Source organism: Cupriavidus sp. FW305-F7 (assembly GCF_058782875.1).
The window spans coordinates 1-115343 of the sequence record NZ_JBYSYC010000005.1 but is presented as its reverse complement, the minus strand read 5'-3'; the positions used below and the strand labels follow the sequence as shown (position 1 = coordinate 115343).

At 67.7% G+C, this 115343-nt stretch carries 92 protein-coding genes, 2 tRNA genes and 1 pseudogene (1 of these 95 running past the window's edge); 44 read left to right on the top strand and 51 right to left on the bottom strand.

From position 1 onward, the window contains the following. Both AC3WL8_RS06635 and AC3WL8_RS06630 read right to left on the bottom strand, forming a co-directional pair. Nucleotides 1-94, bottom strand: partial view of a hypothetical protein gene (locus AC3WL8_RS06635; protein ID WP_492378029.1) — the 5' portion only. Its footprint begins 569 nt before the window's first position; 94 of the gene's 663 nt are visible here — the first part of the coding sequence; the start codon lies at nt 92-94; the stop codon falls past the left edge of the window. A 111-nt stretch (nt 95-205) separates the two neighbouring features. Then, nucleotides 206-358, bottom strand: a complete 153-nt coding sequence (locus tag AC3WL8_RS06630) for a flagellar transcriptional regulator FlhD (protein WP_249221295.1) — start codon at nt 356-358, stop codon at nt 206-208. Between the two features lie 378 nt (nt 359-736). Here AC3WL8_RS06630 and AC3WL8_RS06625 point away from each other — a divergent pair, with 378 nt between their 5' ends. Together AC3WL8_RS06625 and AC3WL8_RS06620 are read left to right on the top strand one after the other, a co-directional pair. After that, a complete protein-coding gene (locus AC3WL8_RS06625; RefSeq protein WP_153953485.1) occupies nt 737-2734 on the top strand; it encodes a PAS domain-containing hybrid sensor histidine kinase/response regulator in 1998 nt (665 codons plus the stop codon). A gap of 109 nt (nt 2735-2843) precedes the next feature. Next, on the top strand, nt 2844-3824 hold the full coding sequence (locus AC3WL8_RS06620; RefSeq protein ID WP_013953193.1) for a Bug family tripartite tricarboxylate transporter substrate binding protein: 981 nt from the start codon (nt 2844-2846) through the stop codon (nt 3822-3824). Nucleotides 3825-3834: 10 nt separating this feature from the next. On the opposite strand, the gene AC3WL8_RS06615 is transcribed toward AC3WL8_RS06620, so the two are convergent. Further along, entirely contained in the window at nt 3835-4665 is an 831-nt protein-coding gene (locus AC3WL8_RS06615) for an IclR family transcriptional regulator (protein ID WP_013953194.1), read from the bottom strand. Further along, nucleotides 4662-5489, bottom strand: coding sequence for an IclR family transcriptional regulator (locus AC3WL8_RS06610; RefSeq protein WP_013953195.1), 828 nt, complete (start codon nt 5487-5489; stop codon nt 4662-4664). The genes AC3WL8_RS06615 and AC3WL8_RS06610 overlap by 4 nt, the downstream gene beginning before the upstream one ends. Nucleotides 5490-5807: 318 nt before the next feature. Between AC3WL8_RS06610 and AC3WL8_RS06605 the strand changes: the two genes are divergently transcribed. The 4 genes from AC3WL8_RS06605 (at nt 5808) to AC3WL8_RS06590 (ending at nt 10297) form a co-directional block, all read left to right on the top strand. Beyond that, nucleotides 5808-6767: an MBL fold metallo-hydrolase gene (locus AC3WL8_RS06605; protein ID WP_013953196.1), complete on the top strand. Its 960-nt coding sequence runs from the start codon at nt 5808-5810 to the stop codon at nt 6765-6767. A 49-nt stretch (nt 6768-6816) separates the two neighbouring features. Further along, nucleotides 6817-8541 (top strand): FAD-dependent oxidoreductase, encoded by a 1725-nt coding sequence (locus AC3WL8_RS06600; RefSeq protein ID WP_211981618.1) that lies wholly within the window; start codon nt 6817-6819, stop codon nt 8539-8541. A 31-nt stretch (nt 8542-8572) separates the two neighbouring features. After that, complete coding sequence (locus AC3WL8_RS06595) at nt 8573-8797, top strand: DUF2783 domain-containing protein (protein ID WP_013953198.1); 225 nt, start codon at nt 8573-8575, stop codon at nt 8795-8797. Between the two features lie 141 nt (nt 8798-8938). Further along, nucleotides 8939-10297, top strand: coding sequence for an MFS transporter (locus AC3WL8_RS06590; RefSeq protein ID WP_492378028.1), 1359 nt, complete (start codon nt 8939-8941; stop codon nt 10295-10297). 55 nt (nt 10298-10352) lie between these two features. Here the strand turns inward: AC3WL8_RS06590 and AC3WL8_RS06585 are convergent, their stop codons facing one another. Then, nucleotides 10353-10661: a hypothetical protein gene (locus tag AC3WL8_RS06585; RefSeq protein WP_010814535.1), complete on the bottom strand. Its 309-nt coding sequence runs from the start codon at nt 10659-10661 to the stop codon at nt 10353-10355. A gap of 173 nt (nt 10662-10834) precedes the next feature. On the opposite strand from AC3WL8_RS06585, the gene AC3WL8_RS06580 reads away from it, so the two are divergent. Both AC3WL8_RS06580 and AC3WL8_RS06575 read left to right on the top strand, forming a co-directional pair. Further along, complete coding sequence (locus AC3WL8_RS06580; protein ID WP_010814536.1) at nt 10835-11056, top strand: DUF2188 domain-containing protein; 222 nt, start codon at nt 10835-10837, stop codon at nt 11054-11056. 65 nt (nt 11057-11121) lie between these two features. Then, complete coding sequence (locus tag AC3WL8_RS06575; RefSeq protein ID WP_492378027.1) at nt 11122-11937, top strand: erythromycin esterase family protein; 816 nt, start codon at nt 11122-11124, stop codon at nt 11935-11937. Here the strand turns inward: AC3WL8_RS06575 and AC3WL8_RS06570 are convergent. The 4 genes from AC3WL8_RS06570 to AC3WL8_RS06555 all read right to left on the bottom strand — a co-directional run bounded on the left by AC3WL8_RS06570 (nt 11931) and on the right by AC3WL8_RS06555 (nt 14688). Next, complete coding sequence (locus tag AC3WL8_RS06570; protein ID WP_013953201.1) at nt 11931-12497, bottom strand: BON domain-containing protein; 567 nt, start codon at nt 12495-12497, stop codon at nt 11931-11933. The genes AC3WL8_RS06575 and AC3WL8_RS06570 overlap by 7 nt on opposite strands. A gap of 44 nt (nt 12498-12541) precedes the next feature. Beyond that, nucleotides 12542-13684 carry a flavodoxin family protein gene (locus AC3WL8_RS06565; protein WP_492378026.1) on the bottom strand — a complete coding sequence of 381 codons (1143 nt, stop codon included), beginning with the start codon at nt 13682-13684 and terminating at the stop codon, nt 12542-12544. Between the two features lie 151 nt (nt 13685-13835). Beyond that, nucleotides 13836-14279 carry a PA2169 family four-helix-bundle protein gene (locus AC3WL8_RS06560; RefSeq protein WP_153953481.1) on the bottom strand — a complete coding sequence of 148 codons (444 nt, stop codon included), beginning with the start codon at nt 14277-14279 and terminating at the stop codon, nt 13836-13838. Between the two features lie 37 nt (nt 14280-14316). Further along, nucleotides 14317-14688: a hypothetical protein gene (locus tag AC3WL8_RS06555; protein ID WP_153953480.1), complete on the bottom strand. Its 372-nt coding sequence runs from the start codon at nt 14686-14688 to the stop codon at nt 14317-14319. A gap of 342 nt (nt 14689-15030) precedes the next feature. Here AC3WL8_RS06555 and AC3WL8_RS06550 point away from each other — a divergent pair, with 342 nt between their 5' ends. The 8 genes from AC3WL8_RS06550 (at nt 15031) to treY (ending at nt 36146) form a co-directional block, all read left to right on the top strand. After that, the gene (locus AC3WL8_RS06550) at nt 15031-18447 is read left to right on the top strand and encodes a maltotransferase domain-containing protein (RefSeq protein ID WP_492378025.1); all 3417 of its coding nucleotides are present in this window, start codon (nt 15031-15033) and stop codon (nt 18445-18447) included. A gap of 21 nt (nt 18448-18468) precedes the next feature. Next, entirely contained in the window at nt 18469-21834 is a 3366-nt protein-coding gene (gene treS, locus AC3WL8_RS06545; protein WP_492378024.1) for a maltose alpha-D-glucosyltransferase, read from the top strand. Further along, nucleotides 21831-24101, top strand: coding sequence for a 1,4-alpha-glucan branching protein GlgB (gene glgB / locus AC3WL8_RS06540; RefSeq protein ID WP_492378023.1), 2271 nt, complete (start codon nt 21831-21833; stop codon nt 24099-24101). Before treS ends, glgB begins: the two co-directional genes overlap by 4 nt. Further along, nucleotides 24098-26332, top strand: coding sequence for a glycogen debranching protein GlgX (gene glgX / locus AC3WL8_RS06535; RefSeq protein WP_013953208.1), 2235 nt, complete (start codon nt 24098-24100; stop codon nt 26330-26332). Before glgB ends, glgX begins: the two co-directional genes overlap by 4 nt. Further along, nucleotides 26329-28581 (top strand): 4-alpha-glucanotransferase, encoded by a 2253-nt coding sequence (gene malQ, locus AC3WL8_RS06530; protein WP_492378022.1) that lies wholly within the window; start codon nt 26329-26331, stop codon nt 28579-28581. Before glgX ends, malQ begins: the two co-directional genes overlap by 4 nt. A 110-nt stretch (nt 28582-28691) precedes the next feature. Continuing rightward, nucleotides 28692-31226 carry a glycogen/starch/alpha-glucan phosphorylase gene (locus tag AC3WL8_RS06525; RefSeq protein WP_013953210.1) on the top strand — a complete coding sequence of 845 codons (2535 nt, stop codon included), beginning with the start codon at nt 28692-28694 and terminating at the stop codon, nt 31224-31226. Between the two features lie 226 nt (nt 31227-31452). Further along, complete coding sequence (treZ, locus tag AC3WL8_RS06520) at nt 31453-33459, top strand: malto-oligosyltrehalose trehalohydrolase (protein ID WP_013953211.1); 2007 nt, start codon at nt 31453-31455, stop codon at nt 33457-33459. Then, nucleotides 33459-36146 carry a malto-oligosyltrehalose synthase gene (treY, locus tag AC3WL8_RS06515; protein ID WP_492378021.1) on the top strand — a complete coding sequence of 896 codons (2688 nt, stop codon included), beginning with the start codon at nt 33459-33461 and terminating at the stop codon, nt 36144-36146. Before treZ ends, treY begins: the two co-directional genes overlap by 1 nt. A gap of 31 nt (nt 36147-36177) precedes the next feature. Here treY and AC3WL8_RS06510 read toward each other — a convergent pair whose 3' ends face one another. Further along, nucleotides 36178-36816, bottom strand: coding sequence for a hypothetical protein (locus AC3WL8_RS06510; protein ID WP_013953213.1), 639 nt, complete (start codon nt 36814-36816; stop codon nt 36178-36180). Nucleotides 36817-37258: 442 nt separating this feature from the next. Here AC3WL8_RS06510 and AC3WL8_RS06505 point away from each other — a divergent pair, with 442 nt between their 5' ends. The 3 genes from AC3WL8_RS06505 to AC3WL8_RS06495 are packed head-to-tail and all read left to right on the top strand — an operon-like array spanning nt 37259 to nt 38303. Then, nucleotides 37259-37624, top strand: a complete 366-nt coding sequence (locus tag AC3WL8_RS06505) for a BON domain-containing protein (RefSeq protein ID WP_153953475.1) — start codon at nt 37259-37261, stop codon at nt 37622-37624. Nucleotides 37625-37658: 34 nt separating this feature from the next. Further along, on the top strand, nt 37659-37889 hold the full coding sequence (locus AC3WL8_RS06500) for a hypothetical protein (protein WP_013953215.1): 231 nt from the start codon (nt 37659-37661) through the stop codon (nt 37887-37889). 30 nt (nt 37890-37919) lie between these two features. Then, the gene (locus AC3WL8_RS06495) at nt 37920-38303 is read left to right on the top strand and encodes a hypothetical protein (protein WP_153953474.1); all 384 of its coding nucleotides are present in this window, start codon (nt 37920-37922) and stop codon (nt 38301-38303) included. A 101-nt stretch (nt 38304-38404) separates the two neighbouring features. On the opposite strand, the gene AC3WL8_RS06490 is transcribed toward AC3WL8_RS06495, so the two are convergent. The 3 genes from AC3WL8_RS06490 to uvrA all read right to left on the bottom strand — a co-directional run bounded on the left by AC3WL8_RS06490 (nt 38405) and on the right by uvrA (nt 45578). After that, a complete protein-coding gene (locus AC3WL8_RS06490) occupies nt 38405-39244 on the bottom strand; it encodes an endonuclease/exonuclease/phosphatase family protein (RefSeq protein ID WP_013953217.1) in 840 nt (279 codons plus the stop codon). Nucleotides 39245-39268: 24 nt separating this feature from the next. Next, the gene (locus AC3WL8_RS06485) at nt 39269-39619 is read right to left on the bottom strand and encodes an endonuclease (protein WP_153953473.1); all 351 of its coding nucleotides are present in this window, start codon (nt 39617-39619) and stop codon (nt 39269-39271) included. A gap of 97 nt (nt 39620-39716) precedes the next feature. Further along, nucleotides 39717-45578, bottom strand: a complete 5862-nt coding sequence (uvrA, locus tag AC3WL8_RS06480; protein WP_211981634.1) for an excinuclease ABC subunit UvrA — start codon at nt 45576-45578, stop codon at nt 39717-39719. Nucleotides 45579-45803: 225 nt separating this feature from the next. On the opposite strand from uvrA, the gene AC3WL8_RS06475 reads away from it, so the two are divergent. Continuing rightward, entirely contained in the window at nt 45804-46082 is a 279-nt protein-coding gene (locus AC3WL8_RS06475) for a type II toxin-antitoxin system RelE/ParE family toxin (protein WP_153953472.1), read from the top strand. 11 nt (nt 46083-46093) lie between these two features. Further along, complete coding sequence (locus tag AC3WL8_RS06470; RefSeq protein WP_492378020.1) at nt 46094-46429, top strand: HigA family addiction module antitoxin; 336 nt, start codon at nt 46094-46096, stop codon at nt 46427-46429. A 49-nt stretch (nt 46430-46478) separates the two neighbouring features. Here AC3WL8_RS06470 and AC3WL8_RS06465 read toward each other — a convergent pair whose 3' ends face one another. The 3 genes from AC3WL8_RS06465 to ribA all read right to left on the bottom strand — a co-directional run bounded on the left by AC3WL8_RS06465 (nt 46479) and on the right by ribA (nt 49150). Then, nucleotides 46479-47849, bottom strand: coding sequence for a serine hydrolase domain-containing protein (locus AC3WL8_RS06465; RefSeq protein ID WP_013953222.1), 1371 nt, complete (start codon nt 47847-47849; stop codon nt 46479-46481). A gap of 46 nt (nt 47850-47895) precedes the next feature. Further along, a complete protein-coding gene (locus AC3WL8_RS06460; protein ID WP_013953223.1) occupies nt 47896-48375 on the bottom strand; it encodes a MarR family winged helix-turn-helix transcriptional regulator in 480 nt (159 codons plus the stop codon). 178 nt (nt 48376-48553) lie between these two features. Beyond that, complete coding sequence (gene ribA / locus AC3WL8_RS06455; protein WP_013953224.1) at nt 48554-49150, bottom strand: GTP cyclohydrolase II; 597 nt, start codon at nt 49148-49150, stop codon at nt 48554-48556. A 266-nt stretch (nt 49151-49416) separates the two neighbouring features. Between ribA and AC3WL8_RS06450 the strand changes: the two genes are divergently transcribed. Further along, entirely contained in the window at nt 49417-49947 is a 531-nt protein-coding gene (locus AC3WL8_RS06450; RefSeq protein WP_153953471.1) for a riboflavin biosynthesis protein RibA, read from the top strand. Here the strand turns inward: AC3WL8_RS06450 and AC3WL8_RS06445 are convergent, their stop codons facing one another. After that, nucleotides 49948-50418, bottom strand: coding sequence for an Lrp/AsnC family transcriptional regulator (locus tag AC3WL8_RS06445; RefSeq protein ID WP_010814564.1), 471 nt, complete (start codon nt 50416-50418; stop codon nt 49948-49950). It abuts the gene before it with no gap. A gap of 152 nt (nt 50419-50570) precedes the next feature. On the opposite strand from AC3WL8_RS06445, the gene AC3WL8_RS06440 reads away from it, so the two are divergent. Further along, a complete protein-coding gene (locus AC3WL8_RS06440) occupies nt 50571-50912 on the top strand; it encodes a hypothetical protein (protein ID WP_041228660.1) in 342 nt (113 codons plus the stop codon). A gap of 7 nt (nt 50913-50919) precedes the next feature. Here the strand turns inward: AC3WL8_RS06440 and AC3WL8_RS06435 are convergent, their stop codons facing one another. Next, complete coding sequence (locus AC3WL8_RS06435; protein WP_013953227.1) at nt 50920-51843, bottom strand: LysR family transcriptional regulator; 924 nt, start codon at nt 51841-51843, stop codon at nt 50920-50922. Between the two features lie 130 nt (nt 51844-51973). Between AC3WL8_RS06435 and metE the strand changes: the two genes are divergently transcribed. Further along, nucleotides 51974-54352 (top strand): 5-methyltetrahydropteroyltriglutamate--homocysteine S-methyltransferase, encoded by a 2379-nt coding sequence (gene metE / locus AC3WL8_RS06430; RefSeq protein WP_211981636.1) that lies wholly within the window; start codon nt 51974-51976, stop codon nt 54350-54352. 157 nt (nt 54353-54509) lie between these two features. Here metE and AC3WL8_RS06425 read toward each other — a convergent pair whose 3' ends face one another. From AC3WL8_RS06425 to AC3WL8_RS06400, 6 genes are all read right to left on the bottom strand, one after another. Then, complete coding sequence (locus tag AC3WL8_RS06425) at nt 54510-55925, bottom strand: DUF1254 domain-containing protein (protein ID WP_041228661.1); 1416 nt, start codon at nt 55923-55925, stop codon at nt 54510-54512. A gap of 258 nt (nt 55926-56183) precedes the next feature. Continuing rightward, entirely contained in the window at nt 56184-56963 is a 780-nt protein-coding gene (gene pcaD, locus AC3WL8_RS06420) for a 3-oxoadipate enol-lactonase (RefSeq protein WP_211981638.1), read from the bottom strand. Between the two features lie 39 nt (nt 56964-57002). Then, entirely contained in the window at nt 57003-57287 is a 285-nt protein-coding gene (gene catC, locus AC3WL8_RS06415) for a muconolactone Delta-isomerase (protein WP_013953231.1), read from the bottom strand. A 53-nt stretch (nt 57288-57340) separates the two neighbouring features. Then, complete coding sequence (locus AC3WL8_RS06410) at nt 57341-57637, bottom strand: YciI family protein (protein ID WP_013953232.1); 297 nt, start codon at nt 57635-57637, stop codon at nt 57341-57343. A 41-nt stretch (nt 57638-57678) separates the two neighbouring features. After that, nucleotides 57679-59019 carry a short-chain fatty acid transporter gene (locus AC3WL8_RS06405; protein ID WP_013953233.1) on the bottom strand — a complete coding sequence of 447 codons (1341 nt, stop codon included), beginning with the start codon at nt 59017-59019 and terminating at the stop codon, nt 57679-57681. A 215-nt stretch (nt 59020-59234) separates the two neighbouring features. Further along, on the bottom strand, nt 59235-59612 hold the full coding sequence (locus AC3WL8_RS06400; protein WP_013953234.1) for a hypothetical protein: 378 nt from the start codon (nt 59610-59612) through the stop codon (nt 59235-59237). 225 nt (nt 59613-59837) lie between these two features. Between AC3WL8_RS06400 and AC3WL8_RS06395 the strand changes: the two genes are divergently transcribed. Further along, the gene (locus tag AC3WL8_RS06395; protein WP_041228662.1) at nt 59838-61535 is read left to right on the top strand and encodes an MBL fold metallo-hydrolase; all 1698 of its coding nucleotides are present in this window, start codon (nt 59838-59840) and stop codon (nt 61533-61535) included. A gap of 88 nt (nt 61536-61623) precedes the next feature. Beyond that, nucleotides 61624-61700 (top strand) — tRNA-Arg (locus AC3WL8_RS06390). Nucleotides 61701-61790: 90 nt separating this feature from the next. On the opposite strand, the gene AC3WL8_RS06385 is transcribed toward AC3WL8_RS06390, so the two are convergent. Beyond that, nucleotides 61791-62684 (bottom strand): hydrolase, encoded by an 894-nt coding sequence (locus AC3WL8_RS06385; protein WP_013953236.1) that lies wholly within the window; start codon nt 62682-62684, stop codon nt 61791-61793. A 265-nt stretch (nt 62685-62949) separates the two neighbouring features. On the opposite strand from AC3WL8_RS06385, the gene AC3WL8_RS06380 reads away from it, so the two are divergent. Then, complete coding sequence (locus AC3WL8_RS06380; protein ID WP_492378019.1) at nt 62950-64707, top strand: GGDEF domain-containing protein; 1758 nt, start codon at nt 62950-62952, stop codon at nt 64705-64707. Nucleotides 64708-64867: 160 nt separating this feature from the next. On the opposite strand, the gene AC3WL8_RS06375 is transcribed toward AC3WL8_RS06380, so the two are convergent. From AC3WL8_RS06375 to AC3WL8_RS06340, 8 genes are all read right to left on the bottom strand, one after another. Continuing rightward, nucleotides 64868-64954, bottom strand: a tRNA-Leu gene (locus tag AC3WL8_RS06375). Nucleotides 64955-65049: 95 nt separating this feature from the next. After that, the gene (locus AC3WL8_RS06370) at nt 65050-66336 is read right to left on the bottom strand and encodes an amidohydrolase family protein (protein WP_153953467.1); all 1287 of its coding nucleotides are present in this window, start codon (nt 66334-66336) and stop codon (nt 65050-65052) included. 76 nt (nt 66337-66412) lie between these two features. Then, a complete protein-coding gene (locus tag AC3WL8_RS06365; protein ID WP_013953239.1) occupies nt 66413-67105 on the bottom strand; it encodes a TetR/AcrR family transcriptional regulator in 693 nt (230 codons plus the stop codon). Continuing rightward, nucleotides 67105-67791 carry a uracil phosphoribosyltransferase gene (gene upp, locus AC3WL8_RS06360; protein ID WP_013953240.1) on the bottom strand — a complete coding sequence of 229 codons (687 nt, stop codon included), beginning with the start codon at nt 67789-67791 and terminating at the stop codon, nt 67105-67107. Before upp ends, AC3WL8_RS06365 begins: the two co-directional genes overlap by 1 nt. Nucleotides 67792-67863: 72 nt before the next feature. Further along, nucleotides 67864-69186: a URC4/urg3 family protein gene (locus AC3WL8_RS06355; protein WP_013953241.1), complete on the bottom strand. Its 1323-nt coding sequence runs from the start codon at nt 69184-69186 to the stop codon at nt 67864-67866. Further along, nucleotides 69183-70421, bottom strand: a complete 1239-nt coding sequence (locus AC3WL8_RS06350; RefSeq protein WP_013953242.1) for a GTP cyclohydrolase II — start codon at nt 70419-70421, stop codon at nt 69183-69185. The genes AC3WL8_RS06355 and AC3WL8_RS06350 overlap by 4 nt, the downstream gene beginning before the upstream one ends. A 277-nt stretch (nt 70422-70698) precedes the next feature. Then, nucleotides 70699-71799 (bottom strand): acyltransferase family protein, encoded by a 1101-nt coding sequence (locus AC3WL8_RS06345; protein WP_492378018.1) that lies wholly within the window; start codon nt 71797-71799, stop codon nt 70699-70701. Between the two features lie 520 nt (nt 71800-72319). After that, entirely contained in the window at nt 72320-73054 is a 735-nt protein-coding gene (locus tag AC3WL8_RS06340) for a GntR family transcriptional regulator (protein ID WP_041228907.1), read from the bottom strand. Nucleotides 73055-73181: 127 nt separating this feature from the next. Here AC3WL8_RS06340 and AC3WL8_RS06335 point away from each other — a divergent pair, with 127 nt between their 5' ends. The 3 genes from AC3WL8_RS06335 (at nt 73182) to AC3WL8_RS06325 (ending at nt 77046) form a co-directional block, all read left to right on the top strand. Continuing rightward, nucleotides 73182-74570 (top strand): class-II fumarase/aspartase family protein, encoded by a 1389-nt coding sequence (locus AC3WL8_RS06335; protein WP_153953466.1) that lies wholly within the window; start codon nt 73182-73184, stop codon nt 74568-74570. A gap of 86 nt (nt 74571-74656) precedes the next feature. Then, nucleotides 74657-75646, top strand: coding sequence for a tripartite tricarboxylate transporter substrate binding protein BugD (locus AC3WL8_RS06330; RefSeq protein WP_013953246.1), 990 nt, complete (start codon nt 74657-74659; stop codon nt 75644-75646). A gap of 5 nt (nt 75647-75651) precedes the next feature. Next, nucleotides 75652-77046 carry a class II fumarate hydratase gene (locus AC3WL8_RS06325; RefSeq protein ID WP_153953465.1) on the top strand — a complete coding sequence of 465 codons (1395 nt, stop codon included), beginning with the start codon at nt 75652-75654 and terminating at the stop codon, nt 77044-77046. 356 nt (nt 77047-77402) lie between these two features. Here AC3WL8_RS06325 and AC3WL8_RS06320 read toward each other — a convergent pair whose 3' ends face one another. From AC3WL8_RS06320 to AC3WL8_RS06275, 10 genes and pseudogenes are all read right to left on the bottom strand, one after another. Beyond that, the gene (locus AC3WL8_RS06320) at nt 77403-77870 is read right to left on the bottom strand and encodes a fumarate hydratase (RefSeq protein WP_153953464.1); all 468 of its coding nucleotides are present in this window, start codon (nt 77868-77870) and stop codon (nt 77403-77405) included. A 383-nt stretch (nt 77871-78253) separates the two neighbouring features. After that, the gene (locus AC3WL8_RS06315; protein ID WP_013953249.1) at nt 78254-78607 is read right to left on the bottom strand and encodes a hypothetical protein; all 354 of its coding nucleotides are present in this window, start codon (nt 78605-78607) and stop codon (nt 78254-78256) included. 210 nt (nt 78608-78817) lie between these two features. After that, nucleotides 78818-80203, bottom strand: coding sequence for an FAD-binding oxidoreductase (locus AC3WL8_RS06310; RefSeq protein ID WP_492378017.1), 1386 nt, complete (start codon nt 80201-80203; stop codon nt 78818-78820). Between the two features lie 120 nt (nt 80204-80323). Beyond that, nucleotides 80324-83584, bottom strand: coding sequence for an ATP-binding protein (locus AC3WL8_RS06305; RefSeq protein WP_492378016.1), 3261 nt, complete (start codon nt 83582-83584; stop codon nt 80324-80326). A gap of 142 nt (nt 83585-83726) precedes the next feature. After that, a pseudogene (locus tag AC3WL8_RS06300) lies at nt 83727-83869 on the bottom strand (IS110 family transposase); the annotation flags it as partial. A gap of 95 nt (nt 83870-83964) precedes the next feature. Beyond that, a complete protein-coding gene (locus tag AC3WL8_RS06295; RefSeq protein WP_249679196.1) occupies nt 83965-84726 on the bottom strand; it encodes a bestrophin-like domain in 762 nt (253 codons plus the stop codon). 1291 nt (nt 84727-86017) lie between these two features. Next, entirely contained in the window at nt 86018-87094 is a 1077-nt protein-coding gene (locus AC3WL8_RS06290) for a lipocalin-like domain-containing protein (RefSeq protein WP_492378015.1), read from the bottom strand. Continuing rightward, nucleotides 87091-89616: an FtsX-like permease family protein gene (locus AC3WL8_RS06285; protein WP_492378014.1), complete on the bottom strand. Its 2526-nt coding sequence runs from the start codon at nt 89614-89616 to the stop codon at nt 87091-87093. The genes AC3WL8_RS06290 and AC3WL8_RS06285 overlap by 4 nt, the downstream gene beginning before the upstream one ends. A gap of 3 nt (nt 89617-89619) precedes the next feature. Next, a complete protein-coding gene (locus tag AC3WL8_RS06280; protein ID WP_013953255.1) occupies nt 89620-90315 on the bottom strand; it encodes an ABC transporter ATP-binding protein in 696 nt (231 codons plus the stop codon). Nucleotides 90316-90450: 135 nt separating this feature from the next. Continuing rightward, nucleotides 90451-91515 carry a VWA domain-containing protein gene (locus AC3WL8_RS06275; protein ID WP_492378013.1) on the bottom strand — a complete coding sequence of 355 codons (1065 nt, stop codon included), beginning with the start codon at nt 91513-91515 and terminating at the stop codon, nt 90451-90453. A 75-nt stretch (nt 91516-91590) separates the two neighbouring features. Between AC3WL8_RS06275 and AC3WL8_RS06270 the strand changes: the two genes are divergently transcribed. From AC3WL8_RS06270 to AC3WL8_RS06255, 4 genes are read left to right on the top strand one after another with little or no spacing between them, the layout of a single operon-like run. After that, nucleotides 91591-92532: a S1C family serine protease gene (locus tag AC3WL8_RS06270; RefSeq protein WP_211981658.1), complete on the top strand. Its 942-nt coding sequence runs from the start codon at nt 91591-91593 to the stop codon at nt 92530-92532. A 15-nt stretch (nt 92533-92547) separates the two neighbouring features. Further along, a complete protein-coding gene (locus AC3WL8_RS06265; protein WP_013953258.1) occupies nt 92548-93561 on the top strand; it encodes an AAA family ATPase in 1014 nt (337 codons plus the stop codon). Beyond that, nucleotides 93539-94573 (top strand): DUF58 domain-containing protein, encoded by a 1035-nt coding sequence (locus AC3WL8_RS06260; RefSeq protein ID WP_492378012.1) that lies wholly within the window; start codon nt 93539-93541, stop codon nt 94571-94573. Before AC3WL8_RS06265 ends, AC3WL8_RS06260 begins: the two co-directional genes overlap by 23 nt. Next, nucleotides 94570-95628 (top strand): VWA domain-containing protein, encoded by a 1059-nt coding sequence (locus tag AC3WL8_RS06255; RefSeq protein ID WP_492378011.1) that lies wholly within the window; start codon nt 94570-94572, stop codon nt 95626-95628. Before AC3WL8_RS06260 ends, AC3WL8_RS06255 begins: the two co-directional genes overlap by 4 nt. Nucleotides 95629-95718: 90 nt before the next feature. Here the strand turns inward: AC3WL8_RS06255 and AC3WL8_RS06250 are convergent, their stop codons facing one another. Then, entirely contained in the window at nt 95719-96768 is a 1050-nt protein-coding gene (locus AC3WL8_RS06250) for a porin (protein WP_085959706.1), read from the bottom strand. Between the two features lie 313 nt (nt 96769-97081). Here AC3WL8_RS06250 and AC3WL8_RS06245 point away from each other — a divergent pair, with 313 nt between their 5' ends. Further along, entirely contained in the window at nt 97082-98422 is a 1341-nt protein-coding gene (locus tag AC3WL8_RS06245; protein ID WP_153953457.1) for a sigma 54-interacting transcriptional regulator, read from the top strand. A gap of 9 nt (nt 98423-98431) precedes the next feature. On the opposite strand, the gene AC3WL8_RS06240 is transcribed toward AC3WL8_RS06245, so the two are convergent. From AC3WL8_RS06240 to AC3WL8_RS06215, 6 genes are read right to left on the bottom strand one after another with little or no spacing between them, the layout of a single operon-like run. Next, on the bottom strand, nt 98432-99169 hold the full coding sequence (locus tag AC3WL8_RS06240; protein WP_013953263.1) for an amidohydrolase family protein: 738 nt from the start codon (nt 99167-99169) through the stop codon (nt 98432-98434). Then, nucleotides 99166-100017, bottom strand: a complete 852-nt coding sequence (locus AC3WL8_RS06235) for a hypothetical protein (protein ID WP_013953264.1) — start codon at nt 100015-100017, stop codon at nt 99166-99168. Before AC3WL8_RS06235 ends, AC3WL8_RS06240 begins: the two co-directional genes overlap by 4 nt. Further along, the gene (locus tag AC3WL8_RS06230; RefSeq protein WP_211981663.1) at nt 100010-101131 is read right to left on the bottom strand and encodes an 8-amino-7-oxononanoate synthase; all 1122 of its coding nucleotides are present in this window, start codon (nt 101129-101131) and stop codon (nt 100010-100012) included. The genes AC3WL8_RS06235 and AC3WL8_RS06230 overlap by 8 nt, the downstream gene beginning before the upstream one ends. Before the next feature lie 12 nt (nt 101132-101143). After that, entirely contained in the window at nt 101144-103294 is a 2151-nt protein-coding gene (locus AC3WL8_RS06225; RefSeq protein ID WP_492378010.1) for an 8-amino-7-oxononanoate synthase, read from the bottom strand. Nucleotides 103295-103316: 22 nt separating this feature from the next. Then, nucleotides 103317-104675 (bottom strand): hypothetical protein, encoded by a 1359-nt coding sequence (locus AC3WL8_RS06220; protein WP_211981665.1) that lies wholly within the window; start codon nt 104673-104675, stop codon nt 103317-103319. A 17-nt stretch (nt 104676-104692) separates the two neighbouring features. Further along, a complete protein-coding gene (locus tag AC3WL8_RS06215; protein ID WP_013953268.1) occupies nt 104693-105631 on the bottom strand; it encodes a hypothetical protein in 939 nt (312 codons plus the stop codon). Nucleotides 105632-106113: 482 nt separating this feature from the next. Between AC3WL8_RS06215 and AC3WL8_RS06210 the strand changes: the two genes are divergently transcribed. Continuing rightward, complete coding sequence (locus AC3WL8_RS06210; RefSeq protein ID WP_492378009.1) at nt 106114-107052, top strand: amino acid ABC transporter substrate-binding protein; 939 nt, start codon at nt 106114-106116, stop codon at nt 107050-107052. A 188-nt stretch (nt 107053-107240) separates the two neighbouring features. Then, entirely contained in the window at nt 107241-107552 is a 312-nt protein-coding gene (locus tag AC3WL8_RS06205) for a hypothetical protein (RefSeq protein ID WP_013953271.1), read from the top strand. A gap of 69 nt (nt 107553-107621) precedes the next feature. Here the strand turns inward: AC3WL8_RS06205 and AC3WL8_RS06200 are convergent, their stop codons facing one another. Beyond that, complete coding sequence (locus AC3WL8_RS06200) at nt 107622-108515, bottom strand: hypothetical protein (protein ID WP_013953272.1); 894 nt, start codon at nt 108513-108515, stop codon at nt 107622-107624. Between the two features lie 222 nt (nt 108516-108737). On the opposite strand from AC3WL8_RS06200, the gene AC3WL8_RS06195 reads away from it, so the two are divergent. The 7 genes from AC3WL8_RS06195 to AC3WL8_RS06165 all read left to right on the top strand — a co-directional run. Further along, nucleotides 108738-109304 (top strand): HdeD family acid-resistance protein, encoded by a 567-nt coding sequence (locus tag AC3WL8_RS06195; RefSeq protein WP_153953455.1) that lies wholly within the window; start codon nt 108738-108740, stop codon nt 109302-109304. Between the two features lie 277 nt (nt 109305-109581). Further along, nucleotides 109582-111321, top strand: coding sequence for a glycosyltransferase family 39 protein (locus tag AC3WL8_RS06190; protein WP_153953454.1), 1740 nt, complete (start codon nt 109582-109584; stop codon nt 111319-111321). A 36-nt stretch (nt 111322-111357) separates the two neighbouring features. Further along, a complete protein-coding gene (locus AC3WL8_RS06185) occupies nt 111358-111729 on the top strand; it encodes an EamA family transporter (RefSeq protein WP_013953275.1) in 372 nt (123 codons plus the stop codon). Between the two features lie 51 nt (nt 111730-111780). Further along, nucleotides 111781-112953, top strand: a complete 1173-nt coding sequence (locus AC3WL8_RS06180) for a DegT/DnrJ/EryC1/StrS family aminotransferase (protein WP_013953276.1) — start codon at nt 111781-111783, stop codon at nt 112951-112953. After that, complete coding sequence (locus AC3WL8_RS06175) at nt 112932-113924, top strand: glycosyltransferase (RefSeq protein ID WP_013953277.1); 993 nt, start codon at nt 112932-112934, stop codon at nt 113922-113924. The genes AC3WL8_RS06180 and AC3WL8_RS06175 overlap by 22 nt, the downstream gene beginning before the upstream one ends. Beyond that, nucleotides 113924-114859, top strand: a complete 936-nt coding sequence (locus AC3WL8_RS06170; protein ID WP_492378074.1) for a formyltransferase — start codon at nt 113924-113926, stop codon at nt 114857-114859. Before AC3WL8_RS06175 ends, AC3WL8_RS06170 begins: the two co-directional genes overlap by 1 nt. After that, nucleotides 114856-115343: bifunctional UDP-4-keto-pentose/UDP-xylose synthase (locus tag AC3WL8_RS06165; protein WP_492378008.1), on the top strand; the 488-nt coding region annotated here is incomplete at its 3' end. The genes AC3WL8_RS06170 and AC3WL8_RS06165, both read left to right, overlap by 4 nt.

Below are 115343 nucleotides of genomic sequence, written 5' to 3'. Positions count from 1 at the left end.
CCTCGAGGCCGGCCTCGACACAGCGCTGCTCATCGGGCTCCGCCCCCAGTGCCTGGACAATATCCTGCATCTGCAGCGTGCCCGTGATTTCCATGCGGGTAGCCCCGGGCAGGTGGTCCCCCTGCGGCCGGGGTCGGTCGCCATTCGCTTCCATTCGACTTGCGTCATCGCATTGCCCGTCATACAGCCTCCGATTTTGGTTCCACTACCCGCGCTGCGCGGCCATCACGATGGCCGCGTGCATGTTCTGCAGGGCATGCAATGGTTCGGCGCCGGTCAGCGCGGCCAGCAGCATGCTGTCTTCCAGCCGGAAACGGCACAGCACCAGGTACAGGCACTGGCCTTTGCGCAGGCGCACCGTGCGCTAGATGCCCTGGGCGCCGCCCGGCAGCCCCCGTGCGCCTCCCAGGCAGAAGCGGGCCAGATGGCAACCTGCGCTGCACGGCATGCCGTCGCACGGCAGGTGGCATTCGTCTAACTGTGTCATTGGCGCCCCTGGACGGAAGACCCGAAAGCCCTTGTGCCACCATTCTATGGAGCCAGCTTCTGCGGGCAATCCGCACATTCTGATTTGCCGTACGGAAGCTTCCGATCCTGAGCCGCGCCCGGGGCGCCTCCTGCCGCACCGGCATCCCGGCGATTCGCCCTGCTAGGCTGCGGGCGGGGGTATCCTTGCTGCAATACCAGGACCGGATGCGCTGGCGGCCACGCCGGCAGGACGCGTTCAGGACATGCCATGACAAGACACCCCGACGAGCCGCAGCAACCTGCCGGAAGCGCACCTCGCCCCGACGCTGGCGAGCCATCGGGCGGGCGTTCGCACGACATCCGGGCCGACCTGCTGCCGGATGTGCCTTACCAGACCCTGGTGGACTCCGTTCAGGACTACGCCATCTTCACGCTTGACGTCGGCGGCCATGTCTCCAGCTGGAACAAGGGCGCGGCGCGCATCAAGGGCTATGCCCGCGAGGAGATCCTGGGCAAGCACTTCTCGCAGTTCTACACGCCGGATGCGATCGCCCGGAACTGGCCGCAAGCCGAGCTGAAGGCCGCGGCCGAACTGGGCCGGTTCGAGGACGAGGGGTGGCGCGTGCGCAAGGACGGCAGCCGCTTCTGGGCCAACGTCGTCATCACCGCCCTGAAGGACGCCGAGGGCCGGCTGATCGGCTTCGCCAAGGTCACGCGGGACATGACCGAGCGGCGCCGTGCCGCCGAGGCCCTGCGCCAGAGCGAAGAGACCCTGCGGCTGCTGGTGGAGGGGGTCAAGGATTACGCCATCTTCATGCTCGATCCCGACGGCCATATCGTCAGCTGGAATTCCGGTGCTTCTTATATCAAGGGCTACCGCCGCGACGAGATCATCGGCCGTCATTTCTCGGTGTTCTATCCGCAGGAGGATGTCGCCGCCGGCAAGCCGTCACGGCACCTGGCGCTGGCGCGGCGGGTCGGGCGCGTGGAGGACGAAGGCTGGCGCGTGCGCAAGGATGGCTCGCTGTTCTGGGCCAATGTCACCCTGACAGCGGTTTACGACGAGTCACGCACGCTGCGCGGCTTTGCCAAGGTGACGCGGGACATGAGCGAGCGCCGCCGCCGCGAAGAGCTGGAACGCTCCAGCCAGCGCATGAATGAGTTCCTTGCCACGCTTTCGCACGAACTGCGCAATCCGCTGGCGCCGGTGCACAGCGCGCTGGCGGCGATGCGGCTGGCGCCGCAGGACGCGGCGCTGGCAAACCGGAGCCTGGCCATGATCGAGCGCCAGGTGACCCACCTGAGCCGGTTGGTGGACGACCTGCTCGACATCGGGCGCATCACCTCCGGCCGGATCGAGCTGCGCATGGAGCCGGTCGAGTTCAACGAGATCATCGCGCTGGGCATCGAGGCAGCGCGGCCAGCGCTGGATGCCAAGTTGCAGTGCGTCGACGTGCAGACCCATGCCGGCTCGATCCCGATGCACGCCGACAAGACGCGGCTGGTGCAGGTCATGCAGAACCTGGTGCTCAATGCGTCGAAGTTCTCGCCGCCCGGGTCGTCGGTGACGATCGCCACCACGATCCAGAACCGCACACTGCAGGTCCAGGTGAAGGACCAGGGCCGCGGCATCGGGCCACACGCCATCGACGACATCTTCAACCTGTTCATGCAGGAAAGCCGCCCGGGCGCCGACGTGCAGGGAGGGCTGGGCATCGGCCTGTCGCTGTGCCGGTCGCTGGTAGAGCTGCACGGCGGCACCATCGATGCCGCCAGTGCCGGGCCGGGACAAGGCAGCACCTTCACGCTGCGCCTGCCGCTGCCGGCCTCGCGCAAGGAAGACGCCCGCCCGGGCGCAGCACTGCCGGCCCAGGCTCCGGTTGCGCCCGAGCTGCAGGCGCAGCGCATCCTGCTGGTCGACGACAACCGCGACGCCGCCGACAGCCTGGCCATGCTGCTGGAACTGTGCGGCCACGAGGTGACCATTGCCTATGACGGCGCCGAGGCCCTGCACGTGGCGCCGCGCTGCCGCCCGCATATCGCGCTGATCGACCTGGCCATGCCCGGCATGGACGGCTTCGAGGTGGTGCGCGCCATGCGCGGCCTGGCCGGCACCGAGCTGACCCGCTTCGTGGCGCTGACCGGCTTCGGCCAGCCGGCGGACCGGCAGCAGACCGAGGCAGCCGGCTTCGACGCGCACCTGGTCAAGCCGGTGGAGCTGGAAACGCTGTTCGGCACCATCGCCCGGCTGCGCCAGCCGGAGTGACCCGCTCCGGCAGCGAACCCGACCTTCGCCAATCCCAAACACGCGCCTGCCGGCACTGCGACACACTGACGGCCATTCCATCGCACCAGATCACAGAAAGGAGACAGCGATGCAAGGTTGGATCAGGCGTGCAGCCGCGGGGCTGGTATTTGCGTTCACGGCCACGGCCGCCGGTACCGCGCTGGCGGACTATCCCGACAAGCCAGTGCGGCTGGTGGTGCCCTTCCCGCCGGGCGGCGCCACCGACCTGCTGGCGCGCGAGATCGGCAACGCGCTGTCGGCGCGGCTGCACCAGCCGGTGGTGATCGACAACCGGCCCGGCGCCGGCGGCAACCTGGCGGCCATTGCGGTGGCGCGGGCCCCGGCCGACGGCTATACGCTGCTGTTCGGCACCTTTGGCTCGCTGGCGGTCAACAAGAGCCTCTATGACAAACCTGGCTACGATCCGCTGAAGGATTTCGCACCGGTGGCTTCGGTCGCCTACCTGCCCAACGTGCTGGTGGTGCATCCCAGCGTGCCGGCGCGCACTGTGCAGGAGCTGCTGGCGCTGGCACGCAAGGAGCCGGGCAAGCTGACCTACGGCTCGTTCGGCAACGGCTCGTCGTCGCACCTGGCGGGCGAGCTGTTCACCCACCTGGCGGGTGTCAATATCACGCACATTCCTTACAAGGGCAGCGCCGCGTCGATGACCGACCTGATCGGCGGGCGCATTACCATGATGTTCGACAGCGTCTCGACCGCGCTGCCGTATATCCGCGACAACCGCGTGCGCGCGCTGGCGGTGACCACGCAGAAGCCCTCTGACCAGCTCCCCGGCGTGCCCACGCTGGCCGCCGCCGGCGTGCCCGGGTACGAGCTGACCGCGTGGTTTGGCGTGGTCGCGCCGGCCGGCACGCCCAAAGCCGTGATCGACCGCCTCAACGGCGAGATCGTGGCGGCGCTGAAGCAGCCGGACCTGGCCGCCAGGCTCGCCAGCCAGGGCACCGTGCCCTTCCCCGCCACGCCGGCGCAGTTCGGCAGCTATATCCGCGCGCAGTACGAGAAGTGGGACAGCCTGATCAAGTCGGCCAATATCAAGCTGGACAACTGATGGCCTGAGTTCAGGCCGTGTCCGGCGCGCCGAAGCGCCACGACAGCCGCCGCGCCGCCTGCCCCACCAGCGCGGCAGTGGCGCCTTCGGTGCGGCTGTCAAAGCTGCCGCTCGACCCCATCACGGCAATCACCAGCGCCAGGCTGCCGGTGTGATCGAACACCGGCGCCGCCAGCGTGTCGATGCCCGGCACCGGGTGGCTCAGCGCATTGTCGAGCCGGGCCGCGCGCACCTGTGCCAGGCGCCCGGCGTAGGCCGGTGCCAGCTTGCCGCCGGGTTCAAGCACTTCCGCCGCGGCGGCGCCGGCCATGCGCAATTCGTCCTTTTCCAGCAGGCCCGCCAGCACGTTGGCTGGCAGGTATGCCGCGGCGGTGCGGCCGATCGCGGTATGGACCAGCGACAGCACCGTGCCCACCCGCAGGCTCACGTGCTGCGGCCGCGCCGATTCCTCCAGCCGGACCACCGTGGGCCCCAGCGGCCCCAGCACCGCCATGGCCACGCTCAGGCCCGTGGCGCCGGCCAGCTCGACCACCTCCGGTTCCGCCTCGCGCGTCGGCGACAGCCGCTGCAGCGCGATCAGTCCCAGCTCCAGCGCCAGCGGTCCGCACAGGTAGTTGCCCGCGGCGTCGCGCGCCAGCAGGCCGGTCTTCTGCAGGCTGACCAGGTGCGGGAACGCCTTGGCCGGCGGCATGCCCGCGGCCAGCGCCAGGTCGCGCAGCGCCAGCGGCCGGCCGGCAGCCACCAGCGCTGCCAGCAGCTGGCCGGTGCTGTCCAGCGACTGGATGCCGCGCTGCGGCTTGCTGCCTTCCAGGTCTTGTTGGGCTTCTGTCGCGCGGGTCATGCCGTGCGCTCCTGTTCATCGCGCAGCGCGGCGCCGATGTCCGTCGCCGCGGCCAGCAGGGCCTGCGCTGCCGCGCCGCGCCAGTCCACGTCGATGGCACCGGTCGATCCCACCAGCGTCAGCACCAGTCGCAGCACGCCAGCGGCGTCGAGCACCGGCACGCTGAGGCTGCTGACGGCCGGGCTGGGCGTGTCGATGCTGCGCTCGATGCCGCGCTCTCGGATCTCTCCCAGGCTGGCGCTGAAGGCGGCCAGGTCGGACCCGGTCGCGCCCGGCTGCTGCGCGCGCCACAGCGGCTGCCACAGTGCCGGCGGCTGGAAGGCACAGAACACGCGCCCGGTGGCCGTGGCGGCCAGTGCCATCACCGTGCCCACGTGCAGGTTGACATGCAGCGGCGCGCTGGCCGGCACATAGCGCACGATGGTCGGGCCCTGCGGCCCGGCAATACTGATTGCCACGCTGAAGCCAGACGCCTGCGCCAGCGCATCCACCCGGGGCTGCGCGGCGCGCCAGGCGGCGTCCTGCTCCAGGTGCAGCATGCCCAGCTGCAGCGACAGCGGACCGGGCTCGTAGCGGCCGGAGAGGTGGTCGCGCTTGATCAGGCCGAGGCGCGTCAGGCTGACCAGGTAGGCATGCGCCTGGGCCGGCGCCAGCTGCGCCGCCTCGGCCAGCGCGGCCAGCGGCATTGGCGCGCGCGCGGCGGCCAGCGCCGCCAGCAGGCGCCCGCCCACCTCCACGCTCTGGATGCCGCGCTGCGCCTTGTCTGCGCGCGCAGCGGGCTCGCCCGCCTGCGTTCCTGCTTCCCCAGCCTTGCGCCTGGCCATTGCCATCCTGTGTGATCGGAAAACCCGGATATTAATCGAACGCCTCCCCTTGCCGCGCACACAGGGGTTTACCCGCATGACTCTGACCTGCTTCCGATGGCGCTCGCGGCACGTCCAAATAATTTGTCATAGGCTAATCATTTAGCTATTGATTAATTTTCCAACGTTTCCTAAGATGGCACTACCCCGTCCGAACACGGCGACCCACGTCGTGAGACATCCATAGAAACGGGGGCGAGACAGCCCGCGCTGCCAGCGCAACGCAGCCACGTGCCCCGACCGGTGCCGTCTCGCCTCCCCACACAAAGGAAAGACGCCATGTCCAAGGCATTCGCATCGCAGGCCGACCTGGAAGCCAAGCAGGTCACATTCACCCAGCTGTCAGAGAACGCCTGGGCCTACACCGCCGAAGGCGATCCCAATTCGGGCGTGGTCATTGGCGACGACGGCGTGCTGATCGTCGACACCACCGCCACGCCGGCCATGGCGCAGGACCTGATCGCCCGCATCCGCACCATCACCGACAAGCCCATCAAGTACGTGGTGCTGTCGCACTACCACGCGGTGCGCGTGCTGGGCGCGTCGGCCTACTTTGCCGAGGGCGCGCAGCAGGTCATCGCCAGCCGCGGCACCTACGAGATGATCGTCGAGCGCGGCGAGGCCGACATGAAGTCCGAGATCGAACGCTTCCCGCGCCTGTTCGCCGGCGTCGAAACCGTGCCCGGCCTGACCTGGCCGACGCTGGTGTTCGAGAAGGAAATCACGCTGTTCCTGGGCAAGCTGGAAGTGCGCATCGCCCACCTGGGCTCGGGCCATACCAAAGGCGATACCGTGGTCTGGCTGCCGCAGCAGAAGGTGCTGTTCTCCGGCGACCTGGTCGAATACGACGCTGCCTGCTACTGCGGCGACGCCCAGCTGGAAGACTGGCCGGCCACGCTGGACGCGCTGCAGGCACTCAAGCCAGAAAAGCTGGTGCCTGGCCGCGGCCCCGCGCTGACCACGCCGGAGGAAGTGAAGAAGGGCATCGCCTACACCAAGGACTTCGTCACCACGCTGTTCCAGGCCGGCAAGGAAGCCGTGGCCGAGAAGCTCGACCTGAAGGCCGCGATGGCGCACACCCGGCGCGCGATGGACCCCAAGTTTGGCCAGGTCTTTATCTACGAGCACTGCCTGCCCTTCGACGTCTCGCGCGCCTATGACGAGGCCAGCGGTGTCCGCCACCCGCGCATCTGGACCGCCCAGCGCGACCAGGAAATGTGGGCCGCACTGCAGGACTGACCTCCAAAAAGAATAAGTCGGGCAACAAGCTATGGATGGAGACACAGGCATGAGCAGCATCGATTACCAGCGGCTGTCGTTCGAGTACCAGCCCTGCGCCGAGCAACAGAAAGGGGCCGATCCGGCCATCCACCCGGTCGTCGTGGTCGGCGCCGGGCCGATCGGCCTGGCCACCGCCATCGACCTGGCACAGCGCGGCGTGCGCGTGGTGCTGGTGGATGACGACTGCACGCTGTCCACCGGTTCGCGCGCAATCTGTTTTTCCAAGCGCACGCTGGACATCTTCGACCGGCTGGGCTGCGGCGAGCGCATGGTCGACAAGGGCGTGCGCTGGCACGTCGGCAAGGTGTTCCTGCGCGACCAGCAGGTCTACAGCTTCGACCTGCTGCCCGAGAGCGGCCACCGCCGCCCGGCCTTCATCAACCTGCAGCAGTACTACGTCGAAGGCTACCTGCTGGAGCGCGCGCAGGCGCTGCCCAATATCGAGATCCGCTGGCGCAACAAGGTGGTCGGGCTGGAGCAGCGCGGCACGCCAGAGGCCGGCGTGGTGCTGACCATCGAGACGCCTGAAGGCTGCTACCCGCTGGCGGCGCGCTACGTGGTGGCCGCCGACGGTTCGCGCAGCCCGATGCGCAAGCTGCTGGGCCTGGACAGCAAGGGCCGCACCTTCCACGACCGCTTCCTGATTGCCGACGTGAAGATGGAAGCGGATTTCCCGAGCGAGCGCTGGTTCTGGTTCGACCCGCCCTTCCACCCCAACCAGTCGGTGCTGCTGCACCGCCAGCCGGACAACGTCTGGCGCATCGACTTCCAGCTCGGCTGGGACGCCGACCCGGTGCTGGAGAAAACACCTGAGCGCGTGATCCCGCGGGTGCAGGCGCTGCTGGGCAAGGACGTGAAGTTCGAGCTGGAATGGGTCAGCGTCTATACCTTCTCCTGCCTGCGCATGGACAGCTTCCGCCACGGCAACATCCTGTTCGCCGGCGATGCCGCGCATGGCGTGTCGCCGTTCGGCGCGCGTGGCGCCAACAGCGGCATCCAGGACGCCGAGAACCTGGCCTGGAAGCTGGCCTATGTGCTGCAGGGCCATGCCTGCGACAAGCTGCTGGACACCTACGCCAGCGAGCGCGAATACGCCGCCGACGAGAACCTGCGCAACTCCACCCGTTCCACCGACTTCATCACGCCCAAGAGCGCGGTCAGCCGCGTGTTCCGCGATGCGGTGCTGACGCTGTCCAGGCGCCATGCGTTTGCGCGCACCCTGGTCAACAGCGGGCGGCTGTCGGTGCCCGCGGTGCTGCAGGACTCGCCGCTGAACACCGCTGACGACGCCCAGGGCTATGCCTGCAAGCTGGTGCCCGGCACGGTCTGCTGCGACGCGCCCGTATCCGGCGCGCAGGGCGCGGGCTGGCTGCTGTCGCACCTGGGCGGGGACTTCACGGTGCTGCTGTTCGGCAACCCTGACGCCATCGACGCGGGCACGCTCGCCGACCTCGCCGCGCTGAAAGACAGCGGCGTGCCGCTGCAGCTGGTCTACGTGACCGACGCCGCGCAGCCGGCGGTGACCTGCACCAATGCCACCGTGCTGCGCGACGACAAGGGCCTGGCCGCCGCGCGCTACGGTGCCACGCCCGGCACCTGCTACCTGATCCGCCCGGACCAGCATGTCTGCGCCCGCTGGCACCGCCCCGACCCGGCCGCGATCCGCGCCGCGCTGGCGCGCGCCACCGGCGCCGACCTGCGCGCCCCGCAGCCCGGCCGCATGGCCGCCTGAGACCGGCCAGACCTGCACCGCGGAGACTCCGATGCCCAATACGCTCAACACCCAACCCAACCTGGCGCGGCCCGACGACTTCTACGAAGCGCTGATCGAGATGCACCGCGACCTCGACGAGGCGCAAAGCCAGGCCGCCAATGCGCAGCTGATCCTGCTGCTGGCCAACCATATCGGCGACCACGATGTGCTGCTGGCCGCCATGGCCGCCGCGCGCGAAGGCGTGACTGAAATGCCGGCCGCCACGCCCGCCTGACCTGATACAGGCGCGGCACCGCCGCGCCTGTCCTGTTCTTTTCCCAGCACCATCCCGGGCCAACGCGCGCAAGACGCTGCCCGCTGGCGGAACCCTCCGGCTGCCCGCCGCCGCAGCCACCACCGTACGGAGACAACGTTCATGAGCCATCCGGTCTCAGGGGATCTTTCGTCCCTATCCAGCCTGACGTCCCCCACCCTGCCCCCCGCCGCACTGGCTGCGCACGATGAAGATGCGCTCTACCGCAAGGTCTGGCTGCGCATCATCCCGTTCCTGTTCGTCTGCTACGTGGTGTCGTTCCTGGACCGCATCAACATCGGCTTCGCCCAGTTGCAGATGAAGCACGACCTGGGCTTCAGCGACGCCATGTACGGCCTGGGCGCCGCTGTCTTCTACGTCGGCTACGTGCTGTGCGAAGTGCCCAGCAACATGCTGCTGGCGCGCTTTGGCGCGCGGCGCACGTTCACGCGCATCATGGTGCTGTGGGGCCTGGCCTCGGTGGCGATGATGGCCGTCTCCACCCCAACGCAGTTCTATACGCTGCGCTTCCTGCTGGGCGTGTTCGAAGCCGGCTTCTTCCCCGGCATCGTGCTCTACCTGACCTACTGGTTCCCGGCGCGCCGCCGTGCCGCGGTGATGGCGATCTTCTTTGCCGGCGTGGCGGTGGCGGGTGTGCTGGGCGGGCTGGTGTCCGGCTGGATCATGCGCGACATGGCCGGCGTGCTCGGCCTGCAGGGCTGGAAGTGGATGTTTGCGATCGAGGGCGCGCCCGCAGTGCTGCTGGGCCTGGTGGCCGCGCGCTACCTGGTGGATGGCCCGCAGCAGGCCAGCTGGCTAACCGACGGCGAACGCGCCCACCTGGCGCGCGACACCGCCGCGCAGGCACATGCCGGCGGCCATTCGCTGCACGCGTTGCGGCAGGTGCTGAGCAACCCGCGCGTGTACCTGTTCGCCTTTATCTATTTTTCGCTGACCTGTGGTTCGCTGGCGCTGAGCTTCTGGATGCCGCTGATGATCCGCGACTTCGGCATCACCGACGTGATGTCGATCAGCCTGTATTCGGTAGTGCCCAATGCCGTGGGCGCGGTCGGCCTGATCCTGATCGCGCGCCATTCCGACCGCACCGGCGAGCGCCACCGCCACTTCCTGCTGTGCACGGCAGGCGGCGCGCTGGCCCTGGCGGCGCTGACGCTGCACCTGCCCAGCCTGGCGGTCATGCTGGCCATCCTGTCGGTGGCCGCGGTGCTGATCTTTGCCGCGCTGCCGGTGTTCTGGTCGCTGCCGCCCAGCTACCTGCCGGGCGCGGGCACGGCCGCCGGCATCGCCTTCATCAGCAGCATTGGCATCACCAGCGGCATCGTCAGCCCGTGGGTGATCGGACAGATCAAGACCCAGACCGGAAGCCTGGACAATGCCCTCTACCTGCTCGCGGCGCTGCTGCTTGCCAGCGGACTGGCCATGTGGCTGGGTGTGCCAAGGCAGCCCGCGCGGCCGGCCTGAACCGGGCCGCAGGCGTCTTCAAAACCGGAATGTCCGCACCCGCGGGGTGCGGCGTTCAGTGGGATCGGCCGCAGGGGATGACGGAGGCGATTTCCTCGCGCATCACCTCAACCACGTCGTCGATCTCCAGCCCTTCGGCCGTCACCAGCACGTCCTGTCCGCGGCCGATCGCGTAGACCACGCCGCGCCAGCGGCCGGGCTCGACGGCCTCGCACAGGCGGATATTGAATTCGGTGTCCTGATCCTGGCTATACACCGTCACCAGGTCGCCCACCTGGGGAGTGCGCACCGCTTCTCCGTCGAACGCCCGGGCCACCACGGTCACCGGCGACTGCGTCAGCCCCCTGGCAAATCTTGCACGCATGGTCCGCTCCTCTTTTTGCGATCCAAGTCCAGCTTACAAGAGGCCGCACAAATAACCAGGGATTTCCATCGAAAAGTGGAACCTGATGCCCTTTGCGGCTGTCAGACGGCGCCGGATAGACAGCGCGCACAGATGCGCCACAATGAAAGCACCGAGTGTCGAGGAGACCCAACATGGGCAGCAACATACACGTCGTGCCGCATGACGAAGGCTGGGATGTGATCCACGAGGGTGCGCGCTATGCGGAATCGCACCACGCCACCCAGGAAGAAGCCGTTGCGGCCGGTACCACGAAGGCGCAGAGCGAGCATGTCGAGCTGCTGATCCACGGCCGCGACGGCCAGATCCGCTCGCGCAGCAGCTTCGGCCACGATCCGCGCACCATTCCGGGCTGATCCCCGGCCACCCCGTCAGGCCCCGCAGAGGACTCCGGCGCTGTTATCCCGGATACCGATGCGACATGCCACACCACCGGGCTGACCCCCACGCCGCCGCCGCGATTGCGGCTGCGGCGGTTCCGTTACCGCCCATCGACGACCCGGCGGCGAGCCCATTCTGCGGTCCGTTTGCCAATGCCACCGGCGTGCTGGCCGATATGCTGGCCCGACACCGCGTGGTGCTGCTGGGCGAGAGCACGCATGGCACCAGCGATTTCTATCACGCCCGCGCTGCGCTGACGGCGCACCTGGTGGCCCGGCACGGCTTCCGCATCATCGCGGTCGAGGCAGACTGGCCAGATGCCGCGGCAGTCGACCGCCACGTGCGCGGCCGCCCGCCACTGCCAGCCGAATCGCCCGGCGCAGCCTTTACACGCTTCCCGGTCTGGATGTGGCGCAACCTGGAGGTGGCGCGCTTTATCCGCTGGCTGCACACGCACAATGAAGCGTTGGCGCCTGCGCAGCGCGCTGGATTCTTCGGCCTGGATATCTACAGCCTGCGCGCTTCCATGGCCGCAGTGCTGGCCTACCTGGAGGGCGTAGATCCGCAGGCCGCCCGAGCGGCGCGCGAGCGCTATAGCTGCCTGGAACCGTGGGGCAGGGATCCGGCGCGCTATGGGCGCGCCGTGCTGCACGGCACGCATGCCGACTGCGAGGATGCCGTCGTCGCACAGCTGCAGGCGCTGCTGGACAAGCGGCTGGCCTATGCCCGGGCGGGCCACGAGGACTTTCTCGATGCCGCGCAGAACGCGCGCCTGGTCGCCTCAGCCGAGCGCTACTACCGCGTGATGTACCACGGCAGCGACGACAGCTGGAACCTGCGCGACACACCTCAGTAGATGCGCATGCCGTGGCCCGGATGCGCTTGCGCTGCGGCCGTCCGCGCCACGTGCAAGTGGTTGACCAGATCCTTCACGCCGAAGATCTCGTCGGCAATATCCTCGATCCGATACTTCTGCAGCCGGTCCGGCACACTGCCCTCCAGCGTCACCACGCCCTGCTCGACCCGGACTTCGACATCGCTCAGGTCCAGCCGCGCGCTACGCGAGAGCTGCTCGCACAGGTCTTCGAGAATGCGCTCGTCCGTGCGCTGGTAGTTGCGCGGCCCCACCGGCCGCGCCCGCTGCGGCCCGCCCCGGTAGAGATCCATACGCTCGTTGTAGCCAGTGAACTGGCGGTAGGGATCGGCCAGGCCCCGCGTGCGCGGCGCCGGCGCGTCCGGCGGCATGCGCTCCGGCCGCCATTCCCGCGCCCCGCGGCGCCCGCCAGACTCGCCCGGATCCACTGGCTGGTCATAGTCGTAGACCCCGTAGGCGCCCATATAGTGGCTGCGCATATCGGCTTCAGGCACGGCGCTCTCATGCCATGGCTGGCCGCGCCAGTTGTCTCTGCGATCCATCGTCGTCTCCGCTAGCCCCGATTCGTCAGTCCGTCTGCATCCCGCTACTTCTGCCGCGGCGGCACCAGCCCGCGGTCCGGCGCGCGCAATTCGCCCTTGCGCAACTGCCGCACCGCACACGCGAGCGCGCGCGCCACGTTGTCCACTTCGCCCTGTACGCCAGGGTCTTCGTCCAGTGCCACGTGGCTGGTGGCATAGGGCTCGTAGTAGCCGATATACCGGTCCAGCCGCGCCTGCGGGCCCGCATCGATCAGGCCCATCCAGTCCAGCCAGTCGGCCAGCGCGCGGCGCACGCCCTCGGTGCCGGCCACGTCGCCGTGCACCACCAGCCCGTAGGCGCGCCCGGACAGGTGCTTGGGATAGTCCCAGCCGGACAGCTCCAACGCCTTGGCGCGCACCACGTCCTTGCCATGCGTGCTGGTGGGGTCGGGATTGCCGCCGTCGGCACAGACCAGCCGGTCCATCATCAGCTTCAGCGGACTGGCAGCCTGGTACCAGTACACGGGCGTCACGATCAGCACGCCGTGGCAGGCCGCCCAGCGCGGATAGATTTCGTTCATCCAGTCGTTGACCTGGCCCAGCGCATGGTTGGGATAGCAGCTGCACGGCCAGTGGCATAACGGCATTGCCGTGGACACGCACGCCTTGCACGGATGGATGCGCAGGTCGGCATCTGAAGCGAGCAGGCTCAGGTCGAGCAGATCGACCTCGATGCCGGCCGCCTCCAGCCGTTCCCGTGCGCGCCCGGCCAGGCGCCAGGATTTCGACATCTCGCCCGGGCAGGTGTAGTCGTTGCGCGCCGCGGCGCACACCAGCAGCACGCGCGATGGCGTGGCGGGATCGGCCTGGCGCTGCTGAGCGCTGCGCACGGCCTCGCTGGCGGCGCGCCACTCGTCGGAGAGTTCATAGTCCGGATCGGCATGGCCAGGCCCGGCCTTATGTGTCCGGGGTGCCTTGCGGCCTTCCTGGTAGGCATACCAGGCGATGCGTTCGAGACGGTCCAGCGCCTCATCCTCCTGCCGGTATGCGGGATCCGTGAAGCGCGCAAGAAAGCGCTGGCGGAAAGTGTCGCGCGGCAGCGGGGTGGTCACCTGTCCCTTGCGCACATCTTCCGGGTTGCCGGGATGGCGCGGCGCACGCGGCGCATCCTGCGATGGCCGGGCTGGCTTGGGCGGCTGCTCGGGCATGACGGTCTCCGTACGGGATGCATGTCCCGCAGACATGCAAGATGAGCGCCATCCCCGGGCGGCATGCATTGCGCGCGGCGCCCTGCGTGGCGGCCGGCCGCGCGTGCAATTCGTTCGTTGCCTTGTAAGAAATGCGGTCTCGGGCCGGCGGCTACGGGCTTGCCGGCGGCGTCCGGTACTGCTGCTGCAGCACGCGAAACAGCTCGTGGCTGACCTGCACCCCACGGTACTGGCGGCGCACCACGGCGCGCAGGCGCGCGCCCAGCACCTGCGCGCGCAGGGCCCGCGCATAGCGCCGCTGCACGGCGTGCTCGCGCTTGCTGACCGCTTGCAGGATGGACCGGTCCGAGCCGTGCTTGCCGATGGCACGTCCGGCCGACGCGGCCGAGGCCGCCGTCATGTCGGGCAGCTGCCCCAGGTCAAGCAGGCACGCCTGCAGTTCCCGCGCCGCTTGCGCAAACGCATTGGCGCGGCTGGTGAGCAGCGATTTCAGGTGGGGATTGACGGCGGCCAGCGCTGCGCCGCGGCAGCCAAGCTCGCCTTCGCGCGATGCCGCAATCAGCGCATTGAGCAACAGGATCTTCTTCTTCGCCATGACACACCTGCCCTGGTCCGCGTGCGGACCTGTGAAGTCACCGATCGGGGCCGGCTGCCGCCGGCGGTTGCTCGCTCGCGCCGGACGTGCGCCGCACACCGGGCTCGTGCAAGGATAGCGGCTCGATCCGCGCGCCGCCAGTGGCTGCAAGCGCGCGGTGCGAGGCGGGTGGCCACGCCTTGCGGGCCTCGCGCGTGCCGCGCAGGTTCATCGCGATCAGCGCCAGCTGCAGGACGACCAGCGCGTAGGCGCCGCCGTGCCAGCCCCAGGCAATCCACAGCACGTTGCTGGCAAGGAAGACCCAGAAGCCGGCCCGCCGGCGCGCGGTCCGGCGTGAGCCGACCAGCCAGGTGGCCACCACCGTCACCACCATCGCCGGCCATTGCGCTGCCTCCAGCCACCAGTCCATGCGTCTCCTTCCGCGGCCTTCCCACCGTGCCGGGAACAACACGCGCTGCCCAACAGGGGCAAGAAGCGTACCGGCGGGGACACCGCGCTCCATCGGCCCCACTGCCCTGCGCGTTCTTTCCATCGGCACGGCGCGCACCGGTAGTTTTTACAAGCAGTACGGCATCGCGCACATGAGGTGCCGCGGCGCTTGCCCTTGAGGGGCCTTGGCCGGGCGCGCAATGGCGACTGGCCGGGCGCGCTGGCACGCACTTCGCATGGCTGTGCCATCCCGCCGGCGTGCCGCGAGGTGCCGGACCGGGATTTTTGTTGCTCCGTCGGAGCGAAACACCGGGAGGACTTTGTGCGGATCTGCCAGATCGACCTGACCGGAACGCCCGATGCCGATGAACACGCGCTCCAGCGCGTGGCGGCACTGGGCTTCGACCACGTACTGATCGGCGGCTGGCCGCACCTGCCCGGCGAAGACGCTTTCGCGGCTTGCGCCCGGCACGGGCTGGCCCCGCTGCTCGACATCTCACTGGACCGCTATGCGGTCGACCACGCCGACGGCGCCTGGCCAGCTCCCGACCCTGGCTGGGTCGACAGTGCGACCCCAGCCTTCGCCCCACACGAGACCGACAGCCACATCCCCGGCGCGCGCCTGCGCTGGCATGACCAGCGCGCGGCCGACGCGTTGGTGCAGTGGTGGGCGGCCCGGCTGCGCCAGGCCTGGGCGGCAGGCGCGGCGGGCTTCTGCTGCCGTGCGCCGGCACGCGTGCCCGGCCGGCATTGGGCCGCGCTGACCGGCACGCTGCGCAGTGATGCCGTGCCGGCACAGGCGCGCGGTGCACCGTGCGTCCTGGCGTGGACGCCGGGACTGACGCCGGCGCAACTGAATGACCTGGCGCCCGCCGGCTTCGACGCCGCCTTCTGCTCGCTGCCATGGTGGGACTTTCGCAGCCCCTGGCTGACCGAGGAAATCGCGCGGCTGCGCCCGTTTGGCCGGGTGCTTGCCGCCCCCGCGCTGACGCCGGCAAGCCATGACGCGCTCAGCGCGCGGCGTGCGCTGTGGACCGCCGCGGCGATTGGCGACGGCATCCTGGTGCCGGCCGGCTTCGAGACCGGCGGCGCGCTGGCACGCGACCCGCTGGCCGCGGATGGCGCCGTGCATCAGGGTGCGCCGTACGACATCACCCATGAGCTTCTGGAAACCAATACCTGGCTGGCTGCGCGCGATCCGACACCGGCCCTCGCCGTGCGGCTGCTGAGCGGACCCGACGCGCCGCTGACGGTGCTGGCACGGCTGCCTGTGCCGAACGGCGCCTGCGCCCCGCCCGACGCGGCAGGCAACCGTAGCGACCCTGCGGTACCCGATGGCGCCGCCGCCCTGGCAGTGGTACTCAATCCGGATCCCGCAGCGCCGGGCACGCTGGGCGCCGACCGCGTGCTGAGCGCGCTGCCGCACGCCAGCGCACACCTGGAATTGTCACTGGGTGGCCCGGGCGGGACGCTTGATGCCAACCACCGGCTCGATGCGCTGGCCAGCATCACGCTGGCGCCCGCCGATATCCGCCTCTATGAAGTGCCGCCGGTGCCCCTGACGCGGCCCGGCATGCCGGCCGCCGACGCGCGCGCGCCGCACGGCCATGAAACGCTGGCCGCCACCGGCCTGGGCAGCGTGGTGGCGGCGATGGAGGCCCCGCGTATCGCCATCGAGCACGTCGAGCCCGCCTGCAACGAAGGCCGCTTCGCCGTGCGGCGCGTGGTGGGCGAGCGCGTGACCGTCAGTGCCGATATCTGGATGGATGGCCACGACAAGCTTGCCGCCGCGGTGTTGTGGCGTGCGCCGGGCGAGACTGGCTGGCACAAAGCGCCGATGCAGCCCGTGATCAACGACCGCTGGGAAGGCAGCTTTCCGCTGGTAGCGCTGGGCCGGCATGAATTCACGGTCGAGGCCTGGCGCGACACCTTCGCCAGCTGGCTCGACGAGATCGGCAAGAAGCGCGCGGCCGGCCTCAACGTGGCACTGGAGATCGAGGAAGGCGCGCGGCTGGTGGCCGATGCGCTGCTGCAGCCTGCCAGGAACGGGAAGCAGGGCAATGGCAGCAAGGACAACCGGAAAGTACCCACGAACAGCGAGCTCTCAGCCATCGTCGACGAACTGACCACCGCTGCCGGCGATGACGCCCGCCGGCAGGAGATCCTGCTGTCGCCACGCACGGCGGCCACGATGCAGGCAGTGATGGCAACCCCGGCGGGGCGCCCGTTTGCCTCGCGTCATCCGGTGGCCATGCCGGTTGAGGCCGATCGCCTGGCCGCGCGCTACGCCAGCTGGTACGAGCTGTTCCCGCGTTCGCAAAGCAACGACGAGACCCGCCACGGCACCTTCGACGATGTCATCGCCAGGCTGCCCGCCATTCGCGCGATGGGCTTCGACGTGCTTTACTTCACGCCGATCCACCCGATCGGACGCACCCACCGCAAGGGCCGCAACAACAGCCTGCGTGCCGAGCCGGGCGATCACGGCAGCCCCTACGCCATCGGCGGCAAGGAAGGCGGCCACGATGCGCTGCATCCCGAGCTCGGCACCTTTGAAGACTTCCGCCGCCTGCGCGACGCGGCGGCCAGACATGGCCTGGAGCTAGCACTGGACTTCGCCATCCAGTGCTCGCCCGACCATCCGTGGCTGCGCGACCACCCGGAATGGTTCGCACACCGCCCCGACGGTTCGCTGCGCTATGCCGAGAACCCGCCCAAGAAATACGAGGACATCGTCAACGTCGACTTCTACGCCGCCCCGCCGGCGGGCGCCGCGCTATGGCAGGCCCTGCGCGACGTGGTGATGTTCTGGGCCGACCAGGGCGTGCGCATCTTCCGCGTGGACAACCCGCACACCAAGCCGCTGCCGTTCTGGGAGTGGATGATCGCCGACGTGCGCGCGCGCCACCCCGACACCATCTTCCTGGCCGAGGCCTTCACCCGGCCGAAGATGATGGCGCGGCTGGCCAAGCTGGGCTTCAGCCAGTCGTACACGTACTTCACCTGGCGCAATGCCAAGTGGGAGCTGACCGAATACCTGACCGAGCTGACGCAAAGCCCGCTTCGCGACTTCTTCCGGCCGCACTTCTTCGTCAACACACCTGACATCAACCCCTACTTCCTGCACCAGGGCGGTCGCCCCGCGTTCCTGATCCGCGCGGCGCTGGCCACGCTGCTGTCGGGGCTGTGGGGCATGTACAGCGGCTTCGAGCTGTGCGAGAGCGCGCCCTTTGTGCTGAACGGCAAGGTGCGCGAGGAATACCTTGATTCCGAGAAATACCAGCTGCGCGTGCGCGACTGGCAGCAGCCCGGCAATATCGTTGCGGAGATCTCACGGCTCAACGAGATCCGCGCCGGGCACCCGGCGTTGCAGAACCACCTGGGGCTGCGCTTCTACCATGCCGGCAGCGACGCGGTGCTGTGGTTCGCGCGCTTCATGCCGGGCACCGACTACCTGTTCGGCGACGACGTGCTGCTGGCCGCAATCAACCTGGACCCGCACACGGCGCACGAGGCCGATATCGAAATCCCGTTGTGGGAATGGGGGCTGCCCGACCAGGCCGGCCTGGCGGTGCACGACCTGATGCAGGGCCGGCGCTTCGAGCTGCGCGGCAAGCTCCAGCGCATCCGGCTGGATCCGGCGCAACTGCCCTTCACGGTCTGGCATGTGCGCCCGCTGGAGCGTCCCGCTCCCCGCCCACCCGTAGCGCCGGCCTCGACCGACCCGCACGGCGCCTGACAGGGATACGTGGAGACACGGATGAAACGCCTTACCGAAACCGGCAGTGCCGCCCTGCTCAACGCCGATCCGCTCTGGTACAAGGACGCGATCATCTACCAGCTCCACATCAAGTCCTTCTACGACGCCAACGGCGACGGCGTGGGCGATTTTGCCGGGCTGCTGGCCAAGCTCGACTACCTAGTCAACCTGGGTGTGGACACGGTCTGGCTGCTGCCGTTCTATCCGTCGCCGCGACGCGACGACGGCTACGACATCGCCGACTACCGCAACGTCCACCCCGACTACGGCACGCTGGCCGAGGCGCGCCGCTTTATCGCCGCGGCGCACGCGCGCGGACTGCGCGTGATCACCGAGCTGGTGATCAACCACACCTCCGACCAGCATCCATGGTTCCAGCGCGCGCGCAACGCCAAGCCCGGCTCGGCGGCGCGGCGCTACTACGTGTGGTCGGACCATGACCAGGCCTACGCCGGCACCCGCATCATCTTCTGTGACACCGAGAAGTCCAACTGGAGCTGGGACCCGGTGGCGGGCGCCTACTTCTGGCACCGCTTCTACTCGCACCAGCCGGACCTGAACTTCGACAACCCGCAGGTGCTCAACGAGGTGCTGTCGGTGATGCGCTACTGGCTCGACATGGGCGTCGACGGGCTGCGCCTGGACGCGGTGCCCTACCTGGTCGAGCGAGAAGGCACCAGCAACGAGAACCTGCCCGAGACCCATGCCGTCATCCGCCATATCCGCGCCCACCTGGACGCGCGCTTCCCCGGCCGCATGCTGCTGGCAGAAGCCAATATGTGGCCTGAGGACGCGCAGCAGTACTTCGGCCTGACCGGCCCGGAGCCGGAAGGCGACGAATGCCACATGGCCTTCCACTTCCCGCTGATGCCGCGCATGTACATGGCGATCGCGCGCGAAGACCGCTTCCCGATCACCGACATCATGCGCCAGACGCCGGAGGTGCCGCCCAACTGCCAGTGGGCCATCTTCCTGCGCAACCATGACGAACTGACGCTGGAGATGGTGACCAGCAGCGAGCGCGACTACCTGTGGGAGGTCTACGCCACCGACCGGCGCGCGCGCATCAACCTGGGCATCCGCCGCCGGCTGGCGCCGCTGATGGAGCGCGACCGCCGCCGCATCGAGCTGATGAACAGCCTGCTGTTCTCGATGCCGGGCACGCCGGTGATCTACTACGGCGACGAGATCGGCATGGGTGACAACATCCACCTGGGCGACCGCGACGGCGTGCGCACGCCGATGCAGTGGTCGCCCGACCGCAACGGCGGCTTCTCGCACGCCGACCCCGAGCGGCTGGTGCTGCCGCCGCTGCAGGGGCCGCTGTACGGCTACGAGGCCGTCAACGTCGAGGCGCAGGCGCGCGACCCGCATTCGCTGCTGAACTGGATGCGGCGCATGCTGGCGCTGCGGCGCAAGCACCGTGCCTTCGGCCGCGGCGCGCTGCGCTTCCTGTTTCCCGGCAACCGCAAGATCCTGGCCTACCTGCGTGAATACGAGGGCGAGCACATCCTGTGCGTGGCCAACCTGTCGCGCGCGCCGCAGGCGGTGGAGCTGGACCTGTCTGCCTTCAACGGCCGCGTGCCGGTGGAGATGATGGGCGCCACGCCGTTCCCGGCCATCGGCACGCTGACCTACCTGCTGACGCTGCCGCCCTATGGCTTCTACTGGTTCGTACTCAGCGACGAGGCACAGCCGCCGTCGTGGCACGTGGAGGCGCCTGAGCAGATGCCAGACCAGATCACCCTCGTGATGCAGAACATTGGCCGGCCGGAGCTGACCGACGCCTCGCGCCGCATCATGGCCAGCGACGTGCTGCCGCACTACATCGGCCGGCGCCGCTGGTTCGGCGCCAAGCACGAGCGCATTGAGCGCATCGACCTAGCCTATATGCTTCCATTTGCGCGCGGCAGTAGCGGCGAAGATGTCTACCTGGGTGAGGTCGAGGTGGTCCTGCCTGGCCGCACCGAACGCTACCAGCTGCCGCTGGGCATCCTGTGGGACCGGGAGAGCGCCGACAGCGTGTCGCAGCTGGCACACGGCCTGTCGATGGCGCGCGTGCGCCAGGGCAGCCGCGTGGGGCTGGCCACCGACGGTTTCGTGGTCGAGCCCTTTGCGCGCGAGGTGGTGCGCGCGCTGCGCAATGACGTGCAGATGCACGCCGGGAACGACATCATCCACTTCCGCGCCGAGCCCGGCCTGGCCGCGCTGGAACTGGAACTGGAGCGCGCCCCGATCGAATACATGTCGGCCGAGCAGTCCAACAGCTCGCTGTCCTACAACAACACCGCCGTGCTCAAAATGGTGCGCCGGGTCTCTGGCGGCATCCACCCCGAGGCCGAGATGACGCGCTACCTGACGGCGCAGGCTTATGCCCACGCGGCGCCGCTGCTGGGCGAGGTGGTGCGCACCGGGCCAGATGGCGTGCCGCATACGCTGATGCTGCTGCAGGGCTATGTCCTGAACCAGGGCAATGGCTGGGACTGGACCCTGGACTACCTGGGCCGCGCCATCGATGACGCGCTGCCCGCGCAGGAGAGCGAGGACGAGTTTGCCGAGGCCATGAACGGCTACGCCGCGCTGGCTGGCACGCTCGGCCGCCGGCTGGCCGAGCTCCATGCGGTGCTGGCACGGCCCACCGGCGACGACGCCTTCGCGCCGTTGCCGGCCACCGAACGTGATGCGCGCGCGTGGGCCGGGCAAGCCCTGCGTGCGCTGCAGCGCGCGCTGACGCGGCTGGAGCCTCTGCCCGCCACCGTGCCGGGACCGGTGCGCCAGGCCTGCGAGACCGACGTGCAGGCCCTGATGGCCGCGCGCGACGCGCTGCCCGCACTGGTCGAACAGCTCTCCGCCGCCGCGCCTGGCAGCCTGCAGACGCGCATCCACGGCGACTTCCACCTGGGCCAGGTGCTGATTGCGCAGAACGACACCTACCTGGTCGACTTCGAGGGGGAGCCCGGCCTGCCGCTGGACTGGCGCCGGCGCAAGACCTCGCCGTTGCGCGATGTGGCCGGGCTGCTGCGCTCGCTGGACTACGCCGCGGCCACGGTCGGCACCGACCGCCAGGAGCGCACCCACAGCGAACTGCCGCCGCAGCTGGCCGAACGCCGCGCGCTGCTGCTGGAGCGCTTCCGTACCACCGCCAGCGAAGCCTTCCTGAACTGCTACCACCAGCACATGCAGGACTCGGGCACACCCTGGGTCGCGCCCGGCCAGCTGCAGCCGTTGCTGGACCTGTTCCTGCTGGAACGGGCGGCCTATGAGGTCGACTACGAAGCCGCCAACCGCGTGGCGTGGATCGACCTGCCGGTCAGCGGCCTGGCGCGCCTGCTGCGCAAGCTGCTGGCGCCGGGAGACCAGCCATGACCCCCGCCCATGGTACGAAGCCTGGCATGCTGCCGGTCCACGAGCTCGAGGCCTTGCTCGGTGCCCGCCACCATGACCCGTTTGCCGTGCTGGGTCCGCACCCTGACGGCGACGGCACGCTGGTGCGCGTCTGCCTGCCGGGGGCGACGTCGGCGCAGCTGACCGATGCGGGCGGCACGCCACTGGCGGAGATGGCGCTGCTGCACGGCGGCGGAGTCTTCGCCGCGCGGCTGCCACGCGAATACAAGGGCAGTGCGCCCGATTACCGGCTGCGCGTGCAATGGTCCGACGGCACCGGGCAGTGCAGCGCCGACCCTTACGCCTTTGGCCTGCTGCTGGGCGAACTGGACCTGCACCTGATCGCCGAGGGCCGCCACTTCGAGCTGGGCGCCTGCCTGGGCGCGCAGTGGCAGCGCGTGGACGGCATCGACGGCGTGCGCTTTGCCGTGTGGGCGCCGAACGCGCAGCGGGTCTCGGTGATCGCTGACTTCAACGGCTGGCACCCGGCGCGGCACCCGATGCGGCTGCGACACCCCAGCGGCATCTGGGAGCTGTTCATCCCCGCCGCGCTGGGCGCGCAGCCCGGCAGCCGCTACAAGTACGACCTGCTCGACCCGCACGGCACCGAGCTGCCGGACAAGGCCGACCCGCTCGCGCTGGCCACCGAGGCACCCCCGGCCACCGCCTCGGTGGTGACCGGACCGGACCAGGGCGCGCCCCCCTTCGCCTGGCATGATGCCGACTGGATGGCGCGCCGCAGCGCCGCTGATCCCTATGCCGCGCCGATGTCGGTCTATGAAGTCCATGCCCTGTCGTGGCTGCAGGCGGCCAACGACCCGCAACGCGGCTGGGACATCCTGGCCGAGAGGCTGGTGCCGTACGTGCAGGAACTTGGCTTTACCCATATCGAGCTGCTGCCGATCACCGAGCACCCGTTTGGCGGCTCCTGGGGCTACCAGCCGCTGTCACTGTACGCACCCACCGCGCGGCTGGGGCCGCCGCAGGCCTTCGCCGCATTTATCGACCGCTGCCACCAGGCCGGCATCGGCGTGATCCTGGACTGGGTGCCCGCGCACTTCCCGACCGATCCGCACGGGCTGGCGCGCTTCGACGGCACCGCGCTCTATGAGCACGAGGACCCGCGCGAAGGCTTCCACCAGGACTGGAACACCCTGATCTACAACCTCGGCCGCAACGAGGTGCGCGGCTTCCTGCTGGCCGGCGCGCTGCACTGGCTGGAGCACTTCCACGCCGACGGCCTGCGCGTGGACGCGGTCGCATCCATGCTCTACCGCGACTACAGCCGCGAGCCCGGCCAATGGGTGCCGAACCGCTTCGGCGGCCGCGAAAACCTGGAAGCCGTCGACTTCCTGCGCGAACTGAACGCCGTGGTCCACGAACGCTGCCCCGGTGCGCTGACCATCGCCGAAGAATCCACCGCGTGGCCCGGCGTGACCGCCAGCGTCGCCAGCGGCGGGCTTGGCTTCGACTTCAAGTGGAACATGGGCTGGATGCACGACACGCTGCATTATCTCGGGCACGAGCCCGTCCATCGCGCCTGGCACCACCAGGACATGACCTTCGGGCTGGTCTATGCGTGGTCCGAGGCCTTCGTGCTGCCGCTGTCGCATGACGAGGTGGTGCACGGCAAGGGCTCGATGATCGGCAAGGTGCCCGGCGACGAGTGGCAGCGCTTTGCCGGCCTGCGCGCCTACTACGGCTTCATGTGGGCGCACCCGGGCAAGAAACTGCTGTTCATGGGCGGCGAGCTGGCGCAGTGGCAGGAATGGAACCACGATGCCGAGCTTGACTGGGCCTTGCTGGACCACCCCATGCACCGCGGCGTGCACACGCTGGTGCGTGACCTGAACCGCCTCTACCGCGAGCTGCCTGCGCTGCATGCGCTGGATCACCGCCCGGAAGGCTTCCATTGGGTAGTGGGCGACGACAACCACAACAGCGTGTTCGCGTGGCTGCGCCGCGCGGGCCCATACAGCCGCGAGGTGGTACTGGTGGTGGTCAACATGACCCCGGTGCCGCGCCATGGCTACCGGCTCGGGGTGCCGTACGCCGGTGCCTGGCAGGAATGCCTGAATACCGATGCCGCCGTGTATGGCGGCAGCAATGTCGGCAACGGCGGCGCGGTAGCGGCAGTGGACGTGCCTTCGCACGGGCAGCCGGCTTCGCTCGCGCTGACGCTGCCGCCGCTGGCCACGCTGGTGCTGCGCTTCGATCCGGGTGGCGGCATCCAGGGCGCATCGCCATGAGCCGCCAGTTCGCGGACCGGCTGCTGCCGGGCAAGCCGTATCCCCTCGGGGCCCACTGGGACGGCCTGGGGGTCAATTTCGCGGTGTTCTCGGCCCATGCCTCGCGCATCGACCTGTGCCTGTTCTCCGACAACGGGCGCAAGGAGCTGGCGCGCCTGCGGCTGCCGGAATGCACCGACGAGATCTGGCATGGCTACCTGCCCAATGCGGCGCTCGGCACGCTGTACGGCTACCGCGCGCACGGCCCCTACGATCCCGCGCACGGCCACCGCTTCAACCCGCACAAGCTGCTGCTGGACCCGTATGCGCGCCAGTTGAGCGGCCCGGTGCGCTGGTCCGATGCGCTGTTCGGCTACCGCCTGCAAAGTGCGCGCGGCGACCTGACACCGGACCGCCGCGACAGCGCCCCCACCATGCCCAAGGCGGTGGTGGTCGACGAAAGCTTCCACTGGGGCGACGACCGCCCGCCCGCGGTGCCGTGGCCGTCCACGGTCATCTATGAAGCCCACCTGCGGGGCCTGTCGATGCTGCGCGACGACCTGCTGCCCAACCTGCGCGGTTCCTTCGCCGCGCTGTGCGACCCGCGCTTTATCGACCACCTGGTGCAGCTCGGCATCACCACCGTCGAGCTGCTGCCGGTCCACGCCATCCTGCAGGACCGCTTCCTGCTGGAGCGCGGACTGCGCAACTACTGGGGCTACAACACCATGGCGTACTTCGCGCCCGAGCCCGCCTACCTGGGCACCGGACAACTGCAGGAATTCAAGGTGGCGATGCGGCGCCTGCACGCGGCCGGCATCGAAGTGATCCTGGACGTGGTCTACAACCATACCTGCGAGGGCAACGCGCTGGGGCCGACGGTGTCGTGGCGCGGGCTGGACAACGCCAGCTACTACCGGCTGGTGCCGGGCGACGAGCGCCACTACATCAACGACACCGGCTGCGGCAATACGCTCAACCTGTCGCATCCGCGCGTGCTGCAGATGGTGATGGACTCGTTGCGCTACTGGGTGCAGTGCTACCACGTCGATGGCTTCCGCTTCGACCTGGGCACCACCCTCGGGCGCGAGGGCAATGGCTTCGATGCGGGCTCGGGCTTTTTCGATGCGCTGATGCAGGACCCGGTGCTGAGCCGCGTCAAGCTGATCTCCGAGCCGTGGGACCTGGGCCCGGGCGGCTACCAGCTTGGCAACCACCCGCCCGGCTTTGCCGAGTGGAACGACAAGTTCCGCGACGTGGCGCGCCGCTTCTGGCGCGGCGACGCCGGCCACCGCGGCGAACTGGCGGCGCGGCTGGCGGCCTCGGCCGACCTCTTCGACCGCCGCCACCGGCGCCCGTGGGCCAGCATCAACTTCATCACCGCGCACGACGGCTTCACGCTGGCCGACCTGGTCAGCTACAGCAACAAGCACAACGAGGCCAACGGCGAAGACAACCGCGACGGCACCGACGACAATGCCAGCGCCAACTGGAGTCCCGACGGCAGCGTCGAAGGCCCCACCGACGACCCCGCCATCCTGGCCTGCCGCGCGCGCGTGGCGCAGGCGCTGATGGCCACGCTGCTGCTGTCGCAGGGCACCCCGATGCTGACCGCCGGCGATGAATGGGGCCGCAGCCAGCAAGGCAACAACAACGCCTACTGCCAGGACGACGAGATCTCGTGGCTGGACTGGAAGCAGGCCCAGACGCCCGGCGCGCAGCCGCTGCAGCACATGGTGCGCCGCCTGCTGGGCCTGCGCCGGCGGCTGCACTCCCTGGCCGGCGACCGCTTCGCGCACGGGCGCGAGGAGCCGGCGCGGGGCATTGCCGATATTGCCTGGTTCGATACAGACGGCAAGCCGCCCACGCCCGAGGAATGGGCCGACCCGGAGATCCGCACGCTCGCGCTGCGGCGCGCGGCAGCGCCGCCCCAACCGGAGCGTGCGCAGCTGGGCTCGCTGGCTCAAGAGGAGGAGACCGATGCCGACACCGTGCAGGTGACCTTGCTGCTGCTCAACGCCGGCGATGCCGATGCCTCCTTCCTGCTGCCCGAGCCCGCGCTGGCCTGGACGCTGCTGTTCGACAGCAGCCGGCCCGACGCCACCGAGGCCGAACTCGCGGGTGAGGCGGTCGCCGACAGCCAGGTGGTGGCGGGCCACTCGCTGGTGCTGCTGGCGGCCCAGGCGCGCAGCCGCCAGAGCGCGCCCCAGGAAAGCCCGCCCCTGGGCGCGCCGCAGGAGGTACAAGCGTGAGCCGGCGCGCCACCCGCCACGACGCGCCCACGCCGCTGCATGCGCTGGCGCTGTGCGCGGGCCTGCTGCCCCGGTGGACGGATGCCTGGAACCAGCCCCAGACTGTCTCCGACGCCGCGCTGCGGCGCGTGCTGGACGGCCTGGGCCTGCCCGGCGCCACCACTGGCCAGTGCGAAGCGTCGCGCGCGTGGCTTGCCTCCGATGACGCCGCGCATGCACTGCCGCCGCTGGTCACCGCCGAGCGCGGCAAGCCGGTGGCGGTGCCGTGGCCGCATACGCTGCCGCAGCGGTCCTACCGCATGACGCTGGAAGACGGCGCCATCGTCACTGGCACCGCGGTGCGTGGCAACCATGACAGCGCGCGCAACAGCGACGGCACCATGCTGCTGCCTGCCATCGACGTATGCGGCTACCACCGCCTGGAACTGGGCGATGCGCACACCGTGCTGGCGATCGCGCCGCCGCGCTGCTACGGCGTTGCCGATGCGCTGCGGCACGCCGGCCGCGCGGGCGAACTGAGCCGGCCCTGGGGCCTGGCAGTGCAGCTCTATGGCCTGCGCCGCGGCGCGCCCTGCGGCATGGGCGACCTGAGCGCGCTGGCGCAGTGCTGCATCAGCGCGGCCGGCGCCAGCGCCGACGCGGTGGCCATCAATCCGCTGCACGCCGGCTTTGCCGCCCTGCCCGAGCGCTATAGCCCGTATGCGCCGTCCAGCCGCCTGTTCCTGAATCCGCTCTATGCCGACCCCGCCGTGCAATTCGGGCAGGCCGCGGTGGACGCGGCCGTCGCCGCGCTCGGCGCGGGCGAGGCGCTGCAAGCGCTGGAAGCCCGCAGCGAGATCGACTGGATCAGGCTGACGCCGCTGCGCTACGCCCTCCTGCGGTGGCTATGGGAGCGCAGCGAAACGCTGCTGCCGCGCGCGGCGCTCGATGACTGCGCCGCCTTTCGCGCGCGCGGCGGCACTGCGTTGCACGCGCACGCCTGCTACGAAGCCATCCAGGCCCGGCGGCTGGCCGACAGCGCCAACGGCATGAACCACAACGCCGCGCCTGACTGGCGCTGCTGGCCGGTCACGCTGCGCTCGCCCGGCGATGCCGCCGTGACGGCCTTTGCACAGGCCCATGCCGATGAGGTCACCTACCACGCTTTCCTGCAATGGATCGCCGCCGACGGCATGGCACGCGCGCAGCGCGCGGCACGCGGCGCGGGCATGGCGGTCGGCATCGTTTCCGACCTGGCGGTGGGCGCCGACCCTGGCGGCAGCCAGGCCTGGACGCGGCAACAGGAGATCCTGGCGGGCTTCCATGCCGGCGCGCCGCCGGACCTGTACAACCCGCTCGGGCAGGACTGGGGCGTGGCGGTGTTCTCGCCGCGCGGGCTGCGCCGCCGCGGCTATGCGGCCTTCCTGGAGATGCTGCGCGCCAACCTGGCCCATGCCGGCGGGCTGCGCATCGACCATGTGCTGGGGCTGGCACGCATGTGGCTGGTGCCGGCCGGTGCCCCGGCCAGCGAAGGCGCCTACCTGCGCTATCCGCTGCAGGATCTGCTGCGGCTGGTGGCGCTGGAATCATGGCGGCACCGCGCGATCATCATCGGCGAAAACCTGGGCACGGTGCCGCCGGAGCTGAATGCGGCGCTGTCGGCCCGTGGCGTGCTGGGCATCGACGTGCTGTGGTTCCAGCGCGAAGAGCGCGCGCCAGCCGATGCCGCGGAGGCAGCTCAGCGGGTGCCCGCCCCTGCGCCCGACGCCGTGCCGGCCTTCCTGCCTCCCGCAGCCTGGCCGCCCGATGCCGTCGCCACCACCTCGACGCATGACCTCCCCACAGTCACCGGCTGGTGGGCCGGCCGTGACCTGGCGTGGCGCGACCGGCTGCACCTGCTGGCGCCCGGCGAAACCCTTGCAGTGATGCAAGCCGGCCGTGCGCGCGAGCGCGGCGCGCTCTGGCAGGCGCTGTGCGAAGCGGGGCTGTGCAGCGGCGCCGCCGTGCCGGGCCCTGCCCATGCCCCGCTCGATGCCGTGCTGGCGTGGCTGGGCACGGCGCGCACCGCCATGCGCCTGGTGCCGCTGGAAGACCTGCTGGGCGAGGCCGAGCAGCCCAACCTGCCCGGCACCACCAGCGTCCATCCCAACTGGCAGCGCCGGCTCGATGCCGATGTACGTGCGCTGTTCGATACCCCGGTGGTGCGGGCGCGGGCTGACGCCTTGCGCGGCGGCCGGCACGGCGCACGCCATCCGCCGCCGCGCGCGTAGCCATCGGTCGCCCGCAATAAGTGCCGCCTGCAAGACCAGCGCCGCGATCTCCCTGCAGGGATTGCTCCATCCACTAAGCTTGACGCACGCACATGCGCAGGAGCCTCGCCATGAAGGAATCTATCCGGCCCGAGCATGCCGATGACACCCGTACCGCCCTCTCCGGCGCCAGCCTGCGCCGGGCCTTCCTCGACCACGTCTTCCATACCCAGGGCAAGCTGCCCGGCCACGCCAGCCAGAACGACCTCTACCAGGCCGCGGCGCATACCGTGCGCGACCGCCTGGTGCAGCGCTGGATCAGCACCGCCGAGGCCTACCTGGGCCAGCCCTCGCGCACCGTCGCCTACCTGTCGGCGGAGTTCCTGATGGGCCCGCACCTGGGCAACAACCTGATCAACCTGGGCATCTTCGACGAGGTGCGCGAGGCCATGGCCGCTGCCGGGCTGGATCTCGACCGCATCCTGGAGCAAGAGGTCGAGCCGGGGCTGGGAAATGGCGGCCTGGGCCGGCTGGCGGCCTGCTTCATGGATTCGCTGGCGACGCTGGAAATCCCCGCGCTCGGCTATGGCATCCGCTACGAATACGGCATCTTCCAGCAGACCATCATCGACGGCATGCAGGTGGAATCGACCGATACCTGGCTGCGCAACGGCAACCCCTGGGAGATCCAGCGCTCAGAGTGGGCCGTGCAGGTGCGCCTGGGCGGCCACACCGAACACTACACCGACGACCGCGGCCACTACCGCGTACGCTGGGTGCCGGCCAAGACCGTGGTGGGTGTGCCGTTCGACTCGCCGATCCTGGGCTACCGCGTCAATACCGTGAACACCCTGCGGCTGTGGCGCGCAGACGCCACCGAGGCCTTCGACTTCCATACCTTCAACCGCGGCGACTACCTGGGCGCGGTCAGCAAGAAGGTCACTTCCGAGAACCTGACCAAGGTCCTCTACCCCAACGACGAGACCAGCCAGGGCAAGGAGCTGCGGCTGGAGCAGCAGTACTTCTTCGTCGCCTGTTCGCTGCAAGACATGCTGCGGCTGCTCGCCGTTGACGGCATCCCGGTGACGCGCTTCCACGAGAAGTTCGCGGTGCAGCTGAACGACACCCACCCGGCCGTGGGCATTGCCGAGCTGATGCGGCTGCTGGTCGACGACCATGACCTGCCCTGGAACGAGGCCTGGCACATCACGCAGAATGCCTTTGCCTACACCAACCACACACTGCTGCCCGAGGCGCTGGAGCAGTGGCCGCTGCCGCTGTTTGCCCGTGTGCTGCCGCGCCATCTCGAAATCATCCTGGAGATCAACGCGCGCTTGCTGGACGAGGTGCGGATCCGCTTCTACGGCGACGAATCGCGCCTGGCGCGGCTGTCGCTGATCAATGAGTACGGCGAACGGCAGGTGCGCATGGCCAACCTGGCGTGCGTGGGCAGCCACGCCATCAACGGCGTAGCCGAGCTGCACTCGCGCCTGATGCGCGAGGACGTGCTCAAGGATTTCTACGAGATGTGGCCGGAGAAGTTCACCAGCATCACCAACGGCGTGACGCCGCGGCGCTGGCTGGCGCTGTCCAATCCGCGCCTGACGCGGCTGGTGTCGGAGGCGATCGGCGACGGCTGGATCTCCGACCTGGCGCAGATCCGCGCGCTCGAGCCATATGCCGAGGACGCGGGCTTTCGCGAACAATGGCACGCCGCGCGGCACCAGAACAAGGTGGCGCTGGCCGAGCTGGTCCGCGACACCACCGGCGTGGTGGTGGACCCGTCCTCCATGTTCGACGTGATGGTCAAGCGCATCCACGAATACAAGCGCCAGCACCTGGCGGTGCTGCATGTGATCGCGCTGTACCACCGCATCAAGTCCGACCCCGGCACCGAGGTCCAGCCGCGCACCTTCCTGTTCGGCGGCAAGGCTGCGCCGGGCTACGCCTATGCCAAGCTGATGATCCGCTTCATCACCTCGGTGGCCGACGTGGTCAACCGCGACCCGCAGATGCGCGACCGGCTCAAGGTGGTGTTCCTGCCCAACTTCAACGTCACCTACGGGCAGCGCATCTACCCGGCGGCCGACCTGGCCGAGCAGATCTCGCTGGCGGGCAAGGAAGCGTCCGGCACCGGCAACATGAAGTTCGCGATGAATGGCGCGCTCAATATCGGCACCATGGACGGCGCCAATATCGAGCTGCGCGAAGCAGTGGGCAACGACAACTTCTTCCCGTTCGGCCTGACCGCGCCGGAAGTCTATGCGCTGCGTGCAAGCGGCTACGACCCTGCCGCCTACTACCACAGCAACCCGCAGCTGCGCGCGGTGATCGACCTGGTCCAGCAGGGCTTCTTCTCGCGCGGCGACCCGGCGCTGTTCCGTCCGCTGTTCAACCCGCAGCAGATGCACGATCCCTACCTGCTGATGGCCGACTTCGCCTCATACATCGAGTGCCAGGAGAAAGTCTCGCAGGCCTTTGCCGAGCCGGCGCGCTGGCAACGCATGTCGGTGCTGTCATGCGCGCGCTCCGGGCGCTTTTCATCGGATCGGGCGATCCGCGAGTATTGCGAGCGCATCTGGCACATCGAGCCGGTGCCGGTCCGGCTGCTGCACCGCGCCAGCGGCGCGCCCTGGCAGGGTGAATCTCCGGTGCGCGCCGCGTAAGCGATGTGACGGGCACTGCGGGCGTGGGCTAGCGCACGTCCGCAGTGCGCCGGAAGTTTCTACAATGGCCCATGTAACAAAGCCCGCGCTGGCGGTAGCCCCCGCCAGCATGCGGCCTCGCAAAGCGTCGTTCTGCGGGCATGGAGTTCGCATCGTGCCAAAACCGGCCATCCGGCCGGCTCTCCCTTGGCACTTCCCACAGCTGTCCGGAAGCCAGGAGCCGAATTTGCACGCCAACCCGTTTCTTCTCGCCCCCGGCGCCCGCTCCGCCATGCCCAGCCTGGCCCCGCACGACTGCTTTGCGGCGCCCGCTGCCTTCAGGCAGCCGGGCCTGCCCTGCAACGACGAACCTGCGCACGAGTACCTGTTCGGGCCGGCCTGGCTGCCAGACGGCCGCGTGCGGTTCCGCCTGTGGGCCCCGGACGCAGCCGAGCAAGGCCAGGCGGTACGGCTGGAGATCGCCGGGCTCGGTCCGGTGCGCATGGCGGCCGGCGCCAATGGCTGGTTCGAGGCCATCGTTGCGTGCAGCAAAGGGGCACGCTACTGGTTCCGGCTTGACGACGGCACCACCGTGCCCGACCCGGCCTCGCGCGGGCAGGCCGACGATGTGCACGGGCCCAGCATCGTGCCCGCTCCCGACGCCGCTGGCGCCTTTGCGTGGGCGTGCCCCGACTGGCGCGGGCGCCCGTGGCATGAAGCCATCATCTATGAGATGCACGTGGGCCTGTGCGGCGGCTTTGCCGGCGCGGCTCGGCAGCTGCCGCGGCTGGCGGCGCTGGGCTTCACCGCGGTCGAGCTGATGCCGCTGGCGGAGTTCCCCGGCGCGCGCAACTGGGGCTATGACGGCGTGCTGCCATTCGCGCCGGAGTCCGCCTACGGCACGCCGGACGAACTGCGCGCGCTGGTGGACCGCGCCCACCAGCTCAGCATGATGGTGCTGCTGGACGTGGTCTACAACCACTTCGGGCCGGAGGGCAACTACCTGCACCGCTACGCCAGCGCGTTCTTCCGCGCGGACCGGCAGACCCCTTGGGGGCCGGCCATCGATTTCCGCCGGCCGCAGGTGCGGCGCTTCTTCACCGAGAACGCGCGCTACTGGCTGGAGCAGTTCCGCTTCGACGGCCTGCGCCTGGACGCCGTGCACGCGATCGAGGACGAAGGCTGGCTGGCGGCGCTGCCCGGCGAGCTGCGCACCATGCTGGCCGAAGGCGACGGCGCCAACCGCCATCTCCACCTGGTGCTGGAGAACGACAACAATGATGCCGAATTGCTGGCCAAGGGCTACGACGCCCAGTGGAACGATGACGCGCACCATGCCCTGCACGTGCTGCTGACCGGCGAGGGCGACGGCTACTACCGCGACTACACCCGCTGCGCCGATGAGGGCGAGGATGCGGCTGCGGGGCGCGGCGAGCCCGCGCTGCGCCACCTTGCACGCGTGCTGGGCGAAGGCTTTGCCTACCAGGGCGAGCCGTCGGCGCACCGCGCTGCCGCCGCACCGGGCGTGTCGTCAAGCGCGGACAGCGTGCGCCGCGGCCAGCCGAGCGCGCACCTGCCGCCCACGGCCTTCGTCTGCTTCCTGCAGAACCACGACCAGACCGGCAACCGCGCCCTGGGCGACCGGCTGGCCGGCCTGGCCGACCGCAATGCGCTGCGCGCAGCGGTGGCGCTGCAGCTGCTGTGCCCGCAGGTGCCGCTGGTGTTCATGGGCGAGGAAACCGGCTCGCAGCGGCCCTTCCTCTACTTCACCAGTCACCCGCCCGAACTGGCACAGGCCGTGCGCGACGGCCGGCGCCGCGAGTTTGCGGCTTCCGCGGCATTCCGCGACGATGCGCGCGCCGCGGCCATCCCCGACCCCAACGACCCGGCCACCTTCGAGGCGTCGCGCCCCGAGCTGGAGGACGACGGCGACTGGACACCGTACTACCACGAACTGCTCTCCGTCCGCCGCCGTGAACTGCTGGACCGGCTGGCCGGCTGCCAGTCGGCGGGCGTCGATATCCTGGGGCCGGCCGCGCTGTGCGCACGCTGGCGGCTGATGGACGGCATGGAACTGAGCCTGTGGCTGAACCTGGGCAGCGAAGCCGTGCCATGCACACGCCCGTGCCGCGACATGAGCGCGGCGCTGCATGAAAGCCTGCCCGGCGCCGCGGCCGAGCTGTCCGCCGGCATGCTGCCGCCGCTGGCCTGCGTCGCCACCATGTGCGAGCCCGCCGCGGCGCGCGCAAGATAATGCCCGCCGGCTTGCCGGAATCCCAGCCAGGCAGCCATGGCGATGGCGGCGACCATGACCTGCCCCGCGCCACCGCCCGGCTGCAGCTGCATCCGGGCTTCACCTTTGCCGATGCCGCCGCCGTCGTTGACTACTACGCCGCGCTCGGCGTCAGCCACCTGTACCTGTCGCCAGTGTGCAGCGCGCGCCCGGGCTCCACCCATGGCTACGACGTCACCGACTTCACCCGCGTGCGCGACGAGCTGGGCGGCGAGCCCGGCCTGAAAGCGCTGGCCGGGCGCGCCCGCGCCGCCGGCCTCGGCCTGGTGCTGGACATCGTGCCCAACCACATGGCGGCCGACGCCACCCACAACGGCTGGTGGCGCGACGTGCTGACCCACGGACGCGCCAGCTGCTGCGCCGCCAGCTTCGACATCGACTGGACCCCGCGCGACCCCGCCCTGCATGGCAAGGTGCTGCTGCCGATGCTGGGTCAGTCCTACTGGGACACGCTGGTGTCGGGCGAGCTGCAATGGGTGCCCGCCAGCGCAGAGGATGCCGCCCACCTGCGCTATTTCGAGCACTCGCTGCCGCTGGCGCCAGGCAGCGTGGATGCCGCGGCCGCAACCCAGCCCGGCTGGTACGACCCCGCGCAGGCCGAAGGCCGCACCCGGCTGCACGCACTGCTGGAGCGCCAGCACTACCGGCTGGCCTGGTGGCGCACCGCCGCCGCGGCACTGAACTGGCGGCGCTTTTTCGAGATCAGCGATCTCGTCGGCGTGCGCGAGGAAGACCCGCAGGTATTCGACGCCGTCCACGCGCTGGTCTTCCGCCTGCTGCGCGAAGGCTGGATCGACGGCGTGCGTGTCGATCATGTCGACGGCCTGGCCGATCCCGCTGGCTACTGCCGCCGGCTGCGTGCCGAACTGGACCGGCACGCCGCCGCGCGCCCGCCGTTGCTGCGGCTGGCGCACCCGTGGCTGGTGGTCGAGAAGATCCTGGGCCCGCGCGAACGCCTGGCGCCGGACTGGCAGGTCGATGGCACCACCGGCTACGACTTCATGGACGATGTGGCCGCCGTGCTGCACGACGGCAACGGCGAGGCGCCGCTGGGCGCGCTGTGGGCATCGGCCAGCGGCGATGCGCGCCCGTATGCCGCCCATGTCGAGGCGGCGCGGCACGAGGTGCTGGAGCGGCACCTCGTGACCGAGTACGAAGGCGCGGCCGCCTGCCTGCACGACTGCGCGAAGCAGGAGCCCGGCACACGCGACCTGACACGCGCGGCGCTGCGGCGCGCGCTGGCCGCGCTGATGGCGGCGGTGCCCGTCTACCGCAGCTACTTTGACGCGCAACCCGGCGCGCGCGACACCTCGGCCGCACAGGCCGACGACGCCATGCTGGACCAAGCCATGCAGGCGGCGCGCGCCGGCCTGGCCCCGGACGAGGCCGTGGCACTGGCCTTTATCGGCGGCTGCCTGCGCACGCCAGCCCCGCCCGACAGCGAAACCGGCGTGCTGCGCCGCCGCCTGCAGCAACTGATGCCCGCCCTGGCAGCCAAGGCCGGCGAAGACACGGCGTTCTACCGCTACGGGCGGCTGCTGTCGCGCAACGAGGTGGGCAGCGACCCCGCCACGCTGGCGTTGCCGCCGGCGCAGTTCCACGCGCGCATGGCGGCGCGGCGCCTGGCCTGTCCTCATGCCATGCTGGCCACTGCGACTCACGACCACAAGCGCGGCGAGGACACACGCATGCGCCTGGCCGTGCTGAGCGAGATGCCCGACGCCTGGGCCGATGCCGTGGCGGCATGGGAACGCGCGTGCGCACCGCTGCTGTCGACCCTGCCGCAGGCGCCCGACCCCGGCGACCGCCTGATGCTGTACCAGACTCTGGTCGGCGCGTGGCCGATGGAGGACATCGGCAAGCCTGCAGGCAGCAACACCGTCGACGCTTTCCTGGAGCGCGTGTCGGCGTGGCAGCTCAAGGCCATCCGCGAAGCCAAGCGCCACGGCAACTGGACCTGCCCGGACGCGGAATACGAAGCCGCGTGCGAGGCCTTCCTGCGTGCCATCGCGGCGAACTGGCCGTTGGGTGTGCTGGCGCATATCGGCCAGTTTGCGCAGCATATTGCCGTGGCCGGCGCCGTCAACAGCCTGGCACAGGTGCTGGTGCAGCTGACCGCACCGGGCATCCCCGACCGCTACCAGGGATGCGAAGGCTGGGACCTGAGCCTGGTGGATCCGGACAACCGGCGCCCGCCCGATTTTGCGCAACTGCGCGCGCGCCTGGGCTGCAGCGCTGGCTGGGCCCACTGGCTAACGCGCTGGCGCGACGGACGCATCAAGCAGCAGCTGATACGTCAGGTGCTGGCAGTACGCCGCGCCCAACCACGGCTCTTTGCCGACGGGCAATACAGCACGCTGGCGGCGCAGGGCGCGCTGGTGCCGCAGGTGCTGGCCTTTGCCCGCACCGCGGATGCGCACCAGGCCATCACGGTGGTGACGCGGCTGGCGGCCACGCAGGTCGACCCGACCATGCCGCGCATCCCGCCCGCGGGCTGGGGTGACACTATCCTGAACGTGGGTGCGCCGCAGCCCAGCCGCTGGACCGATGCGCTGACCGGCCATGTGCTGGACGCGCCCATGGGCCGGCTGCGCCTGCGCGAGGTACTGGGCGGCTTGCCGGTGGCGCTGCTGCTGCGCCAGCCATAAGCGGTCCCGGGCAACGCGAACGGTCGCGGTCTCAGGACTTCTGCGCCGCCGTGTGCAACACGATCGGCGTCAGCGGGCCGTGCGGATGGTGCGGCGTGCCATGCGGCGAGGCCTGGCCGTGCTGCGGCGGCTGCGCGCCGTCGTCCTTCGGCTCGCGCCTTGCCTGGCCGGGCGAAGCACCGCGTTCCTGCGGCAGGTAGGGCCGGATCACGACGGCCACGTAATCGTCCTCCTTGGGCGTGACGACGATATACGCCAGGCCCGACATCACCAGGCCCACCTCACCCAGCTCGGTCGCGATGCGCGCCACGATAAAGCGCTGCAGCAGCAGCGGGTTGACGCTGTCGTCAATCGCAAGTGCGGCCGTGCAGATGGTCAGGAAGCAGCGCTCGACCTCGCGGCACACCACCACCACCTCATCGAGGACGTAGCCCGAGCGGCTGGCGCGCACCAGCACCGATACCCCCGAGCTGGGCGCGGCACGGTGCCAGCCCGGCTTGACCTTGAAACTGGGCAAGGCCAAGCCGGAGCCGGTGTCCTGGGCCACGGTATTGAAGCGCTGGGCGAAGTCCGTGGGCGTCATCGCAAGCAGCTGGCGCTCCACCGGCGCCGAAGACACCGAGACGGACGAGGCCAGGACGACAGTGGACAGGATGCTGGCTAGGTTCATGACTACCTCGCAACGGATGAGCCGCTCCCCCCGGCTGCGCTGTCGGGCCCGGCGACACGCGGCGCACAGGGTGCCGCCGCGGCATCGGGCCGGCGTTGCGGGCTGTGCTCGCCGGCACTTGCCGCTCGCCAGTTTTTGCCAGCATTTCCTCCACTATAGACACGACGGCACGCAATCACACGACAGCGCGCAAGCATCGCGCCGATCATGCAGCGACGGCCTGCCGGCACGCGCACGGATGCCAGGAGACGGCACATGCAGTTTCTGCCGCGGCTGTAAAAACTACGCCGCGTGTGCCGCGCCGGCAGCGCCGCGCCTGCGCCGCAAGCCGCACAGGACCCAGCCAGGCACCGCCGGCGCCGGGGCCGGGAACGGAGCTTGCAGGTCTAAGGCAGATGCGGAGCAGGAATCGCCCTGCCCCGCCAAGTACAGGGGGATCGTCATGACACCACGCTCCCGCATCGCCCGCCTGGCGCTGCCTCTGGCGGTGCTGGCGATGGCCGCCTCCCAGGCCGTCACGGCCGCCCCGGCCGATGCGCCGGCGGCGCCGTCGTCCACGGGACGCACCGCCGCGCCGCGCGACACCGAAGCCGCCAGCGACCGCGCCATCACTGCCGAAGTCCAGGCCCGCCTGGCAAACACGCGCGTGCTGGACCGCGCCCGGATCCGTGTATCCACCACTGACGGCGTGGTCAAGCTGGAAGGTACCGTGCGCGACGATAAACAGCGTACGATGGCAATGGAACTGGCTCGTTCGGTGCGCGGCGTGAGCGCCGTGTCAGACGAGCTGCGCGCCGGTACCGACTGACCGGCAGCGCCATGCCAACCTCCATGGAGACGCCATGAGCACCCATCGCCAGCCCGACCATGACATCACGCGGCGCCGCAGCGAGCGCCCCGATCCGCACAAGGGCGGCCCCGACACCGAGCATGAACGCGGCAAGCCCGGGCGCGACCGCCGCCATGATGTCGAACGCGAGCACGACATTCCGGACGAGAACGGCGAGCCGCCTTCAGTCAGGCGCCGCGGCGGCCAGTCAGAAGAAAGCGAATCGCCGGTGGAGAACTACTGAATCCGCCGGGCCAACCGAACAGGAGGCACGATGAGCAAGACCGTACGTACCCACCGTACCGGCCCACGCCACGGTGACCGCGTGGGCGGCACAGCGCCCGTGCCGCGCGAAGGCGCGCAGGCCTCCGCCGGCCGCCGTTCGCGCGAGAACACCGCGTCCGGCGCCGCGCGCGCCGACGCGGGCCATATCCCGAGCACGCTCGACCCCGATCTCGAACAGGAAACCGACGATATCGAGGAAGAAATCGAGCAACGCGAGAATGAGGCCCACACGGCGCAGGATGAGGAAAGCCCCGAGGAAGAGATCGCCGATGAAGTGGTGCATGCCGCCGAAGACCTGCCGGCCGAAGTGCCGGTCGACAAGGCCGACCACACCGATGAGCGCGAGGAGCGCCCACCCCGCGCACCGCGTTAGATAGCGCCCGGCAAGGGCGTATCAGGGCGGCAAGACGAACGGCCGGCCCCGGTGCGCCCGGGACCGCCGTCTTTGTTTCAGGACGCTCATCGAAGCCGCCGTTATGTCGGCGCTGTGGGCACCTCAAAACGAGCCAGCAACGGCAGATGGTCGGAGGCCACGCGCGCCAGCGGCGAACGGTGGCTGGCCACCGACACCAGGTGCGCGCGCGGCGACACCCAGATGCGATCGAGCGCAAACACCGGCCAGCGCGACGGGAAGGTGGCGGTGTGCGGAGTGTGCTCGAAATACGCATGCAGCCAGCGCAACGGCCGGCCCCACAGGAACCACTCATTGACGTCACCGAGCAGGATGGTCGGCAACGGCGGCGCCGCGGCCACATAGTTGAGTAACTGCTGCACCTGGCGCCGGCGCTCGCCGGGGCGCAGGCCCAGGTGGGTGGCAATCACGCGCAGCGCGCTCTCCCGGCCTGACGCCGTGCACGCCAGCGTGACATCGATGGCACCGCGCGGCTCGCAGCCCTTCACCGTCAGGTCGATCTGGTTCACCGCCTGCGGCGCAAAGCGCGCCAGCAGCGCATTGCCATAATCGGCATTGCCGCGCACGCGCGTAAAACCCGAGACCACGTGCATGCCGGTATGGCCGGCCAGGTATTCCAGGGTATGGTCGTTGCTGCTGCCGGATTCCACCTCCTGCAGCGCGACGATATCGGCGTCCAGTTCTTCCAGCACCGCTGCGACGCGGTCCGGCCGATAGCGGCGGTCGGTGCCCACGGCGCGGTGGATGTTGTAGCTGGCCACCATCATGCTGGCAATGCCGGCCGCGTCCGCCGGCCGCGCGCAGTGCAGCGCTGCCCGCGCGCCGGCGACCGCAAGCGTGTCGCCGGGGTCACGCGCCTGGGCAGGATTTACAAGAGACGGTAAGTCCGGTTGCATTCGCATGGCCGGCAGCGCTGGCCGCCAAGCTCAGCTGCCATCCAGGAACGGGTTCGGCTTGCCAACGCGGCGGCCGAGGTCGGGGCTTTCCCAACGTGGGCCGCCCATGTACGGATCCGGGGCGCGCTGCATGGTCGTGTCAGGCACGCCAGGCTGCGCCGGCATGGTCGAAGGCTGGGCCTCTGGCGCGGGCGCCAGGTCGGTCCGGGTGGGCGCGTTGGCGCCCTGGGAATACGGGTCGAACTTGTCAGTGCTGCGCGCGCCTTGAGAATATGGGTCATAGGTGCCGCGCGGCGTGCCCGGCGCCTGCGCCATGGCGGGAATTGCGGCAGCGGCCAGGGCCACGGCTGCAAGGAGTCGGCAGGGGCGGATATGCTTCATGGTTACCTCCGTTGCACGCGATGTGCGCGCCAGTAGCCATGATCAAGCGAAAGGCGTGCCCGTACGCCCTTCGCTGTGCCAACCCTGCGCAAACCCCTTACGCGATGCCCACCTTGCCTGCTTCGGCATTGCCCCGCGCCAGCACCGGCACCAGCGCCGCGCCGGTATGGCTGGCCGCGTTGCGCGACAAGGCCTCCGGATCGGCCGCGCCGACAATGGTGCCGCCGCCCGCACCGCCTTCGGGCCCAAGATCGATGATCCAGTCGGCCTCGGCAATCACGTCGAGGTCATGCTCGATCACCACCACGCTGTGCCCGCCGTCCGTGAGCCGGTGCAGCACGCGGATCAGGCGCGCCACGTCGGCCATATGCAGGCCCACGGTGGGCTCGTCCAGCACGTACAGCGTATGCGGCGCCTTCTGGCCGCGGCGCGTGATGTCGTCGCGCACCTTGCTCAGTTCAGTCACCAGCTTGATGCGCTGCGCCTCGCCGCCGGACAGCGTAGGCGACGGCTGGCCCAGCGTCAGGTAGCCCAGGCCCACGTCCTTCATCAGTTGCAGCGGATGCGCGATGTTCGACATGGCCGAGAAGAACTCCACCGCCTCGTCGATCTCCATCGTCAGCACGTCGCCGATATTCTTGCCGCGCCAGGTGACCGCCAGGGTCTCGGGGTTGAAGCGCTGGCCGTGGCAGACATCGCACGCCACCTTCACGTCCGGCAGGAAGCTCATGCCGATGGTGCGCACGCCCTGCCCTTCGCACGCCGGGCAGCGCCCGTCGCCGGTGTTGAACGAGAAGCGCGACGCCGTGTAGCCGCGTGCGCGCGCTTCCAGCGTATCGGCAAAGAGCCGGCGAATGGTGTCCCACACCCCGATATAGGTGGCCGGGCATGAGCGCGGCGTCTTGCCGATCGGGGTCTGGTCCACTTCCAGCACGCGGTCGATCGATTCCCAGCCGGTGACGGCGTCGCAGCCATGCCAGTTGTGCTCGACGTTGAGCGGCTTCCTGGCGCTTGACTTCGCTGCCTTGGACTCGTCTTTCGCAACGTTGCGCGCGCGCCGGGTCGCCGGCGACGACAGCACCGAACGGCCCACCGCATCGAGCAGGTTGGTCATCAGCACATCGCGCGCCAGCGTGGACTTGCCCGATCCGGACACGCCGGTGATGGCCACCAGCCGCGACAGCGGAATGCGCGCCGTCACCTTGCGCAGGTTATGCAGCGATGCACCATGCACGGTCAGCCATTCCGGCGGATCGGCGGGCTTGCCGGCGGCGCCGGGCTTCACCCTGCGCCTTGCCTGCAGCGGATGGATGATGGGGTGCGCCAGGAACTGTCCGGTGGTTGAGTCCGGCGACGCCGACAGGTCGGCCACGCCGCCCTGTGCCACCAGCGTGCCGCCGCGCTTGCCCGCACCGGGGCCGATATCGATGATGTGGTCGGCACGGCGGATGGTGTCTTCATCATGCTCGACCACCACCAGCGTATTGCCCTTGTCGCCCAGCTTGCGCAGCGCGTCCAGCAGGATCTGGTTGTCGCGCGGATGCAGGCCGATGGTGGGCTCGTCCAGCACGTAGCAGACGCCCTGCAGGTTGCTGCCCAGCTGCGCGGCCAGGCGGATGCGCTGGGCCTCGCCGCCAGACAGGCTTGGCGCGGCGCGGTCCAGGCTGAGATAGCCCAGCCCCACTTCCTCCAGGAACTGCAGGCGGCTGCCGATCTCGCTGATGACATCGCGGGCGATCTCGGCATCGCGCCCCGTGAGATGCAGGCCATTGACCCAGCGGCGGGTATCGGACACGGTCCACTGCGCCACGTCGACGATGGCGTTCTCGTCAAAGGTCACCGCGCGCGCGACCAGGTTCAGGCGCGTGCCGTGGCAGTCCGGGCACGGCGTGTCGACCACGCCTTCGGGTTCCTGCTCTTCCGACGGCAGGCTCTGCTCGCGGCCGCGGTTGTCGTCCGCCAGCACGGTATCGTCGAACGCTGCGCGCTGCTCGCGCGTCAGTGCCAGCCCGGTGCCCACGCAGGTGGTGCACCAGCCGTGCTTGCTGTTGTACGAGAACATGCGCGGGTCCAGCTCAGGGTAGCTGGTGCCGCACACCGGGCAGGCGCGCTTGGTCGAGAACACCTTGACCTCGCCCACGTGCGCGGTGCCGCCGTTGTGCATGGCGTCGTGCAGGCCGTCCAGCGGCGCCAGCAGGTGCATCACGCCCTTGCCGGCCTCAAGCGTTTGCGCCAGCAGCGCGCGCAGCTCGGCCTCGTTCTCGGCCGACACCACCAAGTCGCCTACCGGCAACTCGATAGTGTGCTCGCGAAAGCGGTCCAGCCGCGGCCACGGGTCGACCGGCAGGAATTCGCCATCGACACGCAGGTGCGTATTGCCGCGCGCCTTGGCCCACTTGGCCAGGTCGGTATAGACGCCCTTGCGGTTGACCACCAGCGGCGCCAGCAGCCCCACGTGCTGGCCGCGATGGTCGCGCAGCAGCTGAGCGGCGATGGACTCCGGGCTCTGCGATGTCACCGGCGCGCCGTCATGCACGCAATGCTGGATGCCCAGCTTGACGTACAGCAGGCGCAGGAAGTGCCAGACTTCGGAAGTGGTCGCCACCGTGCTCTTGCGGCCGCCGCGCGACAGGCGCTGCTCGATCGCCACCGTGGGCGGGATGCCATAGACCGCATCCACCTCGGGCCGGCCCGCCGGCTGCACGATGGAGCGGGCGTAGGCATTGAGCGATTCCAGATAGCGGCGCTGGCCCTCGTGGAACAGGATGTCGAAGGCCAGCGTCGACTTGCCCGATCCGGACACACCGGTGACCACGTTGAACTTGCCGTGCGGGATATCGACGTTGAGCGCCTTCAGGTTGTGCTCGTGCGCATTGACGATGCGCACCACGTCCTCGCCCTCCACCGCGCGGCGCGCGCGCCGTGCCTGCAGCGCGGCCTGCAGCGGCACGCCTTCTATCTCGGCGCGCTCGGCTGCCAGCGTGCCGGCTTCGCCGAGCGCCGCGTCATAGTGGATCAGCGCCTGGCCGGTATGCGATTCGGCGCAGCGCTTCACGTCTTCCGGGGTGCCGGTGCAGACCACGCGCCCGCCGGCGTCGCCGCCCTCGGGGCCAAGGTCGATCAGCCAGTCAGCGGCGCGGATCACGTCCAGGTTGTGCTCGATCACGATCAGCGAATGGCCGCTGTCCAGCAGCTTGCCGAAGGCGCGCATCAACTTGGCGATATCGTCGAAGTGCAAACCCGTGGTCGGCTCGTCGAACATGAACAGCCGGCGCGGGATGGCGCTGGGCCGGGTCCGCGACGGCGTTGCCTGCGCCGCTTCGGCAAGGAAGCCGGCCAGTTTCAGGCGCTGCGCCTCGCCCCCCGACAGCGTCGGCACCGGCTGGCCCAGCTTCATGTATTCCAGGCCGACATCAACAATGGGCTGCAGCACGCGCAGCACCGCGGGGTCGGCGGCAAAGCAGGCGGCGGCTTCGCTGACCGTGAGCTCCAGCACGTCGGCAATGCTCAGCAAGCGCGGCGGCTGGCCGGGGGCGGCGCGCTCGATCTTCACTTCCAGCACTTCGGGGCGATAGCGGGTGCCGTCGCAGTCCGGGCAGCGCAGGTAGACATCGCTCAGGAACTGCATCTCGACATGCTCGAAGCCCGAGCCGCCGCAGGTCGGGCAACGCCCGTCGCCCGAGTTGAAGCTGAAGGTGCCCGCGGTGTAGCTGCGCTGCAGCGCCATCGGGGCCTTGGCGAAGATCTTGCGGATCTCGTCGAACGCGCCCACGTAGCTGGCCGGATTGGAACGCGCGGTCTTGCCGATCGGCGACTGGTCGACAAAGACCACATCGTCGACTAGGTCGGCGCCGGTCAACTGGCGGAAGGCGCCCGGCGACTCGGTGGCCTTGCCGAAGTGCCGCGCCATGGCCGGATGCAGCACGTCCTGCAGCAGCGTGGACTTGCCCGAACCCGACACGCCGGTCACGCACACCAGCCGCTGCAGCGGGATCTCGACCGTGACATCCTGCAGGTTGTGCTCGGTGGCGCCTTCCAGCACGATGCGCGGCAGGTTGGCATCCACCGACCGGCGCTGCCAGTGCGAGGCATCGGCCACGCGGCGGCGCCCGCCCAGGTATTCGCCGGTCAGCGTGCCGGCATTGCGGATATCCGCCGGCGTGCCGTCGAAGATGATATTGCCGCCACGCTCGCCGGGGCCCGGGCCCATGTCGATCAGTCGGTCGGCAGCCAGCATCACCGATGGATCATGCTCAACCACCACCAGCGTGTTGCCCGCATCGCGCAGCCGGTGCATGGCCTCGACAATGCGGTTCAGGTCGCGCGGGTGCAGGCCGATGCTGGGCTCGTCCAGCACGAACAAGGTGTTGACTAGCGAGGTGCCCAGCGCCGTGGTCAGGTTGATGCGCTGCACCTCGCCGCCGGACAGCGTGCGGCTCTGGCGGTCCAGCGTCAGGTAGCCCAAACCCACGTCGCACAGGTATTTCAGGCGCGTACGCACCTCGGCCAGCAGCAGCTTGAGGGCATCGTCCAGCATCGCGCTGGGCAGCGTCAGTCCGTCGAAGAAACGGCGGATGCGCTCGATCGGCAGCAGCATCAGGTCATGCACGGTTAGGCCGGGCAGCGCCTCCAGCTGGGTGCGGTCCCAGTCCACCCCGCGCGGCAGGAAGCGGCGCGGCGGCGCCAGCACGGCGTCGGCATTGTCCTTCGAGCCCAGGCGCCACAGCAGCGACTCGGTCTTCAGGCGTGCGCCGCCGCAGGTTTCGCACGGCGTGTAGCTGCGGTACTTCGACAGCAGCACGCGGATGTGCATCTTGTAGGCCTTCGACTCCAGGTAGTTGAAGAACCGCATCACGCCGTACCAGTGCTTGTTCCACTGGCCGGTCCAGTCCGGCGAGCCATGGATGACCCAGTGGCGCTCGGCCTCGGTCATCTCGGTCCAGGGGGTGTCGCGCGGGATGCCGGCCTTGGCCGCGTAGCGCATCAGGTCATCCTGGCACTCCTTCCACGCCGGAGTCTGCATCGGCTTGATCGCACCGCCGCGCAGCGTCTTGCGCGCGTCGGGGATCACCAGGCCAAGATCGACGCCGATCACGCGGCCGAAGCCGCGGCAGGTCTCGCACGCGCCGTAGGCGGAGTTGAACGAGAACAGCGCCGGCTGCGGGTCCGCATAGCGCAGGTCGCTGTCCGGGCTGTGCAGACCGGTGGAGAAGCGCCATACGGGGCCTTCGTCGCCGTCAGCCAGCACATAGATGTTGACGCGGCCGCCGCCGCGCTTGAGCGAAGCTTCGATCGCCTCCACCACGCGCACCTTCTCGGCATTGCCGATGCGGAAGCGGTCCGCCACCACATCGAGCAGCTTGCGTGCGCCGGTGGGCGACTGCACCACGCGCTGCGCCTGCACGCGCGTATAGCCGCTGACGGACAGCCACTGCTGGACCTCTTCGTCGGTGGCGGACTCGGGCAGCTCGACCGGAAAGGTCACCACGAGCCGCGCATCGTGATGCGGCTGGCCCTCGGCCGTGCGCGCCAGCAGCTCGGCGTAGATGGTTTCGGGCGAGTCATGGCGCACCGGCAGCGCGGTCTGCTTGTCGAACAGCTCCGCCGCGCGCGCATAGAGCAGCTTCAGGTGGTCGTTCAGCTCCGTCATCGTGCCCACCGTCGAACGCGAGCTGCGCACCGGGTTGGTCTGGTCGATGGCGATGGCGGGCGGCACCCCGTCCACGCGCTCCACCTGGGGCCGGTCCATCCGGTCCAGGAACTGGCGGGCGTAGGCGCTGAAGGTCTCGACGTAGCGGCGCTGGCCTTCGGCATAGAGCGTGTCGAACACCAGGCTGGACTTGCCCGAGCCGGACGGCCCGGTCACCACGGTCATCTCGCCGGGGCGCAGGTCGAGATCGACATTCTTGAGGTTGTGCTGGCGGGCGCCGCGAATGCGGATTAGCTGCTTGCTCGACACGATTTCTCTTTTCGAATCAGGACATTAAGGAGGGGGCGGGAGGCGGTCCGACCACTGTACATCCATACAGTCTATCAGGTTGGAAAAGAATTGGTATCGATCACGTCGCACGGAATCAGACAAGTGACGGTGCGGCGCGAGAGGCGAGCGGCTTTCATGGACGTTCGCCCCAAGCCAATGCCTGACTTTCGCTGCATTGCTATTTATCGATTACCGATATACGATATGATCCAGTCATTCAGATGTTCCGACACCGCTGAACTGTTCGCGGGCCGCTGCGTACCACGCTTCGGCAATATCCGCGCCGTGGCCGAACGCAAGCTGCGGCTGCTGCAGAGTGCGTCGACGCTGGAGTTCCTGCGCTCCCCGCCGGGCAATCGCCTGCAGTTACTGGCGGGCGACCGCAAAGGCCGCTACAGCATCCGCATCAACGAACAGTGGCGAATCTGCTTCATCTGGACCCACGACGGCCCGGCGGCCGTTGAGATCATCGACTATCACTGAGGAAGACTGACATGGTTCGCTTCAAGGACGGCATGCGTCCCATCCACCCGGGCGAAATCCTGCGCGAGGATTTCCTGGTACCGCTCAACATGAGCGCCAACGCCCTGGCCATCGCGCTGCGCGTGACCGCGGCGCGCATCAACGACATCGTCCGCGAGCAACGTGGCATCACGCCGGACACCGCCCTGCGCCTGGCGCGCTATTTTGGCGGCGATGCGCAGTCGTGGCTGAACTTGCAGCTGGACTATGACCTGAAGGTCGCGCAGCGCGACCACGGCGAGCGGATCATGGCGGAAGTGGCGCCGCGCAATGCGGCGGCGGCCGGTCAGCCGGCTGCGGAAAAGTAGAGAACGGTGTTACCGGGGCGACGCTGGGCACGCCGCCCGGTCCATCACCCTATCGCATCAGCGTTTCCGCCAGCGCCCGGAAGGCGCGGAACGTGATCGGATTGTTGGCCGCGTTGCCGGCCACGGGGTGCGACGCGTAGCGCACGATGGTCAGCTCGGCCTTGGGGTCGATATAGATGCGCTGGCCATGGATGCCGGCGGCCTGGAACATGCCGTGGCTGTCGTGCGAGACCCACCACATGTCGCGATAGCTCCAGCCCGGCAGCACCGGCGCGCTGGCCGACCTGGCAAACTGGTCCCGGTCGCCGCCGCCGCGGATATCCGCCACGACCGAGGCCGGAATGATCTGCTTGCCATTGAAGCGCCCGTTGCCGCGGATGGTCTCGCCAAAGCGCGCGAGGTCGCGCAGCGTGGTGTTCAGCCCGCCGCCGCCCGACTCCGTGCCGATGCTGTCCACGGTGAAGTACGCATCCTGCTCCGCACCCATCGGTTGCCAGATCCGCTCCGAGAGCAGCTTGGCCAGCGATTGGCCCGAGGCCCTGCGCACGATCCACGCGAGCACCTCGGCATTGACCGTCTTGTACGCAAACACAGCATTGTGGTCGCCTTCCTTCTGCAGGGTCTTCAGGAAGTCATAGAAACTCCCCGGGCCGCTGTAGCCCGCCGGGCGGCCCAGCATGCCGCCCGCACGCGCGTAGTCCCACACCTCTGCCTTTGGATTGGCATAGTCCTCGGAGTAGCGCACGCCGATGGTCATGTCCATGACCTGCCGCACCGTGGCGTCACCATAGGCCGTGCCAGCCAGCTCGGGCAGGTAGCGCGTCACCGGTGCTGCTGGGTCGAGCTTGCCGTCCGCTGCAAGCATCGCGGCCAGCGTGCCGACGAATGACTTCGTGACCGACATGGCGATATGGGGCGTGTGCCCGTCAAGCGCGCCGAAATAGCGCTCATAGATGACCTTGCCCTTGTGCATCACCAGGATGCCGTCGGTGTAGGTCAGCGCCAGCATCTCGTCGAAGGTGCGGCGGGTGCCATCGACATCGGTGAATGCCACCGCGCCGATGTCGCGTTCCGCACGCGGCAGCGCGCTGGCCGGGCCGGCGCCGCGCCAGACGGACGCGGTCGGCACCAGTTCACGGATATGCGAGAACAGCCAGCGATTGCGCGGGAACCTGTCGGCGCCCGGCGTATGCGTGATCAGCTTGTCCGGCGGCGGGGGGAAGCCCTGCATCCAGCCCAGGCGGTTCGGGTCGCTGTCCAGCGCGGCGACCAGCGTCGGCGCCGCGGCTGCCGGGGCGGCCGCACTCCCGGCGGTGCTGCCGGCGCTCTGGCTCCAGGCCGGCAGGCTGGCCGCGCACAGCGCCATGCATGCTAGGCGGCGCCAGGGGCGCGAGGATTCCGGAAGGGTCTTCAACGACATGCTGTCTCCTTGCTTTGTTTTGATTGAGGGATTGCCGCCCGCAGGGCTAGCCCGCCTGCGCATCCGCGCCCTGCTGATGCTCGATCAAAGCCGCGGTCAGCTTGTCGATGCAGCGATCCAGCGTCTGCACTTCCGCTTCCGTCAGCACGGAGAGAAACATCTTCTCCAGCACGTCGCCGCGCTGGTACGTCTGCGCGACCAGTGCTTCGCCCGCCGCTGTCAGGTAGAGGTTCAGCTGCCTGGCATCGGCCTCGCCGACTTCACGGCGCAGCAGGCCCCGCTTTGCCAGCGCGGTGACCAGCTTGGAAGTCACCGTTTTCTCCAGCAGCACCAGTTCGATCAGGCGCGTCAGCGTCAGGCCCGGCTCCAGCCCGGCAAAACGCAGCACACGCAACTCCCGCAGGCCGATGCCGAACTCGCGCTCGTAAAAGCCGGAGGCAGAGCTCTTGGTCATTTCACAGAGGCGGTTCAAGCGGAACGACATGAATTCCAGGATGGAATCGGTGGTGCTGGCAGTGTTGGACATGGGAACAGGTGATCAGGCGGCCAATAGATTCTATGGGCAATAGTTTCCATCAGCAACTAACCAAGGGTAAATACGGTTCGACGGGCTATCGCCTGGCAAAAGAAAAGGCCCGCCCCAGGATTCCTGGCAGCGGGCCTGTGCAGGCAGCGCGGCGGCTGCCTTCAGTACTCAACCGCGATCAGTCAAGCAGGTGCCCCATGCGCGTGCGCTTGGTGGCCAGGTACTTCTCGTTCTCGGCGTTGGACGGCACGATGTGGCGTAACTGCTCCGAGACCGTGATGCCGGCTTTCTCGAGCGCGGCGGCCTTGAGCGGATTGTTGCTCATCAGGCGCACGGACTTGACGCCCCACTGGTGCAGCAGATCGGCGGCAAAGGCGTAGTTGCGCGCGTCGATTTCCTGGCCCAGGGCCAAGTTGGCGTCGACCGTGTCGAGCCCGCCGTCCTGCAGGCGGTAGGCGCGGATCTTCTCGGCCAGGCCAATGCCGCGGCCTTCATGCCCGCGCAGGTACAGCAGGATGCCGCGGCCTTCGGCGGCGATCTTTTCCATCGCGAGCTCGAGCTGCGGGCCGCAGTCGCACCGGCAGGAACCGAAGACGTCGCCGGTCAGGCATTCGGAATGCATGCGGATCAGGACGTCATCGCCCGTCACATCGCCCACGCTGAGGGCCAGGTGTTCGATGCCTGAATCGGCGCCCTTGAAGGCGTGCGCCGTAAAGTCGCCGAATCGCGTCGGCAGGCGCGCCGAGTCGATCAGCTCAATTTCTGTGTCATTCATACCGGAATTCGTGGTCAAAAGGCGGGGGCGCGGCCCGGCACCGCCGACATTATGAGCGGAATTGCGCCTTCGCGCTCGGATTCCCCGCCGTGGCGGGACGGGGCGGCCGTCGGCGAAGTCCTACAGCAGTACGCGCGATCCACTTATGCAGCCGCTTCAGCCGGGTCGGTAGACTCGGTTTACAGGACATCGCCAGAGCCGTCCCAGGCATCCGAAGCGCATTGTGCATCACCTGACGGCGGCCCTCGGCCCCAGCAGGAGCAGGCATGACCGGTAATCCCTTGAACGCTGAGCAAGCCAGTACCAAGATCGCAGCACTGTTCGATACTAGGTCGGCAGCCAGCGACGCCGCCGAACGGGTCTCCCATGAGGCCCACCTCAAGCGCGGGCAGGTGCGGCTAGTGCACCCATACGAAGCGCACTTCGGCCGCAAGCTGGAGCCCGAGGACGACGCCATCGCGCGCACCGCGGTGCGCTCGCACCTGATGATGGGTGCGCTGGGCGTGGTGATCGGGCTGGCCATTGTCGGCATCCTGCACCGGCAGGAGGTCGAGGCCGTCATGGACAGCCCGGGCCTCGCCGCCGGGGCGGCCATCTTCCTGGGCCTGGTGTCCGGCATGCTGCTGGCGGGGCTGATGACCGCGCGGCCGGACCATCAACTGGTGATTACGCCGGTGCGTGAGGCCGTGCAGCATGGCCGCTGGGCGCTGCTGGTACACCCGACCACGCCGCAGCAATGCCACGAAGCCTTGCGCTCACTGCGCAATACCACCGCCGAGGTGCTCCGGACAGCCTGATCAGGGCTCGACCGAAGGCTCGCGCTTGAGGGTGCGCAGCACAAAGGTCGAGCGGCTGTGGCGCAGGCCAGGCAGCTTGTAGAGCTTGTGCCGCAGGAATTCCTCATAGCCCAGGGTCCCCGCCACGGCGACCTTGATCAGGTAGTCATATTCGCCCGTCAGCAAGTGGGCCTCCATCACCTCAGGCAATTCCGCCAGGGCCTTGCCGAAGCGGTACAGCATGTCGTCGTCGTGCCGCTCGAGCGTGACCTCGATCAGCACGGTATCGGGCAAGCCCAGCGCCTTCTGGTTCAGCAGCGCGGCGTAGCCTTCGATCACCCCGCTTTCTTCCAGCGCGCGCACGCGGTTCCAGCAAGGCGTGGCCGACAGGCCGACTTGCTCGGCCAGCCGCGCATTGGACAGGCGGCCATCACGCCGCAGTTCACGCAGGATGCGCCGGTCGGTGTCGTCGAGTTTGGGAGGCTGTGCCATCGCAATCGCTCACAAGAAAAGAAACATCCTCAAATTCTGCCATACATGGATACCTATTCTCCAATATGATCCATATCGGAGAAAATAGAGAAGCCAATTTCGGGCAACGGCTGGTAAATTTACCCTATCGAACGACCTGCCGGAAACGACACATGCCAGCCACCACCCTCCCCACCCTGCGCCTCTCGCTGCGACTCGATACCGCCGACCTGTTCGGCGCCATGGAATGGGTGCTGGCCAATGCGCGCCGTACCGGCCTGGCGCCGGCGCAACTCAGCTTCGACGCCGCCACGCAGGCCGTGCTGCATGCCACCCTGACGGCGGAGGATTCCGGCCTGCTGTGGCTGTTCCTGCGCCGCCTCGACAATGGTTTCGACGTGGAACTGCTGATTGCCGACGTGGATGACCCGGACAGCGACGCCATGGCAGAGGCTGCGCCGCGCGCCGCCACGCGCCGCACCGACCGCGAGCCGGCCCTGGCCCTGTCCGCGTGACCCGGGCCTAAGCAGCCTGCGGCAGCAGCTCGATCCCATCGAGCTGCGCCGCGCACGTATCGCGCACGATCGAGACAAAGTCCGCCACATAGGGCCGGCGCGCCATCGCCGCCGGCACCGTGGCGTAGAGCTCGCTCCACAACCCTCTGGCGCCGATGCGCTTGGCCAGCACGTAGTCGTGGTCAACGTAGTTCTTCACGCCCCAGTTGGGCAGCGCCGCCACGCCGCGGCGGCTGGCTACCAGCTGCAGCACCGCCACCGTCAGTTCCGCCGTGCGCCGTTCCAGGTGGATACCGGCAGGCTCCAGCACCTCGCGGATCAGGTCGATGCGCTGCTCCGGCACTGGATAAGTAATCAGCGTTTCGCCGGCCAGGTCCCCGGCTTCGATGCGGCGCTTGTTGCGCAGCCGGTGTTCATTGGCGATGACCGCCAGGATCTCGAAGCGGAACAGCGGCGCCACCTCCAGCCCGCGCCGGGCCGCCGGCAGCGAGCCGATCACCATGTCGGCGCGGCCGTCGCTGAGCAGCGCGATCGGGTCGGCGTGGAAGCCCGCCACCAGGTCCACCTCCACTTCCGGCCAGCGGCGGCGGAACTCATCCATCACCGGCATCAGCCAGTCAAAGCAGGTATGGCATTCCAGCACCACGCGCAGCTCGCCGCGGGTGTCGCCCTTGAGCCGTTCGATATCGCGGTCGGCCGCGCTGACCGCGGCCATCACCTCGCGCGCCAGCGCGAGCAGGCGTTCGCCCGCCGGCGTGAAGCGCAGCCCCTGGCGCGTGCGGTCGAACAGCGGCAGCCCGTAGTGCGATTCGATCGCCTTGATCTGGTGCGATAGCGCTGACTGGCTGACATGCACGCGCTCGGCCGCGGTGGCCAGCTTGCCGGACTCGGCAATCGCCACCAGCGAACGCAAATGGCGGACTTCGATCATGTCGTGCCCCCAACCTGCCGCCCGCCCATCTTGATATGAAACTGATTCATACGTTGTTTAAAACTTGTCGCTTGATTCATTTTACGGGCAAACCGACACTGTGCGCCAGACATCTTCCGGAGCAACATCCATGGCACGCACCCATATCCTCGGCTTTCCCCGCATCGGCGAACGCCGCGAACTGAAATTTGCACAAGAAGCGTTCTGGCGCGGCGACCGCACCGAAGCCGAGCTGCGCGACGTAGCCGCGCAACTGCGCCGCCGCCACTGGCAACTGCAGGCCGACCGCGGCCTGGACACCGTCGCCACCGGCGACTTTGCCTATTACGACCAGATGCTGAGCCTGACCGCGCTGCTGGGCGCGCTGCCGCGCCGCTTCGGTTTCGATCCGGCCCAGCTCACGCTGACGCAGTACTTCGAGCTGGCGCGCGGCAACCGCGAGCAGCCGGCCATGGAAATGACCAAGTGGTTCGACACAAACTACCACTACCTGGTCCCGGAACTGGACGCCGAGACCACGTTCGACGGCGGCCCGGCATGGTTCTTCGAGGAAGCCGATGAGGCGCTTGCGCTTGGCCTGCGCGCCCGCCCGGTGCTGATCGGGCCGGTCACCTACCTGTGGCTGTCCAAGAGCCATGTGGCGGGCTTTGACCGCCTGACGCTGCTGCCGCAACTGCTGCAGGGCTATCGCCGCATCCTTGGCCAGCTCAAGGCGCGCGGCATCGAATGGGTGCAGATCGACGAGCCGGCGCTGTGCCTGGACCTGGAGCCGGCCTGGCTCGACGCGTTCGACACCGCCTACGCTGCCTTGCGCGAAGCCGGCCCCAAGCTGCTGCTGGCCACCTATTTCGACACCGCCGCCGACCATGCGCAGCGCGCCGCTGCGCTGCCGGTCGATGGCTTCCATATCGACCTGGTGCGGGCGCCGGAACAGCTGGCAACGTGGCAGGCCGCGCTGCCCGCGCACGCCGTGCTGTCGCTGGGCGTGATCGACGGCCGCAATATCTGGGGCACCGACTTGCGCCGGGTGCTGGACACCCTGCGCCCGGTGCAGGCCGCGCTGGGCGAGCGCCTGTGGCTGGCACCGTCGTGCTCGCTGCTGCATGTGCCGGTGTCGCTCGCGCATGAAGTGCGCCTCGATGCCGAGCTGAAGTCGTGGCTCGCCTTCGCCACCGAAAAGCTCGACGAACTGTCCGTGCTGGCCCGCGCGTTGAACGAGGGCGACGCCGCCGTCGCCGAAGCGCTGGCAGCATCCGACGCCGCGCAGGCCTCGCGCCGCGCCTCGCGCCGGGTGGTCAACCCGCGTGTGCAGCAGCGGCTGGCAGCCGTGAGCGCCGGCATGGCCAACCGCGCCAGCCCCTTTGCCGAGCGCATCGAGCGCCAGCGCCAGGCGCTGCAGCTGCCGCTGTTGCCGACCACCACGATCGGCTCGTTCCCGCAGACCGCCGCCATCCGCCAGACCCGCGCCGCCTTCAAGCGCGGCGAGATCGGCGCGCTCGAATACCTGGAGCGCATCCGCGCCGAGATCGCCGTGGCCGTACGCAAGCAGGAAGCACTGGGGCTGGACGTGCTGGTGCACGGCGAAGCCGAGCGCAACGACATGGTCGAGTACTTCGGCGAGCAGCTGTGCGGCTACGGCTTTACCGAGAACGGCTGGGTGCAGAGCTATGGCTCGCGCTGCGTCAAGCCGCCGGTGATCTACGGCGATGTGTACAGGCCCGAGCCGATGACGGTCGATACCGCCCGCTATGCGCAATCGCTGACCGAGCGGCCGATGAAGGGCATGCTCACCGGCCCCATCACCATGCTGCAGTGGTCCTTCGTGCGTGACGACCAGCCGCGTGCCACCACCGCGCGCCAGCTGGCCCTGGCCATCCGCGATGAAGTGTGCGACCTGGAGCAGGCCGGCATTCGCGTGATCCAGATCGACGAACCCGCGCTGCGCGAAGGCCTGCCGCTGCGCCGCGCCGACTGGGATGCCTACCTGGACTGGGCCGTCACCGCCTTCCGGCTGTCGGCCAGCGGCGTGCAGGACCAGACCCAGATCCACACCCATATGTGCTATGCCGAGTTCAACGACATCCTGCCCGCCATCGCCGCCATGGACGCGGACGTGATCACCATCGAGACCTCGCGCTCGGCAATGGAACTGCTGGAAGGCTTCGGCGACTTCGACTACCCGAACGAGATCGGGCCGGGCGTCTACGACATCCACTCGCCACGGGTGCCGTCGGTGCAGGCCATGGAGCGGCTGCTGGACCGCGCCTGCGAGGTGGTGCCGCCGCAGCGGCTGTGGGTCAACCCGGACTGCGGCCTGAAGACGCGCGGCTGGGAAGAGACCGAAGCAGCGCTGGCCAATATGGTCAGCGCGGCCCGCGCGCTGCGCGCGCAGCTGTCGGCGCGGGGCGCAACGACATGGAAGCGCGTCAGCAAGCCTGCAGCCGCCACCGCCGCGGCAGTGCCCCACGCCAGCGGCGCGTGCACGGCCTGCGCTACGCACGCGCACTGAGCCGGCGCGGCGCCAATACCGCGGTGTTCTGTCCAGGCAGCGGGCGGGCCATCTACGCCGGGGTGCGCTACAACTTCTGAGCCTTGCGCCGGCAGGAAAAGGACAAAGGCCGCATGCCTGCGAGGGCATGCGGCCTTTGTCCTTGATGGCGGGATCGTCAGTTCACGCGCATCACCGCCGGCGGCATCCAGTTGCCGTCCAGCAGCACCTGCTCCGGCCAGTACGCGCGCAGCATCATGTTCAGGCCATCGGGCGGCGCCGGCAGCCAGTTCGCTGCCTTGGCGCCGGCCGGGCGCTCGTGCTGGATATAGATATCGAGCGAGCCGTCGCGGTTGTAGCGCAGGCGGTCGCGGCTGCCCACGGCGTAGCGCTGGATCGGGTTGGGAATGAAAGCCTGCCGGTCGTTGTACAGCGTCAGCGACCAGAACGCGCGTGCCGGCGGCAACTGGTCCTTGTCGAAATGCAGCACATAGCTTGCCCCGCCCTGCAGCGGCCTGCCGTTGGCATCCGTGCGGGTGGAGGCGTAGATGGCATCCTCGGGCAGATTGGCACCCAGGCCCACCCAGGCGGTCACCGCGCGGCGGCCGTAGCTGGTGCCATAGGTGCCCAGGTCGCGATGCATGACCCAGCCGTTGCCGGCATCGGCATTGCCCTTGCGCGCGCCCTGCACGATGGCCGCCAGCGCCGCGGTGGCGCCCTCCTGCACCGCGCGCGCGGTGGAGGGCTCCATCACCGTGGTCTTGAACGGCACCCCGGGGGTGATGCCCATGCGGCGGAGCTTGTCGACCATGGCGGCATCGGCGGGCGCCGGCGGATTGGCCGGCAGCAAGGCGGCAAAGCGCGTGAAGAAGGCCTGTGCATCCATTGCCGCCACCTGCTCCACGGGCGAGCTTTCGGTGTCGATGGCCGTGGGCCGCGGCGCAGCCTTCTCGGCCACGCGCCTCCCGCCACCCCAGGCCGACAGCGGCGTCAGCCGGTACTGGTCCTGCAGCCGGTGCACCGCCGGGAAGTCCTGCTTGCCATTGGTCTGCGTGCGGCCGATCAGCCAGACCATCGACGTGGGCGAGCGGATCTCCTGCATGCCCTTGGGCAGCGTGCCGCGCCAGTCAGGCCCGGTGATGACGAAATTGCCGCGGCGGGTGCCGGTCGTGCGCTTGCCGGGCGACGCGAACACATTGGTCCACGCATCCATTAGCGGCATCAGGTAGTAGCGCCCTTGCGTATCGGGCACCGACAGGATGACCGGCTCCCTGGACAGGTCGAGCCAGGCCGACGAATACAGCGTGTCGGCGTTGGGGCTGACCACATCGGTGAAGCTTGCGTCCGGGAAGGTGCGCTTGTGGCTGAAGGTATTGACCGGCGTGCGCAGCGTCATCAGCTCGCGCGTCACGTCCATCAGCACCATCGGATAGGCGAAGGTGAAGACCTCGGCAGACAAGGCCTTCATGGCCTGGTCGGACGGCGGTTGCTCGGCGACTACCGGGCTGGCCCCGTGATCCGGCGCTGACACACAACCGGACAGCATGACGGCGAGCGTGACCGCGCTCGCCAGTTGACGAAAGGAAGGCTTCATGACCCCGTTTTCCCAATGTTTTTGCGGCTTTTCGGGCGTTGCGGCTATGGCTGCCGGCATGTCTTCCCGAAGGCGCATCTATTCCGTGCGCATCTTGTCCCGCACGCCGGTGACCTGTCAATTCCCATGAAGTCGGGAAGCGAGGGCAAGCGCACCGAACGCCGGCGGCATCGGTCAGGGGTGAATCATAAGGCACTATAAGGGATGATGAAAGCCGCACGGATGGCCGCAGCCGGGAGCTTTTCCCTCTATCAGGCCTCAGCGCGTCAGGAAATCCAGCACCACCTTGCTGAATGCCTCGGCCTGCTCCAGGTTGGAGATATGTGCGGCCTCCAGCTCGACATAGTGGGCGCCCGGGATCGTCTGCGCCAGGAACACGCCATCGCGCGGCGGCGTGGGCAGGTCGCCCGATCCGGCGATAACCAGCGTCGGCGTGGTGATCTTTTCGATTTCCGCGCGCAGGTCGGCATCGCGCACGGCCAGGCAGTTGGCCGCATAGCCCGCGGCCGGGCTGGCGCCGAGCATGGCGCGCAGCGATGCCACCAGCCCCGGATGCGCGGCCGCATACGGCGGGGTGAGCCATTTGTCGACCACCGCGGCCGCGATCGATGCCACGCCGTCGCGCTCGACCGCCGCGGCGCGGTTGGTCCAGTTCTCCGGCGGGCCGATATAGGCAGCGGTATTGCACAGCACCAGCTTTTGCAGGCGCGGGCCATGGTTCAGGGCCAGCCACATGCCAGTGATGCCACCCATCGACAAGCCGCAGAAACTGGCCTCGCCGATGCCAAGGTGATCGAGCAGCGCGATCACGTCGCCGCCGAGTTGCGCGATGCTGTACGGACCCGCCGGCACCGACGACTCGCCATGGCCGCGCGTGTCATAGCGCAGCACGCGGAAGTGCTGGCTGAAGGCCGCCACCTGCGGCTCCCACATGCTGAAGCTGGTGCCCAGCGAATTGGACAGCACCAGCACCGGCAGGTGCTCGGTGCCATCGAGGCGGTAATGCAGTCGGACGTTGGCGAGGTCGGCGTATGGCATGGCGTTTGGCTCAGGATCAGTGGGCTGGGTGGCAGGCGCTCAGTTCGGTGCGATGGCCGAACCGTGTTGCGCCAGCGGCGTGACCTTGATCTCCATGTACGGGTACAGCGGCAGCGTGGTCAGCAGCGTGTGCAGTTCGTCGTTGTCGCCGACATCGAAGATGCTGACGTTAGCGTACTGGCCGACCACGCGCCACAGGTGGCGCCACTTGCCTTCGCGCTGCAGGCGCTGCGACATGGCCTTCTCGTCGGCCTTGAGCTGCTCGACCAACTGCGGATCGAGCGATGCGGGAATCTTGACGGTCATTTCGGCCATGAACAACATGGGGTCTCCTTGTCTGGCGGTACGGTGGGATGGAGGCAGCGCGGGCCGCCTCGTCAAAGATGGCGCACGCCGTCGAGATAGGCCTTGCGCCAGCGCACGATGCGCACCTCGGCAAACAGGCCCGCCTCGGTGAACGGATCGGCGTCGATGAATTGCTTTGCCGCGTCGCGGGTGTCGACATCGACGATATAGATGCCGCCGCCGGCGTCCGAGCCATCGTCGTTGAGCTTGGCGCCGCAGGCCAGCAGCAGCGCCTTGTTGGCTTCCAGGTAATCCAGGTGGCTGGCGCGGGTGGCCTGGCGCACATGCTGGTGATTGGGCTTGTCGACGGTCTCGATCAGGTACGGCATGGCGGTCCTCCTGTCAGCGGCACGCTGGCCGCGGGTCAAAGTCAGGCAATCTGCGCGCCCCACAGCAGCAGCGCGGCAATGTAGATCAGGCCCACCCAGAACATCATGATCACGGTGTAGCCCATCACGTCCTTCAGGTTCAGCTTGGACAGCGCCAGCGCCGGCAATATCCAGAACGGCTGCACCAGGTCGTTCCAGGCATTGCCAAGCATCACCGACATCGAGGTCTGGCTGACCGAGCTGTTGATGGCCTTGGCCGCATCGACCATGAACGGGCCCTGGATCATCCAGTGGCCACCGCCCGAGGGCGCGAAGAAGTTGATCACGAACGAGCTGAGCAGCCCCCAGAACGGCAGCGTCTGCGGCGTGGCGATCTCCACGAACACGCGCGAGATCGTATCCACCAGCCCCGAGCCGGCCATGATCGCCATGATGCCTGCATAGAACGGATACTGCAGGATGATGCCGGAAATGGTCTTGATGCCTTCGTTCAGCTTGGCCACGTAATTGACCGGCGTGCCCAGCAGCAGCACGCCCGCGAACAGGATCAGGAAGTTGATCAGGTTCAGGTCGAGCGAGCCGCCCTGCGTGAAGTAGATGACCGCGTAGGCCATGCCGCACAGGCCGATGGCCAGGCTCAGGATGCGGCTGTTGTTCAGGCGCGCGGCCAGCGTGTTCTCGCCGCCCATGCTGTGGGCCGAGCCGGTCTCGGCCTTGGCGGGTTCCTGGTCGCGGCGGATCTCCACCACATCGGCCGGGTTGCGCGGATGCAGCCAGGCATTGAGCAGCGGCAGCGTGACGATCACCGCCAGGCTGGTCAACAGCATCGGCGTGGAGAAGATTGTTTCAGACAGCGGGATCACGCCCATCAGCTTTTCCATCGGGTGGCCCGGGGTGGAGATCAGCACCGGGATGCTGGCCGACAGGCCCAGCCCGTACAGGGTGAAGCCGCTGTACGCGGCCGCGATGATCAGCGGGTAATGCACGCCACGGACCTTCATCGCCAGCTTCCTGGCGATGATGCCGCCGATCACCAGCCCGAAGCCCCAGTTCAGGTAGCTGCCGATGCCGCCCACCAGCGTGGCGACGATCACCGCGGTGCGCGGCGAGTGCACCGCGCTGACGATGCGGTCGAGCATGCGGTCAGTGAACGGCGCGGTGGCCAGCACATAGCCCATCGCCAGGATCACCGCCATCTGCGTGGTGAACGCCAGCAGGTTCCAGAACCCCTTGCCCCAGCTGACGATCACGGCCGGGGCTGCCTGCCCTTGCACCGTCACCGCCAGCGCCATCGTCAGCAAGGTCAGGCCGATGGCAAATACAAAGGGATCCGGCAAATACCGGCGCATGAGTTCGGTGAAGAACCCGGCGATCTTGCTCATAGTTTCCTTGTCTCCAGTGCCAGACAAAGTTACGCCATTAGAACTACAGTTCTATATGCGAACTTCGCAAATATGCGGGGCTATGCTAATGGCCGGTCGACTGGTAGGTCAAGGAAATGGGGAAGCGCGATTACATCCGTTTCGCGCAACAATTATGGGATTCGCCGCCCGGCATTTTCAGCGCAGGTGTCCCGCGATGCGGCCGATCGGCAGGATCAATACCGCATCTGCACATCGTCGACCTTGCCCGTGCGCGCGTTGTACAGGCAGGCATAGTGGAAGCTGATCGCCGACGAACTGTCGTCAGGCTCGAACACACCCTCCCCATTGACCGAGGTCTGCGCATTGGGACGCAGGTAGTACTGCTCGCGGTCGGCCATCAGCATCACGCTGCCGGGCTGCGGGTAGCGGCGCTTGAGGGCTTCCGCCACGGCCGGCTCGCAGGCCCTGGACGCGGCCCTGGATGCGGCTTGTGGATCGACGGTGATGCGGGTGGTGGCCGGGTGCACAGGGCGCGGTGCCATCTGCGGTGGCGTTTCGCAGGCGGCCAGCAGGCACACCAGCGGCAGGCACAGGCATGAAGCTCGGATCACGCGGACCTCCTCCGAAGCAGGGCGCCGGCAACGGCATCCCAAAAAGTGAAGCGGAGCTATCAGGTTACTGCCTCCGGCCTGAAAAGCCAAAGCCGGCGCGCCCCGGCAGCCCGGGGCAACCCCCGGCGATAGCGAATCTTTGAACGCGGCTAAACTATGGCTCGCGGCAGCGCCCCCAGGTTCCGGCCAGGTGCGCGCCGCCAGCACAACCATGATGCCGACACAATGACAACCACAGAGACAAGCGGCAACCGCACTGCCAACCCTGCCCCCCTGCTGCGCACCGCCGCCAGCCTGCTCGTCGTGCGCGATGCGCCGGCCGGCATGGAAGTGCTGCTGGTACGCCGCGTCGAACGCGCCAACGACCGCAGCAGCGGCGCCTATGTTTTCCCCGGCGGCACGCTCGACGCGCAGGACAAGGCCCTGCACGCGCATGCCCACGGCCTGGACGACGCCGTTGCCAGCGAACGCCTGGGCCTGCCGGCCAGCGGCCTGGACTTCTACCTGGCCGCCTTGCGCGAATGCTATGAAGAGGCCGGCCTGCTGTTTGCCTGCGACCGCGACGGGCGCCTGCAGTCGCCGCACCAGCTCGACGCCGCCCGGCAGGCGCTGCTGCGCGAGGCGGTGCAGCGCGGCGGCCCCGGCCTGGCCCACGCTTGCGAGCAACTGGGCCTGCGCCTGGCGGCCGACCGGCTCGCCTATCACAGCTACTGGCTGACGCCGCCCGGCCTGCCCAAGCGTTTCGATACGCGCTTCTTTGTCGCCATCGCCCCCGAAGGCCAGGTGGCCGTGCCCGACGGCACCGAGATCGTGGAGCACCGCTGGATCCGCCCCGGCGAGGCCGCCGATCCGGCCAGCGGCCTGGCGCTGATGCACGTCACGCGCCGCACGCTGAGCTCGATCGCACAGTTTGAGAGCGCCGCGACCTGCTTCGCTTATTACTCGCAGTTGCGCGGCATTGCCTGCATCATGCCGAGGCTGGCCACCGGCGCGGCCGGCGTGCGCCCGGTGATGCCCAACGAGCCGTGCTACGCCGAGATCGGCCGCATCGATCCCGACGGCAACACGCACGGCCGTTATGAGCTGGCACCGGGCGTGCCGGTACGGCTGTCCGAGCGCGTCTGGCGCGTGACCGCCAACAACGGCAACGTGATGACGGGCCCGGGCACCAACACCTACCTGGTAGGCGGCGGCGCGCGCAATGAATGGGCCGTGATCGATCCGGGCCCGGACGATGCCGAGCACGTGCGCGCCATCCTTGCTGCCGCACCCGGTCCGATCCGCTGGATCCTCGCCACGCATACCCACCAGGACCACTCCCCCGCGGCCGCCGCGCTGCAGGCCGCCACCGGCGCCGCGGTGCTCGGGCGTGCTGCGCCAGCCGGCCAGTGGCAGGACGCCACCTTCGAACCACAGCGCGAACTCGACCACGGCGAGCGCCTTGCCATCACCGAGGACTGCACCCTGCGCGTGTGCCACACGCCGGGCCACGCCTCGAACCACCTCTGCTACCTGCTGGAAGAAGAAAAGACCCTCTTCACCGGCGACCACGTGATGCAGGGCTCGACCGTCGTCATCGGCCCGCCCGATGGCGACATGCGCGCCTACCTAGACTCGCTCGCCGCGCTGCAGGACGAAGACCTCGACTGGCTGGCGCCGGGGCATGGCTTCCTGATCGCGCGGCCGCAGGACGCCATCCGCGTCCTGGTCCGGCACCGGCTGCAGCGCGAGGCCAAGGTCGCTGCCGCGCTGCGCGAACTGGGTCCGGCACCGATCAGCGAGTTGGTCCTGCGCGTCTACGACGATGTGCCGCCGCGCATGCATCCGGTTGCGCAGCGCTCGCTGCTGGCGCACCTGCTCAAGCTGCGCGATGACGGCAAGGCGCAGGAAGCGGACGGCGTCTGGTCGGAAGCCACGGCGTAGCACTGGCGCGGGCATCGGGGCCAGTTGAAGTTTTTTGGCGGGGGGCTTGCGCAAACCAGAAATTGCGCTACAATGGCGCCTCTCGTGTGCGGCTGTAGCTCAGTTGGATAGAGTACTTGGCTACGAACCAAGGGGTCGTGGGTTCGAATCCTGCCAGCCGCGCCACCTATGCAGAAAGAAAAAGGGCTTCCGTTTCCGGAAGCCCTTTTTTCATTGCGGCGCTCGCATTTGGCGCCGCCCTCCCTGTTACCACCCCTACCACCGATAGCGCGCCCCGACCGTTCCGCCCGGGTTGCGCCCTGCCCTCACCTTGAACCATAGCTTCATGCCGGTCGACGTATTGCCATGCGCGCCGATGTTGAAGGAGAACAGCCCGCGCAGCAGGTCGGCATCGATCTTGGTGCCGTTGATGTTGATGACCTGCTTGCGGCTGTCCTGCCACCAGTCTGCCTCGACGAAGGGATAGATGCCGGCCAGCCGCGTCGGCTGCGCGCCGTACAGGCGCACGCCGATACCGGCGGCGCTGGCATCGCCGGGCATGGCTTCCATCGGCATGCCGGAGACGGGAGACGTGCCAGGCTGGTAGGCCAGCTGCAAGCGCGGCTGGATGGTCAGCCCGCCTGCGCGCGGCACCACGGCATCGACCGCCAGCGCCATGGTGCGCATGCGGCTGTCGGTAAAACCGCCTGCGGTGGTGATGTCGTCCAGGTGCAGCGACACCCGGCGCGGGCGCTCCATGGCGGCGGTTTCACGGTCCACCGCGGCGAGACCGGGAGCATCGTCATCGGGCCCGGCGCCGGTGGCAAGCGTTAACGCGGATGGGGACGACGGCGACAGCGCGGCATACTCGACGGTGACGGGCTCGGCGGGCGTGGCGGACCAGGCAGGAGAAGCTGTGTCGGCAACCAGCAGATCAGGCACGTCGGCCATGACGGCCTGCCCGGGTTGCGTCTGCAGCGGCTGGTCCCAGCCGGAGACGCCATGGTTTTCCGGAACGGCGTCCTCTGCATGGGCCAGTGCACACATCAGCATGGCCAGGATGACGCTGTACTGCAGGTGATGCAGGACCATGCCGGGGTGCGCAGCACGTGCGTGCCACCCGGGGCAAGTCCCCGCCTCCCTTTCTCTCGATGACAAGACCGTAGTCATGGCAACCACCTTCGGACGTTATATGTGCCTGCCCGATGAGTTTGAGCATAGGTCAAATGCCCTGCCAGCGTTAGCCGGGAGTGTTCGGCCGCGCGCGCCCCGCGCGACGCTGTCGGCCAGCAAATTTGGCCTGGCCGCTGCGCCTTTTCGTCAATAATGGCGGTCATGACAAATCTTGCAGACATAGCCCGGCATGCTGCCGCCGGGAGCAAACCTTATGGCCTTGTGGCGACGTGCGCGCCGGCGTGAGTCCGAGCCCGGGGGCATGGCGCCGCCAGCCGGGCGCAGCCGCAGCCTGAAGCGCAAGCTGGCGATCGCCACGGCGGTCGGCGGGCTCTGCACCCTGGTGCTCGCCGCGCTGGTGATGGCCCGCTCGTATGGCGACTTCACCTCGGCCCGGCAGAACCTGTACGACATCTCGGCGTACCGCGAGTTGCTGGACGCCGCCAACGTGCTGTCCGCTGAACGCGGACCGGCCAACAGCGTGCTGGGAGAGCCACCCTCGCCCCACACCGCCGCGCGCGAACGCCTGCAAACCTTCCGCGCCCGCAGCGACGCCGCGCTGGCGCGCTTGGCCGCGCCGCCGCCGGCACCCTTCGGCCTGCACCACCACCACCTGCCGCCGCTGATGGTCGAGCGCGTGCGCGAACGCCTGGCGCGGGCGCGGGCCGAGATCGACGATCTCGCCGGGCGCCCGCGCCAGGACCGTGACATGGACGAGATCCGACACGCCATCGAAAGCATGTTCGAGGTCGTGGACGCGCTGCAGCCGGCCCTCGCCTGGCAGGTGCGCGAGCTCTCCGCCTGCGACGACGGCCTGGCGGCGCCGGCCCTGACAGGCAGGATGCTGGGCGACCTGCGCGAGTATGGCGGGCGCATCGCCTCGCAAATCATGGCGCCCGTGGCGGCGCGCCAGCCGATGCCGGTGCAGAGCCTGGTGGATGCCACGCGCTCGCGCGGCCGGCTGCTTGAGCTATGGCAGCTGGCAGGGCCGGCGTACAACATGTTCGGCGCCGTGCCCGCGCTGGAGCAGGCATACGCCGACGCCAGCCACCAGTTCTTCGGCCAGGGCCTGGCCATGATCGACAGCCTGGTTGCGCAGGGCCGCGTGTCGGGCCATTACTCGATGACGCCGACGGAGCTGACCAACCGCTATGTGCGCACGCTGGAGCCGCTGGAGCGGCTGCGCAGCGTATTCCTGGATGAGGTGGTCGCGCATTTCACCGCAACGCGCGCACAGGCGCTGCGCGAGCTGACGGCCGCGTGCGGCACGTCGGCGCTGATCCTTGCCGTGCTGGGATACGTGCTGGTGTTCACGCAGCGCTCGGTGTTCCTGCCGCTGCTGCAAGCCGGCGACGAAGTGATCGGCCTGGCCGAGGCGCGCGGCCACCCGCACTACGCTGCGCCAGCGGCGTCCACCAGGCCCGCGGCGGAGATGCGGCGCCTGTTCGATGCCATCGAGATCCTGCGCCGCAAGCTGCGCGAGCGCGCCTCGCTGACCGCGCAACTGGAACACCAGGCGCGCACCGACAGCCTGACCGGGCTGCTGAACCGGCGCGCGCTGGAGCTGGTGGCCGCGCAGTACGCGGCACACGACAGCGCCAGCCTGGTGCTGATCGACGTGGACCGCTTCAAGCAGATCAACGACCGCCACGGCCATGCCGCCGGCGACCAAGTGCTGCGCGACCTCGCTGCGATGATGCGCGCGCTGGTGCCGCCCGAAGGCGTGCTGGCACGCTTCGGCGGTGAGGAGTTCGCGCTGCTGCTGCCGCACGGCAGGCCGGGCGAGGCCGCCGCGCTGGCCGAGACCCTGCGCGCGGAAGTCGCATCCCGCCCGGTCTACCTGTCCAGCACCACCCAGCTGCGCGTCACCGCCAGCTTCGGCGTGGCCATCGGACGCGGCGGCGAGCGCCACTGGCAGCGGCTATTCGGCGCGGCCGACGCTGCCATGTACCGCGCCAAGGCCGAAGGGCGCAACTGCGTTCGCGAGGCACAGCGCGAGGAAGGGGTAGCAACCGGCTGAACCAGGCCGACCCCGGAACCAGCACGGAAACGATGGACGAAAAAAACCCGCATCGCTGCGGGTTTCTTCCAGATATCCGAGGCCGGTGCCCGGCAAGGACTCGGTCACCTACGCCGGCTGAAACGAAGAAAGGCTCGCTTGCGCGAGCCTTTCTAAATATTGGTGCCCAGAAGAGGACTCGAACCTCCACAGTGTTGCCACCGCTAGGACCTGAACCTAGTGCGTCTACCAATTCCGCCATCTGGGCTTCGTTTCGCTGCATTGCTGCCGCGATGCGAAGAACGAAATTATGCCGAGCCCGACAGGGACTGTCAACTCCTTGGCGCAAAAAATTTGTGCTCCCTATTGCCCGCCGCCGTGCCGCAGGAAGTCCACCTGCGCCGGCCGGCCAGGCAGGTCCAGCGTGGCCATCGCCGGGGGCGTGCTGGCGATGGACTTGCCGGCACGCAGTACCCGCAGGCGCGTGGCGCGCAGGCGGATCGCCTCCACCGGGTCGCGCGCCTGCAGCAGCACCAGGTCGGCGCGGCAGCCAGGCGCCACGCCGTAGCCGTCCAGCCCCAGGATCTGCGCGGGCGTGGCGGTCACCGCGGCAAAGCAGGCGCGCATGGCCTCCTGCCCGGTCATCTGCGCAACGTGCAGCCCCATGTGCGCCACTTCCAGCATGTCGCCGGAGCCGAGGCTGTACCACGGATCCATCACGCAATCGTGGCCGAACGCCACCCGCACGCCGGCCTCCAGCAACTCCGGCACGCGCGTCATGCCGCGGCGCCGCGGATAGGTATCGTGCCGCCCCTGCAGCGTGATGTTGATCAGCGGATTGGCGATCGCCGCCACGCCGGCCTCGCGCATCAGCGGGATCAGCTTGGACACGTAGTAGTTGTCCATGGAATGCATCGAAGTCAGGTGCGAGCCCGCCACCCTGCCCTGCAGGCCGAGCCGGACGGACTCGCTGGCCAGCGTCTCGATATGGCGCGACAGCGGGTCGTCGCTCTCGTCGCAATGCATGTCGACGCGCAGGCCGCGGTCCGCCGCCAGTTCGCACAGCAGCCGGACCGATTCGGCGCCCTGCGCCATGGTGCGCTCGAAATGCGGGATGCCGCCGACCACGTCGACGCCCATGTCCAGCGCGCGCTTCAGGTTGTCCAGCGCGCCGGGCGCGCGCAGCACCCCGTCCTGCGGGAACGCCACCAGCTGCAGGTCCAGGTAAGGACGCACGCGCTCGCGCACGTGCAGCAGCGCCTCCACCGCCAGCAGCCGCGGATCACACACGTCCACATGCGAGCGGATCGCCAGCAGCCCGCGCGCCACCGCCCAGTCGCAATAGGCCAGTGCGCGCTCGACCAGCGCTTCCTGCGTCAGCATCGGCTTGAGCTCGCCCCACAGCGCAATGCCTTCGAGCAGCGTGCCCGACTGGTTCACGCGCGGCAGACCGTACGACAGCGTGGCGTCCATATGGAAGTGCGCATCGACGAACGGCGGCGTCACCAACTGGCCGGCCGCATCGATCTCCTCGGCGGCGCGTGCAGCCAGTGCCGGCTCAACCGCGGCGATGCGGCCTGCGGCAATGCCGATATCGATGTCGGTGCGCCCGTCGGGCAGGTTGCAATGCCGCAGGATCAGGTCGAGCATGGGGGTCTCTCAGGCAGCAGGCACGGCGATGTTCTCACGGCGCCGGCTCGGGCGCCACGGTGGGCGGGTCCAGGCGTCATACGCGCCGGTCGGGCGCCGCAGGCTCGGGCTCGAGTCCGCAGCCGCGCAGCAGCAGCGCCACCAGGTGCTCGGTGGCCTGCGCATAGTCCTGCTGCTTCAGCTGGCTGACGCCGAGCACCGCGCATACCTGCGACTCGAAATCCGCATAGGTCTGCGTGGCCGCCCAGATCGTGAAGAACAGGTGCTGCGGGTCGACCGGCGCCATCTGGCCGCGGTCGATCCACTGCTGCACCACCGCCGCCTTGCGCGACACCAGCTCGCGCAGCACCTGCCGCAGGACCTCGCCGATCTCATGCGCGCCGTGCAGCAGTTCATTGGCAAATACGCGCGATGCATCCGGATGACTGGCCGACAGCCGCATCTTGGCGCGGATGTATTGTTCCAGCGCCACCTGCGGCGGCAGCTCGGCGCGGATGATATCGGTCTCCGACAGCCACAGCTGCAGCGTATGCGCCAGCACGGCGCGGTACAGCGCCTGCTTGGTGCGGAAGTAGTAATGCAGGTTGGACTTTGGCACGCCGGCGCGCATTGCGATCTCGGCCATGGTGGCGCCGGCAAAGCCCGCGCGCGCGAAGACATGCTCGGCCGCGTGCAGGATCATGGCCTGGTTCTCCTGCCGGATGCGCCCGCCCGGGGCATCGCACGCGGGTAGCGGGCGCCGCGCCGTGGCGCTGGCGGGCGCGTCCATCAGCGCGTGCCGTAGAGGCGGTCGCCGGCGTCGCCCAGCCCGGGCACGATATACCCGTGCTCGTTGAGCGTGTCGTCGATGGCCGCGGTGACGATGCCGACCTCAGGGTGCGCTGCACGCAGCGCGCGCAGCCCGGGGCGCGAGGCGATCAGGCACACGTACTTCATGGTGGTGACGCCGGCCTCTTTCAGGCGGTTCAGCGCGGCGATGGCCGAGTTGCCGGTGGCTAGCATCGGGTCCACCACGATCACCATGCGCTCCTGGATGTCTTCCGGCATCTTGAAGTAGTACTCGATCGGCTCCAGCGTCTCGGGGTCGCGGTACAGGCCGATATGCCCGACGCGCGCCGCCGGCAGCAGTTCCAGCATGCCGTCGATAAAGCCGTTGCCCGCGCGCAGGATCGACACCAGGCACAGCTTCTTGCCGGACAGCACCCGCGACTGCATCGGCGCGATCGGCGTGCGGATGGCGACGGTCTCCATGGCCAGGTCGCGCGTGGCTTCGTAGGTCAGCAACTGGCTGATTTCGCGCACCAGCCGGCGGAAGTTGTCGGTGGTGGTCTCCTCGCTGCGCACCAGGGTGACCTTGTGCTGCACCAGCGGGTGGTCGACGACCAGCACGCCGGGCAGGCCGGCAGCATCGGCATCGAGTGGGTCAACAGCGGGAACAGCGGACATGTCGTTCATGGTGACGCTCCTGATGCCACGTTTCACATGCAATGCCTGCCAGCAACGTCGGCCGCCTGGCGGCCGACGTGCTCAGAACACGGTGCCGTCGCTGATGATGGCGAACGGCGGCGCGCCACCCGGGCGCCGCTTGGCGGCAATGCGGCGCCCCGCCGCCCAGGTGCCGCCTTCCAGCACGCGCGCCAGCGGGAAATTTTCTTCCTGCAAGCCAAGCGCCTGGCGCACGCCGTCGGCCACCAGGTCCAGGCCGGTCACTGTCAGCGCGCGCCATTCGACGATCACGGGCTCATCCACCGCATGCGGCACGGCGGCAAAACCGGGGTCGCGCGGCACCATCAGCTCGAAGTCGTAGAGCAGGCCGCCGTTGCGGTATTCGGGCAGGCCCGTCAGCGCGTCCAGCCCGGTCACGGTCAGGCCGGCGTCTTCCAGCGGCTCCAGCAGTGAATAGGTCAGCCATTGCGTGAGCTTGTGGAACGGTACCAGCCCGCCCGGCGCGGCCGGATGCCGCCAGCAGTCGCCCAGCGAAACGCCTTCGACAATGATCCGCCCCGGCCATACCGGCCCCAGGCCGACCAGCAGCGTGCGCAGCAGGAAGCCGGCGTCGAGCTGCCCGTTGACCGCATGCGCCTTCAGGTAGTCGTAGAGGTTGCCCAGCCGCGCCGGCCGGCCGAACAGCGCCGGAGTCGCCTCCATCACCTCGCCCAGGCGGCGCAGCAGGCCGGCGCGGCCTTCCAGCCCCACCAGCGGGTTGTGCTGCGCGACCTGGAAGGCGTGGGCGATGCTGTCGGCATCGATGCGCTGCAGCCGCTCGGCGTCCGCGCGCAGCGGATCGCCCGGCGCGGCCGAGAAGCCGCCGCGCGCGAACAGGACGAAGCTGGCCACGCCCAGCCCTTCCGAGCGCGTCAGCACCAGGTCGCTGGCCGGATCGCGGTAACGCCAGTCCGGGCCGGCGCCGGCATCCAGCAGTACGCTTGGAATGACCAGGTCGATGCCGATGCGGGCGCGCTCCTCGCGGTGCTCTGGCCCGCTCAGCGCGGCACGCTCGCACAACACCTGCCAGCGGTCCGCGCGCTGGTCGACGGCGCCACTTTCAAAATGGCGCCAGCGGCTGTGGTACGGCACCTGCAGGTCCGGATAGCGCTGGCGGATGGTGCTGGCGACATAGTCGGCAATTGCATGCACGCGGTCCGGATGCCAGGTGAAAAGCTCGGACGCGCCGCTGGCCACGTGTTCGGTGACCGCCGCGCAATGCGTGCGCACCGCCTCGGCACACAGCAGCGCCGAGGCGGGATGCCCTTCCGGCACCGGGCTCAGCCAGCCGGCACCCGGCCGCATCTCGTTACCTGTGCCCTGGCGGTCCATGCCGGGCTTGCCATCCTCGGGAAACATCGTCATTCGTTCAACCCCCTGCCCTTTGCCAGGGCCAGTTCGTTCGCATCCGGCGGCGTGTAGTGCGTAAAGTAGCCGGCGGCCACCTTGGCATCGATCTCGACACGGGCATCGGCGGGGATCAGGGCCTCGGGGATGGCCACCTGCTCGACCACCTCGATGCCCTGCGCCACCAGCGCGCCATGCTTCATGTTGCTCATCGACGCCCAGCGGTCGATGCGGCGGATGCCCAGCCAATGGAACACATCCGGCATCAACTCCTGGAAACGCATGTCCTGCACGCCTGCCACGCATTCGGTGCGGGCAAAGTAAGTCTCGGCACGGTCGCCGCCCACCTGCCGCTTGCGGGCGTTGTAGACCAGGAACTTGGTCACCTCGCCCAGCGCGCGGCCCTCCTTGCGGTTGTAGACCACCAGCCCGACACCGCCCTGCTGCGCCATCTCGATGCACACCTCGATGCCATGTGCCAGATACGGCCGGCAGGTACAGATGTCTGACCCGAACACATCCGATCCGTTGCATTCATCGTGCACGCGGCACGCCACGCGGGTCTCGGGCTTGCCCAGCTGGCTGACGTCGCCGAAGAAGTACAGCGTCATGCCGCCGATGGGCGGAAGGAACACCTTCAGGTCCGGCCGCGTCACCAGTTCCGGGAACATGCCGCCGGTCTGCTCGAACAGGCTGCGGCGCAGCACGCTTTCCTTGATGCCGAAACGGGCCGCCAGCCCGGGTAGGTACCACACCGGGTCGACCGCCGCCTTGGTCACCCGCACGTCGCCATTGGCATGGAGGATGTCGCCGTCGGGCTTGAGCCGGCCGGCCGCAATGGCCGACACCAGCTCCGGCATGTTGATATGCGCACGGGTGACGGCGATGGTCGGGCGAATATCCACGCCGGCCGCGATGCGGTCGGCAAAGACGGTGGAAACCAGGTGGCCCCAGGGATCCAGCGAGACAATTTTCTCCGGGTCGCCCCATTGCGGATGCGGCCCAATGGCTTCCGCCGGCGCGGTATCGGTCAGGTCGGTGCGATGGTCGCGCTGCAAAGCGCCCGCGGCAACCGCCAGGGCCCGGTAGATGGCGTAGGCGCCAGCATGAGTGCCGATCACATTGCGCTGTGCCGGATTCGCCAGGCTGGCGATGACCGGCCCGCGCTCGGCCGCCGTGGGGGCGCCCCAGTGGATGGGCTCGGCCGGCTTGTCGCGGCGTGCGTGTGAGGTGAGGACGATATGGTCGGACATGGCACCCTCGGTTCCCGATGGAATCCTGACCAAATGGTCAGGTTTACGATTCCATACTAGGCAACCTTTGTGCCATCGCCCAATGCCCGTTTACGCGAGTGTTGCGGCAATGTGTGTGGCGCCGAACGCAAGTCCGCGCTGGCGGCATGCACGCATCGCGTGCCGGCGGCGGGACATCGCGGGTGCATACGCACCAACAAAAGGCGCGCACGGCCATGCGGGCACGGCGCCGTCCGGGGCAAACCGTGCCGCCGCTGCGCGGCAGTGCCTGCAAGCATTACACGCTTTGCCGGCCGGCGGGGTCGCGGCCGTTGCCCAGCAGCGCACGCAGCGCCGCCAGCAGCTGGGCGCTTTCGATGTAGCGATAAAACAGCACGCCGGCCACATTGCTGAGCCCCCACGCGGCAACCATGCCGAGCGCGTTCAGCACCGGCTGGCCCGGCGCCAGGTTCGACACCAGCGCGTTGACCAGCAGGCAAACCGGAAAGTGAACCAGGAACACCGAATAGGAAATGCGCCCGAAGAAGCCGACCACGCGCGCCCGCGGCCAGCGCTCCAGCCAGCCGCCGCGGCGCGCCACCGCCAGCAGCAGCGCAGTGGCAAGCGCCACCGCGATGCGCAGCCGGAAATCCACCGCCAGCGCCGCCAGCGCGACCGCGCCGATAAGCAGCAGCGGCAACACCGGGCGGCCGGGGTTGGACGCCCAGTAGGCCAGCGCCCCCATGCCATAGGCGCCGAAGAAGTACACGGCCCAGATATCCCACGCGGCATCGCGGTTGAACCAGAACAGCGACGCCACCGCCACCAGCGCCACGATGCCGATGCTGGCCCCGGCACCCGCCGGCGCTTTCCCGCCCGCCACGGCGCGCGCGGCCCACAGCGCGCCCAGCAGCAGCGCAAACAGCTGCAGGTCGATAGCCACGTACCAGACCCCGGCCGAGAGCGCATCGACATCGAGCACGTTATGCAGCAGCGTCACGTGCGCCAGGAACTGCAGCAGGCCGGGCGGCGCGGGGATCGAGTCGTGCACCATCCAATGGCGCGCCAGGGCGGCACCGGCAATGCTGAGCAGCAGCGCCGCGGCAAAGGGCACCACCAGCTTCTGGTAGCGCCGCCACAGCACCAGCAGCGGATGCTGGCGGATCTCCAGCCGGCCATGCGGCGCCAGGCTGCGCGCGGCGAGAAAGCCGCTGATCACTAGGAAGACCTGCACAGCGATGCGGGCGTAGTCGTACAGCCAGTCCACCAGCCCCGGGGCCAGCCGATACGCGGTATCGGACATCGGGCCATAGAAGGCCAGGTGATGGAGCACGATCAACTGGGAGCTGACCGCTTTCAGGGCGTCGATGCAAGGCAGGCGCGACGGACGAGGGCTCATTGTTATAGGAATGCTGCAATTGCCACGGAAGGCGCGATTCTACCTGCTTGCACCGGCTCTAATATGGCGCATACGCCACTACCTATAGATTCGTTACACACTGCCCCGGCTTGTTGCGAGTTTGCCGTCGCGGCCCAAAATTCAACTGTCGGGTGGATAGGGGGGACGTCAGGCTTGAACCACGCATTCAAGGGACGCTTCTTTGTGCGCCAGTAGGCTAAGCTACAATCACCATTGCCACTGGGGCCCGCTTATGCAGCACCGCACGCTCTTCTCCCGCGCCGGTCACGCCTTCCGTTGCGGCTTGGCTGTGTGCTCCCTCATCGCCCTTCTGTCCGCGGCCCTGGCGGGATGCGAGGGAGTCCCGCGGGATACCGCGGCGACACCGCCACCGCCCCGTCAACCGATTGCGCCCAGCGACGACGTGTACCCCGCCCCGACCACGGTGCGCGACACGAGACCTGCGGCGCGCACTCCGTAGGCGGCATTTGCCGGCCGCGCCCCAGCAACCGCGGCCTGATTAGCCGGCCGAGCGCTGCAAGCGCATCGATACCGAAAAGCTGTCCGCGGGATGCACCGTCACCGAGACTTCGAACGTCTCGCCGGCCGCATCCATATAGCGCCGCACGATCTTCAGCGCCGCGGCGCCAGGGTCCAGCCTGAGCGCGTCAGCAACGCGCCGGTCGCTGACCGCAACCGCGCGCACATCCTGGTAGATCTCTGCAATCTGCCGGTCATAGCGTGACTCGATCAGCGTGCTGACCAGCGTGTCGGGCGACTCCCGCACCATCTCGCCGATCTCCGCATAGGCAGGATCCACGTAGACATCGGTCCACGCCATCGGCGTGCCGTCCTTGCCGCCATCCATGCGCAGGCTAGAGATGCGCAGCCAACGCGCACCGGGCGCGCAGCCGATTTCCGCCGCGACGTCGGCCGGCACGGCAACCTCCTCGACCGACTGCACCACGCGCAGGTGCTCCGCGCCGAACTGCACCAGGTCATCCACCGACGCCAGCGACGGCCGGAACACCGGCCGCGGCCTGGCCGATTCCACCCGCGTGCCCACGTTCTTGCGCCGCGACACCAGTCCCAGCTGCTGCAACTCCTGCAGCACCGCACGGATGGTGTAGCGGCTGGCCTGGTACTGCTCGCACAGCTCGAATTCGGTGGGCAGCAGCGACCCGACCGCGTAGCGGCCGGTGGTGATCCCCTCGATAAGTTGCCTGCTGATCTCTGCTGGATTGGATTTATTCATGACCGCCTGCCGCGTCACAACCATTGAACGCGGGTTAACCCTCATTTTCTAAATATGTTCGAACATATTTAATGTGGATATGTTCGAACATATTACCGGACTGCCCCTTTCCCCTCAAGGTAGCACCATGACCCTGTTCTCTGCCCCCACCGCCAGCACCGTCGTTGATTCCATCCTGTTCCGCGATGCCTTTGGCACCGCCAAGATGCGCCAGATCTTCTCCGATGTGGCGCTGATCCAGCGCTATATCGACGTCGAGGTCGGGCTCGCCAGGGCCGAGGCCAGGGTCGGCGTGATCCCGGCGGAAGCAGCCGAGGTCATCGCCCGCGAATCGCGCCTGGAGCGCATCGACTTCGACCACATGCGCGAGGAGACCGACATTGTCGGCTATCCGATCCTGCCGCTGGTGCACCAGCTGGTAGCGATGTGCGGCGAGGCCGGACGCTACGTGCACTGGGGCGCCACCACGCAAGACATCATGGACACCGCGGTCGCGCTGCAGGTGCGCGACGCGCTCGACAGCATCGACGCCGATATCCGCGAACTGCGCGGCATCCTGGCCGACCTGGCGGTGAAGCACCGCGACACCCCGATGGCGGGCCGAACCCACCTGCAGCAGGCGCTGCCGGTGACCTTCGGCTACAAGGTGGCGATCTGGCTGGCCATGTTCGACCGCCACCAGCAGCGCCTGGCAGAACTGCGCCCCCGCGTGGCCGTGGTCGAATTCGCCGGCGCCGCGGGCACGCTGGCGTCGCTGGGCGGACAAGGCGACAACAAAGGCTTCGTCGTGCAGGAAGCCCTGGCTGAAGAACTGGGCCTGGGCGTTCCCGCAACCACCTGGCACGTGGCGCGCGACGGCTTTGCCGAGGCAGTGAACCTGCTCGCACTAATCACCGGCTCGCTCGGCAAGATCGCGCTCGACATCATGATCATGGCGTCGACCGAGTTCGCCGAGGTCTACGAGCCCTTCGTCAAGGGCCGTGGCGCCAGCAGCACCATGCCGCAGAAGCGCAACCCGATCTCCAGCGAGCTGATGCTGGCGGCCTCCAAGGCGGTGCGCCAGCACGCCGGCCTGATGGTCGACGCGATGGTGCAGGACTTCGAACGCGCCACCGGCCCCTGGCATGCGGAATGGATCGCCATCCCCGAGAGCTTCATCCTGAGCGCCGGCGCGCTGCACCAGGCCAGGTTCGCGCTGGGCGGCCTGATCGTCGATGAAGCCCGCATGAAGCACAACCTGGGCATCTCCAAGGGCCTGATCGTGGCCGAGGCCGTGATGATGGGCATGGCCCCCCATATCGGCCGCCAGCAGGCGCACGACGTAGTCTACGACGCCTGCCGCACCGTCAACGAACACGGCGGAACGCTGGCCGACGCGCTCGCCGCGCTGCCCGAGGTCACCCAACACTTCGACCGCGCCACCATCGACCGCATGACCGATCCGGCCAACTACCTGGGCCTCGCGCCGCAGATGGTCGACCGCGCCATTGCCCTTTCCAAGCAATCCGCAGCCTGAAACCGCAGACCAGTCGCCCGGCATGCCGCTGAACAAGGCACAGGCGATCTGCCATCACAAGAACACCGACACAGGAGACAAACCCCATGAACCCCATCAGCAAGCTGGCCGCGTGCGCGGCACTGGCCATCGCCACGGCGGCGGCCGCTACCCCGGCGTTGGCCCAGGCCTGGCCGACCAAGCCGATCACCTGGATCGTCCCGTTCGCAGCGGGCGGACCGACCGACGCGCTGGCGCGCACCATTGCCGAGCGCGTCTCGCGCGAGGTCGGCCAGTCGATCATCATCGAAAACTCGCCGGGCGCCGGCGGCACTGTCGGCGCGGCCAAGGCGGCGCGCGCGCCGGCTGACGGCTACACCATGCTGGTGGGGCACATGGGCTACATGGGCGCGGCCCCCGCGCTGTACAAGAAGCTGCCCTACGACCCGGTCAAGGATTTTGCGCCGGTGTTCCGCTTCCCGGATACGCCGATGGTACTGATGGTGCGCAAGGACCATCCCGCCAAGGACGTGCGCGCGCTGGTCGAGTACGGCAAGAAGAACCCGGGCAAGCTCAATATCAGCAACGCCGGCATGGGCTCCACCTCGCACCTGGTGGCGACGCTGTTCGCCGCGTCGGCGGGTATGCAGGTGTCGCTGGTGCCGTACAAGGGCGCCGGCCCCGCGCTGATCGACGTGATCGGCGGGCAGGTGGATGGCATGTTCGACCAGACCAATACCGCGCTGCCGCAGATCACCGAGTCCAAGGTGCGGCCACTGGCGGTGACCTCGGCCACCCGCGTGGCGCAGCTCAAGGATGTGCCGACGCTGGCGGAGTCGGGGCTGCCCGGCTTTGAAGCCAGCACGTGGTACGGCATCTACGCGCCCAGGGGCACGCCGCAGGCCGTGGTCGACAAGATGCAGCAGGCCTACCTGAAGGTGATGAGCGACAAGGCCTTCACCGGCAAGATGACCGCACAGGCAATCCAGATGCTGCCGCCTGAGCAATACACCGCCGCGGCGCTGGGCAAGCACACCCAGTCCGAGATCACCCGCTGGAAGACCGTGGCGGCCAAGGCCAACATCTCGCTGGACTGAGCACCATGTCCGGATTGCGCATAGAACACGACGCCTTCGGGCCGGTCGACATCCCCGCCGACCGCTACTGGGGCGCCCAGACGCAGCGGGCGCTGGCGATCTTCGAGGTCGGAGAAGAACGCTTCCCCGCCTGCCTGGTCCACGCCTTCGGCGCGCACAAGATGGCGGCGGCCAAGGCCAACCTGCGCTGCGGCGTGCTGGATGCCGCCATCGCCGAGGCCATCATCGCCGCCGCGGCCGAGTTGCGCAGCGGCCAGTTCGACAGCCATTTTCCGCTGACCATCTGGCAGACCGGCTCGGGCACGCAGACCAATATGAACGCCAACGAGGTCATCGCCAACCGCGCCAACGAGCGGCTAGGCCAGGCCCTGGGCACGCGCGCGCCGGTGCACCCGAACGACCACGTCAACGCGTCGCAGTCTTCCAACGACAGTTTCCCGACCGTCATGCACATGACCGCCGCGCTGGAACTGGAAGACCGCCTGCTGCCCGCGCTGGCGCTGCTGCGCGACACCCTGCGCGAGCGCGCCCACGCCTTTGCGGATGTGCTCAAGATCGCGCGCACGCACCTGATGGATGCCGTACCCATGACCATGGGCCAGGCCTTCGAAGGCTTCACCGCGCAGGTCGATCACGCCATCGAGCGCGTGCGCGACGCCCTGCCCCGCATGCTGTTGCTGCCGCAGGGCGGCACTGCGGCCGGCACCGGCCTGAACGCGCCGGCGGGCTTCGCCCAGGCGTTTTGTGCGGAAGCCAGCCAGCTGACGGGCCTCGCCTTCCGCCCCAACCCGTGCAAAGTCGAGGGCATGGCCGCGCACGATGCACTGGTCGAACTGTCCGGCGTGCTCAACGTGATCGCCGTCTCCTTCACCAAGATCGCCAACGACCTGCGCTGGCTCGGCTCGGGCCCGCGCTGCGGGCTCGGCGAGCTGCTGATTCCGGAGGACGGCCTGACCTCGTCGATCATGCCCGGCAAGCGCAACCCGACCATCGCCGAGGTAATGGTGCAGGCCGCCATGCAGGTAGCCGGGAATCATGTCACGGTGACCATGGCTGGCGCCTCCGGCAGCTTTGAACTGAACGTGGCCAAGCCGGTGCTGATCTACAACGTGCTGCAGTCGGTGCGCGTGCTGGCCGACAGTGCGCGGGTGTTCGCGCAACGGCTGGTGCAGGGGCTGGTCCCCAACCAAGATCAGCTGGCACGCAACCTGGACAGTCCGCTGCTTGCGGTGACCGCGCTCAACCCGGTGCTGGGCTACGACCGTGCAGCGCAGATCACGACGCATGCCGTTGCGAAGGGAATTTCGCCGCGGGAAGCCGCGATTGCGCTAGGATTTCTGAGCGGTGAGGAATTTGACCGGCTGGTGAACCCGATGCGTCTGGCGAAGGGGAACCCATAGGCATCAACCGCTGCGGCGATACTCACGGTCGCGAAATTGCTGATCACTTAGTCGTCTGCTTTCGGCCAGGACGAGACTTGCTACGACCCACGCGGCGGTGACCGCGTTATGGCAAGCTACAGTCACGCCTCGATCAAATGTCCGATACCTATGACCAAGCGCAAACCATGGATCTATGGAAGTGCCATCATCGGCCGTGACTGCTTGCAGCAAGACAGCTCATTCGATGCTCTAGTGAAAGAAGGGGGGTAAAGCCGTCAGCACAAAGTTCGTCGGCTTCAGCATTTCTCAGCAGTGCCCCCCATCTTGCATCAATCGGCTGGTTGGCGACATCGCGTTACCAGCCGAGGCAAGGATCACGCCGACGCTTCAGGCGACGCTACAGCCGGAACCACTTTCTTCGCCGAAGCCCGCTTCTTCGTCACAAATTTCACTGCGACCGCCTTCGGGCCTGCTTTCGCGGCAACCTTGCCCTTAGTACCGGGTGCGGCCTTTTTCGCGACTGCTTTCGTTACGGCAGCTTTACTGCCCGTCGCCTTCTTGGCGCCTGCAGCCTTGGCCTTCTTCGCCAAGAGCTTGTCCTTTGCCGCTTGCTTTTCAAAACGGGCCGCGGCCTTTGCGGCTTCCACTGCCTGGGCAACCTCGCGCTTAGCCGCTTCAATTGCCTTCTTCGTGTCGGCGCGCAGCTTCAGCAAGCGCTTCTTCGCTGCCTGTGCCTCGCGGGCAAGCACGCTGGCCTTTTTCGTTGGCACGACCACCTTCTTTGCGGCAGGCTTGCCCTTGGCAGTTGCACTTACCCGTGTCGTTTTAGTTGTTGCGACCATGTTTTGTTATTCATAGTTGTGAGTGAAGCGCGGAGTATAACCGCACGAGTGGCGTTACATAATAGAGGTCAGTTTCTTCTTTATGTTGCGTCCAAGCGCGATCAGTCGGCGACTGAGATGCTGCCCCCTCTTCCGCAGCGCTTTCTTATTGGTATGTGGCACGTTCGCCAACTCAATCAGAGAAGCTCAGAGTGCAGCGATTCCTCGCCGCTTCCCTCCACATTGCAGGTGCCGCCGAAGGTGGACTACCGGCTGGCCGATTGGGACTTGGTTGCCTGACAGCAGGGTTGCGGCATATCGGGGCATGCTCGAATCATGGCGCATACTCCCGCGCCTGGACAACGGAGCGGGCTCAGACCAACCGCCCCGTTGCCCTGCCATGCTCAGGACAGGCACTCCCCGCTGTCGCGCGCGTCGCTGCGCGCGCCGTCGGTGAAGCCATCGCGCGAGCTGATGCGGGCGCCATCGGTGTAGGGGTCAGGCTTGCGCATGCCGTCTAGGTACGGATCAAAGCCACGGACCGCACACACGGACCTGCCCTGATGCGCGACCACGGGCAGCATGGCGGCCTCGGTGGCCGGACTGTGCGCGCCATCGGTAAAGGCGTCGCGCTGGCCGTTGTGTTCCGGCGCGGCAACGATCAGCGCATCAGCATATGCACCGGCGTGGGCGGTCTGGCTGAGCCCGGCGGCAAGTGCGGCAGCGGCAAGCAGGGTCTTGGCAAGGGTCTTATGCATTGCAATCTCCAACAGGGGTGTCGGCGGCGTTGCCGCGACGGCACTCCTCGTGCAGGCGATCAGCTACGGAACGGTATCGCCCGCACGGGATCGCCTCTGCCGTGCAAGCCGTTTCCTGGCGTGGGCCGGCTGCCATCCCATCGTGGCAGCGGCGTCGCGCCGGACTCCTGGATAAGGGGTACTTGCGCCCGATGTCGCAAGCGTGTTGCGTCAGGCGGGCCTGATGTTCTGATTTACGCGGAACAGGTTGGCCGGGTCGTATTTGCGCTTGATCTCGGCCAGTCGCGCATAGTTGTCGCGATAGGACGCCTTCACGTTGTCATTGCCCTCGTCCATCATCATGTTGATGTAGCCGCCGCCAGCAGAGTGCGGATGCAGGGCCAGCCAGTAGTCCTTTGCCCACTGCACGATGCGATCGTTGTTGGCCGGGTCGGGATCCACGCCGACAATCACGCTGGCAAAACTGGCATCGCGGTAGCTGAAGGCCGTGTCGTCGCAACTGGCGCGATGCGCTGCACCATTGATCGGATACAGGTGCATGGTCGAGTGCATCGACGGCAACTGCTGCGCGTACTTGATGTGCAGATCGATGGCCTTGTCGCTCAGGTCGCTGACGAAGTCGGCTTTCCAGTACCACTGCAAGCCCGCCGGATACAGTCCGTCGAACAGGCTCTGCAGGACAGGCCAGGGGATTGGCCCGGCAAAGTCCACCGCCGGCGGCATGGCCTCGCGAATCGGACGGAAATGCGTTTCGGCCTGGTCGAGCGGTCCGGTGTAGCACCACACTACGGCGCACATCTTCCGCAGGTGGACTTCCTCCGGGAAGGGCGCTGCGGGCGGCACCGTGACGAAACCGAACCAGCCATTGATGTCCTGCGGCGCGCTCAGGATGAAGTCGCGCCACCATGTCATCAGCTCGCGTGCCTGCTCCATCGGCCACAGCATCGGGCCGCCATAGACCGTGGCTACGGGATGAGCCTTGAACTCGAACGACGTCACCACGCCGAAGTTGCCACCGCCGCCGCGCAACGCCCAGAACAGGTCGGCATTTTCGTCGTTGCTTGCGGTGACGACTCGCCCGTCGGCCAGCACGACCTCGGCGCTGAGCAGGTTGTCGATCGTCAGGCCATAGGCGCGGCTGAGGTAGCCGATGCCGCCGCCGAGCGTCAGTCCGCCCACGCCAGTGGTCGAGATGAAGCCACTCGGCGTCGCCAGCCCGTAGGCACTGGCGGCGTGATCCACATCGCCCCAGGTGCAGCCACCGCCAACCCGCAGCGTCTTGCGTCCGGCATCGACAAACACGCCCTTCATGGGCGACAGGTCGATCACCAGTCCACCATCGCATGTGCCGAGCCCGGCGCCATTGTGCGCGCCGCCACGCACCGCCAGCAGCATCCCGCTGTCGCGCGCGGCGTTCACCGCCGCGATGACGTCCGCAACATCGACGCAGCGCGCGATGATCGCAGGACGCTTGTCGATCATTCCGTTGTACACGGCACGCGCCTGGTCGTAAGCCGCGTCGCCCGGCTGAATCAGTTGTCCCCGAAAATGCGCCTTGAGTGCGGTTGCGACGGGTTCGCTCAACGAAGCTTCCATGGTTGTCTCCTGTCCGGTTGGTATGCAGGAGTTTTAGCAACCTCGGCGTTTCGAAAGCGTTAGGTGAACCGTTACATGGGGATTCTGCCTCCCGACCGGCGCGCGGTGGTCGAGCCGAGACTAACGCGCGAGTAACGCCCGCGCCTTGACGAAGTCGGGCTGATCGAAGCCCTCGGTGAATCGCGCAAGCGGCGCCTCGACCACCTCATGCGGATTGACGCGCCCCTGCGAGGCTCGCAACGTCGTCAGTGACAGGGTGGCACGCAGTTCAAGCGGGAGCGCGCGTTGGGCTGTGGCGATCTCGATCGCCTTGATCAGCGATGACTCGGCTTCGGCAAGGTCGGCGCTGCTGCGCAGCAGCAATTCACCGCGCAGACGGCACAACTCGGCGTCCACCCAGTGCTCGCCAGTGCGCCCGGCGCATTCGAACGCCTGGTCCAAAGCCGCCAACCCGGCCTCGGTCTCTCCTACGTCGCCCAGGCATTCAGCCAGCATGCCCAGATAGAGCGGCAGGCGCAGGCGTGCGCCCGTCGCATGAAAGCCCTCGATCGCCGCCTGCATGGCCACCACCGCTTCGGCGCTGGGCGCCTGTTTCGCGTTCGCCCAGGCGAGCAGTATGCCTGCCCACGCGAAGTAGTAGCCTACGTGGTACTGCTCGGCAATCTCGTGTGCCTGGCGGGCATAGTGCAGCGTGAGACCGTACTCATGCCGCAGCGCATGCTGCGTCGCAAGATAGGACAGCGCGAGTGCCTGGGAGAACGGGTGTGCTACGCGGTTCGCCACCTCCAGCGCTTCGCGTCCACGCTGAAGGGCCTGATCGGCAAACCCCCTGAACCACAATCCATGCGCCGACCACGCGGCGGCCAGCACGCCGAAGTTACCGCCCATCAGGGACGCATGCTCGGCGTGCTGGGCCTCGTCATAAGCGCCGTGCGCGCGTTGATACGCGGGCTCGGCAGCCATCCAGTCGCCTTGCTGGACCAGACTACCCATGACGCTGGTCCATGCCATCACCGAGTAAGTATCGGAGCCCGGCGGCCCCCAGCCCGCAATCAGTTCCTCGCTCAGGCTGCGTGCCTGTGCGAGTTCCGCCCTCACCACCAGGAAAAATGAAAGGCTGACCTGAGCGCGTGCTTGCTGATTGGTGTCACCCGCCAGCCGGCTCAGTTCCACCGCGCGCCGCAGCGGCGCCTCCAGTTCGGGGGCTGCCCAGCCTCGGGCGATGCGAATCGGTGGCGCAAGGTCGAGTTGCAGGGCCAGCGATTGACTGGCGCGCTCCTGCGGATCGGCAATCCGGTCCGCTTGCGCCAGCCCGCGCGTCAGCAAGGCAATGGCATCGTCATAGGCGTACACACTCTGCGCAACGCCGGCCGCGCGTCGATAGAATGCCGCCGCCTGGGCTGGCAGACCCGCCCGCTCATAGTGCGAGGCGATCTGCGCGCTTGCCGCGTCGGGCGCATCGCCTGGCGCCTGCTCGAGCGCTCGCGCCACGCGCAAATGCAGGCGGCGGCGCTGCAGCGGACTCACGTCGGCGTACGCCACGTCGCGGATCTTGTCATGGCTGAAGTCAAAGGCCAGGCCACCACCGTCGGTCTGGCGCACGATGCGCCGCTGCCACAGCTCGTCCAATGCGCCTGCCAGGGCATCCTCGCCGAGGTCGCTTGCCTGGGCGAGGATGTCGGTCGTGAACGCCCGTCCAATGATTGCAGCAACCCCGACGATATCGCGGGCGCCCGGAGGAAGCTGTGCCAGCCGGTTCGAGATGACGGTGTAAACCTTGGGCGGCAACTTCGACGCCATGCCACCCTGTGCGTCCCCGACCGGCATGGTGTCGGAGCGAGCCCGCATCATTTCGACCGCAAACAGCGGGTTACCCTCGCTCTCTTCGAACAGCCGGGTTGCCTCCGCGTCGGCCAGCGGCCGGTCCAGGATCTGGGCCGCAATCTTTGCCGTTTCGGCAGCATCGAGTGTCCCCAATGAGATCTCGATGAACTGGTCGTCGCGGCGCAGTGCGTCCAGCAGCCGGTTCGCCGCGTGCAGCGGCATGATTTCCTCGGAGCGCGCCGTCGCGACCACCATCAGCCTTGCCGCCCCGTCGAAACGCATCAGGAAGCGCAGCCATTCGAGCGTCTCGCCGTCGCACCATTGCAGGTCGTCGAGCAGCAACAGCAGTGGCCCGCCTTGTGCAAGCACCGCTCGCGCAAGCGCCTCGAAGAACCGTTGGCGTTGCCAGTACTCGGTAAGGGGCGACGGCGGCGACAGTCCGGATTGCTGCGTGAGGAGTTCGGGCAACAGGCGCGTGACCTCGGTCAGCCACAGTCTGTCGAGATTGCCGATCGCGCCACTCAGGCCAGGGCTGCGCAGCCAGCCGGTCACCGGCGCAAACGCGAGCTGTCCCTCGGCCGCATAGGCGCGCGAATGCGCCACGGTGATGCCTTGCTCGGCCAGATGGACGAGCAGCTCCTCCGCCAGGCGTGATTTGCCGATGCCGGCTTCGCCCAGGATCAGGACAAACTGCTTGTCGGCCAGCTGGGTACGCTGCCAGACTTCAAGCAACCGGCGCCATTCGCCATGCCGGCCAATCATTGGCAGCATCGCATCCCGCGGGCGTTGGCGCTGCATTGACGCGGCCTGGCCGGCCAGCCGCGCATAGGCCTCGCGCATGGGTTCGCTGGGCAGGACGCCCAGTTCGCGCGCGAGCGTTTCCACACAGCTACGATAGGCGCGCATGGCCGATGCGTGGTCGTGGTTCAGCGCGTGCAGGCGCATCAGCGCCATGCAGGTAGGTTCGCGGCACGGGTCGAGCCGCTGCAACTGCTGTGTGTACTTCAACGCCTTTGCATAGTCGCGCCGGTCCTCACTCAGTTGACCGAGGCGCGCAAGCGCCGCGATGCACTGTTCGCGCAACCTTTCGCGCTCGGGGCGGATCCACTCGTCATAGCAGTTGGCCAGCAGGTCACCGCGATAGAGATCCGCGGCATGCGTCAGCAGCTCTTCTTCAGCGCCGGCGTCGCCGTGCCTCGAGGCCCTGGCCGCAGCCGCAAGCGCGGACTGGAACTGCGCTACATCGAGGTCGGGCGCCGAATCGGGCAGCCATTGCACCGTTTGCGCATCGGCATGGACAAACTGATCTGCCTCCGGCCAGGTCTTGCGCAGCTGAAACAGCAGTTGACGCAGGGCATTGCGCGCCTGCGCCTGCGAGGAATCAGGCCAGAACAGCACGGCGAGCTGCTGCCGCGTCTGCGGTGCGTCGCGATGCAGGACAAGGCAGGCGAGCAGTGCCTGCAAGCGGGGGGAGTTTGCGTTGAACAGGGGCGCGTCAGCGCCGTCGAGCTGGAACTCGCCAAACAAGCGTACGGAGAAGCGGGCCTGGGAAGTCATGCTGGAGCGCAATGCGGCACAAAGCGATGGGGAGCTCCTGTAGGCAGCGTACGGTGCGCACTGCGGTAGCGCTCGTGCGGGAACTCTCCAACACCCAAGCCCGCGCGAGCGCCATTCGTGACTATACTCGCGTTGGCGCGTCCAATCCGGCCAACATCGACGAGCAGGCCTTCGGGGTATTCATGATCCCCCCACGTACCGGACTTCGCTGCCTGCCTGCGCCACCGCAACGGCGATCGTTTCCTGGTGTACGACCAAGCCTACGTACTTGCTAAACTTGTCCATGACCTGCCCCCTCAATTGTGGCTCTGGGTTGTTGGTTTAACCCACCTCAAGCCTAATCCACGTCGCTTGAGGTGCGACAGGTCAATACATTCTGTCTAGTTCCCCAGCCGCGCTAGCGCCTCACGCATTGGCCCCAGCGAGACCTTGATCACGCCATCGAGCGGTGTATCCATTTCCAGGATCAGGAGGATCGCCCCTGAAGCTGACAGCGCGCACAGGAGAAAGGCGACCACAATGGTCCCGTTTCGCGGCGCGAGCAATCCGAATGCGCCAAAGATAATGGCGAGCCACGACACCAGCACAACCAGCAGCGGCAGGGCCACGGAGCCCTCTCTTTGCAGCAGCGCCAGCGAGCGGGACGCGAAGACTTCATCGGAGATCCGGAGGGCGCGCGCCTGGATCTCACGTTGCGCGGGGGTGGTGGGCGAGAGTTCCGCTACCTTCTGTTGGAACGCCTCCACGCGGGCGCTGATTTCCGGGTTGGTCAGCCGTGCCGTGCGGCCTGCGTCGTCGGATGCCAGCAGATCGACCCACAACGCATAGTCGCGCCGAAGAGTGGCACGGAGCTCCTTCGCTGGAGGCCCATACTGGACCAGCAGGCGATCAAGGCGAACAATGCTTGCGGCATTGTGCACAAGGTCACCCTTAACCGTGTCGAACGTGCTTTTGGCCGATGAGATCAGCAACCCAAGCACCAAGGCGGCAATGGTCGCGATCAGCCCGGTCGCTAGCTTGATGGCGTTGCTCGATTCCTCGCTGAGGTGATGCTCCGGCAACATGCGGCGCACGTAAAGGCCAAGCAGTGCGGCGCAGAAGATGCACAGGAACGTGATCAAGGCGATGACGAGTTGGCTCACGCTTCCGTCCTCCGCTTAAAAATCCATTGCACCCAATACAGCTTGTCGACTTGGCGGCCATTCCCGCGCTCGGCCCCCCGTATCAGGGCCCACTAGGCTAGTGGCTAAACCGGGCGACAGCTGCAAAACGGGTAACGCAGGTCATGGTGACCGCAGTCGCTGCTGGTGATAGGCAACTCGCCCCTGTTCACTCGTCTCGTTGACGCTTCATGATGCCGGATACCCGCGGCATACCTTTCGCAATGGTGATTGCCTGACTGGAAGCTGTGGATTAAACGGGTCGATGCAACGGATTAATGAAATCGTTCAGCCAGTGTATTGAAGTTTAGTGTTTTTCGCAGTTTTGTCGCAACAAGAGAGATCAGTCGACAAGAAGCCAGCGGTGATGGTTGGCTTATGCGGCCAGCGAATAGAATTTGAGAGCGCACGGGCCAGTGGTTACCGGCAGGCAGTGTTCTTGTGGAACCGCTGTGCGAGCTACTTTAGCCGCCATGGCTTTCTGTTGGCTCCGGGAAGCAATCTCCCGGATGAAGTGCGAGCTTCGCGGGCGTTTCAGCGGCACGAAGGCTTGACACTGTACTGCATGAGGTGTGACCGGCCACGACACTGTAGCCCGCCTCGCATTCACTATGGGTCCTAGCCGAAGACCTCGGATGCGTCCGTCATCAGTCTAAGCCCATGGGCTCGGATTCGTTCCTGGGCACGCCGGGCAAAGACTGATGCATCCAGGTGTGACCCGAGCATCCGTACGCCGTGGGAGACTCGTCGAAAAATGAAATCAACTTCGTTTTCGGTGAAGTCGCCGTAGGCAAGGTATGCCCTCAGCATCTCGTTAAGGTAGGCATCACACTCACCTCGCTGCAATACAGTGCGCTTGCCAGCAGAGACCGCGAGTGCCACCGCAGCCACCGGCGTCTCCAGTGCTTGGAGTCGTCCTTTACCAATTTACCCCTCCATTGCCCGGCGCGGCCTTTCTTTACGCTGCCCGCAATTGCCAAGGAGTAGGGAGCACGCGGCGCGCATTTTGAAAATCATCATAGCGTGACGGAAATAGCAGGGCAATCGGCTTTCCCCTGGAGAAGGTCCCACCAAAGAGGGGGGTGGCGAGCCCGCGAGAACAAAGCCAATCATCTGGCTGCAACACCCAGAATCGGTATGTCAGTGCGCGTGCAACTGGCATACCGTGCCTTCATCGGCCATCGACCGGATATCAAGCCGCTTCTGACTCCAGCTGCAGCTACGCGCATGGCCACACGGGCCTCGCAGAGGTCACCATCCTGGACATCCCGCCTCAAAGATTGAGGCGCTGGAAATACCCAGTTAGTTCAAGGTAACCCCGTCCGACCGCGTTGCCTCCCCGCAATGCAGTCACCGCGCCCTCCCAATAGACCGCGCCGGTGCTCGCGCGGCTATCGAGTTCCTGATCATCCATCAGCGGTACCAGTTCGAGTGTGAGATCGCCTGCGTTCAACCGCATGGCAACCGGATAGCTCGTGCCGGTACGAGGCGAGCGCCAACGGCGCGCCGGCATGAAGTTGACCTCTTCGGGAGCCAGTACCTGGACGCGCCCGTCGCTGCCGCGCAGCGTGCCGCCTCCCCAGAACTTGCGCCCCGCCTTGTCCCGGATCTGGAAGGCCATCAACGCGCCGCCGTCATCCAGGTTGATGCCGATCCAGTCCCAGCCGACGGCCTCGTCGGCCAGCAAGGTCGACGACCATTCGTGATCCAGCCAGGCAGTGCCATGCACGGTTTCCTGCTGGGTGCCCCGCTTCAAGGTGCCGCTCACCTTGAGCCCCGGCCGGCTGTAGTAATAGCTCGCCTGGGCCGCCAGAGGGCCCTTGCGGCTGAAACCCCGTTCGCCCTGTAGCAACAACCGTTGGGTTGGCTCCATTGTCAGATCGAGGGTGAAATCCCGCGCGGGAAATCTGGCTCGGTAGCGCCCCGTCGCCTCTCGGCGCAGCGACCAGTTGTCGATGTAGACATCGGTATCGGCAGTGTCGGCAAGCGCCAAGCCGAAGCCGCTGCGCGCCGCGCGCTGGTCGTGCTGGAGCTTGCCGGCCACGGGATCGCTCAGGGCGACATTGGCGAACAGCAGTTGCTGCGGCGCGAAGCGGCTTGGGTTGGCCTGGTCGAACTGCGGGCGCGAGCGGAAGAACGTAACCTGGAAGCCGAGCGGCGCTCCTGCCGGCGTCTGCAGCCAGCCGGTGGCATACCACCATTCGGTGCGATAGTCGGGGTGTGCGCCGTGGTCGCGCGGGAAAGCCAGGGTTCGGCCTGCGTCGACTGGCGGATAAGCGGGCGCTGCGCCCAGCGCCGCGCCCGCCACGCCGCAACCCGGCAACAACCGCAGGAATGAGCGCCGCTTCACCAATCCTCCTGAACCGCGCGCACGGCGCTACGCGACATCGCGTGCCGCCCGCTCGCCAGCGCAGCCAGCGAGGCCGCCGCCACCACCGCGCTCGCCACCTGGGCCAGGAATGCCCAAGGCATATGCAAACTCATGGTCCAGTGGAACGACTGCGGGTTGACAACGTGAACCAGGATCAAGGCGATGACCCATCCCAGCGCAAGACCGGCTACCACGCCAAGCAGAGCGAGTAATGCGCCCTCCAGTGCCAGCATCGCGCCGATCTGCCAACGCATGAAGCCGAGATGCCGCAGCATGCCAAATTCGCGCGCACGCGCCAGGGCCTGCGCGCTGAAGCTGGCGCCGATGCCGAACAGGCCGATCATGACCGCTATGCCCTCCAGCAGGTAGGTCACTGCGAAGCTGCGGTCGAAGATTTTCAGGGTGATGGTGCGAATCTCGCCAGGCTCGGCGAAGGTAATGTGTTCACCGCCGGCGACGCGCTGGTGCAGCCTCTCCTTGACCTGCGCCGGGCCGGTGCCCTGCTCCAGCCACAGGGCGACGTCAGTGACACGCCGCTCGTCCGTGAGCCGTCGATAGTCGTCCTGGCTGATCACCACCGTACCATGCTGGCGCGCGTAATCGCGCCACACGCCGCCCACCAGGAAGGCGACGGGCCGGCCCTGCAGCGGCAACGTGATACGTTGCCCGGGGCGGAAGCCATAGAGGTCGACCATCGCCTCGCTGACCCATACCGCCGGCGGATCACCCGGCTGCGCCGCGACGGGCGCAGCCGTCAGCGGCAACCGTGCGCCCGGATTGCGCGGATCGATCGGCCTGGCAATGACCGTTACGGGGGGACGCTCGGGATCAAGCAGGATCTGGCTCGAACGTAGAAACTCCGCACGCGCAACGCCACGGACGCTGGCAATGGCCGCCTGGTCGTCAGGCGAGAAATACGCGCTATCGCCGCTTGACGAAGCACGCAAATAGAGGTCAGCCGGCAGGACATTGTGCAGCCAATCGTCCACCGAGATGCGGAAGCTTGACACCATGATCGCCATCGCGGCCATCAGGCTGAAGCTGGCGACAATGCCGGCCAGGGCGATGGCCGCGCGGCCCGGTGCGCCGGCGAGCTGGGTCAGGGCAAGCTGCGGCACAGCCTGTCGCCAAGAGGGCAGCAAGCCGAACACAAGATGCGCCAGCCGTGGCATCAGCAGGATAGCGCCCACCAACAGAAGCGCGATCGCCGCATAACCGAAGACCGGCAGATCCGCCACCGGCCGCAGTGGCGTCAGCCCAAGCCCGGCTGCCATCGCCGCAAGCCCGGTCCACGGCGAGCGCAGCCGCTTGAGCGGTGTCTCCTCATCGCCCGCCTTGAGCGCCTGCGCCGGCCGCGCACGGGCGGCCTCCCATGCCGGCGCGAGACTGCCGAGCACCGCCGCCGACAGCCCGAGCGCGAAGAAGATCAGCGCTGCCGGCGCGTCGAAGCGGACCTTGGGCTTTACACCTTCAAAGTAGCCACCGCCCAGATCGCCCCCCGCATACCCGAGCACCGCGGCAGCGAGGACGAAGCCAAGCGCCAGGCCGAGCATCGCGCCGAGCGCGCCTTGAGCCGCGCCTTCCGCCAGCAGCAGCCGCAGCAGGCCACCGCGTGTCACCCCCAGGGCGCGCAACAGTGCAAGCTGCGAGCGCCGCCGCAGCACCGAGACAGCCTGCATCGTGAACACCAGGAAGGCGCCTGTGAACAACGCCACCAGCGCAAGCACGTTCAGGTTCACCCGATAGGCGCGCGACAGGTTGGAAGTTCGGCGCGCGTTGTCCTGCGGCGATCCCGCCACCACCCCTGGCGGCAGCAGCGCGGCCAGCGCTTGCGCAAAGCTGTCGGTGTCCACTCCCGGCCTGAGCTTGACGTCGATCCGCTGCAGCAGGCCAAGCCGGTCGAGGCGCCACTGCGCCGCACCGATATCCATCACGCCCAGGCGCATGCCCTCGCCCGCCGCCGGCAGCGTGCCGGCAATACGCAGCGTAAGCGCGGTGAGCCCGACTTGTACGGTGAGCGGATCCCCGGGCTTGAGGTCGAGCCAGCTCAGCGCCGCCGGCGAAAGGAACACGGCGTCGGGATCGAGAACCTCGAGCTTGCCCGCGCGCTCCTCGGCGGGCCGCCCGATCAGATTGGGGGTCACAGGCGCCGCCCGGAACACATCGATGCCAAACAGCGTCAGCGCACCGGTGCGCCCCGGCACCAGCGCATTGACTTCCACCACGGGGCTGGCCGCCGCCACCTCCGGCAGGCCCGCGATGCGCGGATAGAGCGATTCATCGAAGCCCATGCGCGGCCCGCGGATCTCCAGATCGGCATTCCCCATCAACGAGCGCACCGCCTGGGAAAACTCCGCCAGTGCAGCGTGGTTGACCAGATGCACGCCATAGCCCATTGCCACACCGATGGCCACGGCAAGGATGCCGATGATGGCGCGTCCGGGATGGGCGCCCAATTCGCCCAGAAGTAGCGCAAGGCCGAGCGAGCGCGGCGTTCGCATGGCTCAGGCTGCCGCGCTCATCGGCGGCTGGGGCCCCAGCGGCGTCAATCCGCCTGGCGTCAACTGCAAGACGCGATCCGCCGTCGCCGCAGCCAGTGCCGAGTGCGTGACGATAATCGCGGCCGTGCCGTTTGCGTTGACCAGTTCGCGCAGCAGGCTCAGCACCCGCGCAGCCGTCTCGTGATCAAGGTTGCCAGTCGGCTCATCTGCCAGCAGCAGCATCGGCCGGTGTACCAGGGCACGTGCAATCGCCACCCGCTGCAGTTCCCCGCCGGAAAGCTCGCGCGGCATACTGTCCTCGCGCCCCTCAAGCCCAACCGCGGCAAGCATCTCGGCAACGCGGGCCGACGCCTTTTCCCACTCGAGGCCGTTCAACAGCAGAGGCAGCGCCACGTTCTGCGCCGCGCTCAAATTCGGCAGAACATGGAAGGCCTGGAACACGAACCCCAGCTTTCGCCGCCTCAGCAAGGTTGCGGCATCGTCGTCCAGCTTGCCCAGGTCCTGTCCGTCGAACTGGATGCAGCCACTGTCGGGCCGATCCAGGCCGGCGATCAGGTGGAGCAGCGTCGACTTGCCCACGCCAGATTCACCCATGACGGCGACATATTCGCCGGCGTCCAGCGCAAGACTGACTCCGCGGAGAACGGTGCGCGGTCGGGCGCCGTTGTATGTCTTGGAGACGTCTGTAAGGGTCAGCACAATGTTGTCAACCTCGCGTGGCGCGCCTCTCTGTCCGTCTCGGTTCCCGGGTGAAATCCAGGCTGGAAATACACCCGCTGCGCCTATGGATGGCTCGGGGAATGAACCCGGCCGCTACATCAAGCATGCTTCAGGTCACCGCCGGAACCACAACATCGAGAGCCCGCACGCCACCCCCAGCATCAGGACCGCTGCTGCCGAGAACAATGCACTGATCTCGGTTTCCTTGCGCTCGAGCGCGAAGCGGGCGCTGAGCTGGCGATACACTCGGCTCAGGTCCGCAGCCGAGCCTGCCTGGAAGTACTCGCCGTCCGTTATCGCCGCTACCGCCCGCAAGGCGGGTTCATCGAGCTGCATGTAGTAAGACAGGCCCGACTCTATCGTGGCTGCGCCCTGCGGCGTACCGAAGCCCACCGTATAGACGCGCACGCCGCGCTGGGCGGCCATGCGCGCGGCGTCCAGCGGGTCGGGGCCGGTGGTGCGGCGGCCATCGCTGAGCAGGATCACCGCACCGTGCCGATACGAGCCGGGCTGCGCCGCCGGCCGTTCCTGTTCGCGCTTGCGGACGGCGTCCGCCGCGGCGGCCTCTGCCAGCGATCTGCCGCCGGGCCCGGGTGCGAGCGACTCGCCGCTGAAAAGGATTGCTTCCAGGTCGATGCCATCGTCGGGGAACAACACTGCCAGCGCCTGGATCAGCCCGCTGCCGGTCGCCGTGCCGTGCTGGAGCTGGAAGCGATCGATTGCATCGAGCATGTCCTGCCGGTTGTCGGTGGGGGGCAGTACCACGGTCGCCGTGGCGGCAAAAGAGACCATGCCCAGGCGCACGCTGGCCGGCAGCCCGACGATGAGATCCCGGGCAGCCTGCTTGGATGCGGCGATCCGGGTGGGTGCAACGTCGGTCGCCGCCATGCTGCGGGAGGTGTCCATGGCCAGTACCAGGGTGATGGCGTCGGACGGCAGCGTGATCGTCGCAGTAGGACGGGCGCAAGCCAGCAGGGCCACGCCCAGCGCGAGCAGGAAGAGCAGCGGCGGGATGTGACGCCGCAGTCGTTGGCCGGGACCCAGGGCGGCGCGCGGCAGCGCAAGGCTGGCATACAACAGGGCGATTTTCTTGCGCCGCGCAAGCAGGTACAGGTAAGCGGCTGCCAGCAGGGGCAGCACGAGCAGCAGCCAGAGCATTTGCGGCCAGAGAAACTGCATACCCGTGCTCCTTGGCGCGTGGGTAAGACGATGGTACTGTATTTTCCACGGCGGGACGGGACCTCGGGGGCGGCAATGAAACGGGTATCGATCTACGGATGGGTCTCGGCAGCGGTCGCGCTGGTTCTCGCCGCGGTCGTGGGCTCTGCCTGGCTGTTGCAACCGTCGCCGCGCGTCCTAAAGCAATCCGACATCGACGCGGCAGTGCTGCACACGTTGGAGACCAGGCGTCTGCCTTCGCGCACAGCCAGGGCCGCAGAGGCGGTTCGCGAGTCGGTGGTGGAAGTTCGCAGCTATGCGCCAGCGGAAAAGGCGGCGGACAAGCCGACGGAAGCGGCATCCGCCCGAAACGCCAAACGTGATCCCCCTGCCACACGCCCCAAAACCAAATCGCACCCGCCATCCCCGCCGCCCTCTCGCGATGAACTCGCAAAAGGCGACCCATCGGGCGGCAAGGACGAGTCCGGTGGCAAGCGCAAAGTCCGCAACATCGGTTCGGGTGTGGTCGTGACCGAAAGCGGCGTCATTCTCACCAGCTACCACGTCGTCGCCGACGCCCTGCGCCTGGAGGTCATATTCCACGACGGCCACACGGCCGAGGCCTCGGTGGTGCAGGCGTTCCCGGAGAAAGACCTCGCCGTGATCCGGCCCAGTTCAATCCCCGACGACCTGCCGCCGGCGACGCTCGGTTCCAGCCGGAACCTCGCGCCCGGGACCGAAGTCGTCGCGGTCGGCTTTCCGTTCGGCATCGGTCCGTCGGTGTCTGCCGGCGTGGTGTCGGGGCTCGACCGCAGGTTCGTTTCGCCGGACGGCAAGCGGGACCTGGACAAGCTCATCCAGTTCGACGCCGCCGCCAATCCGGGCAACTCGGGCGGGCCGCTGGTGAATCTGGATGGCGAGGTGGTCGGGATCGTCACCGCCATCCTCAACCCCAACCAGAGCGGCACTTTCCTCGGCATCGGCTTCGCTGTCACGATCGAAAGCGCCGGCATTGCCATCGGATCCTCTCCTTTCTAGACGCGGGGGCCTTAAATGAACGACCAAGCCAGGGGCACTGTGGACAGCGCCGACTTGATGGAGCGCCTGCTGTATGAGGTGAAGCGCGTGGTGGTGGGGCAGGACCAGTTCCTGGAACGGGTACTGGTGGCGATCCTTGCGGGTGGCCACCTGCTGGTGGAAGGCGTGCCGGGCCTGGCCAAGACGCTGACCGTCAAGACGCTGGCCAGTACCATGAGCGGCTCCTTCAAGCGCATCCAGTTCACGCCTGACCTGCTGCCGGCCGACCTGATCGGCACGCGCATGTATAACCAGGGCACGGGCGAGTTCTCCACCGTGCGGGGCCCGGTCTTTGCCAACCTGCTGCTGGCCGACGAGATCAACCGCGCGCCGGCCAAGGTGCAGAGCGCCTTGCTGGAGGTCATGCAGGAAAAGCAGGTCACCATCGCCGGCGAGTCCCATCTGGTGCCCACGCCCTTCCTCGTCATGGCCACGCAGAACCCGATAGAAACGGAAGGCACCTACCCCTTGCCCGAAGCGCAGGTCGACCGCTTCATGATGAAGGTCCTGGTGGGCTATCCCAGCGAAGAGGAGGAGGCCGTCATCGTCAACCGTGTCACCGGCCCCCGCATCAGCGTGAGCCCCATCGCCACGCCCGAGCGCCTGGCAAGCCTGCAGGAGGAATGCGGCAGGATCTATGTGGATCCGAGCCTGGTCCAGTATGCAGTGCGCGTGGTGTCGGCCACCCGCAAGCCGGGAAGCTACGGGCTGGAAGACCTGGATCGATACATAGCGTTCGGTGCCAGCCCCCGCGCCACCATCGGCCTGATCGAAGGCGCGCGCGCCCTGGCGTTCCTGCGCCGCCGGCACTATGCGCTGCCCGAAGACGTGGTCGACCTCGTGCCGGATGTCTTGCGCCACCGCCTGGTGCTCTCATACGAGGCCATGTCCGACGGCGTGACTGCCGACCAGCTCGTCACCCGCATCCTGCAGGCGCTGCCGGTTCCGGAGCGCCCATTGGAATCCCATGTTCGGGCGCCTGCGCGCTAGGCGCCGGAGCGGCCCGGAAGCCGCACCCTATAGCGCACCCGGTAGCGCACCCGCCGGCACGGCGCTGGCCAGCGTCGACGCAAGGCAGACCGAGGCCTTGCTGCGCCGCCTGGAATGGACCGTGGTGCGCCGCCTCGATGGCCTGTTGCAGGGCGACTACCGCACGCTGTTCCGCGGCTTTGGGCTGGATCTTGCCGACCTGCGCGAATACCACCCCGGCGACGACGTACGGCACATCGACTGGAACGTGACGGCGCGGCTGCAGACACCGCATGTGCGTGAGTACCAGGAAGACCGGGAGGTCTCCGTCTGGTTCCTGCTGGACCTGAGCGGATCGGTCGGTTTCGGTTCTGGCAGCGTGAGCAAGCGCGACCTGCTGAGCGACTTCACCACCGTCATGGCGCTGCTGCTGACACGCTACGGCAACCGGGTCGGCGCCCTGCTCTACGGCGGGGCCACAGACGCGGGCGCGTCGGTGGTGCCGGCGCGCTCGGGGCGCCGGCATCTGCTGCACCTGCTCGACCGCATGCATGCCACACCCGCCGCGTTGCCGGGCGACACCCGCTTGCGCGACCTGCTGGAGCGCGCACGGGCGTTCGCGAAACACCGATCGGTGCTGTTCGTGGTCTCCGACTTCATCAGCGCCCCGGGCTGGCAGGCATCGCTCGGAATGCTGGCCCGGCGCCATGAGGTCGTCGCCGTGCGGCTGGTCGACCCGCTGGAGATGGCCTTGCCCGACCTGGGCCTGGTCGTGCTGCAGGATGCCGAAACCGCGGAGCAGATGTTCGTCGACACGCACGACCCGGCCTTCCGCAAACGCTTCGCCGCCGCCGCCCAGGCGCGCGAGGCCGAGTTGCGCCTGGCCTTCACCCAGGCTGGCGTGGCGTGCCTGACGCTGTCGACCTACGCCCGCCTGGACCTGGCCCTGCTGCACTTCACCCGCCGGCGCCGCCACCGTCAAGGGGCCGCTGCAGTAGCAAAGCAGGAAAACGGGCCAAAGGGGGCAGCATGACCGATGCCATAAGCCGGCTACCCGTCTTCAGCTTCCTGTGGCCAGGCATGCTGTGGTTGCTCGCGCTCGTCCTCGTGCTGTCCGCTGGCTACGTATGGCTCGATAGGCGCCAGCGCCACGCGACGGTGCACTATCCCACCCTGAAAACCGTCGGCGTTGCCATCAAGGGCGGCGCGACCTTGCGCCGCCACGTGTCGCCCATGCTGCTCCTGCTGGCCCTGGCCGCGCTGATCTTCGCCATCGCCCGACCCCAGGCGGTGATGCTGCTGCCCTCGCGCGTCGAGACCGTGGTCCTGGTCATCGATCTGTCTGGCAGCATGCGCGCGCAGGATGTCCAGCCCAGCCGCATCCGCGCCGCCCAGCAAGCGGCCAAGGTTCTGCTCGACGCACTGCCCGCGGGCGTCAGCGTGGGAGTCGTCGCGATGGCCGGCACCGCCGCCGTGGCACAGGCGCCCAGTCGCAGCAAGGATGCCGCGGCCACGGCAATCGACCGCCTCAAGCCGCAAGGCGGCACCGCGCTGGGCAATGGCCTGCTCATCGCGCTGACGACGCTGCTGCCGCAGACGGCTGATGACGCCGAGCGCCTCATGAACGGCGACACCACGCCGCTGCAAAAGCCGGACGCATCCCGCAGCGGCGAAGCCGTGACGCCCGGCTCCTATCCCTCTGGGGCAATCGTCCTGTTTTCCGACGGTGAAAGCAACACCGGCCCGGCCGCGACGCAGGCGGCGCAGCTTGCCGCCGCGCACGGCGTGCGCGTTTATACCGTCGGGGTTGGCACGACCGAGGGTGTGGTGCTTTCGGTCAATGGCTGGTCGGCGCGCGTCAGGCTGGATGAGAAGGTGTTGAAGGAAGTCGCCGATGCGACAGGGGCGGAGTATTTCCCGCTTGCGGATGCCGCGCAACTGAAGAGGGTGTACCGGGCGCTCAATATGCGGCTGGCGTTTGGCAAGCGCGAACAGGTTGAAATTACTGCGTTCTTTGCCGCGCTGGGGGCGTTGCTGGCCACGTGTGCGGGGCTGCTGTCGTTGTGGTGGTTCGGGCGCGTGATGTAGGCAGGGACTGGCTCTGGCAGAGGAAACCCGGGTGTCCCTTTGCCAGAATATTGGGCCCCCGGTTTGGCGCGCGCTCCGTGGCAAGGCGCATCAGAACCGGTGACGAACGCCCATCACCGCACCCACCTGATCCTTGCCAGGCTGTACGTTGAAGACGGCCGACGTGCCGCTGCCACTGTTGAAGCCGTTGACGCCTAGTGCCGAGTTATCCTTGTTTAGCGCGTAGGAGACTGACGCGTAGAGGTCGGTGCGTTTGCTGAGCGAATAATCGCTAGTAAGCACGAACTGCCACGGGTCGGATCCGGTCTGCCGGAAGTCCTGGTAGTAAGCCGCGCCAGTCAGGGAGAAAGCCGGCGTCACTTTGTAAGCCAGGCCCAGCCAGTAGAGGTTCGAGCCGGCATCAGCCGCCTGCGCGCCCGGCACGATAGCACCATCATGGGCCTTCGCCAGACGGTAGCCCGCATAAACCTTGGCATCACCCACCGCATATGTGGCAGCCACCGAAACGCGCCTCAGGACCGGCGCCTGGTTTGACGGCGTGCCGACGTGCGCATCGTCATAGGCCGCGCCCAGCGCAAAGGGGCCGGAGGCATAGTTGACGAACGCGCCGAAATTACGTCCGAATACGTTGCTGCCAGCCACTTCGCTGCCATTAGCCTGGAATGAGTAGAAAGCCAGTCCAGTCAGCTTTCCGAACTTGCCGACATACTTGATGGCATTGTCCGCGCGCGCGCCAAACTCCGGCGCAATCGAGAGGATGCTGTAGCGGTCGGCAATCGCATTGGGATCATAGAGATTGCCGAATTCGCGCATGCCGGTCTGCTGCCGCCCCAACAGCAGTGAGCCGTGTAGGCTATCGAGCCCTACATAGGCATTGCGGCCGAACAGACGCCCGCTCTGGCCCGAATTGCCGGTATCGATGTCGAAGCCGCTTTCCAGCAGAAAGACTGCCTTCAGCCCGCTGCCCAACTCCTCCACGCCCCGCAGCCCCCAACGCGAGCCAGACTGGTTCCCGGAAACCAGCCGCACGAGACTGTTGCCGTTGCGCCCTGCATTATTGTTGAATTCGATACCGGCGTCGGCAATACCGAACAGCGTCACCCCTGACTGGGCGTGTGCGCTTGCACAACACCCAATCATGGCGAAGAACAAGGATATATCAACGAGACGTAGTCGTCGCATGGTGGTCCCCCCTCTTTCTTCTTGATTTTTGGCCAGCAATGCGCCCGCGGCAATCATCCAAACGGTGGGCCCCCAAAGGATGGTCCTGGTAAAACCCATTCGGACTTGAAGTCACGCCAGAAACCAACTGCATATCAGCATAAAACACCCCTCAATTGCACTCCGACAGCGGCCACCTACGATAACTCCATTGTCAGGGCTCGCCTGCCATACCGCGCCTCGACTCCCCCGCAGTCCATCACCGAACTTCCATATTGCTCCGGGGTGCGGAATGCGTACTGTTCTCTATCAGGAAGATGCCGGGCAAGTCACGCACGCGCTGTGCAGGCACGGGTTGCCTGACGGAGTGAGCCTATCCGCAAGCGGTGACGGGCTGCTCGTGGTCGTCGTGCGTGCTGCGCCCAGCCGCGTGGCGGAGGCCGCGGAGCAATGGCTGCGCGGGCGGCCGTTGCCGGATGCCTTTATCGTCGGCTGCACGGACGAGACTCGCTGTCATTGCCGCCCCGAATCCTGGTGGCCATCGTCGGTTTGCGATATCGTGACCGCTGTCGATGATGACTCACTGCTGAAAGAACTGGCGCTGCGGCTTGCCCGGCTGGCGGAGCTCGAGGAGATCGTCACGTCCGACTGGCTGCGCCGGCGCGCTGTCGGAGAATCGATTGCATGGCGCAGCACCTTGCGTGCGGTGGCGGAGGCCGGCCGGCTTGGGCGCGGCGCTTGTCTGCTGCTTGGGGAAAGTGGCGTCGGCAAGGAGTTGCTGGCCCGGCTGGTGCATGATCTCGATCCTTCGCGCAGGCGTGGTCCGTTTGTCGTGGTCGACTGCACGACGCTGAGTCCCGAACTGTCCGGCAGCGAACTGTTCGGCCATGCCAAGGGTGCATTCACGCATGCCGTCACGGCGCGCGACGGCGCCGTGGCATTGGCGGACTGCGGAACGCTGTTTCTTGACGAGATCGGCGAACTCGAGCTGCCGCTCCAGGCGCGGCTGTTGCGCGTGATTCAGGAGCGGATGTACAAGCGCGTGGGGGAAGACACCTGGCGGCGCTCTGACTTTCGCCTCACCTGTGCGACGAATCGCGATCTCGAAGCCGAGGTGGAGGCCGGGCGCTTTCGCTGCGACCTGTATTTCCGCATCTCGCAATGGACCGTACGTGCACCGTCATTGTCGGAACGACGCGAAGATATCCCGCTGCTGGTGCGGCACTTCCTGAGCGAGCATGACGACGCGCCGCGTATTATGCCGGAGGTCATGGAACAGCTGATGTGCCGCGACTACCCCGGCAATGTGCGCGAGTTGCGCAACGTGGTATTACGCATGGCCGAGCGTCAGCGTGGCTTCGGTGTATTGAGCACAGGATCGCTCGATCGTCCGTCCATCCCTGCCGCTGCCGATACGCTCGCGGCATGGACGCAGATGCTGGCGCTTGCGGTGGAAGGCGCGCTTGATGCAGGGCTGGGTCTAAAACATATCGGGCAAATTGCCGAGACCATCGCCGTGCAGGCTGCCGAACGACGCACGGGATCGACCAACCGCGCCGCCGAGCTATTGCAGGTCACACCGCGCGCCTTGCAATTGCGACGGCAGGTGCGGCCCGATGGTGGCAGCGCGTAGGACCCGATCTCACGCAACCGATACACGTCGCAGCAATCGCAAGGCATTACCGCCCGCGATCCACGCGAACGCGTCGGCGGATGGACGCAAAGCGCGGATCTTGGCAAGTTCGAGGCCCGGGTGCAACCAGGGACCATCGGAGCCGAACAACAGCTTGTGCGGCCCCGCGCGATGCAGCGCCTCTTCAAGCAGATCGAAGCGGCGCACACCGGCGGTGTCGGCGAACAGGTTGGGATGCCGTTCGATCAGGTCAATCACGCGGCGCTGGGCCGCCCAGTCGTCGGCGAAACTACCAAGATGCGCGAACACGAACGCGACGCTGGGGTGCGTCTGCGCCAGCAGGCTTAGCGCACCGACATCGCCACCGGGGTCGTAGAGTACCGGCAGTTGCCAACGTTGCGCAGCATCGCAAACCTGTCGATGGATGGGTGCGTCGTGGTTATGCACCTTGATGCCGCGCAGTCCCAGCCGCAGGACCGCCTCCTCGATCATCGCGTGCACACGGTCACGGTCGCGCACGGCGTGGACCATCGCGAAGCCGGTCCAGCGACCCGGATCGGCACGCACCAACGCAGCGACGTCGCGATTCCCTTGCGCATAGTCAGACTGGAATACCGGCAGCAGAATCGAATGGCTGATACCCGCTTCGCGCGCCCGGCGTGCGTAAGCCGCCAACGGTGCCGTGGTGTCCCAGGGACCGGTCATGCCATCGCCCTGCCCGGCGTGGACGTGGAAGTCGAGGATCATGGCGCGGCGTAGGCATCGAAAGGCACTTCGAACTGCGTTCCCGCCTTGATATGCATCGTATTGGCCGTCGGCCGAAAGTCCTTTGCCAGCTCCGGGGGCATGGCGTTGCGTATGACAAGGTCTTTCTCACCGACTGTCACCAGATTGGTCAGCACCCGGTTCGCCAGCGTCGATGGCATTCCCGATCTAAGCCTTCCGTTCAATCGCAGCTTCCGATCCACCCAGCTGAGCAATGTGTGCTCGATTGCCGCCGCTACCGGGTTCTTCCGCGTAGGAGCGGTCCAGATGAATTTCGGTCCCACGCATGTAAGCGCCCGCTGGTACTGAAACCATTGTCTAAGCCGGGCTTCGAGCGCATTGGAGTGACCGATGTAGGTGGGCACCGCGCCATCACTGAATATGTAGACCCCAGGTCCCGCAACGCCGCGAGAAGCGTCTTCCAGGGAGCTCCAGCGCCTCCACTTCAGTTCGATATCCAATGACACGGGCGGCGGTGCCAACTTCGGCCGCAGATGTGTCAATTCCTCATCGAAGGCTTCGGACAGGTGCCCCAGCGACGGCATCGGGGACAAGCTCAGTCCCACCAGCGACAGCACGCCCTGCTGCTGGCGCGCCAGTAGACACGCCTGGCAACATGCACCCTCGCCCCGGCTCTCGAATCGCGCGGTACCCAGCCGCGGCTGGGTGCTGACGCGCCGAGCACGCGCAACAATCTGGCGCAGGTCGTTGACGAGCATCTGCGGCGGCGTTCCGGGCGGATAGCGGCGCGCGTCGGCCACGAGCCGCATCAGCCGGCGCATGCGCCACGGTGCCAGGTCAAGGATTTCGCCGTCTGCGGTCTTAAACATGATGCCTCCCCATGGACTTGGATAGCGTTTCGTCGGACGCGGGCAGCGCAGGCGCCGTCGCTGCCATCGTCTGCACCAGTCCGTCGATATCGGACAGCCGATGATCGGCACGCACGATCACGACCACCGCATGGCGGATCTCGGCATCGTGCAATAACGCGGTACGAAACCCACACGCACGCAGCGAGGCATGCAGCGCCTGTGTTCGCCCCGGCGTACTCAGATGAATACGTTGCATCGGATGCAGTGGCAGCGTTGCGGACAGATCTGGCAGCACGGTACGAGCCAGCGACAGCAGGCCCGCACGCAGCCGCCGCACGAAGTAGAGCAGGCGCGTACGCAGCCAGTCTCCGGTGCGCCGATTGGCGTCTAGTGCATCGAGCGCCGCCAACAGCGCGGCCTGGTTAGCAGCGCTGCAATGCGACTGCGTGGGACCATTGCACGCAATGTCACTGACCAACGCGGCGGGCCCGCACAGCGTGGCCAGCGGCACGCCGAATGCCTTGGCCCATGACGCCAACAGCAGGACCGGGTCCGATGGCCCCAGGCCGCCGTGCACGGCGATGCCACCACCACCCAGCCCCCACGGCTGCTTTGGTATGGGATGCTCACCGAGGAGCCCAAGGACCTGACTATGGTCGATCACGAGCAAGCCATCGCGTGAAGCGACGGCTTCCAGATATCCCTGCGGCGCGATCGGCATGCCGTTCCGCAGTGTGGCGTCTGTGATGACTGCCGGCGGCTTGCCCGCCCTGCTACGGCGCAATACGCCTACCAGTGCGGCAGGATCGCCATGCGCGAACCACGACAGCGATGCGCCCAAGCCACTTACGCGCTCGAGGCTCCAGCGCATGACCGGATATAGCGCTTCGTCGGCAATCAACACGTGGCTGCGCGCGAGGCGGTCGAAGGTATCGATCGCCAGATGCAGCGTGGACGGCGCCACCGCACCCGCCTCGCAACCCTGCAACTCGGCTGCGCGCGCGGCAACGCCACGCGCCTGCGGCGATGCCGCGAGCGATGCGGGCACACCGCTCGTCAATGCGGCATAGTCGCCGAGGCGCGCGGCCGGATGCGTCATGCCAAGGTATAACGCCGAGGCAAAGTCGATCATGGCCGCGGCCCCTCACGCCACCCGCTTCCCTTTGTACTCGTGCAACCGGCGCAGCAGATGCATGCCCGGGACCTGCACGTCCACCGGCTCAGCACCCACGTCGACGCCCGTTACCGCGCGATACGAGTGGATATACGCCTGGATCTCAGGCCGGAAGAATGCGGCCCAGTTGGCAGCATTCGCGGGATCGTGGATCGAGTTCCAGTCGCTCCAGCGGATCGACGCCACGATCTGCTCGCCCATGGTGGCGAGCTGCCAGAACTGGTAGGGATTGGTGTCGCCCCAGCCCTGCAGCTTGCGCATGCTTTCCACCGAATGCATCCACGGCTCAGGGTACGCGATCATCGAGCGCCGCGGCAGGAACTCGCGGAACTCGGGCCGCGCCAGCATCCATTGCTGCATCATCATTTCCACGCGTGATGTAGTGGGCAGATCGCGGAACTGGTTGTGCGCGCCTTCCGAAAGAATCAGGTGGACTTCGCGCAGCGCGTTGAGCAGCGGGAACCCGTCCGGCACCACCGTGGTGTCGTCGGCCTGGCGGAAGAACGGCACGCACAGATTGAGCAGCGTATGGAACGCGGCGAGGAACTTGCTGCGCGTGTCGGCCGCTTGCATGCGCGGCACCGCCTTGCCGATCAGCTGGAACCCGTATTCGTGCAGATACTCCGCGGCGCGGCGCTCGATCGGCAGCCGGTGCTGCTCGTCCTGGACCCAGCCCCAGATCATGTTGTTGAGCGGCCGCAGCGGATCCATCTCGAGTGCGCCAAGCGGATCGTTCGGGCCCGACGCTACGTTCTGGAAGCGGCGCGAGATGGCGTTCATCGTCTGCACGAGCTGGAGCTCTTCCATCCAGTAACTCCAGATCAGTTCGACGAGGGGCGGCTGCGCGAGCTTGGCCGAGACATTGCGGTTCCAGAATTGCAGCCAGAGACATCCCTCGCCACACATGTCCCGCTTCTCGCCGGCGAGCGTGATTTCATCGTCGACCATGTTCTCGATCATGCCCGCGGCATCGGTACCGCCCATGGCCAACGCCACACGCTGCAGGTAGGGAATGGCCGGCGGAATGTTGTTTTCCTCGCCGAAGTACTTGAGGGCCAGTGCCTTGATATCGGGCTCGGTGAGGTTCAGCCCCAACCGTTCATTCGCGAGGTCGCGAACAGCGGGATCGGCAATCAGCAGGTCTACCATCGCCTGCAGCTCCGAGGCCGGCGGTACCACAGCGCCCCAGGTCACGACGAATGCTTCGGTCGCGACCTTGAGGGCGCGATAGGCATCAGTGTCCGTGAATGGCAGAAAGCGGCGGTGACTGAGTTCGACGGCCTTTTTGTACAGCGGTGCGTTAGTGCCGACGTCCCTGCCGACATCCCCTGATTTAGCGAACGATTTCGGGAAGAACAGGCGGTCCATCTGTTCGATATAGTTGTCCCACCCGAGCGTCACCGAATTGAGCTTGATCAGCATCCACAAGCCGACGTCACCGGTCAATGCGCGGGTGGTGCGCTGGAGCGTGACGGGCCTGGGATGACCGTCGTGTTCCCGCGACATCGGGCCGGAGCGCTCGGTGATGGGGTCGGGGAGCGGGAGATAGCGGTGCGTCTTAGGTGTTACCGCCGGCAGATTGGCTGAGGCGGCGGCTTCGGCAGGCATCGCGATCGGCGTAGCATGCAGAGCAGTGGCCGTAGCGATGATCGTCGGATCCGGTGTGGGCGCCGGCGCCACGACGGCGGGTGCCGCAACCGTCTCCGGTTGATCTGCGGCCAATGTCGCGTAGATCATCACTCCGTTGTCATGATCTAGCGTCGCGCTCAGAATCGTATACGGCATCGCGTGCGATTCAAAGTCCGATAAGGTGAACATGCTCTGGAGCCTGTGCCTGAATTCGACTATTTGCTTGTCGATGTCCGGCCCGTTTGGGCCCCTCTCAACCCCTTGCCCTTTAAGCCAAATTTTCAATTCGACACGGTACGCGGGATCGTAGTCCACGCTACTTTCCTTGGGGAAACTCAGGAAATCGGGCATGGAATCAGCGATGTACTGACAGTCTCGGACGACAACCCATGCGTGCTTGAGCACGCTGCGGGGGTTCGGTAGCTCGTGCTTCCCTTTTCCAATCGCCGCACGCGGGCGAAGCTGGACCGGCAGATAGATCTCGCTCATCATCGTTCTCCTTGATCATCGAGCTTCACGCATACGCCGCAAACGGCAACCCATGACTCTGGCGCGGCGCTGGCACCGGCCGCCGCTGGTTCAGCACTACGCTCAGTTGCGGGTCTCCCGCGCGCCACGGCAGATACCCCGCCAGTGCCCAGCGCTGCAGCAGTTCCGAAATCACGCCCAGTTCCTGACTGGCGGGCAGCAGCCCACTGAAGCGCGCCTGCCCGAGTACCGCGAACGCGAGCGTGGGGGTATCGGCCAGGTACTGCTGCGGCCTGGACCTGACCATGTGCCAGCGTTGCAGCAGCAGGCGCGGATGGCGGTCGGGCAAACGCAAGGCTTCGCCAAGCATGCGTCCCTGCAACGACGGCGGGCGGATTGACAGCAGCGCCGACACGAAAGCGGGGATGGCCGCGCCTAGCGTCTCGAACGACTTTCGCTGGCTGGCCGACATTTGCGAGGGCGGATACAGTCGCTCCCACAGCTGCGCCAGTTCGGCCCACTGCGGATGGGGATAGAGCGCGTTGCCCATGGCGATCGACAGCTTGACGCGGATCCACGGCGCCGGGTGGGGATCGTCGAGATTGATGCGCAGGACGAACGCGCGCGGCAGGCTCACCACGCTCATCAGCCCGCAGGTCGCCGCGATGCCAACGCGCGACACCGCCCACAGATCCGCGACAATCTCGCTGATCCAGCGCTCCCAGACCCGCCAGATCGAATGTGCCGGACCGCATCCGAAGCTGGCCGCCGACGCGCGCCGGTAGCTGTTCACGAGATCGAGCAACGCCGCTGCCTGGTGCCCGACCTCATGAAACAGCGACGCGGCCACGCCGGTGCCGACCATGCGTTCGCGCGGCATGCGAATCACCGCGACCGGATTGGCGCCACCGCCCGGCAGGCGCGTGCGTGCGCGCCGGATGGCACCGCCATGCCCGCGCTCCACGTAGCAGATGACCGGTGGCGGCGCCATCGACAGGCCCGGCTGCCTGAGCCCGTCCTGCGCCGCCACGTCGAGCCCCGACAGCCAGATGCCCGTGCCATGCTGGCTGCGCTGCGTCAGCACTTCCGCAAAGATCTCGAAGTGCGTCAGTGCCGCATGGAAATAGAGCTTGAGCAAGGCGTAGCGTTGCTGCGCACGGGCCACGTCGACGGGCACCGGCAGCGCGTGCCGCAGATCGCGCAGGAACCGCGCGATGCGGATGCGCAACTGCCTGCGCGCGGCCTGCATATGACGCTCGATGGCCCCCATCGCTTCGTCGCTGACATTGGCGGCGGGCACCATCGGCATCTGCAGCGCATAGGGCAGCTGGGCATCGAGCCGGGCGCGTATGCCCAGCACCTCCTGCTCGAGCAGGCGCAGCGCGTGCGTGCATGCGTTGGTCACGGCGGGTCTCCGCGCGCTCAGTACGCCGGCCGCGGCGACGCGAGATACAGAATGATGGCGCGGCCATTGCGCGAGCGGCGCCAGGTGCCGCGGGCGGGGATCGCATGCACATGGCCCGTCGGGCGGGTGCCGCAGGTGGGGCAGGTCGCTGTCGCGCCGGCAATGCCCGTAACGCCGGGAGCGCCGGTCGCGCCGTTGACAGCGGGGACGCCGCCGAACGTCGGGGGCGCGGGCACAGTTTCCGTTGCCCCGCCGAAGATCGGCATGGGCAATTGGCGTGCGGAAGCCACACCGTTCTGCGAGATGGCACGCATCGCTGGCAGCAGGCCCGGCGCCACCTGCCGCGCACCGCGCAGGAACGCAATGCGCGCCGCGCGTGCGGGCGGCATATTGCGCGGCATCGACATGAGGTGGTTGGTCGCATGCTGGCCGATCCTGACCAGCCGGCGCGCGACTTCGAATTCGCGGTCCTCGTTACTGAGTCCCTCGAGCTCGAGCCCGAGCGCACTGCCGGCCATGCCCGCGAGCTTGCCGCCGATCAACCCACCCGCCCCTGGAACCACCAGATTGCCGAGCGCCGATCCGACGATCGGCAGTGCCGACTTGGTAGCGGAACGCAGAATGCCGCCGAGCGCCTTGCCGGCCGCCGACCGGGCGAATCCCGTGGCCGCACGGCCTACAGACCTGACCAGGCCGCCAAGGAACTGTTCAAGCTCCTGCTCGCTGTTCACCGCCAGCAGCTCCGCGGCGAGCTCGAGTTCATGCATCTCGCCCGAGACTTCCTGCTCGAACTCGTTCTCGAACTCATGCTCGGCCTGTTCGAACTCGTTCTCGAACTCGTTGGCGAATTCGTTCTCCTGCTCGAATTCACCCGACATTTCCGTGGCGAGTTCGTGTTCGAACTCGTTGTAGCCAGCGCTCCAACCGCCAGGCCTCGAGCTTCCGATATCGTGCATTTGCGGCTCCTTTCCGTTGAGGTAGGCGAGAGAGAACCTCGCGAACCAGCTAACGCAGGAGCCGTGCCATCGCGTCACAAGACGATAGGCCGCTGATTTATTGGGGAATTTTGCCGATGGGCGGACCACAGGAGCGCGAAGATTGCTTCGCTTTCAAGGGCTATCGCTAGACTGGACGCGAAGCAGGCTTCGCCGATGGCATCCAGTACCGCGGCGAAAACAGCATGTCCTGCCGCTGCAGGCTGCACAGCTGCGCCTGTGTCTGCCGTAGCCCAACTCGCGCAGCATCGCGGCTAGATTTCAGCGCCGCCATCTCAATGGCGTGCCCGAACCAGACGTATGGCCCCCACTCGGACCTCGGGGGGAAAAAAGCTTTCGGGGCAGGAATTTGCTTATGACAACAATGTCCTTCGCCCGCCCCTGACCAGGGGTATACCCTTGCGTCTTTGCCGCATTGCCGGCCGCTTTCCGGTTTCCCCCGCATGCCTGCCTTCACCCTGCCCGCACTGTCCGCCCGACTCTTCCGCGCCCGCCGCTCGCTGGCGGCTGTCGCCCTCGCCGTCATGTCCGCTGCCGCGCTGGCGCCGGCGCTGGCCAACGCCCAGAGCCCTGTGCTCGACAAGATCCGTGAATCCGGCACCATCGTGCTCGGTTACCGCGAGTCGGCACTGCCATTCTCGTTTGCCGACGATAAGGGCCAGCCTGCCGGCTATGCGGTCGACCTGTGCCTGCGCGCGGCCGAAGCGGCGCGCCAGCAACTGGGCCTGAAAGACCTGAAAGTGCGCTGGATGCCGCTCACGCCGCAGAACCGCATTCCTGCCGTGGTCAACGGGCTGGTGGACCTGGACTGCGCCCCCAACACCAATTCTCTCGAGCGCCAGAAGCAGGTTGCGTTCAGCGTCTCGCACTACGTGTCGACCGTGCGCATGCTGGTGCGCGCCGACTCTGGCATCCGCTCGTTCGGCGACCTGCGCGGCAAGACCGTGGTCACCAGCGCCGGGTCGACCGGCGACCGCCACGTGCGCCGCATGAAGGCCCAGTACGGCTACCACGACGTCTACGCCAAGGACCACGGCGAATCGTTCCTGCTGCTCGAATCCGGCCGTGCGCAAGCCTTCGTCATGGACGACGTGCTGCTGGCCGGCCTGCGCGCCCGCGCCAAGGACCCGTCGCAGTACGTGATCGTAGGCCCGGCGCTGTCGGTGGAGCAGAATGCGCTGATGCTGTCCAAGGCCGATCCGGAATGGAAGCGCCTGGTCGACCAGGCGCTGGCCAACACCTTTGCCGGCCCGGAGGTCACGGCGCTGCAGAAGCGCTGGTTCCAGCAGCCCATCGGCAGCCGCGGCATCAACCTGGCGCTGGCGCCGTCCGGCGAGGTGCGCGCGGCCTGGAAGCACCCGTCGGACGCGGTCACGGAGTAAGCCGGCAAGCGGTCCCCAACCTCAATCGGCCTGGGGCCGCAATTCAGGGTTTCCATGAGGTCGTGGCGCCTGGGCAAGCCCCAAGTTGACAGCGATCAACGATGTTGGCGACACTGGGCCAAGCCGTCCCGTGCAAGGGACAGGCCACATACACGACCGCCCGACGGCGGCATTTTTCAGGAGAAACCATGAACAAGTTCGTCGCGACCGCGATCGCACTCTGCCTTGGCGCCGCTTCGCTGGCCGTGCAGGCACAGACCGGCGGCAAGAAGCAGTTCGATCCGTATTCCCAGGGCGCCAAGTCGGGTGAGAAGTTCGACCCGTACACCCAGGGGGCCAAGGCCGGCGACAAGTTCGACCCGTACACCCAGGGCGCGAACAAGAGCACCCGCAGCGAGCTGACCGACGCTTCCGCGCCGGCCGCCGAGCAAAAGCCGGCCAAGAAGTCCACCAAGAAGAAGAGCAAGAAGAAGGCTGCTTCGGCGCCGGCTGCCAGCTGAGCCGCAAGCGCCTGACGCAAAAAATCCCGCCTTGGCGGGTTTTTTTGCGTCCTGCCCGGGCGCACCAGCCTATGGCGCTTGCGTGTCGCTCTCCAGCGCGGTGACATCGATGCGCTGCACCTTGTCATCCTGGCGCACTTCCGTGCGCAGCACGAAGGCGTCGGCCGGGCAGTACCAGTCGGTTACGTGCATCACGGTCGGCTCGACCTGCACGACTTCTTCGCCAACCAGCACCGGCCCCAGCGAGGTGCGCTTCTCGTAGGTGACCGGCAGGCATTCCTTGCGTCCCAGGACGGTATTGATCGTCTGCCGCTTGCCGACGTGGCGCGAGCCGATATGGATCGACGCATGCTGCGCCCGCACGGTGCTGACCACGTCATCCGATCCCAGCGGGTAGACCTTCAGCGAGACGCTCGATTCAAAGGTCTCGCCCTCCAGCGTGGCGCCCTCGCGCAGGTCCAGGCCGGCATAGTTGAACACGCCCATGCCGCGGAAGGCCGCCTCGCCGTACATGCGCGCGTAGCGGGCGCGGGCATTGATGACGGCATGCTGGCTTTCGATGCTGGTCTGGCCGCCGGGCGAACGGCGGTCGATCACCACTTCATGCACCTGGGTGGTAATCACCGGCGGCCCCATCAGCGCCGACAGGGCAGTCTTGGAATTGATCTCCAGTTGGGCGCGGCAGCCGGTTGGACTGCGCACCACGTCGCGCAGGGTCATGCCGACCGACATTGGCATCACGCCGTCGCCTTCCATCTGCACGTGCGAGCCCGAGCGGAACCACGGGGCACTGCACAGCACGGCCGCCGCCGATGCCTGCGCCTGGGTTGCCGCGGCCTGCGCCACGGCCGGGCCCGCGCCCGGCAGCGCCGCCGCACCCTGTGCGCCGGCGTCCTGCGCCAGGGCCATGGCCGCGCCCGCCACCAGGCCTGCCAGCCAGTCTTGCTGCGCCTTTGTCTTCACATGAATCCCCGTCTAGAATGTCCAGGCGCCCCCCGACCCAGCGCCCGGCTTGCCAGGCGGTCGCCTGGACACCGAAATTATCGCGTTTTGTTGCGTGTGTAACTCGGATTTTTCGCGCAGCATGGCCTGCAAGGCCAGACGCCATATCGTCAGGCCGTCAGTAATTTCCGTGCCGCCGGGTTTTCTCGATGCCGGCCCATTCCGGGCCCAGTGGGAGATTCCATGCTTCAGTACTACGCGAAACTCTGGTGGGTAGTTGCCCTGCGCGGGCTGTTTGCCGTGATCTTCGGCTTTTTTGCCTTTTTTGCGCCGATCGCGACGCTGGCGGCGCTGGTCATTGTCTTCGGCGCCTATGCCGCGGCGGATGGCCTGATGGCGCTGCTGATGGCGGTCTCCGGCAAGGACCGCGAAACCAGCGACCGCTGGATCCTGGCACTGCAGGGCCTGCTTGGGCTGGGCGTGGGCGCGCTGACCTGGTTCAGCCCGGCCATCACCGCGCTGTCGCTGCTGCTCTATATCGCCGCCTGGACGCTCGCCACCGGCGTGCTGCAGATCGTGGCGGCGATCAAGCTGCGCAAGGAGATCCCGAACGAGTGGTGGCTGATCCTGGCCGGGCTGGTCAGCATCGCCTTCGCCTTCCTGGTCCTGTGGCGGCCAGTGGCCGGGGCGCTGGCGGTACTGTGGCTGATCGGTTCCTGGGCCATCGTGTGCGGCATCCTGCTGATCGGCGTGGGCCTGCGCCTGCGTCGCGCCCGCCCGACGGCGCCTGGCGTGCAGCGTCCGGCCTGAACAGCACTTTCCTTTCCCTGGCAGCGGCAATCCCGCCGCCCCCTGCAGGCCCGTCCCCGGCACTGCGGGGGCAACCTGCCCGCCGTGCTACCATTGCCGGCCTCGCGTGGCCGAGGCGGCAGTGGCGCGCCGGGCACATGCCAGCCTGCCGGCCGCGGGCGGCTTGCCTGCCCGGTGTCCACCAACAGGCAAGGCCATGCGTTGTGATGGCTTCCCCTCACCGCGCGCCCACGCAGGACCATCGATCATCGATCCGTCGCGCTTTTCCAGGAGATCTATGCGTAGTTCATCGACCTCGCGGGCTGCCGCGCTGTCCGTTGGAGCCGCCACCGCCGGTGCGGTAGCACTGGCCAGCCTGTTTATCCTGCTGGTCTGGTTCGGCACCCTCGACATGCGCCACCTGCTGCGCTCCGATGAAGGCCGCTACGCCGAGATTGCCCGCGAGATGTTCGCCACCGGCGACTGGGTGACGATCCGCTACCAGGAACTCAAGTATTTCGAGAAGCCGCCCTTCCACCTATGGGTGACCACGCTGGCCTACACGCTGTTTGGCGTGGGCGACTGGCAAGCGCGGCTGTGCGTGGCGCTGTCCGGCATGCTGGGGCTGGGCGTGTCGATGCTGGCCGCGGCACGCTGGTACGGCCGGCGCGTGGCGGTGCTGACGGGGCTGGTGCTGGTTTCCGCGCCGATGTGGAATATCGCCGGCCACTTCAATTCGCTGGACATGACGCTGGCCGGCGCCATGGCGTGCGTGCTGGCCTTCATGCTGCTGGCGCAGCACCCGGATGCCACCCGCGCCGAACGCCGCAACTGGATGCTCGCCTGCTGGGCGGCAATGGGCGTGGCGGTGCTGGTCAAGGGGCTGGTCGGGCTGGCGCTGCCGGGGCTGGTGCTGGTGGTCTACACGCTGGTGACGCGCGACTTCGGCCTGTGGCGCCGCCTGCATCTGCCGGGCGGCATCGTCGCGATGCTGGTGGTGACGGTGCCGTGGTTCTGGCTGGTGTCGGAGCGCAATCCGGAATTCCTGCGCTTCTTCTTTATCCACGAGCATTGGCAACGCTATACCTCGAACGTGCACCAGCGCGAAGGCGCGATCTGGTACTTCGTGCCGCTGCTGCTGGCCGGTTTCCTGCCCTGGCTGGGCCTGTTTCCGCAAATGTGGAAGGCCGTGCGCGAGCGCGCCGGGGTCGAACGCGGCACCTCGCCGCGGCCATTCCAGCCCGCCTTGCTGGCAGCGCTGTGGGCCGTGGCGATCTTTGTCTTCTTCAGCCTGTCTGGCTCCAAGCTGCCCGGCTATATCGTGCCGATTTTCCCGGCACTGGCGTTGCTGGCCGGCGTGGCACTGGACACGGTGACGGAACGCACCTGGCGCTGGCAGGTCAATACCATGATCGCGCTGGGCGTGGTCGGGCTGCTGGCGTGCCCGTTCGTCGGCATGATGGACAAGCCCGGCATGCCCAATGTGGTCTATCGCGAATTCGCCATGTGGATCGGCATCGCCTTCGCGGTGCTGCTGGCCGGCGCACTGCTGGCGCGCCGGCTGCTGCGCACGCGCGGGGTGTTTCCCAGCGTGGTGGCCTATGCGCTGGCGATGTTCCTCTGCTCCACGGTGGCGCTGCGCGGTCACGAGGCCATGGGCCGGCCCAGTTCCGGCGTGGACCTGGTGCCCGCCATCAATGCCGTGCTGACGCCGGACATGCCGCTGTACAGCGTGGGCATGCTGGACCACACGCTGCCGTTCTACCTGCGCCGCACCACCATCATGGTGGAGCATCCGGACGAGCTGGAATTCGGCGTCGGCCAGGAACCGCAGAAGTGGATCCCGACCATCGATGGCTTTATCGCCCGCTGGCAGGACGGCAAGCGCGCGGTAGCGATCATGTCGCCCGCGACCTACGATGCACTGGCTGCGCGCGGCGTGCCGCTGCACCGGATCGCCGGTGACCGCCGTCGGGTGGCGGTCGCCAATTTCGCACTGCCGGGCAACGGCCCGCAGACGCAACCCCCAGGACAGTAACCTGCAACTCCTGCAACCCCTGCACTACGCAGCGCCATGACGCTTTCCACCTTCGCTTTCATCCTGACCGGCGTGCTGCTCAATGCGGCAGCGCAACTGTTGCTCAAGGCCGGCGTCAACGCCGTCGGCGCCATCACGATGGACCGCGGCACGCTGCTGGTGACAGCGCTGCGCGTGCTGACCCAATGGCCGGTGCTGGCCGGGCTGACGCTGTACGTGGTCAGCGTGGGCGTATGGATCGTGGGGCTGTCGCGCGTGGACGTGTCGATCGCCTACCCGATGCTGTCGCTCGGCTATGTGGTCAACGCGCTGGCCGCCTGGTGGCTGTTTGGCGAGATGATCGGCCCCTTGCGCGTGGCCGGCATCCTGCTGATACTGGCGGGCGTCTTCCTGATCGCGCGCTCATGACGCGCCTGCGCGCCGCCAGGTCCGACACCGACCGTTCTCCTTCGCCCTGCCATGACCGCATCTGCCCCTGAATTCCTGCCTTTTGTCCGGCCTGACATCGACGCCGCCGCCATTGCCGAAGTCGGCAAGGTGCTGGCCTCGGGCTGGATCACCTCCGGCCCGAAGATGCAGGCCTTCGAGGCCGCGCTGTCGGACCTGTTCGGCGGACGCCCGGTGCGCACCTTCGCCAACGGCTCGGCAACGATGGAAATCGCGCTGCGCATTGCCGATATCGGGCCGGGCGATGAGGTCATCACCACGCCAATCACCTGGGTCGCCACTGCCAACGTGGTGCTGGCAGTGGGCGCGCGGCCGGTGTTCGTCGACATTGACCCGCGCACGCGCAATCTCGACCTGGATGCCGTCGAGGCCGCGATCACGCCGCGCACGCGCGCCATCATGCCGGTGTACCTGTCGGGCCTGCCGGTGGACATGGACCGCCTGTACGCCATTGCCCGCAAGCACGGGCTGCGCGTGATCGAGGATGCCGCGCAGGCAATCGACTCGCGCTGGCGCGGCCAGCGCATCGGCGCCTTTGGCGACCTGGTCAGCTTCAGCTTCCAGGCCAACAAGAACATCACCACCATAGAAGGCGGCTGCCTGGTGATGAACACGCCCGAAGAAGCCGTGCGCGCCGAGCGCCTGCGGCTGCAGGGCGTGATCCGCACCGGCATGGATGGCATGGATGTCGAAGAGCCCGGCGGCAAGTTCAACTTGACCGACGTCAACGCCGCGGTCGGCCTGGCGCAGCTGGGCAAGCTTGACGCCATCACCGCGCGCCGAGCCGAACTGGCCGCGACGTATTTCCGCTGTGCCGCCGACAGCGGCCTGGAAGCGCTGGGCATCGAGCTGCCGCAAGCGCTGGATGCGCACGCCGCCACCACCAACTGGCACATGTTCCAGGTGGTGCTGCCGACTGAGCGCCTGCAAGGCGGCCCGGCCCAGGCGCGCCAGCAGGTCATGGAGGCCATGCGCGAGCGCGGCATCGGCACCGGCGTCCACTACCCGCCCATTCATCTTTTCACCTACTACCGCTCGCTCGGCTGGCGCGAAGGCATGCTGCCGCATGCCGAACGCATCGGGCGCGGCATCGTCACGCTGCCGCTGTTCCCCGCGATGCAAGCCACCGATGTCGAGCGGGTCTGCGCAATCCTCAGCGAAACATGCAAACGTCTCTCCAAATGAGCCCGGTCGAAGTCTCGGTCGTCATCCCGGTCTACAACGAAGAAGACGGGCTGCAAGCCCTGTTCGACCGCCTCTATCCGGCGCTGGATGGCCTCGGCGAGTCGTACGAGATCATCTTCATCAACGACGGCAGCGTCGACCGCTCGGCGCAGATGCTGGCGGCGCAGTTCCACAAGCGCCCGGATGTGACCCGGGTGGTGCTGTTCGCCGGCAACTTCGGCCAGCATATGGCGATCCTGGCGGGCTTCGAGCACACCCGCGGCAAGATCGTGATCACGCTGGACGCCGACCTGCAGAACCCGCCGGAAGAAATCCCGCGCCTGGTCGAAGCCATGCGCGCCGGCCACGACTACGTCGGCACCATCCGCCGCCAGCGCAACGACACCGCGTTCCGCCGCTATGCCTCGCGCGCGATGAACCGGCTGCGCGAGCGCATCACCAAGATCCGCATGACGGACCAGGGCTGCATGCTGCGCGCCTATGACCGCAATGTGATCGACACGATCAATGCCTGCCGCGAGGTCAACACCTTCATCCCCGCGCTGGCCTACACCTTTGCTTCCAATCCGGTGGAGATCGAAGTCGGTCACGAACAGCGCCATGCAGGCGAATCCAAGTATTCGCTGTACCAGCTGATCCGCCTGAACTTCGACCTGGTGACCGGCTTCTCGATCGTGCCTCTGCAGTGGTTCTCGGCCATCGGCACGATCCTGTCGCTGTGTTCAGGCGTACTGGTGGTGGTGCTGCTGGTCCGGCGCTTCCTGTTCGGTTCGGAAGTCCAGGGTGTGTTCACCCTGTTCGCCATGAACTTCTTCCTGATCGGCATCCTGCTGTTCGGCGTGGGCCTGCTGGGCGAGTACGTCGGCCGCATCTACCAGGAAGTGCGCGACCGCCCGCGCTACCGCATCAAGGCAGTGCTGGAAGCGGACCCGCAGCGTGTCACGCCGGCAGCCGCCGGCGCGGAGCAATGATGCGCGCCGTCGTCTTTGCCTACCACAATGTCGGCGACCGCTGCCTGCGCGTGCTGCATGCGCGCGGCGTGGAGGTGGCGCTGGTGATCACGCACCGCGACCGCCCCGACGAGAACATCTGGTTCCGCCGCGTGGCCGACACCGCCGCCGAGCTGGGCATCCCCTTCGTCTATGGCGAGGACCCTGCCGATCCCGCCATCGCCCAGGCTGTGCGCGACGCGCGCCCGGACGTCATCTTCTCGTTCTACTACCGCGCCATGATCCCGGCGGGCGTGCTGGCGCTGGCCCCCGGCGGCGCCTTCAACATGCACGGCTCGTTGCTGCCCAAGTACCGCGGCCGCGTGCCGGTGAACTGGGCGGTGCTGCGCGGCGAGACCGAGACCGGCGCCACGCTGCACGCCATGGAAGCCAAGCCTGACGCGGGCTATATCGTCGACCAGACCGCGGTGCCGATCCTGCCGGACGACACTGCCGGCGAAGTCTTCGAGAAAGTCACCGTTGCCGCCGAGCAGACGCTGTGGCGTGCCCTGCCCGCGATGATCGCCGGACAGACGCCGCAACACCCCAACCGGCTGGCCGAGGGCAGCTACTTCTCCGGGCGCAAGCCGGAAGACGGCCGCATCGACTGGAGCCGCCCGGCCGCCGAGGTCTACAATCTCGTGCGCGCCGTCGCACCGCCCTATCCCGGCGCGTTCACCGACCTCGCCGGGCTCCGCTTCATTGTGGCGCAGGCGCGCCGGCCGCTGACGAAGCTCGCGCTGCCCGCCGGTACGGCGCCCGGCCTGCATGTGCACGACGGCCAGATCATCGGCCTGTGCGGCGACGGCGGCCTGGTGATGGTCATCCGATTGCTGGCACAAGATGGCTCGGCACTCACGCCGCAGGCCTTCGCCAAACTTATCCATACCGAACAATCCAACAAGGAAAACCGATGAAAAAGGTCCTGATTCTTGGCGTCAACGGCTTCATCGGCCACCACCTGACGCGCCGCATCCTGGAAACCACGCCGTGGGAGGTCTACGGCATGGACATGTCGTCGGACCGCCTCGGCGACCTCGTCGACCATCCGCGCATGCACTTCTTCGAGGGTGACATCACCATCAACAAGGAGTGGATCGAGTACAACATCCGCAAGTGCGACGTGGTACTGCCGCTGGTGGCCATCGCCACCCCGGCCACCTACGTGCGCCAGCCGCTGCGCGTGTTCGAGCTGGACTTCGAGGCCAACCTGCCGATCGTGCGCGCCGCGGTCAAGTACGGCAAGCACCTGGTGTTCCCGTCGACCTCCGAGGTCTACGGCATGTGCAGCGACGAAGAGTTCGACCCCGAGGCCTCGCCGCTAGTCTACGGCCCGATCAACAAGCCGCGCTGGATCTACGCCTGCTCCAAGCAGCTGATGGACCGCGTGATCCACGCCTA

Bases quoted from the DNA above. Each gene is read 5' to 3' on its own strand.
- AC3WL8_RS06625 (WP_153953485.1), top strand. From the start codon at position 737: ATGACAAGACACCCCGACGAGCCGCAGCAACCTGCCGGAAGCGCACCT.
- AC3WL8_RS06620 (WP_013953193.1), top strand. From the start codon at position 2,844: ATGCAAGGTTGGATCAGGCGTGCAGCCGCGGGGCTGGTATTTGCGTTC.
- AC3WL8_RS06615 (WP_013953194.1), bottom strand. From the start codon at position 4,665: ATGACCCGCGCGACAGAAGCCCAACAAGACCTGGAAGGCAGCAAGCCG.
- AC3WL8_RS06610 (WP_013953195.1), bottom strand. From the start codon at position 5,489: ATGGCCAGGCGCAAGGCTGGGGAAGCAGGAACGCAGGCGGGCGAGCCC.
- AC3WL8_RS06605 (WP_013953196.1), top strand. From the start codon at position 5,808: ATGTCCAAGGCATTCGCATCGCAGGCCGACCTGGAAGCCAAGCAGGTC.
- AC3WL8_RS06600 (WP_211981618.1), top strand. From the start codon at position 6,817: ATGAGCAGCATCGATTACCAGCGGCTGTCGTTCGAGTACCAGCCCTGC.
- AC3WL8_RS06595 (WP_013953198.1), top strand. From the start codon at position 8,573: ATGCCCAATACGCTCAACACCCAACCCAACCTGGCGCGGCCCGACGAC.
- AC3WL8_RS06590 (WP_492378028.1), top strand. From the start codon at position 8,939: ATGAGCCATCCGGTCTCAGGGGATCTTTCGTCCCTATCCAGCCTGACG.
- AC3WL8_RS06585 (WP_010814535.1), bottom strand. From the start codon at position 10,661: ATGCGTGCAAGATTTGCCAGGGGGCTGACGCAGTCGCCGGTGACCGTG.
- AC3WL8_RS06580 (WP_010814536.1), top strand. From the start codon at position 10,835: ATGGGCAGCAACATACACGTCGTGCCGCATGACGAAGGCTGGGATGTG.
- AC3WL8_RS06575 (WP_492378027.1), top strand. From the start codon at position 11,122: ATGCCACACCACCGGGCTGACCCCCACGCCGCCGCCGCGATTGCGGCT.
- AC3WL8_RS06570 (WP_013953201.1), bottom strand. From the start codon at position 12,497: ATGGATCGCAGAGACAACTGGCGCGGCCAGCCATGGCATGAGAGCGCC.
- AC3WL8_RS06565 (WP_492378026.1), bottom strand. From the start codon at position 13,684: ATGCCCGAGCAGCCGCCCAAGCCAGCCCGGCCATCGCAGGATGCGCCG.
- AC3WL8_RS06560 (WP_153953481.1), bottom strand. From the start codon at position 14,279: ATGGCGAAGAAGAAGATCCTGTTGCTCAATGCGCTGATTGCGGCATCG.
- AC3WL8_RS06555 (WP_153953480.1), bottom strand. From the start codon at position 14,688: ATGGACTGGTGGCTGGAGGCAGCGCAATGGCCGGCGATGGTGGTGACG.
- treS (WP_492378024.1), top strand. From the start codon at position 18,469: ATGAAACGCCTTACCGAAACCGGCAGTGCCGCCCTGCTCAACGCCGAT.
- glgB (WP_492378023.1), top strand. From the start codon at position 21,831: ATGACCCCCGCCCATGGTACGAAGCCTGGCATGCTGCCGGTCCACGAG.
- glgX (WP_013953208.1), top strand. From the start codon at position 24,098: ATGAGCCGCCAGTTCGCGGACCGGCTGCTGCCGGGCAAGCCGTATCCC.
- AC3WL8_RS06525 (WP_013953210.1), top strand. From the start codon at position 28,692: ATGAAGGAATCTATCCGGCCCGAGCATGCCGATGACACCCGTACCGCC.
- treY (WP_492378021.1), top strand. From the start codon at position 33,459: ATGCCCGCCGGCTTGCCGGAATCCCAGCCAGGCAGCCATGGCGATGGC.
- AC3WL8_RS06510 (WP_013953213.1), bottom strand. From the start codon at position 36,816: ATGAACCTAGCCAGCATCCTGTCCACTGTCGTCCTGGCCTCGTCCGTC.
- AC3WL8_RS06505 (WP_153953475.1), top strand. From the start codon at position 37,259: ATGACACCACGCTCCCGCATCGCCCGCCTGGCGCTGCCTCTGGCGGTG.
- AC3WL8_RS06500 (WP_013953215.1), top strand. From the start codon at position 37,659: ATGAGCACCCATCGCCAGCCCGACCATGACATCACGCGGCGCCGCAGC.
- AC3WL8_RS06495 (WP_153953474.1), top strand. From the start codon at position 37,920: ATGAGCAAGACCGTACGTACCCACCGTACCGGCCCACGCCACGGTGAC.
- AC3WL8_RS06490 (WP_013953217.1), bottom strand. From the start codon at position 39,244: ATGCGAATGCAACCGGACTTACCGTCTCTTGTAAATCCTGCCCAGGCG.
- AC3WL8_RS06485 (WP_153953473.1), bottom strand. From the start codon at position 39,619: ATGAAGCATATCCGCCCCTGCCGACTCCTTGCAGCCGTGGCCCTGGCC.
- AC3WL8_RS06475 (WP_153953472.1), top strand. From the start codon at position 45,804: ATGATCCAGTCATTCAGATGTTCCGACACCGCTGAACTGTTCGCGGGC.
- AC3WL8_RS06470 (WP_492378020.1), top strand. From the start codon at position 46,094: ATGGTTCGCTTCAAGGACGGCATGCGTCCCATCCACCCGGGCGAAATC.
- AC3WL8_RS06465 (WP_013953222.1), bottom strand. From the start codon at position 47,849: ATGTCGTTGAAGACCCTTCCGGAATCCTCGCGCCCCTGGCGCCGCCTA.
- AC3WL8_RS06460 (WP_013953223.1), bottom strand. From the start codon at position 48,375: ATGTCCAACACTGCCAGCACCACCGATTCCATCCTGGAATTCATGTCG.
- ribA (WP_013953224.1), bottom strand. From the start codon at position 49,150: ATGAATGACACAGAAATTGAGCTGATCGACTCGGCGCGCCTGCCGACG.
- AC3WL8_RS06450 (WP_153953471.1), top strand. From the start codon at position 49,417: ATGACCGGTAATCCCTTGAACGCTGAGCAAGCCAGTACCAAGATCGCA.
- AC3WL8_RS06445 (WP_010814564.1), bottom strand. From the start codon at position 50,418: ATGGCACAGCCTCCCAAACTCGACGACACCGACCGGCGCATCCTGCGT.
- AC3WL8_RS06440 (WP_041228660.1), top strand. From the start codon at position 50,571: ATGCCAGCCACCACCCTCCCCACCCTGCGCCTCTCGCTGCGACTCGAT.
- AC3WL8_RS06435 (WP_013953227.1), bottom strand. From the start codon at position 51,843: ATGATCGAAGTCCGCCATTTGCGTTCGCTGGTGGCGATTGCCGAGTCC.
- metE (WP_211981636.1), top strand. From the start codon at position 51,974: ATGGCACGCACCCATATCCTCGGCTTTCCCCGCATCGGCGAACGCCGC.
- AC3WL8_RS06425 (WP_041228661.1), bottom strand. From the start codon at position 55,925: ATGAAGCCTTCCTTTCGTCAACTGGCGAGCGCGGTCACGCTCGCCGTC.
- pcaD (WP_211981638.1), bottom strand. From the start codon at position 56,963: ATGCCATACGCCGACCTCGCCAACGTCCGACTGCATTACCGCCTCGAT.
- catC (WP_013953231.1), bottom strand. From the start codon at position 57,287: ATGTTGTTCATGGCCGAAATGACCGTCAAGATTCCCGCATCGCTCGAT.
- AC3WL8_RS06410 (WP_013953232.1), bottom strand. From the start codon at position 57,637: ATGCCGTACCTGATCGAGACCGTCGACAAGCCCAATCACCAGCATGTG.
- AC3WL8_RS06405 (WP_013953233.1), bottom strand. From the start codon at position 59,019: ATGAGCAAGATCGCCGGGTTCTTCACCGAACTCATGCGCCGGTATTTG.
- AC3WL8_RS06395 (WP_041228662.1), top strand. From the start codon at position 59,838: ATGACAACCACAGAGACAAGCGGCAACCGCACTGCCAACCCTGCCCCC.
- AC3WL8_RS06385 (WP_013953236.1), bottom strand. From the start codon at position 62,684: ATGACTACGGTCTTGTCATCGAGAGAAAGGGAGGCGGGGACTTGCCCC.
- AC3WL8_RS06380 (WP_492378019.1), top strand. From the start codon at position 62,950: ATGGCGCCGCCAGCCGGGCGCAGCCGCAGCCTGAAGCGCAAGCTGGCG.
- AC3WL8_RS06370 (WP_153953467.1), bottom strand. From the start codon at position 66,336: ATGCTCGACCTGATCCTGCGGCATTGCAACCTGCCCGACGGGCGCACC.
- AC3WL8_RS06365 (WP_013953239.1), bottom strand. From the start codon at position 67,105: ATGGACGCGCCCGCCAGCGCCACGGCGCGGCGCCCGCTACCCGCGTGC.
- upp (WP_013953240.1), bottom strand. From the start codon at position 67,791: ATGAACGACATGTCCGCTGTTCCCGCTGTTGACCCACTCGATGCCGAT.
- AC3WL8_RS06355 (WP_013953241.1), bottom strand. From the start codon at position 69,186: ATGACGATGTTTCCCGAGGATGGCAAGCCCGGCATGGACCGCCAGGGC.
- AC3WL8_RS06350 (WP_013953242.1), bottom strand. From the start codon at position 70,421: ATGTCCGACCATATCGTCCTCACCTCACACGCACGCCGCGACAAGCCG.
- AC3WL8_RS06345 (WP_492378018.1), bottom strand. From the start codon at position 71,799: ATGAGCCCTCGTCCGTCGCGCCTGCCTTGCATCGACGCCCTGAAAGCG.
- AC3WL8_RS06340 (WP_041228907.1), bottom strand. From the start codon at position 73,054: ATGAATAAATCCAATCCAGCAGAGATCAGCAGGCAACTTATCGAGGGG.
- AC3WL8_RS06335 (WP_153953466.1), top strand. From the start codon at position 73,182: ATGACCCTGTTCTCTGCCCCCACCGCCAGCACCGTCGTTGATTCCATC.
- AC3WL8_RS06330 (WP_013953246.1), top strand. From the start codon at position 74,657: ATGAACCCCATCAGCAAGCTGGCCGCGTGCGCGGCACTGGCCATCGCC.
- AC3WL8_RS06325 (WP_153953465.1), top strand. From the start codon at position 75,652: ATGTCCGGATTGCGCATAGAACACGACGCCTTCGGGCCGGTCGACATC.
- AC3WL8_RS06320 (WP_153953464.1), bottom strand. From the start codon at position 77,870: ATGGTCGCAACAACTAAAACGACACGGGTAAGTGCAACTGCCAAGGGC.
- AC3WL8_RS06315 (WP_013953249.1), bottom strand. From the start codon at position 78,607: ATGCATAAGACCCTTGCCAAGACCCTGCTTGCCGCTGCCGCACTTGCC.
- AC3WL8_RS06310 (WP_492378017.1), bottom strand. From the start codon at position 80,203: ATGGAAGCTTCGTTGAGCGAACCCGTCGCAACCGCACTCAAGGCGCAT.
- AC3WL8_RS06305 (WP_492378016.1), bottom strand. From the start codon at position 83,584: ATGACTTCCCAGGCCCGCTTCTCCGTACGCTTGTTTGGCGAGTTCCAG.
- AC3WL8_RS06285 (WP_492378014.1), bottom strand. From the start codon at position 89,616: ATGCGAACGCCGCGCTCGCTCGGCCTTGCGCTACTTCTGGGCGAATTG.
- AC3WL8_RS06275 (WP_492378013.1), bottom strand. From the start codon at position 91,515: ATGCAGTTTCTCTGGCCGCAAATGCTCTGGCTGCTGCTCGTGCTGCCC.
- AC3WL8_RS06270 (WP_211981658.1), top strand. From the start codon at position 91,591: ATGAAACGGGTATCGATCTACGGATGGGTCTCGGCAGCGGTCGCGCTG.
- AC3WL8_RS06265 (WP_013953258.1), top strand. From the start codon at position 92,548: ATGAACGACCAAGCCAGGGGCACTGTGGACAGCGCCGACTTGATGGAG.
- AC3WL8_RS06260 (WP_492378012.1), top strand. From the start codon at position 93,539: ATGTTCGGGCGCCTGCGCGCTAGGCGCCGGAGCGGCCCGGAAGCCGCA.
- AC3WL8_RS06255 (WP_492378011.1), top strand. From the start codon at position 94,570: ATGACCGATGCCATAAGCCGGCTACCCGTCTTCAGCTTCCTGTGGCCA.
- AC3WL8_RS06250 (WP_085959706.1), bottom strand. From the start codon at position 96,768: ATGATTGGGTGTTGTGCAAGCGCACACGCCCAGTCAGGGGTGACGCTG.
- AC3WL8_RS06245 (WP_153953457.1), top strand. From the start codon at position 97,082: ATGCGTACTGTTCTCTATCAGGAAGATGCCGGGCAAGTCACGCACGCG.
- AC3WL8_RS06240 (WP_013953263.1), bottom strand. From the start codon at position 99,169: ATGATCCTCGACTTCCACGTCCACGCCGGGCAGGGCGATGGCATGACC.
- AC3WL8_RS06235 (WP_013953264.1), bottom strand. From the start codon at position 100,017: ATGTTTAAGACCGCAGACGGCGAAATCCTTGACCTGGCACCGTGGCGC.
- AC3WL8_RS06230 (WP_211981663.1), bottom strand. From the start codon at position 101,131: ATGATCGACTTTGCCTCGGCGTTATACCTTGGCATGACGCATCCGGCC.
- AC3WL8_RS06225 (WP_492378010.1), bottom strand. From the start codon at position 103,294: ATGATGAGCGAGATCTATCTGCCGGTCCAGCTTCGCCCGCGTGCGGCG.
- AC3WL8_RS06215 (WP_013953268.1), bottom strand. From the start codon at position 105,631: ATGCACGATATCGGAAGCTCGAGGCCTGGCGGTTGGAGCGCTGGCTAC.
- AC3WL8_RS06210 (WP_492378009.1), top strand. From the start codon at position 106,114: ATGCCTGCCTTCACCCTGCCCGCACTGTCCGCCCGACTCTTCCGCGCC.
- AC3WL8_RS06205 (WP_013953271.1), top strand. From the start codon at position 107,241: ATGAACAAGTTCGTCGCGACCGCGATCGCACTCTGCCTTGGCGCCGCT.
- AC3WL8_RS06195 (WP_153953455.1), top strand. From the start codon at position 108,738: ATGCTTCAGTACTACGCGAAACTCTGGTGGGTAGTTGCCCTGCGCGGG.
- AC3WL8_RS06190 (WP_153953454.1), top strand. From the start codon at position 109,582: ATGCGTAGTTCATCGACCTCGCGGGCTGCCGCGCTGTCCGTTGGAGCC.
- AC3WL8_RS06185 (WP_013953275.1), top strand. From the start codon at position 111,358: ATGACGCTTTCCACCTTCGCTTTCATCCTGACCGGCGTGCTGCTCAAT.
- AC3WL8_RS06180 (WP_013953276.1), top strand. From the start codon at position 111,781: ATGACCGCATCTGCCCCTGAATTCCTGCCTTTTGTCCGGCCTGACATC.
- AC3WL8_RS06175 (WP_013953277.1), top strand. From the start codon at position 112,932: ATGCAAACGTCTCTCCAAATGAGCCCGGTCGAAGTCTCGGTCGTCATC.
- AC3WL8_RS06170 (WP_492378074.1), top strand. From the start codon at position 113,924: ATGCGCGCCGTCGTCTTTGCCTACCACAATGTCGGCGACCGCTGCCTG.